This window comes from Streptomyces sp. SD15 (assembly GCF_054462255.1).
In genome coordinates, this window is record NZ_JBTLMO010000035.1 from 1 (window position 1) to 100,161 (window position 100,161).

Consider the following 100,161-nt stretch of genomic DNA (forward strand, 5'->3'; position numbering starts at 1 on the left):
TCGGCTTCGGCTTCGGCTTCGGCTTCGGCTTCGGCTTCGGCTTCGGCTTCGGCTTCGGCTTCGGCTTCGGCTTCGGCGGGAGCGTCAGCCTTGGCTGACTCGTCCGCTTCGGCGGGCGCGTCGGCCGCCGTAGACGCGTCGGCTTCGGCAGCGTCATCCGCTTCGCCGGAGGCGTCGGCATCGGCATCGGCGTCCGCCGGGGCAGTCTCGTCCGCCGTGGCGGGCTCCTCGGCCTCTGCAGCCTCCGCGGTCTCGGTGGCCTCGGCGGTCTCCGCGGCCTCAGAAGCCTCCGCAGCCTTCTCGGCCTTCTCGGCCTCGGGAGCCTCCTCGTTCGCAGCGCCCTCCGCGGCCTCGGCCTCAGCCACGGCCACATCCGCCGGCTCCGACGCCTCCCCCGCCAGTACCGCCGCCGGTACCAGCTCGATGGCCTCCTTGGCCGCCGACAGGAGGACCACATCCTGCGGTGCCTGGTCCGCCGCGTTCTCGGGGTGGTGGCAGGCGACCTGCTGCCCCGGCTTCAGCTCCAGGAGCGGCGGCTCGGTCGTCCTGCAGATCTCCGTGGCCTTCCAGCACCGCGTGTGGAAGCGGCAGCCGCTGGGCGGCGCGATCGGCGAGGGCACATCGCCCTTGAGCAGGATGCGCTCGCTCTTGGCACCCCGCCGCGCCGGGTCCGGGATCGGTACCGCGGACATCAGCGCCTTGGTGTACGGGTGCATCGGCGCCGTGTACAGCGAGTCGCGGTCGGCCAGCTCGACGATCTTGCCGAGGTACATCACCGCGATCCGGTCCGACACGTGCCGGACCACCGACAGGTCGTGCGCGATGATCACGTACGTCAGACCCAGCTCCTGCTGGAGGTCGTCCAACAGGTTCACCACCTGCGCCTGGATCGACACGTCCAGCGCGGAGACCGGCTCGTCCGCGACGACCAGCTTCGGGTTGAGCGCGAGCGCACGGGCGATGCCGATGCGCTGGCGCTGACCGCCGGAGAACTCGTGCGGGTAGCGGTTGTAGTGCTCGGGGTTGAGGCCGACGACCGACAGCAGCCGCTGCACTTCCTTCTTGATGCCGCCCTCGGGCTCGACACCCTGGAGCTTGAAGGGAGCGCCGATGATCGTGCCGATGGTGTGGCGCGGGTTCAGCGACGAGTACGGGTCCTGGAAGATCATCTGCACGTCCCGGCGCAGCGGGCGCATCCCGCCGACGCCGAGGTGCGTAATGTCCTTGCCCTGGAACTCGATCTTTCCGCCGGTCGGTTCCAGCAGCCGGGTGATCAGCCGGCCCATCGTGGACTTGCCACAGCCGGACTCGCCCACGACACCGAGCGTCTCGCCGGAGCGGACCTCGAAGTCCAGCCCGTCGACCGCGTGCACCGCGCCGACCTGACGCTGAAGCAGGCCCTTCTTGATCGGGAAGTGCTTCTTCAGCCCAGTGACCTTCAGCAGGACCTCGGCGTCGGCACGACCCGGTCCTTCACTCTGCGCGGGAATCGTCACCGCTTTCTCGTCACTCACAGCTTCGGCGCAATCTCTTCGATCCAGATACGCTCCCGCTGCTCCTTGCCCAGGTGGCAGGCGGCCCAATGCCGACTGCCGACCTCGGCGAGCTCGGGACGGACGGTGCGGGTGACGTTGTCCTTCGGGAGGTCCGCGTACGGGCAGCGCGGGTTGAAGGCGCAGCCGGACGGGATGTTGATCAGGGAGGGCGGGGAACCCTTGACCGGGATCAGGCGCTCGGTCTGCGCACGGTCCAGGCGCGGCATCGAGCCGAGCAGACCCCAGGTGTACGGGTGGCGGGGCTCGTAGAACACCTTCTCGGCCGGGCCCCGCTCGACGCACCGACCGCCGTACATCACCAGGATGTCGTCGGCCAGTTCGGCGACGACGCCCAGGTCGTGGGTGATGACGATGACCGCGGAGCCGAACTCCTTCTGCAAGTCCCGGATCAGGTCGAGGATCTGCGCCTGGACGGTCACGTCGAGGGCGGTCGTCGGCTCGTCCGCGATCAGCAGCTCGGGGTTGTTGACCAGCGACATCGCGATCATGGCGCGCTGGCGCATACCACCGGAGAACTCGTGCGGGTAGCTGTCCACCCGCTTGTCCGGCTGCGGGATGCCGACCCGGTCGAGCATCTCGACCGCACGACGTTTGGCGGTCTTCTTGTTGACGTCGTGGTGGATCCGGTACGCCTCCACGATCTGCTGGCCGATCGTGTAGTACGGGTGCAGCGCCGACAGCGGATCCTGGAAGATCATCGCCATCTCGCGGCCGCGCAGCTTGCGCACGTGGTCCGGGTCGGCGGAGAGCAGCTCGGTGCCGTCCAGCCAGATCTCGCCGGAGATCTGGGCCTTGCGCTTGCCGTACTGGCCGGCGGTGTGCAGGCCCATGATGCCGAGCGAGGTGACCGACTTGCCGGAGCCGGACTCGCCCACGATGCCGAGGGTCTTGCCCTTCTCCAGCTGGAAGCTCAGCCCGTCAACGGACTTGACCAGGCCGTCGTCGGTCGGGAAGTGCACCTTCAGGTCGCGCACTTCCAAGAAGGCGGACGGGGCGGGCGAGGCGGAGGCGGGCTCGCCCACGGCCGCTCCGCTCTTGCTGAGGTCGGTCACGAGAGCCTCACTCGGGGGTCGATCACGGCGTACAGGATGTCCACCACGAGGTTGGCGACGAGCACCGCGAGAGAAGTGATCAGGGTGACGCCCAGGATGATGGGCAGGTCCTGGTTCTTGATGGCGTTGAGCACGGCCTGGCCGAGGCCGGGCAGGTTGAACGCCGTCTCGGTCAGGATCGCACCTCCGATGAGGGCGCCCAGGTCCATGCCGAGCATGGTCAGGAGAGGCGTCATCGTGGAGCGCATGGCGTGCTTGCCGATGACGGTCTGCTCCTTGAGGCCCTTGGCGCGGGCGGTGCGGATGTAGTCCTCGCCAAGGATCTCCAGCATGGTGGCGCGGGTGATGCGCGCGTACATGGCCGCATACAGGAACGCGAGGGTGATCCACGGCAGGATCAGCCCGCCGAACCAGCCACTTGGACTGTCCGCGAAGGGAACGTACTGCCCGTCGAACCAGTTCAGTCCGTAGACGAAGACCGACAGGGCGACCATGCCGGTGAAGTAGATCGGGAGGGAGACGCCCGAGAGCGCGACCACCATCGCGCCGCGGTCCCACAGGCTACCTCGCTTGAGCGCGGACAGCACGCCCGCCGAGACGCCGAGGATCAGCCACAGCACGGCGGCACCGAGCGCGAGAGCCAGGGTGACCGGGAAGCGGTCGGTCAGCACCGGCCAGACGGCCTGCTCGCTACGGAAGGAGTAACCGAAGCACGGTGCGGCGCAGTGGACGCTGTCCCCGCCGCCCGTGTAGGTGCGACCGGCGAAGATGCCCTTGAAGAACTCCCAGACCTGGGCGTAGATCGGGTCGCCCAAGCCCAGCTTCTCGCGTACACCCTCGACGGCGGCAGGGTCGGCCTGCTTGCCCACGAAGCTCAAGGCGATGTCGACGCCAGCCCACTTGGGGATGAGGAAGAAGATGCCGAAGACCACCATGACGATGACCACAAGCATCACTGCGGCGGCGAACAACCGCCTGATGAGGTAAGCGAGCACAGCTCTCGGCCCGCCGCGGACCGCGGGCCATCGGAGGTCTTCCGATGGCCCGCGATCACGCTGCGCCGGCCTTCACCTGCCTTTCGTGCCGTTCGGCGGGTGTGCCGGATCTACTTCTTCGGGTTCTTCAGACCGAGGTTGACGAAGTCGTACTGACCGCTGTAGCCGTCGGTCGTGTAGACGTTCGCCAGGTTGTCCGAGCGCCAGTTGATGAACCGCTCGAAGACGAAGGGCATGTAGTACGCGCCCTCCATCACCTTGTGGTTGATCTCCGTGGAGATCTTGGTCTTGCCGGCGTCGTCCAGGGTGGTGACGTACGAGTCGAACAGACCGTCGATCGTCTTGTCCTTGATGAGCGCGTAGTTGTTGTTACCGCTCTCCGCGATGTACTTGCTGCTCCACAGCGGCAGACCGAAGCCCTGGATGGTCGGGAAGTCCGGACCCCAGCCCATGATGATGATGCCGTAGCCCTTCTTCTTCACGTTCGAGGGGCTGCCGATGATGCCGGAGGTCTGCGAGCCGTCGTACTGGTCAATCTCGGCGGTGATGCCGATCTTCTTCAGCGACGCCTGGAGCGACTGGGCGGTGGCCACCTCGACCGGCTTGTTGTTGCGGACCGCGATGGTGGTCTTGAAGCCGTTCGGCTTACCGCAGGCCTTCAGGGCCTCCTTGGCCTTGGCCTCGTTGCCGTTCTTGTTGGCGCCGGCCAGCTCGTACGGGTCGTACTTCTGACCCTCGGCGCCCGGGACCGACGGGGGCAGCATGTTGGTGCCGATGTCGCCACCGGCGACCGGGCCGCCACGCGCGGTCTGGATCGACACGTGGTCGGCACCGAGGATCACGGCCTTGCGGCACTCGATGTTGTCGAACGGCTTCACACTCTGCGGGAAGACCGCGTAACGGACGTAACCGGAGACCGGGTTGTCCAGGTTGCCCTTGTGCTCCTTCAGGGCGGTGGTGCGACCCTGTGGCGACATGCCGGTCTGGTTCAGGTCGAGGTCCAGGTCACCGCTGAGCAGGCGCTGGTCCAGCTGGTTGGCGTCCGAGAAGAACTGGATGGTGATCTCGTCCGGGTAGGCCTTGCGGATCGGGTCCGAGGCCTGCTTCCAGGAGGTGTTGCGGACCAGCTTGAGGTCCTTGCCCGGGCTGTAGGACTCGAACTTGTACGGGCCGGACGAGAACGGCTTCAGGGCGTACTTGGACTTGGTGTCCTTGTCCTGGCGCACCGGCGAGGCCGAGGTCAGGGCCAGCATCTCCTCGAAGTCCGAGTTGGCCTGCGGGAGGTGGAAGACGATGGTCTTGTCGTCCGGCGTGTCGATCGCCTTCAGACCCAGCTTGTCCGCGGACTTGTCCTTGTACGGGCCCTTGTACTCGCCCTTGGGGTCCAGTACGTCCTTCAGGTACGTCGGACCGCCGGACAGCACGTCCTGCGCCCACACGCGCTCGATGCCGTACTTCACGTCCTTGGACGTGATCGCCTTGCCGTCCTCCCACGTGCTGCCGTCACGCAGGGTGTACGTGTAGGTCTTGCCGTCGTCCGTGACCTTGGCGGTCGAGGTGGCGAGGTCCGGAGTGACCTCGGCGCCCGCCGGGCCCGGCTCGGCCTTGTTCGTGACGAGCTGACGGCTGTAGTAGCGGGAGAAGTTCCACATCATGCCGTAGTAGCCACGCGTGGTGTCCCACGAGTCGGCGTCCTGCGCGGCACCGAACTTCAGCGTCCCGCCCTTCTTGGCGAGCGAAGCCTGGGCGACCTTGTTGTTCGCGGCGTCGAAGCCGGCGGCGCCGGTCTTCGAGCCGCCCTTGTCGCCGTCGTCTCCGTCGCCGCCGCCGCACGCCGCCGTGGTCAGCAGCGCGGCCACCACGGCGGCAGCGGCAAATGCCCGCTTCCGCTGCCCTGAGGTGCGTTGGGTAGTCACGATCTCGGATCCTCCGGATTGATGAGAGACCCCGTGTGAGTGCCACGGGACGGTTGTGGTGCGGCGGTTCAACGGGAAGCCTTCGGGTCCAGCGCGTCCCGGACGCCGTCGCCGAAGAGGTTGAAGGCCAGCACGGTGATGAAGATCGCCACACCCGGGACCACCATGTACATGGGGTCCGACTCGTAGTAGTCGATCGCGCTCGAGAGCATCTGCCCCCAGGAGGCGGTGGGCGGCTTGACGCCCACGCCCAGGAAGCTGAGTGCCGCCTCGGTGAGGATGTTGGTGGGGATCATCATCGTCGTGTACACGATGATCGGGGCGACGAGGTTGGGCAGTAGCTCCTTGAACAGGATGTACATCCGCCCGGCGCCCAGCGATCGGGCGGCCTCGACGTACTCGCGCTCACGCATCGAGAGTGTCTGACCGCGCACCACGCGTCCGATGTAGGGCCAGCCGAAGAAGCCGATGACCAGGATCATCACGAACACGCGCACGCTCGACCCGGTCAGGCCCAGCATGTCGTTCGGCATGACGGAGACCAGCGCGATGATGAACAGCAGCTGCGGGAAGGCGAGCAGACCGTCCATCACCCGGCTGATGAGGGAGTCGACCCAGCCGCCGAAGAAGCCGGCGAGGATGCCCAGGACGACCCCGAGGATCACCGCGACGACGGCGGACAGGAAGCCCACCAGCAGCGAGATCCGGGCTCCGTAGAGGATGCGGGCGAAGATGTCGCGGCCGTTGACCGGCTCGACGCCCAACAGGTGGTCGCCGCTGATGCCGCCCAGGGAGCCCGTGGGGGTGCCGAACAGCGGGTCGATGAGGTTCTCGTGATACTCGTTCGGGTCCTGCCCGAGGATGCCCGTGATGACCGGGGCGAGCAGGGCGACCACGACGAGGACGAGGACGACGATGCCGCCCGTCAGGGCGAGCTTGTCCCGCTTGAGGCGCTCCCAGGCGATCCGGCCCAGGGAACGGCCCTGAACGGCCTTCGCGCCGGCGGCAGCCGCCGCTTCTTCGGCCGCGCCGGGGGCCGCTTCCGCGGTCGGCTCGTGCAATGGTGCCGTCATCTGGCAGGGACCCCTCTCAACCGGCGGTAGCCGGCCCGCACTTGCCGCGGTAGCGGCGTGATCGTCCGTCGTACGCAGGGGATAAACCCCCTGGAGCGGGAGTCTTCAACGCTTTGGCGATCAGTAGCCAGACCTGACAGGGAAAGGATGCGTAAACGTGATGCAGGCAGGTGGGTTCCGTTATCCGGACGGTGGGTAACGGCCGTCGGACAGTGCCCTATTGGGACAGATCCGACGGGAACGGGACCAATTGCCCCTATCTACGCGCGAAGAAATCCTGCCCTGCCCAGCAGGCGAGACCGGAGACCGAGGGTCAGTAGCGACCGGGCGGCGGGTAACCGTAACCCCCCGCGGGGGCCTGGACCGGCGCCTGGGCCGGGGCCGCGTGGGCCTCGCGGTCGTAGAACGGGCGGGCGTTGGCGCGCAGCCACATCGCCACCGGGTCGTACTCGTCGGACATCGCGACGGTCGACACGGGCAGCCCGTCCGGCACCGCACCGATGGACTGCTGCATCATCGCCCGCACGGAGTCGACGGCGGGCGGCGAGGTGTCGTACACGTCGAGGCCGATGGCCAGATATGGCGCCCCGAGTGCGGGCTGCACCCAGGCGCGGCGCAGCGAGCGCACGGCGGTGGTGCGGTGCGCGTTCTGCGTGAGCAGGGCGTAGAACTGCGGGATCTCGATGCCTGGTTCGGAGAGCCGCAGCGGGCCCGCGGGCTGGCGCTCCAGGCCCGCGGCGATCCGGCGCAGATCCAGCCAGGGGATGCCCACCCCGCCGCCGGGGGCGTGCGGATTGAGCCAGAGTCCGAAGTGGTCGGGGTAGAGGGTGCGGGCCACGTCGAGGCCGTCGACGACTTCGTACGACCGGTTCCAGCCGCTGGCCGAGAGCTCCTGGGCGGAGGTGACGCACGGCGCGTAACCGAAGCCGTCGACCTCCATGTTCCCGTACTGCGCGTCCGGGGAGCCGGCCTGGCCGTGCCAGAGCAGCATCCAGACCTGGCCGGACGACGGGGTCGCGAGCGCGCGAAGGAGCGCCTCGTAGGCGTCGTAACGCCCGGGCGTCACCTGGCGCAGCATGTGCTCGACCTGCCCGGCCGCGGCCGTGCCCGACGCGCTCACCTTCAACCGCCCCTTCGCGAAGACATCACGATGAACTCAACTCATTGCCCCGGAGGCGAACAACCTCATCCGACCGAGCCATGTAACCAGGTTAAGCGGGGATCCTGACAGCTACTTGACGCGCGGCACGGGAGGTCTTCACGACGTCAGTAACCCTGCTGGTAGAACGGGCGCACATGTGCCCGCAACCATTCCCCCACCGGGTCCTGGGCGACGTCGAGAAACACCATGTTCACCGGGCGGTCCACCGGCACCCGGCCGAGCGCACGTCCGAGGGCCGCCAGCGGGAGCGTGGTGGCGTCGCCCTCCCACTGGGACAGTTCGACCCCGATGAACATCACGGGGTCGTCGCCCTCGATGCTGGCCAGGCAGCGGCGTGCGGTCAGCACCACGCCGGTCTCCGCGAACTCGGCCGAGGCCGCGGCCAGGAAGTCGACCGGGTCGTCCTGCCAGTCGGGTTCGGAGAGCCGCACCCGGCCGCCGCTCGCGGGTCCGTCCAGCGGGGTGCGCCCGGACCGGCACACCTCGGCGACCGCCGGTGGCGGCAGCGGGACGCCGACCACACCGCCCGGATTGATCGCGATACCCACCTGCGGGGGCAGACCGCGGGCGAACTCGACGGCGGGCGCGATCGTGAACGACAGATGGCTGCCGACGACCTGGCGGAACTGCTCCTCCGAGCTGAAGACCGGAACGTACGCCTGGCCCTCGATCTCCAGCGTGGGCAGATCGAGGGGGCCGGAGTGAGGTCCGCCGCCGCTGGGCAGGGGCACCCAGACGAAGCTGCGGCCGAGGACCTCGACGATGCGGCCGCCTGCCGAGGGGACTCCGAGGGACGCGGAGAGCACCTCCTCCAGCTCATTGCCCGGCCATCCGCCGTGCGGATGGGGGTGCGGGTGCGCCGGTGCCGGGAAGTCTGGGAAGTCCATCTGTCTACCTGTCTACCGCCTGCTGTGAACCACTGCTCCGGCTGGAAAGGTTAATGGGCTCGTACGACAACGCCGTACGAGCCGTCACGCGGGCAGCCGTACCAGCCGTACCAGCCGTACCGGCCGTCCCGCGGGCAGCCGTACGGGCCGTCACACGTCCGGGCGCGCGAGCTGTCACACAAGCGGCCGTACGAGCAATCGGCCGTACGAGCGGTCAGCTGCCGAAGTCGATCCGGCGCAGCACGTTCGCCGCGTCCCGGTCGAGGAGCACCGCCGAGCCGCAGCCCTCCGGCAGGTCACCCCGCTCGACGGAGCGCAGCAGCCGGGCCGCCGCGCCCCGGTGACGCGCGAACGCGTACCGCGAAACGCCGCGGCCGCGCTCGCGCTGGCCCTCCAGGGCGGTGCCCGGTGTGACGTCGAGCAGCAGCAGGTGCAGGGCGCCGCCCCGGCGGCGGGCCTCGCGGGCGAGCCAGCGGCGCACCCAGGCCTGTGTGCCGCAGTCGTGCACGACGACGCCGGCACCGGAACGCAGCGCGCGGCGCAGGCCCGCGTAGTGCGCAAGGCGGACGAGGGGGCGATAGACCGCGTACGGGAGCCGGCCTGTCATCCGCTCGTCCCAGCGGTCGCGGGTGTCCTGCGAGTCGATGCGCGGGCCCGCGACAGCGCGGCGCATCAGCGTCGACTTGCCGCTGCCGGGCAGCCCGGTGACGACCACCAGGTCGGACGCACCGAAGTGCAGACCATGTGGGCTGCGTCCGGCCCGCTCCCTGAGATCGCGGACGACGGCCGTCGGGAGCGGGCCGCACGCCTCCCGGGCCTTGGCACGGGGCTGATCGGGCAGCGCGACGGCCGAGGTCGTCGCGTACGCCGTGGTCCTGTTCACCGTGATCGTCCTCCCCTGGGGTCAGGAGTCCTTTCCCCGCTGAGTGTAAAGAGAAGGTAATACGCTGTGTCTCCCGTTTCCGTTCTCGGACTGCCACAGGCCGGTTACAGATCCCGGGCTGCCGGTATCCGACCGCGCGTGCGATGATGTGCCCGCCAACTGCATACCGGCCGCTTGAATCCGCGCGGGAGAGTTCCCGGTGAGTCCTTGAGGACCACTGGGGCGCCGAAGGAGCAAGTCCCTCCCTTGAATCTCTCAGGCCCCGTTACCGCGCGGGCGAGGCACATCTGAAAAGCGAGCCGCCAGTGGCTCCACCCAAGGTGCAAGTCAGGATCACCGCCGAGCGGGGTCGTGATGAACCTCTCAGGTTCCGATGACAGATGGGGAGGAACGACCTCGCCGTCATGCCTTGGGAGCCCCACCGATGAGCAGTAACGCATCCCGTCACACCGCGCTAGATGCCCTGCATCGTTCGCTCGGCGCGACGATGACCGACTTCGCGGGCTGGGACATGCCCCTGCGGTACGGCTCGGAGCGCGACGAGCACCTGGCCGTCCGCACGAAGGCCGGTCTCTTCGACCTCTCCCACATGGGCGAGATCACCGTCACCGGCCCGCAGGCGGCCGCCCTCCTGAACTACGCGCTCGTCGGCAACATCGCCTCCGTCGGCGTCGGCCGCGCCCGCTACACCATGATCTGCCAGGAGGACGGCGGCATCCTGGACGACCTGATCGTGTACCGGCTGGCCGAGACCGCACACATGGTTGTCGCGAACGCCTCCAACGCCCAGGTGGTGCTGGACGCGCTCACCGAGCGCGCGGCCGGTTTCGACGCCCAGGTCCGCGACGACCGTGACGCGTACGCGCTGATCGCCGTGCAGGGCCCCGAGTCCCCCGGCATCCTGAAGTCCCTGACCGACGCCGACCTCGACGGCCTGAAGTACTACGCGGGTCTGCCGGGCACCGTCGCGGGCGTAGCGGCGCTCATCGCGCGCACCGGTTACACCGGCGAGGACGGCTTCGAGCTGTTCGTGGCCCCGTCCGACGCCGAGAAGCTGTGGCAGGCGCTGACCGACGCGGGCGCCCCGGCCGGCCTCGTCCCCTGTGGTCTGTCCTGCCGCGACACACTGCGCCTGGAGGCGGGCATGCCGCTGTACGGGCATGAGCTGAGCACTTCGCTCACCCCCTTCGACGCGGGGCTCGGGCGGGTCGTGAAGTTCGAGAAGGAGGGCGACTTCGTGGGGCGCGAGGCCCTGTCCGAGGCCGCCGCCAAGGCCCAGGAGAACCCCCCGCGGGTGCTCGTCGGGCTCGTTGCCGAGGGCCGTCGCGTCCCGCGCGCCGGGTACGCCGTCGTGGCCGACGGCAAGGTCATCGGCGAGGTCACCTCCGGCGCCCCTTCCCCGACCCTGGGCAAGCCGATCGCGATGGCGTACGTCGATGCCACGCACGCCGCGCCGGGCACGCCCGGGGTCGGCGTGGACATCCGGGGCAGCCACGAGCCGTACGAGGTCGTGGCGCTGCCGTTCTACAAGCGCCAGAAGTGATCCCTGGGCATATCCGCCCTGCTCAACTCCCCTCCCCTTGTCATCACCACTCCCCCGCGTACAGGAGAATTCAGGCCATGAGCAACCCCCAGCAGCTGCGCTACAGCAAGGAGCACGAGTGGCTGTCGGTCGCCGAGGACGGCGTCTCGACGGTCGGCATCACCGAGTTCGCGGCCAACGCGCTCGGCGACGTCGTCTACGCCCAGCTTCCGGAGGTCGGTGCCACGGTGACCGCGGGCGAGTCCTGCGGTGAGCTGGAGTCGACCAAGTCGGTCAGCGACCTGTACGCACCGGTCACCGGCGAGGTCACCGAGATCAACCAGGACGTCGTGGACGACCCGGCGCTGGTGAACTCCGCCCCCTTCGAGGGGGGCTGGCTGTTCAAGGTACGCGTCACGGACGAGCCGGACGACCTGCTCTCCGCGGACGAGTACATCGCTTTCACCGCCGGCTAAGGAGTCGTAGGACATGTCGCTTCTCAACACGCCCCTGCACGAGCTGGACCCGGACGTCGCCGCCGCCGTCGACGCCGAGCTGCACCGCCAGCAGTCCACCCTGGAGATGATCGCCTCGGAGAACTTCGCTCCGGTCGCGGTGATGGAGGCCCAGGGTTCGGTCCTGACCAACAAGTACGCCGAGGGCTACCCGGGCCGCCGCTACTACGGCGGTTGCGAGCACGTCGACGTGGTCGAGCAGATCGCGATCGACCGCGTCAAGGCGCTCTTCGGCGCCGAGCACGCGAACGTGCAGCCCCACTCGGGCGCGCAGGCCAACGCGGCCGCGATGTTCGCGCTGCTCAAGCCGGGCGACACGATCATGGGTCTGAACCTGGCGCACGGTGGGCACCTGACCCACGGCATGAAGATCAACTTCTCCGGCAAGCTCTACAACGTGGTCCCGTACCACGTCGACGACGCCACCGGTCAGGTCGACATGGCCGAGGTCGAGAAGCTGGCCAAGGAGTCCAAGCCGAAGCTGATCGTGGCGGGCTGGTCGGCGTACCCGCGCCAGCTGGACTTCGCCGCGTTCCGCCGGATCGCGGACGAGGTCGGCGCGTACCTGATGGTCGACATGGCGCACTTCGCGGGCCTCGTGGCCGCGGGTCTGCACCCGAACCCCGTCCCGCACGCCCATGTCGTCACCACGACCACCCACAAGACGCTGGGCGGCCCGCGCGGTGGCGTGATCCTTTCGACGGCCGAGCTGGCCAAGAAGATCAACTCCGCGGTCTTCCCGGGTCAGCAGGGCGGTCCGCTGGAGCACGTGATCGCCGCCAAGGCCGTCTCCTTCAAGGTCGCCGCCTCGGACGACTTCAAGGAGCGCCAGCGGCGCACGCTGGACGGCGCGCGGATCCTGGCCGAGCGCCTGGTGCGGTCCGACGTCGCCGAGCACGGCGTTTCGGTCCTGTCCGGCGGCACGGACGTGCACCTGGTCCTGGTCGACCTGCGCAACTCCGAGCTGGACGGACAGCAGGCCGAGGACCGTCTCCACGAGGTCGGCATCACGGTCAACCGCAACGCCATCCCGAACGACCCGCGCCCGCCGATGGTCACCTCCGGCCTGCGCATCGGCACGCCGGCCCTGGCCACCCGCGGCTTCCAGGCCGAGGACTTCACCGAGGTGGCGGACATCATCGCCGAGGCGCTGAAGGCACCCTCTCCCTTCGGGGGGGCCGACGCGGACTCGCTGAAGGCCCGGGTGTCCGCTCTGGCCGACAAGCACCCGCTGTACCCCGGCTTGAAGTAGTTCGTACGGAACGTACGATTCTTCGGGGCGCCGCGCACACTGAAGGGTGTGCGCGGCGCCCCACCCCCATGCACCACCCCCCGCTGTGAGGAGTCCCCGTGGCCATCTCGGTCTTCGACCTGTTCTCGATCGGCATCGGCCCGTCCAGCTCCCACACGGTCGGCCCGATGCGCGCGGCACGCATGTTCGCCCGGCGGCTGCGCAACGAGGAGCTGCTGGACTCGGTGGCCTCCATACGGGCCGAGCTCTACGGCTCGCTCGGCGCGACGGGCCATGGCCACGGCACCCCGAAGGCGGTACTGCTCGGCCTGGAGGGCGCCTCGCCGCGGACGGTGGACGTGGAGGGGGCCGACGACCGGGTCGAGGAGATCAAGTCGTCCGGGCGCATCAGCCTGCTCGGCTCCCACGAGATCGACTTCTCCTTCTCCGACGACCTGGTCCTGCACCGCCGCAAGGCGCTGCCGTACCACGCGAACGGCATGACGATCTTCGCGTACGACGCCTCGGGCGAGCTGGTCCTGGAGAAGACGTACTACTCCGTGGGCGGCGGTTTCGTGGTCGACGAGGACGCGGTCGGCCAGGACCGCATCAAACTGGACGACACGGTCCTGAAGTACCCCTTCCGCACGGGCGACGAGCTGCTGCGGCTGACCCGCGAGACGGGCCTGTCGATCTCCGCCCTGATGCTGGAGAACGAGCGGGCCTGGCGCACCGAGGAGGAGATCCGCGAGGGACTCCTCGCGATCTGGCGCGTGATGCAGTCCTGCGTCTCCCGCGGCATGTCCCGCGAGGGCATCCTGCCGGGTGGCCTCAAGGTCCGCCGCCGTGCCGCCGTCTCGGCCCGCCAACTCCGCGCGGAGGGCGACCCACTGGCCCACGCGATGGAATGGATCACGCTCTACGCAATGGCGGTGAACGAGGAGAACGCGGCGGGCGGCCGCGTCGTGACGGCGCCGACGAACGGCGCCGCGGGGATCATCCCCTCCGTTCTCCACTACTACGTCAACTTCGTGCCGGGCGCCGACGAGGACGGAGTGGTCCGCTTCCTGCTGGCCGCGGGCGCCATCGGCATGCTCTTCAAGGAGAACGCGTCCATCTCCGGTGCCGAGGTCGGCTGCCAGGGCGAGGTCGGCTCGGCCTGCTCGATGGCGGCCGGCGCCCTCGCCGAAGTCCTCGGCGGCAGCCCCGAACAGGTCGAGAACGCCGCGGAGATCGGCATGGAGCACAACCTCGGCCTGACCTGCGACCCGGTCGGCGGCCTCGTCCAGATCCCCTGCATCGAACGCAACGGCATGGCCGCGGTCAAGGCGGTCACCGCCGCCAAGATGGCCATGCGCGGCGACGGCTCCCACAAGGTCTCCCTCGACAAGGTCATCAAGACCATGAAGGAGACGGGCGCGGACATGAGCGTCAAATACAAGGAGACGGCGCGGGGCGGGCTGGCTGTGAACATCATCGAGTGCTAGGGAAATAGGCCCTGACCAGCGCGTTCGTTTCTTTCTGCGCTGTCAGGGCCTTCCCTGCTCACGCGGCGGAAAGTCCCCAGAAACTCCCCGGGACAGGCGTGAAAGTCCCCGAAAACTCCCCAGGGACTCCCCAGGGAACGTGGCTGTTTGCGGTTGGGCGCGGGCCAGCTTCGGGACCGACGCGGCGCTCTTGAGTCGTCTCAGGGTGTGGAGTGCAGTCGGTGTACGTCGGGTAGTGCAACCTACGCATTACGAGGCCGCTGGGGATCGTGTTGCCTGGTGACGGCTGATGCTGCGGGATGCTGTTGTGCCTGATCAGATCACCTGCGCCGTACTCAGCGCCGATACCTGGTGCTGCACCGCCCAAAGGCGTCCGGCCACCCCTTGGCCACCCCCGAAGCAGGCCCGCGCCATTCAGGGCCCCAACGCAACGTCTGTTTGTTCCCGACAACTCACCTGACCATGGCAGTCCCCCCGACTCCACGGACCTCACAGCGGAACTCGATTATTAACGACGCCGGCGCAAAGGGGCGGGCGGGGGTGCGGGCAGCGGGCTCGGCATGGCGATCGTGCAGGGTGTGGTCACGACACACGGAGGCGAGGTGGCAGTGCGTAGGTCGCCGGGCAAGGGGCTGGCAGTGACGGTGTCGTTGCCGACGCCGGGACGGGTGCGAGCCGTCGCCCTGCCGTGGGGCCACGCGATTCCGCTTGACCAAATAGGGTGAACCGCTTGACCGGAAGCGAACCCGGGTGATTGAACGGGGGCCGTCACGGTGCCGTACAGAGATGCAGGCGCCACCGCCCCCATATCTTCGGGGCCGATCCGCCCCACCAGCACAGTGTTTCGCACGGAAGGACCGCCGGGTGTCGTCCCACACGAGCTCTCGACAGCTACCGAAAACGAGCGAGCCGACGGATGAGACACAGGTGCCTCCGGAAGAGGCACTGACGCCGGAGAAGGGGCTGACGCCGGAGGCCGCTGACCAGACCCCTGCGGACAACGCGCCGGGGACCACTGCCGAAGCCACCGACGAGCCCACGCCGGAGGTGGCCCCGGGTTCCGATCGACGGCGATGGCGTGGGTGGCGTGACAGATACCCCGTCACCGCGAAGGTGGTGTCGTGGACCGTCAACGCCCTCGCCGCCGCGGTCGTGCTGTTCACGCTGCTCATGTCGAACAACGCCGCCGGCCTGACGCCCATCGCCTTCGTGCGCATCCCGGTCGAGGCGATCCTCGGCGCCGCGGTGCTGATCGCCCTGCCGCGCAAGCCGCGCGTCGTCGTGGCGGCGCTGCTGGGACTGGCCGTCGGCGTGCAGCTGATCCTGAACCTCCTCGACATGGGCTTCAAGGAATACCTCGGGCGGGACTTCAACCTCGTCCTCGACTGGACCCTGTTCGACGACGCGCATACGTACCTCAAGGACACGATCGGCGCGAAGGGCACGCTCGGCCTCGTCGTCGCGATCATGGTCCTGATCCTTGTCGCCCTCGTCGCCATGGTGCTGGCGGTTGTCCGGCTGGGCAACATCCTCGCCCGGCACACCGCCACCGCGACCCACACGACCCTGGCGTTCGCCACCGCCTGGGTGGCGTGCGCGACATTCGGCGTGCAGTTCACGGCCGAACTGCCGATCGCCGCCGAGCGGTCGGCCCATCTCGTCCATCTCCGGGTGAAGGCGGTGCAGTCGACCCTGCGGGACGAGGCGGAGTTTGCCGAGATCGCCAAGAAGGACATCTTCGCCAACACGCCGCCGGACCAGCTGCTGACCGACCTGCGCGGCAAGGACATGATGATCACCTTCATCGAGAGCTACGGCCGCAGCGCGATCGAGGACCCGGTCATCTCGCCGGGGGTGAACGCGACCTTGATGTCCGAGAACGAGAAGCTGCGCGAGGCGGGGTTCGCGGCGCAGAGCGGCTGGCTCACGTCGGCGACGTACGGCGGAAGTAGCTGGCTGGGCCACTCCACCTTCCTGTCGGGCCTGTGGATCAGCAACCAGCAGCGCTACCGCACCGTCACCAACGGCGACCACATGACCCTCACCAGCGCTTTCCAGAAGACCGGCGCCTGGCGCACGGTCGGCATCATGCCGGGGGTCCAGAAGACTTGGCCGGAAGCGAGTTTCTTCGGCCTCGACAACGTGTACGACTCCCACGAACTCGGCTATAAGGGGCCGAAGTTCAGCTGGTCGACCATGCCCGACCAGTACGCCCTGGCCGCGTTCGAACGCCTGGAGCACGGCAAGAAGCAGGACAAGCCGCTGATGTCGGAGATCATCCTGACCTCCAGCCACCAACCCTGGGGACCCATCCCCAAGATGGTCCCGCAGGACCAGCTCGGTGACGGTTCGATCTTCGACTCCATCGAGAAGGAGGGCACCGACCCGTCGGAGCTTCTCACCAACTCCACCAGGTCGAAGGAGGAGTACGGCAAGTCGATCCAGTACTCGGTGACCAGCCTCATCGACTACCTGGTGAAGTACGGCAACGACAACACCGTGCTGGTCTTCCTCGGCGACCACCAGCCCATCGCCCGGGTCAGCGGCAACAACGCCAGCCGTGACGTGCCGGTCTCGATCATCGCCAAGGATCCCAAGGTCCTCGACAAGATCGCCGACTGGGGCTGGACGGACGGGCTGCAGCCCGGAAAGAGCACCCCGGTCTGGAAGATGAGCGACTTCCGCGACCGGTTCCTGACGGCGTACGGTTCGACGCCGGCCCCGTGATGACGGGCCCGCCAGACGTTCCGGGTAACTCGTTGGTGGGCCACGTCAGCCCGAGGGCCCGCAGCTGACCGGGGCGGACTCCAGCAGCTGACCGAGCGGCTGCTGGAGTCCGCCCCTGAAGGCAAGGCCGCCATCCATCTCGGCTATGACAAGCACGGTGCGGTGGGTGAGGACGGCGGTACCTCCCGCAACGGCAAGCGCTCCGAGACCATGGTGACTGATGCCGGCCCGGTGGAGATGGCCGTGCCCCGTGACCACGACGGCTCCTTCGAGTCGAAGACTGCCAAGAAGAGGCAACGGCGTCTGCCGGGTGTCGACGAGGTGCTCGTCTCCCATCCTCCTCGATGCCGTCCGCATGAGGATCCGTGTTGGCGCGGTCGCCAACCGGCCCTTCTTCACCGCGATCAAGAACCGCGGTGTCAGCGATGTCCTCGTGCCGGTCCGCGACGGACTCAACGGCCTGTCTGAGGCGGTGGGGACCGTCTGGATGCAGCCGAGCGTGCAAACCTGCGTGGTGCATGTGCTGAGGAACGCCTCAGGAGATTCGGGATGAGGAACTACCTGACGCTCAAAACATCCCAGATGGTGGAAAATCTGAACACTCAAACAGCCGTTTCGAGTTTCGGTCAGTGTTAACTTCGGGCATTGCGCGACGTCTGCGTCGGGGTACAATCCCATATGAACTTCAACCCTGGCCCACTGGAATCCCTCAAAGCCGATCCGGCTGCTTCTTCCATCCGCCGGTCGCTTGAGTTCTATTACGGAAACGCCAGCCAAGATGCGGCGATGGACGCTTTCTACGCCCAGTTCGTGCAGCCCGGCGATCTCGTTTTCGACATTGGCGCCCACGTCGGTGATCGCATCGGCAGTTTTCGTCGTCTGGGTGCACGCGTAACGGCCGTTGAGCCGCAACCACTGTGCATCCGGGCCATCCGAGAGATCTATGCCGGTGACGAAGACGTGGTGTCGGTCGAAGCCGTGTGCGGTGCACACGGAGGAGCCGTAAAGTTTTATGTCAACTCGGCGAATCCTACCGTTTCCACAGCATCGGCAGAATTCGTGAAGGCCGCTGATGGAGCGCGTGGCTGGCAGGACCAGGTATGGGACGCGGAGATGGACGTGTCGGTCGTCACGCTCGACGACCTCATTCGAACCTACGGTACGCCTGCGTTCGTCAAGATCGATGTCGAAGGTTTCGAAGCCGCAGTACTGGACGGACTCAGCCATGCGTTGCCTGCACTGTCATTCGAATTCACGACGATCGAACGTTCAGTGGCGCAGCGCTGCCTCAACCGCGTAACCGGACTGGGGTTCGAACTCTTCAATGCGTCCATGGGGGAGAGCATGAACCTGGAGTTCGATGACTGGGTTTCATCGGAGACGATGGCCGCTCATATTCTGGCGCTTCCGCATGAGGCGAACGCCGGCGACATCTACTGCCTGTCGTTGCCGAGGGCAGGGGCATCATGACTCCTGCACCATTCCCTCCGCCCGCAGCCACGACGAATCGAATTCAAGTCAGTTGTAACTGAATTCCCTCACGCGCTTGAGCGCCGACCGCCTCCACAGATACCCGACATCGATGGCGAACGACCAGACCAGCGTACCGATTGAGACCGCAACGCAGACCTGGGCCATTGACATGGGAAGGAGACCGGCACTGGCGACAACCAGTACAACGCCTTGTGATGCAGCCACAACCTTTCGTGACATCCGGAAGGGCAGTGGCGCGTTCAACCACGGCATCGCCCATGATGCCAATACGAAGGCGTAGCGGAAAAGCCCGATCGCAACAGCCCACCAACCGAGAGATGTCCCGAGGTAAATACTCAGGACAATCGCCAGGACGGAGTCCGCCTCCATGTCGAACCGTGCACCGAATCTCGACGCGGTTCCTGTGCGGCGGGCCACTTGACCGTCTCCGGCATCGAGAATCAAGGAGACCGCAGCCAACCCGATCAGTACTGCCCGATGCTCGTCTCCGCCGACGGAGTCGGCTACAAGAGCGGCTACACCACCGGTCAGGATCAACCGGGCAAAGGTGACGCTGTCAGCAGGCCCCCATTGGTGAACGTCAGGATGTTGCAGGGCGCGGGAGAGCAGGACCCACGTGGCAACGGAGTACCCCAGCCCAATGAGCCAACCGGCTGCACCGAGCCCCACTGACGCCCCCAGCGAAACCAGAACCGCCGCCTGGGCCAGGACGCCCACAGCCGGCGGGTAGATCCGTAGATCTACTGCTCGCTGTCCGAGATCCGTCACCATTCCTCCTGAAGACCACCCGTCGATACGGCCCGGTGTTGGCGCCGTGCCCTGATCAATACGTCCGCCGACGGCACAGAGTTCAGCTGGTGCACAGGCATCTCCCAGTCTTCTGTCCCGGAAGCCCGTCGCCGACAGGGAGCGGGCCCATCAAAGGAACTCGCTCTCCATCCCGTCCCTGAGCCCCGGCAGACGGCCCGACCCGGCCACCACGGGGTGCGAGAGCAGAGAGTCGGCCCACCAGGGCCAACGAAGGCGGTCCGACGGCGAGTCCACCCTCGGGACGAGGGGTCGTGTCCCGCATCGTGCAACGCCGTTGCGTTAGCCCCGGTTATTCAGCGGAATTGGTCGAGCTGACGCCCTGACAGCAGAAAGGTGCCGCTGACCTGCGAGGATGCGAGTGTCTAAGACGGTGTCCTACGTGGTGAGGCGGAGCAGTCGCTTGTAGCAACACAGGGCCGCGGCAAGGCCGAGAAAGGCCAGGTAGTTGCGTGGATGGCGTTCGTAGCGAGGGTTGAGTCTGCGGTAGCCGGACAGCCACGAGATCGTGCGCTCGATCACCCAACGGCGGCGGCCCAACCGTTCGCTGGACTCGACGCCTTTGCGGGCGATGCGCACGCCGATGCGCTTGCCGCGCAGCCATTTTCGCAGGTGGGGAATGTCGTAGGCCTTGTCGGCATGCAGGCGTTGCGGCTTGAAGTGGCGGCCGTTGTGGGGGTCGTGTCTCGTTTGGTGACCGGCCACCATGGGCTTCAGTCCTTTGCTGTCGTGGACGTTGGCGACGGAGACGCCGACGACCAGGGGCAGTCCGTTCGCGTCCGACAGGACGTGCATCTTGGAACCCGGCTTGCCCCGGTCCACGGGGCTCGGACCTGTGTGTTCGCCCCCTTTTTAGCGCGCACGTGGGCGGAGTCGAGCACGACGCGGGAGACGTCGATGAGGCCTGCGTCGTCGAGTTGGTGCAGGACTGCTTCGTGCAGTCGGCCCCAGACGCCGGCCCGCGACCAGATCAGGAACCGGCGGTGGGCCGTCGACTTCGATATGCCGAAGCACGGCGGCAGAGCTCGCCAGGCGCACCCGCTGACCAGCACGTAGATGATCGCCGCGAACAGCGTCTCATCAGGCGTGTTCGGCGTTCCACCGCCCTGCGGTCGCACCCGGTCCTCCGGAATCAACGGCCTGGCGAGCTCCCACAAGCCGTCCGGAACAATCCAACTCCACGTATCCCGCCCCATGAACGGACCAACGAGCGATCACCACGTAGGACACCGTCTAACTCGCGCTTGGAGCAGCGGCTGGCCGGCCTCTCCCCCCACGTTCACCACGGCGCAGGCACGTCAGGCACGGCTCTCCCCTCGCGATCTGGCGTACTTGGTCACGGTAGGGGAAATAGACGAACTGTCCCGTGGGGTGTACCGGCGGGCAGACTCACCGGAGGCTGCGCACGCGGATCTGCTGGCCGTGTGCGCCCGGGCCCCTCGCGCCGTCGTGTGCGGTGAGTCCGCCCTGGCCCTGCATGAGCTGATCGACGACACCCCCGCAGCAGTACACATCGCCGTGCCGCGCGGTACACGCCGCCCCACGATTTCCTACCCGCCGACCGTGGTGGCGCAGTACGCCTCGAAGACCTTCGCCCTCGGCGTCGAACGGTTCGAAGCAGCCCCGGGAGAGACCATCCCCGTATACAACGCAGCCCGCAGCGTCGTCGACGCGATGCGCCACCGCAGCCGCATCGGCGAGACCCTCGCCCTGTCCGCGCTCGGCCGCTACCTGCGCCGGAGCGAACGCGGCGGACTCAGCGAACTCCAGAACATCGCACGCGAGTTGGGCGCTCTCTCCGTCGTCCGCCCCGCCGTAGAGGCGGTGCTCGCCTGATGGCCAACCCCACCCGCGACACCACCGCCGGCCGCGTCTACAACGACCTGCGCAACCTGGCCCGCCGCAACAGCCGGTCCACGGACGAGATCATGGTCGAGTACGTCCTCGAACGGTTCCTCTACCTAACGTCGCAGCCGAAATTCTGCGCCTCGGGAGTCGCAGCCGTCGGCTCTTCGATGCCCGTGCGCTCGGGTACGTCGATGTGGAGCAGCTTGAGCAAGTCGGCGGTAACAACCCGGTAGGCGTGGCCCAGACGCAAGACCGTGCACGGATACCGGCCACGCTTGGCGAGGTGGTACCCCGTGGTGCGACTGAGGGACAGCGCGCGGTTCGCCGTCTCCAGGTCCACGGCCGCAGGCAGCGCGAGCATTTCCTCGCGCGTCAGCCCGCGGGACGCACCGTCGCGCTTGATGATCACAGAGGATTTGTACCCCCCGCGGGCAATCCGCCACCTGCCTCCAGACAAGCGGCAACGCCGCAGAATCACCCCATCCAATAACAAGAGTTTTGTTAATGTGGCTCCATGGCCACCACCCCCGATCCCGCTCCTGGCGAAGGCCCCGTCCGCCCGGTCTCCGTCTCCCTCCACGAAGGCACCATCGCCGCCCTCAAGGCACGCACGGGCAAGCGCGGCATGTCCGCCTACGTCGAAGCCCTCATCCAGCGCCAACTCGAACGGGACCAGCTGCGCGAACTCATTGAAGACGCGGAGACCGAGCACGGGCCGGTGGATCAGGCAGCGGTCGAGGCCAAGCGGGCGCTCCTGCGCGGCGACGCAGCCGACTCGGCGGACGCCGCATGAGCGGCACCCTCGTCCTGGACTGCGAAGGCCTGTCCAAACTCGTACGCCGCACACCCGAGCTCACTGAATGGCTCGCTGCGGCCGAGGCTGAGGACATCCGCGTCATCACCAGCTCCGTCACCCTCGTCGAAGCCCGCGACCCCAAGACCAACCAGGCCCGCTTCGACTACGCCGTCTCGCGCGTCAATATCGTCCCGCCCACCGAAGCCATCGCCCGCCACGCGAGCAAGCTGCTCGCCGCAGCCAGCCTGCACGGCCACAAGTACGCCCTGGACGCCATCGTCGCCGCCACCGCACTCGCCTCACCCGCCCCTGTGACCGTCCTGACGTCGGACCCCGAGGACCTCTTTATGCTGTGCGGCCCAGGCGTCCGCATCGTCAAGGTCTGACTCTGCGAGGCTGCGTCTCAACGGAACGCGGGTATCCCTGGTCGACGGCGAACGGGCCGGAGGCGCAGGTCTGTTCCGCCGTCGCCCGGGCCCGCCCACGCACCACACATCACCGTCCTCCTCTGTCCCTGCCCCGGCTCCCGTCCCCGGCTCCAGCACCGGCTACGAAGGTGAGCTCTCTCCCCCCGAGTTACCTTTTTCGTGGCTCCGCAATGGGGCCTCCGGCCTTCGGGTCCGGTATGACTTCCCCCCCCTTGTTGTTGATGATCCGGGGGGTGGTGTCACCGGGCCCGGAGGCATCGACGGACCGCTGATGAGGGGCTTGAGCACCGGCTTCACCCAGGCCGGAAGAGCTCTCCGTAACGTGGATGTGGCAGCTCGGTGCCGAGGCAGGCCGGACGAAAGCGTGAGCGGAGGGGCCTGCACGTGATCGACACCGGCGACATCGACGTCTTCCTCGGCCTGGACGTCGGCAAGGGCGAACACCACGCCACCGCCGTCACCCCGTCCGGGAAGAAAGTCTTCGACAAGCGGCTGCCCAACACCGAACCCAAGCTCCGCGAGCTGTTCGCGAAACTCCAGGCCAAGCACGGAACGGTACTGGTCGTGGTCGACCAGCCGGCTTCAATCGGTGCTCTGCCTCTGGCGGTTGCGAGGGACATGGGCTGCCCGTCGCCTGTCTACCGGGGCTGACGATGCGGCGGATCGCCGACCTCTATCCCGGCGAGGCCAAGACGGACGCGAAGGACGCGTTCATCATCGCCGACGCTGCCCGCGCGATGCCTCACACCCTGCGGGCGATCGACGGCGAGGATGAGACGATCGCGTCGATCCCGCGGCGAACAGCCCTCTCGGAGAGGAAACAAGCAGCTCAAGCGGGCTTTCTTCCTCTCCGGCTTCGCCGCCCTGGCCGACCCGGCATCGCGGGCCTACTACGACAAGAAGATCGCCCAGGGAAAGCACCACACCCAGGCTCTGCGATGCCTCGCACGACGCCGGGCCGACGTCCTCTTCGCCATGCTCCGCGACGGCACCTTCTACGAACCTCAGCCCGCCAGGTCAGGCTGAATCGCCGAGAATCCGCCTTGCTTCAGCCCACAACTGCTCGAACTCCGCCGCGGAGATCTCGGCTGCCTGGGGCTGGTCCTGCCAGCCGTCCAGTGGGCCCTCGGCGAGAACGCCGTACTGCCGTTCATAGCGGCCCATCGCCGCGAGATCGGCATGATCACGCAAGTGCAGGACCTCCGCCAAAGAAGCAGCCGTCACCGGCCGCGAGTCCTTCCCCCGGACCTCAACCTGGCGCGCCGCCCAGCCCTCTTCATCGGCCTCGTAATACAGCCACAGATCTTCGTCCTCGTAGTAGGCGCGGAACCAGGTCGTCATGCCGCCATCCTGACCCACGAACTTGACCAAACACATAGGGGCCCCCGCAGCCTCGACGAACTGCACGACCAGTGGCCGCAACGGCCACGACGGTACCCTGATGGATCAGTCCGCCAAACGCCTCGCCTCCCGGCCTTCGCCCGAGGAACGTGCCCTGGCGGACATCGCCGAGACCTGGGACGAGTGGCTGCAGGTCCCCTCCATAGCAGGCACCGGCCTGGAGGCCGTGGCCCTGGCGGACCGCTGTCACCAGTCGAGCCGGACGACGTCATAGCGGGCGGAGCGGCAGGCATCGCAGTGTGTGTACCAGGGGGCGCACGGTTCGTCGCAAGAGACGCAACTGCCATGCGTGGCCAGCGGCCGGGAAGCGGCCACCAATTGGTTGATTCGTTCGGCGGCCGCCTGCTCGCAGGCCGCCACCTCCTCCGCGCTCAGGCCGCCACATTCACGGCCGAAGGCCAGGACGGCAGTACCAACGTCTCGCATGGTCGCGGCGTACTCCTCGGCTTGGGGCAAGGCCATTCGTTCGATACGTGCGCGCGGGCGGATCAGGTGGTGCAGGGCCGCGCCATGCAGGACCGCCCGGCATACGGCCGGGTAGGCCGGGCGGTTCGCGTCGATGGGCATGGTGATCAGACGCCAGACGGTGTGGCCGTCGCGCGGCCAGCGAGCGTCGACGTCCAGAGGTGCCCCGACGGCCTGGCGTGCCACCTGTAGCTTGGCGAGTATCTCGGCCACGGGCATCGGCCGCAGCCATGAGCGCTCCTGGGCGGTCTTACGGGCGGCAGCGGTCCAGCCGGCCAGAGCGTGCGGAATCTCTCCGGGCTCCGGTCGTCCGAGATCGGTCCAGGTGGGGCGCAACCGAGCCGTAGTGACGCGCAGGCCACCCGACCGCGCTCCATTGGCTGCCTGCACGGCTTGGTCCAGAATCCGGGCACCGGCAGTGAGGCCGGGCAGTCGGCTGCGGTAGGCGCCCACGAGCCCCTCCCCCGCGTCATGGCCCCGCCGACCGGCTCGGCCGGCGATCTGGGCGGCCTCCCAGATGAACAACTCCCGGCGGGATGTGCCGTCGTACTTGCCCGTTTCCGCGAACGCCACGGTACGCAGCGGAAGGTTGACACCGTGACCGATCACGTCCGTGGTGACGATCACGTCGACCTCGCCCTCGGACAGGCGCCGGATCTGCTCGCGGCGGGCCGCAGGCGGCATCGCGCCGTAGAGAACCGTCGCCGACCGGCCCACCTCGAGCAGTTCGCGGTGCAGAGCGAGAACGGCCTTGCGGGAGAAGGCCACCACCGCGCTTGCCGACGGGAGGGTCGCAGCCTGGAACTCCTGCACCCGGCTCAGTGTGCCGTGCCGGGTGTGGCGGATCACCGTGATGTCCGTGCCGGGGGCAAAGAGCTTGCGCAGCAGGTCTTCGGCTTCCGGTGAGGCGCAGACGTGCACGTCTGTGTGGGCCCCGCTCAGCAACAGCCGGGTCCAGGCGTGGCTGCGGTCTTCGTCGGCCAGCCAGTGCGCTTCGTCGACGACCAGGAAATCGCCGGCGGTGGGCGCCGCCTCGGCCGTGCAGCACAGCACCGGTGCGCCCGGGTTGAGGCGTTCCTCACCCGTGTGCAGACCAACCCGCTCCGCACCGAGCCGGGTGCGCAGACGTTCGTAGACCTCGAAGGCAAGCATGCGCAGCGGCGCCGCGTAGACGCCTGTCCGCCCAGCCTCGGCGCAGGCGGCCAGCAAGGCGATGGCATCGTGTGTCTTGCCGGAGTTGGTGGGGCCCAGGTGGAAGGTAACCCTGGGGTCGACTGTCCGTTCCGGGACATGGGCGCGGGCACGCGCGGCGGCTGCGTGTTCGCGCCGCTCTCGCAGCCGCTTCGCGGCCTGTTCTGCCTCCCGGGCCGCCTGCCGCTCGTCCTTCTGGCGCTGCGCGGCCTGCTGTTCACGCACCGCCGCGATCCGCGCTGGGGCAGGCACTGTGGCCAGCTCATCAGCCACGCTCTGCTCGAGCAGATCCACGGGTACGCCCCAGTCGCGGTACTCGTCCGGGATCTGCTCCACAGCGCAACCGAGTCGCGCCGCCGCGTCGGCTGGGGCCACCAGCTCGGGCGCCGGGCGGCTGCGCCGGGCCCTGCGCAGGGCGGCCGTAAACTCCCCAGCAGCCCCTTCCTGCTCCTCGATGGTGACAGGATTCGCGTGCGAACCCAGCACTTCCGCCAGTCTCTCCTCCGCGGCACGCCTTGCGAGATGGACGGCTTCTGTCTGGCTGAGCTGCCCACGGTCGGCGGTCGGCTGCGCGGAACGCAACCAGTACGACCACGCGGCAGCTTTCGTCCAGGGGTCACGCAGCATCAGCAACGCCTGGGCGCGGAGCCGCGAGCGGTGGCCCTCGGCCCGGCGGTCGGCGCCGGAGGCCAGTTCGGCCAGGTAAGGGCCGGGCAACCGCGCACCGAGCAGCTCGGGACGGCGCCCGGGCAACTGGCGGGCGTCAGCGGCCGAGTACTGCCAGACCTCGGCGTGATAGCGGTTGGTGTACGACCGGACCGGGCGGATAGCCCCGGCGCGCGCCAACTGATCGAAGCGGTGCCTGCTGATCCCCGCGAGCCCGGCAGCCTCTGTCGCGTGCACCAGGCGGGTGAGCTCGGCGAGTTCACCGGGATCCGCGCGCCATCGGGCCACCTCGTCTGCTCTGACGCACAGCTCGTCCCCACTCCAGCACGTACGGATCACGCCGTGTTCGATCCCCAGAGTGAACTCGTCTCTCCGCAGGCCGAGTTCCCTGCGTGCCGCTTCGAGCGTGACGTGTTTTGTTGTCGTGCCGGCCATGATGTCCCTCCCCCATGTGCACCGTGCTTCACACTGTGACACCCGGGACTGACAATCGGTGACCTCGGCGTCACTGGCGGTGAGCTGGACCCTGTGAACAGCCCGGCGATCCAGGAGCCGTCCAGTGCAGCCTGGGTCGCGATTCTCGGTAGAGCAGGACGGACTGCAGGCAATCGACATGGCATGACCCGGAACTGAGACTCCGGCAGGCGCGGGAGGCGCAGACGATGTTCGGCTGCGACCAACGCGAAGCCACGCTCTCGGCCTCGCACTGTATTTGGGCTCGGCGGGCTTTCCGTCTGCGTCGGAGCGGTACACGGGCGCTTTCCCGCCCCTTGCGCGGGTCAGAGTCGCTGGACGGGGAGCCTCGGGCAATAGCCCTCCTCGGCCAGCCAGGCGCGGGCCCGACCACGCTGTCGCTCATCGCAGAACGTGTGGTAGCGGCGCCAGGAGCGCTCGTCACGGGCGAGGGCGTCCTTGAAGCGCCGGAAGGCGCCCCGCCCGCCCATCGCGATCTGCAGCCGGTCGGCAAGGGCGGCGTCGCCGAGCCCGTCGATGAACAGCTCCATGTCCCGGTAACCGGCCCGCGAGCCCAGAGCCGGAAAAGCAGGTAAGCGGTGGCGGCCACGCTGATGAGGGCCTGCTCGGCCCGGCGGCGTCGTTCGAGGAGCCAGTGCGGAAAGTAACTGCCCTGGCGCAGCTTGGGGATGGCCAGTTCAACGGTGCCCGCGCGGGTGTCCCACTCGCGTGGGCGGTAGCCGTTGCGATGCTTGACGCGTTCGTCGCTGACCTGCCCGTATTCGGCGTACGCGGCATGGTGCTGGTTCGCCACGGCCCTGAACGCCAATGCCTGCCCCTGACACCCGCGACAGTGGTCGCGCGGCACTTCCACCACGCTGCCCGCATCGTCGTGACGCGGACCAGGGATTACCGGTTCTTCCCTTCGTCTTGCTCCTCTTCCTCCTCCTCTCCGTCTTCTTCGTCTTCGTCCTCCTCGTATTCCCCTTCCTCGTCCTCTTCCTCGTGGTATTCGTCCTCTGTGTCTTCCTCGTCGGTGTCGTCCTCGACGTCTTCCTCTTCGTCGGCGGCCTCTTCCTCCTCGATGGCTTCTTCGTGGGTGCGGACCACTTCACCATCGCGGATTTCACCGCGCCAGCCTTCCGGTTCCTTGTTGGTCAGAGTGACGTAGCGTTGGAAGTGCTTGAAATCCAGCCGCAGGCGCCGCCCCTGAGCGCGCCAGATGTTGCCGGTCTTCTCGAAGAAGCCGGAAGGGTAGTACTCGACGACCAGGACGATGCGCGTCAGGGTGGGAGTCAGTTCGTGGAAGCTGACGCAGCCGCGCGTGGTGCCCTTGGCGCCCTCCGAGGTCCACACGATGCGTTCATCCGGGATCTGTTCCTGGGTCGTGGCCTTCCATCCGCGAGTGGAGGGCCCGACCTTCACCTTCCAGTCGCTGTCGGCGTCCTTGCCCTTGGAGGCGCTGCGGACGCCCTTGGTGAAGCTGCTGAACTTCTCGTACTGGGTCCAGTGGTCGTAGGCGTCGCGTATCGGTATGCCTACGTCCAGCACTTCGGTGATGTTCATGACCTTGGTAGTGCCGGACCCACGGCCCTTGCCACCTCCCCCGCCGCCGAACTTCTCTTTGATCTTGCCGAACACTTTGTCCTTGACGCTCTTCGCCTTCTCGCCGATCAGAGCCTTGAACGGTGAATCACCTTGGAGCATCCGCAGACCTGCTTTGGGGAGCACGCCGCCGTTCTCCGCCACGCCCGTGAGTCCGCTGGTGACGTCACCCAGTTTGTCGCCGGCCTTGTCGGCCAGGTTCTCCACCTGGGCGCCCACGAAGCTCTTGAACGCGCCGCGCAGCTGGTCAAGTCCCGAGCCCTGCTCGCTTCCGGTGTCGCGTGCCGTGTCGGCCATGGGTCTACCTCCGCCGCCGTGGGGTTGCCTTCTTTGCCGTCGTCTTCTTTGCTGCGGTCTTCTTCGCCGCGGTCTTCTTCGGCGGAGCCGTGGACTTCCTCGCCGCTGATGTCTTCTTCGCAGGCGCCGTCTTCTTCGCGGGAGCCGACTTCTTGGCAGGTGCCTCGCGAGCAGCGGCCTTCTCGGGACGACGCTCACGACCGCGACCGCGCCGGGCACCACTCCCATCGTGGTCCTTGTCCGGCTTCCGGACTGCGCGGCGGCGCCGGGACGCGGGCTTTTGCGGCTCCTCCTCTTCTTCCGGCTCCTGCTCCTCCTCGGGCTCTTCCTCTTCCTCCTCCAACTCCTCCTCAGGTTCTTCTTCCTCGTCCTCTTCGTACTCGTCCTCGGCTTCCTCCCCCTCTTCCTCCGGCTCCTCTTCTTCTTCGTACTCGTCCTCCGGCTCTTCGTCTTCGTCCTGCGGCTCCTCCTTGCCCTTGCTGCCTATGCGCTCGGTGCGCTGGTGCAAGGAGTCGGCCAGATCGGCGAGCTTGCGGTCGGCGACCGCGCTCAGCGCTTTGCGCCCTGCATCCAGGGCCTCGCCGCGGAGCTGCTCGTTGAGGTCGGCGAACTGGGGAAGCTCGCGCAACCTCTTGACCCCCTCCGTCAGCAGCTGTTGTGGTTCCAGCCCAAACCGACGGCCGGCGAGGTAGGTCGCCGCCCCGAACGCGACCCGTCCCTTCTTCGTCCGGCCCAGGACATAGCCGCCGAGAACCGCGGCGGCAAGAGCGATCTTGGGTACATCAGCCATCAGATTTCCCTTCAAAGGGCTGCCGAGCAGACGCTCCGGCTGGCGCGTGACGCCCGCACAAGGGCCCCGCACCTCGCAGGCGGAGGATCCGAATGGAGCAGCAGCCGGTGGCCGCGCTCATCACTCCGCTTCTTCTCAGTCTGGGCGGTGACTCCAGCAACCGCATGCGGAGAGCAGAACTTCACGGGATAGCCGCTGGCTCGCCTCACTGAGCCGGTGGTGGCTACATATGCCGGACCCTGGTCTCCGCGCTCGGCTCCCTGCTCGCCCTGATCCTGGGCGTCTCCCGGACCCACTCTGGCGATGGCCCGTGACCGGCATCTGCCGCACAGGAGGGCAGGATCACGAACTGGGCTACCTGCGCACGCAGTTGATCCGCCGGGGGTATCTCCGGCGCCGTGTCGTCGGCTTCCGGGGTGGCTTCGGGCGCGCGGCTGGGCCGGCCGGATGGGCGGCAAAGGGCGGGCGGGTGGTCAGGTGCTGAGCAGGCGGCCGAAGAAGGACCGGTATTGGCGCAGGGCCAGGCGCAGGTCCTCGGTGGCGACCTCTTCGCCGCGGTGCCGTTGGCCTTCCAGCCCCTGCTTGTGGTCGGCGAATGCGGTGGCGAGCAGCTGCATCACCTTGGCGACGAGCGCGTCTGCCGCAAGCACCGACTGCCGCGGTTCATCGACGAATCCCTGCTGGATCTCCTGCGACCTGGTACGGAGGCCCTCTGTCTCCTGGGGACCGAGAAGCGGGGCGGTATCGGGCTCCCGCGCGGACGCGTCGTGTCCGCCGACTGTGGCGTTCGGCTCCCCTCCGGCCTCGTCCGTGATTCTGGTCCTAGGGCCTGTCCGGCGGATCATGCCGGAGACGCGGGGTCCGGCACGCCGATCTGCGGCGTTGTCGTCGGTTGCCGACTCCCCCAAGTTCTCGGCTTCGCTCGAACAGGGGGGACCCCCATCGCGTCGACGCCCTCCTCCGCCTTGCAGCTCGACGCACCACACCCCGCTCACCTGCGCCGACAAGGCACCGCCGCTTCCCTCCGACCTGATCCGCCGGACAGGCCCTAGGCGCAGCCCGGTCGGCTGCGGGGACTGCCGTCAGGTCATCGTCCAGGGGCTGTTGCGGTGCATCTGTCCGAGGCCGGGCGATGTCCTCGGTGCAGACCCTCTTGGCCGGGCTCGGCATACTCGTCTCGCCCGAATGATCCTTCCCTCTGCATATCCCTCACCTCCATGGGGTGGTGGCACGCTCCCGGCTGCTGGGCACTTATCGGCGTTCCTTGTCCGACGAAGCGGTGTCGCCGTCGTGCAGCAGTTCCTCGAACAACGCCCGGTAGTGAACCATCGCGCTCCGCAGTTCTTCCGTCGAGGTGTCCCTGCCTCCGGCGCGCCCGTTGATCTCATGGGCGATGCGGTAGTGCTCCAGCGTTCGGGAGTGTTCGACCGACAGGTCCCGCTTCTGTTGCTCGTAATTCTCGGTCGGGTAGCCACACTCGCTCATGAGCGTGGTCACGAGCCGGTCCGCCTCGCCCACGGCCTGGTCGGGACTGTCGACGAAGTGTTCCTGCACGCTGGTCCAGTCCCGGCCCTCGCCCTCAGATCGCGGTCGGCCGCGCCACGGCTGTGCTTCGCCTCGACCGTGCGCTCGTATTCCGGCCCGAAACGCTCCCGCAGCTGCCGACGCCGGATCGTGGTCCGCAGGACCAGCGAGACCACGGCCAGGACGACCACAGCAGCCACGATGATGACGATTGTCCACATCGCATCCTCCACTCATTGACACCCCACACCGGCAGCCAGATGTGGGGCGAACAAGGGCCATCGCCGCGGATGCCGTCCCCCGGGTGTGCCACAATCCAGGATTTCATAAATCGCCATAATCGCCCTAGTAGGGAAATAATGTACTGAAAGCCGCCTCTCGCAAGATCTTCGGCGCTCACCGCTCATACGGCCCCGACCAGCGGCAGCCCTGCGGGCGCACGCACAGGGCTCCGACCTCGTCACGGCGGGCGGTGGGGTTTCGCCGCCGGATGCCTCTTTTCCCGCCGTGGGTACGCTGAGAGTGGGTGCTCTTCATGGAATGGCTGAGAAGGCTTCCTGGGATCGCACAGCTGATGCGTACGCACGTGTGGCGGGCGTTCGAGCGGCTGGCCAAGGTCCACTGGGCCCGGCTCGCCGCCGCCATCACCTTCACCAGTTTCGTCGCGCTCTTCCCGCTGATCACCGTGGGCGCGGCGATCGGCGCCAGCCTGCTGAGCAAGGACCAGCTCAGCAGGCTCCAGGACAAGATTACCGGCCAGGCGCCGGGCCTTTCCGGCCTGTTGAACCTGAACAGCCTCGTCGCGCACGCCGGATCCGTCGGACTCATTGCGGGCGCGCTGCTGCTCGTGATCGGCATCAACTGGGTCGGCGCCCTGCGCGGGTGCCTGCGCGCGGTCTGGGAGAAGGAGCAGGACCCGGGAAATCCGATCCTGCTCAAGCTGAAGGACACCGGTGTGCTGGTCGGTCTCGGCGTGGTCGGGGTGGTCGGGATGGGCAGTTCGGTGTTCGCGAACAGTGCGGTCGGCTGGGCCGCCGACAAGGTCGGGATCGAGGGCGGGGCGGGACGGACGCTGCTGTTCTTCGCCGGCCTGGCCATCGCCCTGCTCGTCGACTTCCTGCTGCTGGTCTACCTGCTCACCCGGCTGCCGCAGGTGCATCCCGGCCGACGTGCGGTCGTGATCGCCGGCCTGATCGGCGCGGTCGGCTTCGAACTGCTGAAGCTGCTACTGACCAGCTATCTGCAGGGCGTCGCCGGGAAGAGCATGTACGGCGCCTTCGCCGTGCCGGTCGCCGTCGTGCTGTGGATCAACTTGATGGCCAGGCTGCTGCTGTACTGCGCTGCTTGGACGGCGACGGCGGTGCCGTCCGGCGGAACAGGCGTGGGTGAGGGCCCGGATTCCGGGGTCAGCCACGCGGTCGGCGATGCACCACAGGGGGCGGCGGCCGACGGTGGTGCACCAGCAGCACCGCGCCGCACGGCGCCTCCGTCGCGCGGCCCGTGATGCCGAGCGCGGTAGGGGTGGCGTGCGGACAGCGCGGCCGTCGCTGAGGGCGCGATGGTCCCAGCAGCGTCTGCCGCAGCTGCTGCGCGGACTCGGAACAGGTACTGCCGGGCCGGCGCCGAGAATTCCGATGCAGCACTCCAGCGCCTGGGCCCCTGAGCCGTTCGGGTCCGTTCCCGGCATTTCGCCACGTCGGCTCCGTTCTCTCGCGGTTTGCTGTCGTGGTGCGGGGGAAATCCGACGCCGATGTTCCCAGCCCGCTTGTGTGCGCGGTCGCACCGTCGAGGAAATCGCCGAGGACAAGCGAGAACGAGGCCCAGCATGCATCGCGACAAGCTCGGGATCTACCTGAATGACCACTTGGCCGGTGCCACCTTCGGCATCGGGCTCGCACAGCGCATCGCTCACCAGCACCGCCACTCGGCGCGCAGCGCCGACCTGCAGCGCATCTCCGACGAGATCGCCCAGGACCGGCAGATCCTGCTCGAAATCATGGACGCGCTCGGCGTCCCCGCACGCCGCTACAAGGTCTACGGGGGCTGGGCGGCCGAGAGGTTGGGGCGCCTGAAGCCAAACGGCGTCCTGTACCGGCGCTCCGGGCTGAGCACGTTGATCGAGCTTGAGACCCTGCGGCTGGGAGTCGAGGGGAAGACCCTGATCTGGCGCACGCTGCTCGTCGTGGCCGCGGGGGAGCCCCGTCTGGATGAATCTCAGCTGCAAGATCTGCTGGACCGGGCGCGGGGCCAGATCGACACGCTGGAGGCGCTGCGCCTCACGGCAGCGGCGGCGGTCCTCTCCCCCCGGACTGCGCACCGTGACTTCTGACAGCCCGTGAGACTGCGGTGACGTCGTCGAACGTGTAGCCGAGGCATGCCGACGAAGCCTTCCGATGCCGCAGGCCGTTCCTCTCTGTTCGGACGGCTGCGCCAGGTGATCCGGCATTCGCCGGTCGGGGGGCGGATGGAGACGGGGCCGGGAGCTGGAGCTGGGGTCGCGTTCCCTGGGCTTCGCGGCGCTCGGGTTCCTCACGCTGGTGCCACTGCTGATCGTTGTCTCCGCGGCTGATCCGACGCACGGGCGGGGGTTCGCGCAGTGGCTGGGGGACGGGATCAGCGTGTCGACGACTTCCCGGGAGCAAATCAGGCAGCTGTTCACCCGGCCCGGCCAGGCAGCACGGACCACAACCGCGTTCGGCGTTGCCACCCTTGCTGTCTTCGGTCTGTCGTTGGGATCGGCGGTGCAGACCGGTTACGAGAGGGTCTGGGGGCTCTCCCCGGCGCGCGTCGTGTGTGGCGAGGAGGGCGTCATGGATACGGCGGGCAGTGCCGGTCTTCCGCCAGGTCGACCGGACGCCGATCTCCTTCAGGGCCACGGCCGGATGCTCGGTGTCGCGTCGTCGGCGGCCGCGACACCGACCACGACCAGGCCCGGCCGGCGTCCAGCCCGTGATGCCGAGCTGTTGACTGAACCAACTTCGGCATTTGTGCAGCTCAGAGGCACCTTCTGCTGGCTTCCGTCCATGGGTCAACTCATGGACTCAGAGCGAGACTTGGAACGCTTGGTCCTGCCCGATGCAGGGTGCCTACTGGAGACGCGCGATCCCTGGGAGCCATACCAGCTACTCGATCAGCAGGGGCGGTCTGGAGCCCGCTGCCCTGTATCTCTGGGACCTGCTGGCCGCGGACGCCCCCGCGGGGCATCGACGGCGGCCTGGGCGGCGGCGACCGCGGGGTGCTTGGCCTGCACAGGAGGAAGCCGTCGTCGGCCGCAGTGTCCGCCAGGTCCAGGGTCGTGCCGCCCACGGCCACCAGAGGCCACCGCCGATACCAGGCACCGGCCGTCCCGGGCACGACCACCGGACGGCACACCCGCGCGAACAGCGTCTTCGACAGCTCCTGGCCCGGACGCCGGTCGGCGCTCGTGCCCGGTCAGTCCGACAGAAGTGCCGACAGCTGTGGGGAGTAGGTCGCGTGCAGAACCAGTGCGGCGCTGCCCACGACGGCGGCGTCCACGCCGAGTGGGGAGGCCGCGACCTCTACCACGCGGATGTGACGGGCCAGCGGTCTGGCGGCCAGCGCCGAGGCGACGACGTCCACGTATCGCGACTCCACGTGCTGAATGCCGTGACCGCCCAGGATGATGAGGTCCACGTCGATGAAGTTGGCGATGCTGACCGCGACCGAGGCGACATGTGCTGCGGCCTCGTCGATGACCGCCGTCGCGACGGGGTCACCGGCTCCCGCCGCGAGCTGGATCGCGGCATGGTCGACGGAGGCCGGATCCATGTCGAATGATTGCGACAGCACACTGTTGTCGCCTTGCCGGGCGGCGAGTCGTCGGTGCACCTCGGCGACGATCGCGGACGGGTTGACCAGCCTCTCCAGGCAGCCCCGATTGCCGCAGTAGCACTCCGGCCCGTCCGGCAGCACGGAGGAGTGGCCGAACTCGCCCGCGTTGAACGAACCGCCTCTGTACACCTGGTGGTTGAGGATCAGACCCCCTCCGATGCCGGTGCCGAAGAACACGTAGGCGAAGTTCGCGACCCCTTTGCCGACGCCGGACCAGCGCTCGCCGATGGCGGCGGCGGTGGCGTCGTTGTCCAGCGTCACCGGCAGGTGGGTGACCTCGCTCAGCATGCTTTGCAGGGGCACTCGCGTCCAGTGGGCGAGTTGAGGCGGTGCGACGATCACGCCGAGCTTCTGGTCGATCGGTCCCGGCGTGGCAAGTCCCAGCCCCAGCACCTTGTTGCGTGACACCTTCGCTTCGTCGAGCACATCGGCAACCAGCTCGGCCATGGCCGACACGACGTGCGACGGGTCGGTGCCGGGAGGTGTGGGACGCCGTTTGACGACGAGCGGCCGCCCCAGCAGGTCGACCACGGAGCAGGTGAGTTCGACCGGGTCGAACACGAGCCCGACGGCGCTGCCCGCATCCGCGTTGATCCGCAGGGTGGTGCGGGGTTTGCCGCCACTGGCGACCCGGCTGGCTCCGTCCTCCCGCACGATCCCCTCGTCCAGCAGTCGGCGCACGATGCCGGAGACCGTCTGCGGGGTGAGCCCGGTCTGCTGGGCGATCTCAACACGGCTGACTCCGTCGGCGAGCTGGATCTGGTCGAGAACCACTGCCCGGTTGTATCGCCCGACCTTGGGAAGGTTTGTTCCTGCTTGCCGCACGCGCGAGATCCTCTCTGTTCCAGCTCAACGACGATGCTGCCGCGGGGCGTTGACTTAGTAAAACAAATGGATTTAAAGTCCGGTCCCGCAGACGTAACACGCAGGGCATGGAGGCACAAGGCAGTGCCATCGGAGGCAAGTTGATGTCCACGAAATGTCGCATTCCGCAACGCTCGACCCCGTGTGATCGTCGCGGCCTTCGCGGTGTGGGGCTCCGCTCATGATCCGCCCCCCGATCCTGCTGGAGATGCGGTCGATCACCAAGACGTTCCCGGGCGTGAGGGCACTCGCGGACGTCAACCTGATGGTGAAGGAGGGGGAGATCCACGCGATCTGCGGCGAGAACGGCGCCGGCAAGTCCACCCTCATGAAAGTGCTGAGCGGCGTGCACCCGCACGGGAGTTACACGGGCGACATCGTCTACCGGGGTAACGAGGTCCGCTTCCACGACATCCGGGCCAGTGAGCAGGCCGGCATCGTCATCATCCACCAGGAACTGGCGCTGGTCCCAGGCATGTCGATCACCGAGAACATCTTTCTCGGCAACGAGCCACGCAGGCGCGGCGCAATCGACTGGAAGACCGCGCAGCGCCGGGCGCTGGAGCTGATGGAACGAGTCGGGCTCCAGGAGGACCCGGACACGTTGATCAAGGACATCGGCGTCGGCAAGCAACAACTCGTCGAGATAGCCAAGGCATTCGCCAAGGACGTGAAGCTGCTCATCCTCGACGAGCCGACCGCGGCCCTGAACGAGACCGACTCGCAGCATCTGCTGGACCTGCTGCGCGGCTTCCGGGAGCGGGGGATCACCTCGATCATGATCTCCCACAAGCTCAACGAGATCGAGGCCGTCGCCGACACCATCACGATCCTGCGGGACGGCCGGACGATCGAGAGCCTCGACGTCAAGGGCGACGGTGTCAACGAGGACCGCATCGTCCGCGGCATGGTCGGCCGCGAGCTCAGCAGCCGGTTCCCCGATCACAAGCCCGACATCGGCAAGGTGTTCTTCGAGGTCCGCGACTGGACGGTGAGGCACCCGAGTTCGGAGGAACGGCTCGTGTGCAAGGGCTCCCACTTCACTGTCCGGCGCGGTGAGATCGTCGGCTTCGCCGGACTCATGGGCGCCGGGCGCACCGAACTCGCGATGAGCCTGTTCGGCCGCTCCTACGGCCACTACCTCTCCGGCCAGGTCTTCAAGGACGGCAGGGAGATCCACCTGAAGTCGGTGGCGGACGCCATTCAGCACGGTCTCGCCTACGTCAGCGAGGATCGCAAGTCGATCGGCCTCAATCTGCTGGACGACATCAAGACCTCGATGGTCGCCGCCAAGCTGTCGAAGATCGCTCGGCGCCGGGTCATCGATCCGGTGCGTGAGCACCGGATCGCCGAGGAATACCGCCAGAACCTCAGGATCAAGACCCCTGGCGTCGACGAAGGCGTCGTGAAGCTTTCCGGCGGCAATCAGCAGAAGGTGGTCCTCGCGAAGTGGATGTTCACCGATCCTGACCTGCTGATCCTCGACGAGCCGACACGCGGTATCGATGTGGGCGCCAAGTACGAGATCTACGGGATCATCCAGCGGCTGGTCGGCCAGGGCAAGGGCGTCATCGTCATCTCCTCGGAGCTGCCCGAGCTCATCGGACTGTGCGACCGCATCTACACCGTGTTCGAAGGCGCCATCACCGGTGAGGTGACGCGCCCCGACGCGAACCCGGAACTCCTTATGAAGAAGATGACCTCCCTCACGAAGACAGCGACCCCATGAGCCGCATCACAGAGCTGCAGAAGAACCTCTTCGGAGGTACGACCTCCAACGCCCGCCAGTTCGGCATGATTTCCACGCTCGTGGCGATCGTCCTGCTGTTCCAGATCTGGACCGGAGGTCTGACACTGACCTCCGGCAACCTCATCGCCGTGGTCAGCCAGTACTCCTACATCCTGATCCTCTCCATCGGCATGCTGATGGTGATCGTCGCCGGCCACATCGATCTCTCGGTGGGCTCGGTCGCGGCGTTCACCGGCATCGTGGTCGCCAAGGCGATGCAGGAGTACTCGATCCCGTGGCCCCTGGGCATCGTGCTCGGCCTGCTCGTCGGCGCGGCGATCGGCGCCTGGCAGGGCTTCTGGGTCGCCTACGTAGGGGTGCCGGCCTTCATCGTCACCCTGGCGGGGATGCTGTTGTTCCGCGGCGGCAACCAGTACATAGGCAACGCCGACACCGTGCCGGTCCCCACCGGCTTCCGTGACATCGGCGCCGGCTTCCTGCCGGAGGTGGGGCCGGACACCGGATACAACAACCTGACCCTGTTGCTCGGCCTCGCCGCCTGCCTGGGTGTGGTGTGGCGGGAGTGGAAGGCACGGCAGACCCGGCGCGAGATGAACGCCGACGCCGCGCCGTTGTGGGTGACGGGGATACGGCTGGCCGTGATGCTGACCGTCATCGTCTTCGCGACGCTGCGCTTCGCCGGCGGCCGCATCGGTACCAGCCTGCCCATCTCCGGCATCATCCTGATCGTCCTGGTCCTCGCGTACTCGTATTACACGCGCAACACCATCGGCGGTCGGCACATCTACGCCGTCGGGGGCAACGCCCGCGCGGCCGAGCTGTCCGGGGTGAAGCTCAGGCAGGTGAACTTCCTCGTCATGATGAACATGTCCGTCCTCGCCGCACTGGCCGGCATGATCTTCGTCGCGCGCTCCGCCGCTTCCGGCCCGCAGGACGGTCTGAGCTGGGAGCTCGACGCCATCGCGGCCGTCTTCATCGGCGGCGCGGCGGTCTCCGGCGGCCTCGGAACCATCAGCGGCTCCATCGTCGGTGGTCTCGTCATGGCCCTGCTCAACAACGGTTTGCAGCTGGAGGGCGTCGGCTCCGACATGGTCCAGATGATCAAGGGCCTGGTCCTCCTTCTCGCCGTCGCGTTCGACGTCTACAGCAAGAAGCAGGGGCGCTTCTCGATCATCGGAACGCTGATGCGCCCGTTCCAACGAGACGAGGCGGCCACGCCGGTCGATCCGCCGAAGCCGGCCTCCGATCCCGACAAGGCTCAGGTCGCAGGCTGAACGGAGGTCTGCACCCATGGCGCCGCATTCCACGGCGTCCAACTCACCCCGCACCACCGTAAGAAGGGCTCATCCCACCATGCGCACAAGCATCATCAGAGGCATCGCCGCGGTCGGCGCCGTCGCCCTGCTCACCCTGGGCACGGCGTGCTCCAACGAACGCGAGGGCTCCGACTCGGGCAGCAGCGACGCCAAGGGTTTCGCGAAGGACTCTCTCGTGGGGGTCGCGCTGCCCGCGAAGACCTCGGAGAACTGGGTGCTCGCCGGTGATCTGTTCACCGACGGCCTCAAGGAGGCGGGCTTCAAGGCCGACGTGCAGTACGCCGGCGCCTCGACCACCGTCGCGGACCAGCAGGCGCAGATCTCCTCCATGGTCACCAAGGGCGCGAAGGTGATCGTCATCGGCGCGACCGACGCCTCGCAGCTCTCCACCCAGGTGGCGCAGGCAAAGCAGGCGGGCGCGACCGTCATCGCCTACGACCGGCTCATCACCAACACGCCCGATGTCGACTACTACATCGCGTTCGACAACTTCAAGGTCGGCCAGTTGCAGGGGCAGGCCCTCCTCAACGGCATGAAGGCGAAGAAGCCGAAGGGCCCCTGGACGATCGAGTTGTTCTCCGGCTCGCCGGACGACAACAACTCCAAGGTCTTCTTCGACGGTGCGATGGAGGTGCTCAAGCCTCTCATCGACAAGGGTGACATCGTTGTCGGATCGGGTCAGAAGAACATCAAGCAGACCGCGATCCAGGGCTGGAAGGCGGAGATCGCCCAGCAACGGATGGACGGGCTGCTGACCTCGACGTACAACGGCGGCACGAAACTCGACGGAGTCCTGTCTCCGAACGACACCCTCGCCCGCGCGGTCATCACCTCGGTGAAGAGCGCCGGCAAGCCGGTCCCGGTCGTCACCGGCCAGGACTCCGAGGTCGAGTCGGTGAAGTCCATCATGGCCGGCGAGCAGTACTCGACCATCAACAAGGACACCCGCAAGCTCGTCGCCGAGACCGTCAACATGGTCAAGTCCCTGCAGAAGGGCGACAAGCCGAAGATCAACGACGCCAAGTCGTACAACAACGGCACCAAGGTCGTCCCGGCGTACCTCCTCCCGCCGGTCATCGTGACCAAGGAGAACGCGGTCGAGGCCTACGCCAACGACCCGAAGTTGGCGCCGCTCACCAAGTAGGTCCCAAGCGCTGCTGTCCCGGCCCAGGACTTCACCGGGTGCGGGACAGCAGCGGTCGCCCACTGCTGCGGGCATCGGCAACCACCGTGCGGCAGGCCAGGACGCCGACGACCGGGAAGCCCAGCGAATTCGGGGAGTTCACGGGGTCCGGCACATGGCCCTACCGTCCCGTCCGCTGCCCGAGTTCGTCGAGGATCGCGGGGATCGTGTCCGGGTCCACTGCCGTCACCACCACCACGACCTCGCCCTCGGGGGAAGGCCACTCGGCGGCGATCCGTACGGCCGGGTGGTCCGCGAGGCGGGACAGCAGCGCTGGAAGGTCGCTGTCGGCGGGGACCGGCAGCAGGTGCATCGCCGCGGTGGTCACGAAGGGCGCGGGGCGCGGCAGTTCACCGTCCACGAGGGTCTCGACGAGCGAGCGGTACGGCTGTGCCGCGCCGTTGGTGGCGAGCGGCACGAGATGGGAGTTGATCAGGTCGCCGCCGAGCCGTGCGCCGATCTCCAGGACGACGGGGCCCTCGGACGAGTAGCGCAGATCCACGTGGAAGCCGCCGGTCTCGATGCCCACGGCGCGCACCGCGCACTCGGCCGCCTCGTGCACCCGGGCGAGCTGCTCCGGGGTGAGCGCGGAGGGGACGATCGTGGTGGTCGTACGGAGTTCCCCGGGCGCCAGGTACTTGTCGGACACGGCGAGGATCACCACTTCGTCCCGGTGCACGAGCCCGGAGACCGAGTGCTCGCTGCCGTCGACGAGTTCCTCGACCAGGAAGGCGTCGGATTCCTCGTAGTTGAGGGACGTCAGCTTCATCAGCTCGTCCGGCTCCGTGTGCGCGTCGATCACGGCGGAACCGCGGCCCCCCGAGGAGTGGGCGAGCTTGAAGATCAGGGGAAGGCCCAGCTCCCCCACCGCGGCCTTCAGCTCGTCGGCCGTGGTCCCGCTGCGCCAGCGGGGGTTGAGACCGTGCGGTTCGAGCGCCCGGCGCTGCGCGGCCTTGTCGAGGCACACGGCGGCCGCGGCGACCGAGGGCCCGCGCAGGCCGAGCGCCTCGGCCACCTTGGCGGCGCCGTCCACGTACCGGTCGCCCCAGCACAGCACCGCCGCGGGCTCGTGCCCGCCGTCCCGTGCCTGCCGAAGGGCCCGGGCCGCCACGTCCTCCACGGGCTCCGCCCGGGTGAAGGCGGCGATCCGGTCGTCGGGCAGCCCGGTGTGGCCGAGGCCGGTGTCGGAGTGGACGTACACGGCGTGGCCCAGCTCCGCCGCGGCGTCGATCTCGGGCCGCCATTCCAGGGGGGAGCGACGCAGGCCGAGATGGAGGACAGAACGGTCGGGGGACATAGGGGGACCTTCCTGGGGTCGGTGCACGGGCGGGAGTGGAGTCGGTGCGGGGGCGCGGGTCACAGCACGGCCGCGGCGGGCACGTAGCGCTGCTGGTACCAGGTGTTACCGAAGTCCGAGACGACGAGGGCGGGTCCGGTCCGGTCCGCTCCGACCGGTTCGCATACGCCTGGTAGACGCCCTGCAAAACCCGGCCGATAGCGATGGCCGCGCAGCTCCTGGATGCCGTACACATCGCCGTCCGTGCGCATCAGCCGGAAGTCGTGGAGTCCCGGCCGGTGGGCGCCGGCCAGGGTCAGGCCGACGGGGACCCGGATGGCGTGCCGGACTCCGTTCGCGACATGGCCCTGGTGATGGTGCGACGTCCACTCGGTCATGTCGGGCATGGTGGAAGCGTAGAACCAGTCGCGGTCCTCGAAGCTCGGGTGGTCGCTCGCGCCGCCGGCGTGCGGCATGAAGTGCCGGCCGCTCCAGCGCATCTGGGCGGCTATGGCCCTGATGACCTGCGGCAGTTCGTCCGGGGCCCGGTCGAAGCGCCGGGCGAAGTCCAGGCCGGGCACCACGCAGCAGAGTAGTCGCTGGTCTTCCAGTGCCCGGGGTCCGTGCAGTGCGGGCATCAACTGCGTCCAGGCGTCCGACCTGGCGGCGTTGACGAAGGCGTCGGCAGCGTCGATGTTGTTGTAGGAGAGGGCGATACCGCCTACGCGGGCGTCGACGTAGGACTCCTGCCGGACCGGGCTGCCGTCCTTCCTGGCTCCTGTGAACCGCGTATTCGGCGCCGAAGGGATGAACGTGGCGTGAAGCCGCCCGGGCGTAAATGCGCCACCGTGCGGTGCCCCACGAGAGAGGACGAGGCGCGCCCGGTGCTCACCGGGGAGGGGCGACCACCGACCGCTCACAGAACATCAACCGACCCTTATTTGCGGTCAATTGCCCTAGACTGCCGGTCATGGTCATGGACCGGATCAACCTGGCTGTCGCGCTCGTCGGCCTGATCGCCACGGTGGCATCCACGTACTTCGGCTACCTCGGGGTGCGGCACGTGATCCGTCGTCGCCGCACCGACGATCCCGTGGCGCAACCGGCGGACCATCGGCCCGCCGGGCAGGACACGTACGACGTGTTCGTGTCGTACGCGGACGCGGAGGCCGATGCGGCGCGGCGGCTCGCGGAGGGGCTGCGCGCGGCGGACACGTCGGTGTTCCTGGTGCGCTGGGTCGAGCCGGGGCTGCTCCCGCTGCTGGAGACCGAGCGGGCGCTGACGGGCGCGGCGTTGGGTGTGCTGCTGTTCGGCCGCGGGGCGATGGCCGAACCGCGGATCAGGGACGAGTACGCGGCGATCCTCGAGCGCGCGTACGAGGGCGACTTCCGGTTCGTACCGGCGCAGATCGAGCGGGCCGAGCAGGTCGGCCTCCCCCGGTTCGCCGCGATCCGCCGGCCGGTGGACCTGAGCGAGCCCGGCACCGCGCGGTACGACGAGGAAATCGCCCGCCTGGCCGCGATCGCGCACAGGCGGCCGCCGGACGACGGGCGCCCGAGGTGATGGTGACCCGGCCTTGGCGATTGCCGGTGGAGCCTGCCCGAGCAGCGGTCCTGACCGCCGGAGCCCCCTCCTGATCGGCCGTGCACACGAAGGAGTGCCGATTGCGTGAAGGCAGGGCGGAGCAGGGCATTCCGCCCTTACCTTGGTCGCCCCGCAGCCGACGGCTCGGTCCTGCCGCGCGCCCAGGAGGTCCCAGCGGTTGAACGATGTGTCCCGCTCCCACAGCGATGCGTCCCACTCTCACAGCGATGTGTTCCTCTCCTACGCGGCCGACGACGCGGTGTGGACCACGACGCTGGCCGAACACCTCAAGGGCCATGGGCTGAAGCCGTTCTTCGACCAGTGGTGCATCGAGTCGGGCCAGGTGGTGATCCACCAGGTGGAGCGCGCCCTGCTCGCCTCCACCAACGGGATCGCCGTGATCAGCCCGGCGTCCCTGCGCGACGTACGCGCCATGGACGAGTACGCGGTGCTGGCCACCGCGGCGGCCGACAACGGCTTTCGATTCATACCGGTGCTGCTCGGACACGTGGCCGTGCCGCCGTTCGCCGCCCACCGCGTCTGGCGGGACTTCAGCGACGCGACCGGCACGGAGTTCACGGACAAGGTCGCCGAACTCGCGGCCGTCATCGCGGGCCGCCCCGCCCCCACCGGCCGCACACCGGCCGCGGAAAACGTCACCGCCACCCACCCTTCCCCGCCCCGGCCGGTCACCGCGCCGAAGGAACCCTCATTCGTCGTGTGCTACGCCCCGGCCGACGCCGAGTACGGCCGGCAGCTGGCCGAACAGCTGCGCGGGGCCCGGCTGCCGGTCTGGTCGACGAGCGATCTGCGGCCCGGAGACGCCCACTTCTGGACGATCAGGCAGCAGCTCCGGTATGCCGTGGCGATCGTCGTGGTGATGACCCCCGAGGCGCAGGACTCCGACGACGTCACCCGGATGATCCTGGAGGGCCAGGTCCACGGACGGCCCTTCGTCCCCCTCCTCCTGGACGGCGAGGTCAACTATCACCTGGCCGCCAACTGGCACGTGGACGCCCGCGACGGAGACCTGCTCGACGAGGCGGAGCTCGAGCTGCTGCGTCTGCTGCACCAGGACGTGGCCCAGGGACGCCCGACCAGTCTCCCCGAGGCACGCCGGACGCCGGGCGGCGGCCCGACGGTTCCCGTGGGGCGGCTGCCGGCCCCGGCCGGGCTCGAGCGACTGCGCGCCCGCCTCGCCGAGGACGAGTACGAGCACGCCGACCTGCTGACCACCCGGCTCGTCCTGGAGGCGGCCGACCGGCTCACCGAGGGCTGGCTGAGCGCACGGCATGCCGCCGAGGTGCCGCTGGAGCTGCTGGCGGGCATCGACGCGCTGTGGGCCGGCCGCTCCCGGGGACGGCAGGGATTCGACCGGCAACTCGCGACGGTACCCGCCTCGGGACGGCGCGGCCCGCGCTTCCCCGAGGTGGGCGCCGCGCTGGGCTGGCGTGACACCGCCGAGGCCGCCGTGCCCCGGCTCTACCGCGACTTCGCACAGCGGTCCGGACCTGGCAGACGCTCCGGGTTCTTCCCCACGCTGCGTGACCCGGGCCACGAGAACGACCCGGACTGGTACGACCGTTGGAGTTCCACCGTGCTGGCGGTCCACGCACGGTTGCGAGAGGGAAAGGCCCGCCCATGGTGATCGTGTTACTGCTCTTGATCCTGCTCGGAGCCGCGGCCTGGGTCGGCTGGAAGGGGCGTGTGGTGGTGCCCGCCGACCATGTCGGCATCGTCACCCGCCAGTACGGACCCACGCACCCCGATACCGCGTTCAAGCAGATCAACCCGGCCACCGCCCGAGGGGTGTACGCCCGCGCCCTGCTCCCCGGCGGCTTCCACTGGCTCACGCCGGTTCTGCACACGGTGGAGTACGTGCCCAGGGTGCACGTTCCGGCGGGCATGGTCGGTCTGGTCTCGGCCACCGAGGGCCGTACCCGGACCGGCGGCCGTACGCTGGGCCGCCACGTCGAGTGCAACAGCTTCCAGGACGGCCAGGCATTCCTGCTCGGCGGCGGCGAGCAGGGCGTCCAGGTGACGACTCTGACCGGCGGCCAGTCGTACTACGTCAACACCCGGCTGTTCAGCGTCGAGATGGTGCCGCGCACCTACGTGCCGCCGGGCACGGTCGGCCTGGTCCAGGCGAGGGAGGGCGCCGTGCGGCCTCCGGACCAGCGGTTCGGGCGCCATGTCGAGTGCAACAGCTTCCAGGACGGCCAGGCGTTTCTGTCCGGTGGCGGCGAGCAGGGCAAACAGCTGGCGATCCTGGGCGGCGGAACCTACTACGACATCAACCCGGAGCTGTTCGACGTCGTCACGGTCGACAACGTCGACCACGCAGCCGCCTCGCGCGAGGGGCTGACGGAGGCTCACCTCCGGGAGATCGCCATCAACGAGGGCTACACCGGAGTGGTCGTCACGCTGGACGGAGCGGAACCCCTCGACGACGACGCCGGTGCGGTGGCCCCGCGGGTGGCGAAACACAGCAGCTTCCGCCTGCCCTGGGTTTTTCTGGCGAGCGGAGGGCAGCGGGGCATTCAGGAGGAGACGCTGGGCCAGGGAACCACGTACGCGCTCAACCCCTGGTTCGTCCGCGTGATGCTGATCCCGACCCGCGTGTTGATCCTCACCTGGCACAACAAGGAGGATTCCGAGGCCGACAACTACGACGCGGACCTCGGGCAGATCGTCGTCAACGTCCAAGGCTTCGACCTGGCGGTGACGCTCTCGCAGAACCTGCAGATTCCGCCTCATGTGGCGCCGCAGCTGGTCAGCCAGTTCGGCAATGAGCGCACCTCCGGACTGGGCGGCCTGGTGGACGACCGGACCCCCATGAAGCGGTTCGTCCGGGACATCCTCGGTGCCACCGTCGCCGGGTACTTCGCGGCGATCGCCATGACGAGTTCGGTTCTCGATTTCCTCGCCAATTACCAGGACGTCCGCAAGGAACTCACCGACCGGCTCCTGCACTCCCTGGAGGGCTGGCAGTTGGGGATGCTGGGCACCGTCCTCGGCCGGTTCACGCCCACGGATCCGGTCCTGCACGAACGCCTCAAGGAGAAGTTCTTCGAGGAGATGCGCGGCGAAAGCCTCGGGGTGAGCCTGGAGAACGCCAGGTTGGAGGACCTGATCGACGAGTACCGGGCACGGCAGGAATCCCGGCGTGTCGCCCTCGAACTCAAGGCGGAGGTGGAGCTGCTGGGGGCGGACAACGTGTCGATGATCCGCATCGTGAGGGAATTCGCCAAGTTCGACGTGCCGGAGTACATCGGCGGCGGGGACATCTCGGCGCTCGTCCAGGCACTGCCGATGTCCACCATGCAGGACCTGCTCACCCGGCTGCGCGACCTGCGCCGCGACCAGCAGATCACCTCGGGGCCGACGCGGCCGGAACTGACGAAGGACGAGGCCGACACGATCGACGGCGACGTCGATCCCGACCCCAGTACGGCCGCGGAGGCATAAGAGAACCCACGCCGACCTGCGGAAAGGGTCCCACCCATACGCTTCGCCGCATGGGTGCGACAGTCACTGCGGTCAGCAGCGACAGCACGTATCCGTTCACCGAGCCGAACCAGGAGAGCGGCTACCCGCGGAAGTCCGGCGTGCGCTCCGGGGACGCCTCAGCCAGCGCCTTGGTCACCGCCTCGACGCCCCGCTGAAGGCCGTACACCGGGGTGCCGGGCTGCTGGCGCCAGGAGTCGTCGAGGCCGCCCGCGTCGACGGTGTCGAAGCCGAGTTCGTCGATGAGGTCGCGGACGACCCGCTTGGCGGCCTCGTCGTCGCCTGCCACCGGGAGGGCCATCCGGTCGGGGTCGCCCGCCGGACGGTGCCGGTCGAGGATGTCCTGGGCGTAGGTGCCGTTGAAGGCCTTGATGACGGTGTGGCCGATCTGCTGGGCCGTCCAGCGGCTCTCCGTGAGGCCCTCGTCCTCGATCGCGGCGATCCTGCCGTCGCGCTGCTGCGGGTAGTAGTTGCCGGTGTCGATGACGGCGACCCCCTCCGCCGCTCCGTCCAGCAGCCCGGACGGCAGGTCGGCGACCGCCTTCAGGGGGACCGTGACCACGACGACCTCGGCGTCGCGCGCCGCGTCCGTGACCTCGACGGGAGTCGCCCCGGTTTCCTCGGCGAGCGCGCTGAGGGTGTGCGGACCGCGCGAGTTCGCGACGGAGACGTCATGGCCGAGAGCCGTGAGCCGCCGGGTGAGGTTACCGCCGATGTTGCCCGCGCCGATGATGCCGATCTTCATGAGTGGCCGGCCCTTCTGGGGTTGGCGCTGCTGATGACAGCGTCAACCTCGGGGCGAGGCTGGCTATTCCGGGGCGTACGGCAACCAGGTGACCTTCCTCCGAGCCACGACGGCCGGACGGCTCCCGCGCCGATGGGGCGCCCACCGGATCACCGGTGGGCGCCCCATAGCGAGCGTCACTTGTTCAGGTGGGTCCAGAACTCGTCGAAGGACAGGACCTTGTCGCCGTTGAGGTCGCGGCTGGCGATCACGGCCTCCGCGACCGACTCGGTGACGTTCCAGTCCCCGCCCTGGGCGAGAGCGGACTTGAACTCGGCGGCCGTGATGAACCCGTCCCCGTCCACGTCGATCCGCTCGAACGCCTTGCGTGCTTCCTCGATGTCCGCCACCGGATCCGCCCCTTCGTATGCACTACTGCCATGTGTACGAGGGTCAGATTAACGGGCGAGTCGAGCGCGGAGCGCGGCGACCACCCACGCGAACTCCTCACGGTGCGCGGGCAGGTCCCCTGGCCCTTCACGACGCACAGCAACTCGCGGTAACGGGCGACCCGGTCGTTGGCGGCCGACTCCAGGCGTTCGAGTACGTCGGCCGGGTCGGCGTCGCCCAGCAGGTCCCGCAGGATCTCCCCGGCCTCCGGCGACTCGGGGGCGATCCCCTGCTCACGGGCCTGCGCCGCCAAGTGGATCAGGCGACGGGCGAACCACATCGACGCCCCGGCGGGAACGTCGGGACCGCGGTCGGCCGCGTTGAACTCGGCCACCTTCCGCATCTGCGCCCGGAACTCCGGGTCCTGGATCAGCTCGGCCAGATCCACCCAGGCATCCACCTGCTCGGGCGTCGGCTCCTCCGGCAGGTCCATGGCGGTGGACCGCATCCGCTCGCGCACCGGGTCCGCGGTGTCAAGCCGCGGAACCACGGACGCGGCGTCGTACAGCCGTTGACGTCCTCGCCGCCCCGAGGGGCGACGATTGCGGTCCGTACCGCTGGGCGGTACCACCGTGGGTTCCTGCTTCAGTAACCTGTGCCGTTCCGTGAGGAGCGGTCTTACCTGGTCTCCACAGGCGTGACTTCCCGCCCGTCCAGCGGTAGGTCCGCCAACTATGTTGTCGGACAAGGCGACGTTAGCAGTGGGTCTGCAAACCTTCTCAGCAGAGTCCTGAAGGATGGAGCACCGGGCAAATGTTCGGTAGTGGATGGTGCGATCCGTCAGCCCGGTGGCCCGGGCCAGCTCGCCGATGGTGAAGAGGCCGGTGCCGTCGTCGATCATGTCTGCGAGTGTGGGCCTTCCAGTAGGTGGAGACTCAAGCGTTCAGTCGTGAACCGTTGGGAGCGGGCCTCATGGGGGACACACTGCGGAACATTCTCGACGCGGCGGCGCGCGGCGTCTTCCCTCCGCCGGACGGCGCGACGACCGTCGTACGGCAGCACTCCCACCGCGACGCCGGCGTCCTCGCCTTCACCGCGCACTCCGTCGTCTTCACGGACGAGGACGAGGAGTGGGTACGCGAGACGCTGGCGCGGATCGACTGCGACGTGCTCGCCACGACCATGAACCCGCGCTTCCTCGCCGCGTTCATGGACCGTACGGGGCGTTCGAACGACACGATCGACCTGCTCGCCGTCGCCGCTCCGCTCGCGGGGCGGCCGCCGCTCGCACTGACGGAGATCGACGACCCGGACCATCACCGGGTGGCGCGGGCCCTTGAACACCGCGACGACGTGCGGATGTGGGCCGCCGATGGCGGGCTGCTCATCCTCGGTCGCGGCGTCGCGGGGCGCCTGGAGGCCGCGGTGGAGGTGGACGAGGGCGTACGGCACCGGGGGCTGGGGCGTGCGCTGGCCTCGGCGGCACGGCAACTGGCCACCGAGCCGGTCTGGGCCCAGCTGGCCCTGGGGAACGCCCGCAGTCTGCGGGCGTTCCAGGCGGCGGGCTATCTGCCGGTCGGGGCGGAGGCGCTCCTCACCGCCGCGTGACGGGGCCGGCGACCGGGGTCAGTGCCAGGGCTTGTAGTGCGGGTTGCTCTGGCAGTCGTCCATGATCTCGGTCTTGGTCTTCTTGTCGACCGGGCAGACGCCGATGATGTACTGGCGCGCGACGCCGCCGGGGAAGGCGACCTCGACCTGGTCGGCCCACTTGTGGGTGTCGCCGATGGTCTTGTTGACGTCGACGCCGCCTGGCGCGTCGATGTAGTAGTTGTAGCCGGACTTGTACCAGGTCTTGTACAGGTCGTGGTCGTACGTCGTCGACACATACGGCGAGGACTGGTTGACCAGGACGTACTTCTCGACGTCGTACTGCCCGTTGATGACGTCCTTCGGGTAGAAGCCCTGCTCGAAGACGGTGGCGGGGCCCCGGCTGTCGCTGCGGTAGAGCGTGCCGCAGGTCGTGCGCCAGACGACCGGGTCCGGGGTGATGCGGTCGACGTCCACGCGGCGGTCGGCGGCGGCCTCGACCGGGTCGGCGAACTGGGGACAGGTGGACGCGGCGGCCCGGGCGAACGGGGCGGCGGGGGTTTCGGGAAGCGTCGCGGCCGAGGTGGCGAGGACGGCCGAGAGGGAGACGGCCGTGGCGGCGGCCCGTCGGCGCAGGCGAGTTGTGATCATGCGGAGCACCCTCTCGGTTCCGCGGCGACCGGCCGGGGATCTTCACTCGCACGGCGGCGTGTCGACCGTCGCCGGGTCAGCGGAAGATTCCGGTGTGGCCGAGCGAGTAGCGGCCCGGCTGCGGGTACACGGCCAGGCCGTGCGGGCCGCCGCCGACCGGGATACGGGCGAGCTGGACGCCGGTGCGGGTGTCGATGGCGTACACCTCGGCGTCGTAGCGCCCCGCCAGCCACAGCACCTTGCCGTCGGCCGATACGCCGCCCATGTCAGGGCTGCCGCCGTCCGGCAGACGCCACTTCTTGGTCAGCTTGTTCCGTGTGAAGTCGAAGACGGAGACGGAGCCCTCGTCCCGGTTGGAGATGTACATCTCGCGCGAGTCGCGGCCGACGTACAGGCCGTGGCAGCCCCGGCCGGTGCGCAGCAGGGTCGGCTTGGTGAACCTGGCGCCGTCCAGGACCCACATACCGCCCGCCATCATGTCGGCGATGTAGAACCTCTTGCCGTCCGGGGAGATCTTCACGTCCTGCGGCATGGAGTCGTCGAGGGGCAGCTTCATGCGCCCGATCACCTTCCTCTTCTCCGTGTCGACCTTCAGCACCTCCCCGCTGAACTCGCACGACACGATGAAGTAGCGGCCGTCGAGGGAGAAGTCCGCGTGGTTGACGCCGTAGCAGCTGACGGGCACGGTCTTGACGCGCTTCATGGTGTGCGCGTCCCGGAAGACCAGTTCGCGGTCGCGGGAGGCCATGACGATCGCGTACTTGCCGTTGGGCGTGAAGTACAGGTTGTACGGGTCGTGCACGCCGACGGGCTTGCCCGCCCTGCCAGTCCTCGGATCGATGGGGGTGAGGGTGTTGCCCTTGTTGTTGTTGACCCAGAGCGTCTTCATGTCCCAGGAGGGGACGACGTGTTGGGGCTGGGCGCCGACCGGGATCGTCTTGATGACCTTGTACGTCTTCGGGTCGATGACGGAGACGGTGTCGGACTCGGTGTTGGGGACGTAGACGCGGGAGGGGAAGTCCTTGACGACCGGGGACAGCCGGTTCGGGCGGTCGGCGGCGTAGACGTCCTTCGGGTCGAGCACGGGCGGCATGCCGGGCAGCCCCTGCGGCTGCTTCGGCTTGGCCTGCTCCTTCGGCTTGACCGACTCGGCCGGCTTGGCGGCTCCTTCGGTGCCGAAGGCCTTCTTCTCGCGGTCCTTGGACTCGCTGCCGCAGCCCGCGAGGAGGGTGAGTACGGCGCCCGCGATCAGGGCGCGCTTCATGACGTTGCGGTTGCGGTGCATCAGCTCAGCAGCTCCGAGGTGGTGACCGCGCGCAGACCGCGGCGGCCGAGTTCTTCCAGGACGGCGGGGAGCGCGGCGACCGTGTCCGCGTACCCGAAGTGCAGGGTCATGCGCAGTGCTCCGATTGGCCTGTGCATCCTGAGCGTGGCTCTGTAACACGGCTTGCTGCCCGATGCGACGCGAGCGGACTCGTGTGACACCTTTCGGTGAGTGTTTCCGCTGAGCTGCAGGAGCGTGGTGGGCCCGGTAGCGTGCGTGTCACTGCGAGGCCGGTGGGAGCAGCAATCACGATTCCGGTCTCCTTGAGAATCCGCCCCGTGCCCAGGAATGCGACGCGGGGTCCCCGCCCCACCCGGGTCCGAACCGGGTGGAAAGCGTCCGGCGGGGCGGCTACCCCAGTCACCGAAGCACCGCAGCCGGCGGCGCCACAGGCGGCAGGTACCGCAAGCGATGAGCACCGTGCCCCCGCCGGCGGCACGGACCGCGAGCCACCGGCGGGGGTCCATACCCAGCCATGCACCACGGGCCGCTTCCCGCGATCCAGGAAAACCCAGGATCGCCGAGGAAACCTCAGCTCATCTGCGACGCTCACCACGGACCCGTTGCGGATCTCGCCGATGACCTTGTGGGTGACGGCGGGGGCGGGTGCGTGACCGCGCCGGTCGCGGAACATCCGGCGGCGAGTGTCCCGGCGGCGAGCGCGACACCCGAACGCAGCGCCGCACGCCGAGACGGCACCGCACGCCGATCCGGCACCGCACGCGCGACGCTTCTGCCGGTGGACGGCTGAGGGGGGCGAGCTGGCGTGGTCACCCGCCCCATTTAAGGCCGTATGGAGAGGAAAACTGGCGATTGGCCCGGTTGGCGAGACTGCGGGTCGCGGCGGACCCGCAAGCGGGCGGGCGGTACCGACTTGGGGGCGGTGATCGACGTCTGCCATAGTCAGCGGTGCGACTTCCACCCATTGACCCGGGCCATGGTTGTCGTTGGCGCCGTGGTTCACACCCCAATTCGTTCCACGGCACTCATGGAACCCCGGTCGCACTGCGGCCGGGGTTTCCGTGTTCCGGGGAGCGGGCGGTCAGCGGTCGGCGACGCGCATCTCGAACCAGGTCGTCTTGCCGCGCGGCAGAAGGTCGACGCCCCAGCGGTCGGAGAGCTTGTCGACGAGGAAGAGGCCCCGGCCGCTCAGGTCCATCTCCTGGACCGGCATCAGACAGGGAAGCCCGCGGGAAGGGTCGCGGACCTCGACGCGGATCCAGCCCCGGCGGCGGCGCATCCGGAGCCCGAAGACGCGGGCGCCCGTGTGCCGTACGGCATTGCCGACGAGCTCGGACACCAGTAACACGGCGTCCTCGGTCATCTTCGGAGAGAGTCCCCAGTGCCGCAGGACGACGACCTGGGCGAGCCGCCGCGCGGTGGCCGCGGACTCGGGGCGGGACGGCAGCGGTACTTCCGCCTGCGTCGGATTGCCGAACAACTCCAGCGCCTTGAGCGCTTGTTCGTCCTCGACCGCAGGCGACCAGCGCGCCGCGGTCGCACTTACGTGCCGCCGCGGCTGTTCGATACCCTCCAGCCCCGCCATGCCCCCATCATGGCCGCCCAGAGCGCCCTTCGGGGGCGTTCCGGAGGAATACGCCCCCCGGAACCGCCCATTCCGCGCCATTTGATCGGCATATGCCCCCGGCAGTTCGGAGCCATATACAGGCCGTCTGACCTGCCAGAACTCCCCCCTTGGGGGCAATCGCCACCCGCCCCCGACAAGGCAGCCTTAAGGCTGCCTTAAGGCTCGCATAAACAAGCCCTTCGGGGGACGCAGGGTAAGACATCGCGTCAACTGCAAGTGGATCAGCGGAACTTGGAGAGTGAGATTCGCATCATCGACCGGGGCTCTGTCACCAGCTCCGGCTCGGTCAGAGGAACTTGGCCTTCCCCGGCCCCTCCTCCACAAAGCTCCGCATCCCACGCTCGCGGTCCTCCGTGGCGAACAGGCCCGCAAACCAGTTCCGTTCCACCGCCAGACCCGTCTCGAGGTCGGTCTCCAGTCCCGCGTCGATCGACTCCTTGGCGGCACGCAGCGCGATCGCGGGCCCCTGCGCGAGCCTGGACGCCCAGGCGTGCGCCTCGGCGTACACCTCGTCGGCCGGGACGACGCGGTCCACCAACCCGAGCGACAGCGCCTCGTCGGCCTTCACCATCCGGCCCGTGAAGATGAGGTCCTTGGCTTTGGAGGGGCCGATGAGGCGGGAGAGACGCTGGGTGCCGCCGGCGCCGGGGATCAGGCCGAGCAGGATCTCCGGCTGGCCCAGCTTCGCGTTCTCCGCGGCGATCCGGAAGTCGGCGCACAGCGTCAACTCGCAGCCCCCGCCCAGCGCGTATCCGGTGACGGCGGCGACGACCGGCTTGGGGATGCGGGCGACGGCGGTGAAGGAGTCCTGCAGCGCCCGGGACCGTACGACCATCGCCGCGTGGTCCATGGCCTGCATCTCCTTGATGTCCGCGCCCGCCGCGAACACCTTCTCCCCGCCGTACAGCACCACCGCGCGCACGTCCGCGCGCCGGGTGGCCTCCTCGGCGAGTTCCTTGAGCCGGTCCTGTGTGGCGATGTCCAGCGCGTTCATGGGAGGGCGGTCGAGACGGATGGTGCCGACGCCTTCGGCCACTTCGAGATGCACAGTCATGGGAGCAGGTTAGTCGGCGTTAACGACAAAGGGCCCGGTGTGCTCAGTCACAACACACCGGGCCCGTACGCTCGGACCGCTTACGCCTTCCACTTCTCCCAGGACATGTTCCAGCCGTTGAGCCCGTTGTCCGGGTCGACGATCCTGTCGTTGGAGTTCTTCACGACCACCACGTCACCGGCCATCGACTGGTTGAAGAACCAGGCCGCGGCCACCTTGCCGTCGTAGCCCCCGCGCACGTCGCGCAGGCCGATGCAGCCGTGGCTGGCGTTGTAGTTGCCGAAGGCGTCGCCGCCCCAGTAGTTGCCGTGGATGAAGGTGCCCGAGGTGGTCAGGCGCTGGGCGTGCGGCACGTCCTTGATGTCGTACTCGCCGGCGTAGCCGACCGTCTCACCGTTCATACGGGTCACTTCGAGGCGATCGGTGATGACCATCTGGCCGTTCCAGGTGTCGTAGCCGGGTTTGCCGGTGGTCACCGGGATGGTCTTGATGGTCTTGCCGTCGCGCTTGACCGTCATCGTCTTGGTCTTGACGTCGACGGTGGAGACCTGGCTGCGGCCGATCGTGAAGGACACGGTCTTGGCCTGGTTGCCGTAGACACCGGGCCGTCCCTCGACACCATCGAGGTTGAGCTCCACCGTCACCTTCGTACCGGCCTTCCAGTACTGCTCGGGACGGAAGTCGAGGCGGTCGTTGCCGAACCAGTGGCCTTCCACGTCGACCGCGGGCTCGGTCTTGATGGTGATCGCCTTCTCGACGTCCTCGGGGTGCGTGATGCCCCGCGTGAAGTTGATCGAGAAGGGCATTCCGACGCCGACCTTGGAACCGTCCTCGGGCGTGAAGATGCCGACGAAGGTGTTCTTCGGAGTCAGCGTGGTGAACGCCGACTCCTCGGCCGCCGTACGGCCGTCGGAGTCCTTGGCCACCGCGTGGACCTTGTACTTGGTCGCGGAGGCGAGGTGGGTCGAGGGCGTCCAGGTGGCGCCCCCGCCGGTTATCTCGCCGTCGACCGCGTTGCCCTTGGTGTCCTCGACCTTGACCTCGGTCAGCTTCCCCTTGGCCGCGGTCACCTTGAGGGCTCCGCTGGTGGCCACGCCGTCGGTGCCGTCCTTCGGAGCTATGGTCACCACGGCCTGCGAGACCTTGGTGTCCGCCTTGGTGGAGTCGCCTGCGCTCTTGCCCTTGCCGTTCCCGGACCCGGAGTCCGAGTCCCCTCCCCCGCCGCACGCGGTCACGGCGAACAGCAGCACACCCAGCAGCAGTGCCAGGACCCCCTTGCTGCCCCGGCCGCCGTGTGTCCGCGCGCCAACCGACGCCCCCGATATCGGTCGCCCGTTCAAGTCTGTTCTCCCCTCGCACGGCCTGATCAGGCCCGCACCCCAGCGCGTCCGACGCGCGTATCGCGTCAATTAATCACATGGTCAGGAGCGATGACTCCCCGGGATTGTCACCGTTCAGTCCCAACTTCGGCCATGTGGGGGGCGGGCCACCTCAGTGCTCTGCCGGGCCAGGGCCTGCCCGGCGGAACAGGTCGCAGGAAAACAACGGAGCCTGATCAGCGCCGCGTCTGCGGCATGATCCGCCGGACAGGCCCTAGTTCGCCGCGCCACCCGCTTTCCACTGCGTCCAGTCCATGTTCCATCCTCCGAGCCCGTTGTCGGGAGCGACCTGCTTGTCCATGCTGTTGACGACCTCGACGACGTCACCGATGAGACTGCGGTCGAAGAACCAGCCCGCGGGGGTGTCGGAGCTGCCGCCCTTCACGTCCATCAGGCCCACGCAGCCATGGCTGATGTTGCGGTTGCCGAAGGCGCCGGGCGCCCAGTAGCTGCCGTGCAGGAAGGTCCCGGACTTGGTGAGGCGCATCGCGTGCGGGACGTCCGAGATGTCGTACTCGCTCTTGCCGTTGGGCTTCTTGAAGCCGACCGTGGCGCCGTTCATCCGGGTCAGCTCGAGCATCTCGGTGACGACCATCTTCCCGTTGTACGTGGTGGTCTTGGGGGCGCCCGCGGTGATCGGCACGGTGTCGAGAAGGGCGCCGTCGCGTCGTACCTCCATGGTGTGCGCGGCGGCGTCGACGAGCGAGACCTGGCTGCGGCCGACGGTGAAGGACAAGGTCTTGTTCTGCAACCCGTAGACGCCCTTCGCCGCTTCGACATCCCGCAGCCGCAGCCCGACCGTGACCTTGGTCCCCGGCTTCCAGTACTTCCGCGGCCGGAAGTCGACGCGGTCCTTGCCGAACCAGTGCGGGCGGATCTCCACCGCGGGGCTGGCCGTCACCTGGATCGCGCGCTCGACGGCGGCCCGGTTCTCGATCTCCCGGTTGAACTCCAGCGAGACGATCATTCCGGTGCCGACGGTGGAGCGGTTCTCCGGCACGACATACCCGATGAACCGTTCCTCAGGGACGTACGTGGTGAAGGTCGTGTGCCGCGCCGAGCGCCGTCCGTACCCGTCGAGCGCCACCACGTCCACGATGTACTTGGCGGCCAGGGCGAGGCGGGGGTCGTCGGACTGCCAGGTCAGGCCGTCGCCGGAGAGGTGCCCGGGAACGACGGACTCCTGCGCGTCCAGGTCCTTGACGACCCGCACGGACTCCAGCCGCCCGCTGGGCACCCGCACCTGGACCGCCTGCTCGGGGCGTACGCCCTTGCTGTTGTCGTCGGGAGACACCCGGATGACGTCCTCGGCGGCGGGGGGTTTGCCGAGCACGTCGTCCAGCCTGTCCGAGGTGCAGCCGGCGGCTGAGGCCAGCAGGGCGGCCCATGCCAGTACGGCTGCCAGCGCGGCCCCTGCGCGCCGGGGTCGGTGTCCCAATGTCGTCGGCTTCACGCGAACCTCTGTCTTTCCGGTGTCTTGCCGGTGGCTTTCCGGTTTCTTTCCGGCCGGGGGTCCGGGGGTTGCCCCCGGGAGATGCCTACGAGGGGCCCAACGACTGTGCACCTCCGGGGAAACGTGAGTGCGAGCCAAGGTGTGGGCAGAACAGTGGGGAGGACGACGCGATGGGGAGCCGCGCCCGTGAGCCGCAGGGGCGTGCCGGTGTCGAGAGGGCGAGCGCGCGGAGGCCCGCAGGGCTGAGCACGGTCGGCCTCTCGACACCGGCTGAAGAGCCACGGAGGCGAACGGGCCCAAAAGAGGGGCCGGGACGCCGCACGCTCCTTTTCGGGTCGTCGACCGAGCCGCGGGAGGCTGACAGGTGTCGAGCGCAGCCGAGCAGGAGGCAGTGTCGAAGGGGCTCGCCCCGGACGGCGGGCTGCCCGCTCCCCTAGTGAACGGCGCGCGGCGTCCGGCGCCCGCCGCACCCGTGTGGCCCGGAGCTCCGACCCCGCTCGGGGCGCGTTTTCGCGTCGGTCCCGACGGCGTCGCGGGCACCAACTTCGCGCTGTGGGCGGGCGGGGCGGAGGCCGTCGAGCTGTGCCTCTTCGACGAGGACGGCGTCGAGGTACGCGCCCCGCTCACCGAGCTGACCCACGAGATCTGGCACGGCTTCCTCCCCGGCGTACTGCCGGGCCGCCGCTACGGCTACCGGGTGTACGGCCGCTGGGACCCGTGGACCGGCGCCCGCTGGAACCCGGCGAAGCTGCTCCTCGACCCGTACGCGCGTGCCGTGGACGGGGACTTCAGCCTGCCGCCCGAGGTGTACGGACATGTGCGCGACTGGCCCCAGCAGCAGGTCGCGGACACCGTGCGGGACGACCGGGACTCGGCGCCGTACGTCCCCAAGGGCGTCGTCGTCCACGATGACGACGACTGGGCGGACGACCACCGCCCGAAGACCCCGTGGGCGGACTCGGTGATCTACGAGCTGCATGTCCGGGGGTTCACCCGCTTGCACCCGGGGATTCCCGAGAAACTGCGGGGCACGTACGCCGGGTTGGCGCACCCCGCCGCGATCGAACACCTGGTCGGGCTCGGCGTGACAGCGGTGGAACTGCTTCCCGTACACCAGTTCGCACACGAGGACCATCTGCTGCGGCGCGGCATGAAGAACTACTGGGGCTACAACTCGATCGGCTACTTCGCGCCGCACGCCGCCTACGCCGCCGCCGGGACGACCGGGCAGCAGGTCGGCGAGTTCAAGCGGATGGTACGGGCGCTGCACGCCGCCGGCATCGAGGTGATCCTCGACGTGGTCTACAACCACACGGCGGAGGCGGGCGAGCTGGGCCCGATGCTGTCGCTGCGCGGCATCGACAACCGGGGGTACTACCGGCTCCAGTCGGACGCCCGCCGGTATGCGGACTACACGGGGTGCGGGAACACGCTGCACGTAGTGCAGCCGCACGTCCTGCGGCTGATCACGGATTCACTGCGGTACTGGGTGACGGAGATGGGGGTGGACGGCTTCCGCTTCGACCTGGCCTCGGCACTGGCCCGCTCCCTGCACGACGTCGACATGCTGTCGCCCTTCCTGGCCGTCATCGCCCAGGACCCGGTACTGCGGCGGGTGAAACTGATCGCGGAGCCCTGGGACGTGGGATCGGGCGGATATCAGGTCGGCGCCTTCCCGCCGCTGTGGACGGAGTGGAACGACCGCTACCGCAACGCCGTGCGGGACTTCTGGCGCGGCGCGCTGCCGGACGTACGGGATCTGGGATATCGGCTCTCGGGATCGAGCGATCTGTACGCGTGGGGCGGGCGTCGGCCGTACGCGTCCGTCAACTTCGTGACCGCCCACGACGGCTTCACCCTCCGGGACCTCGTGTCGTACGAGCGCAAGCACAACGAGGCCAACGGGGAGGGCAATCGCGACGGGACCAACGACAACCGGTCGTGGAACTGCGGGGCGGAGGGGGAGACGGGCGAGGAGCGCGTACGAGCCCTGCGGCGGCGCCAGTTGAGGAACCTGCTGACGACTCTGCTGCTGTCGACGGGCGTGCCGATGCTGGTCGCCGGGGACGAGTTCGGGCGGACGCAGCGGGGCAGCAACAACGCGTACTGCCAGGACAACGAGATCAGTTGGGTCGACTGGAGCCTGCTGGAGGATCCGGGGTGGCGGGCGTTGTTCGATCTGACCTCGCGGCTGATCGCGCTGCGGCACGAGCATCCCGTGCTGCGGCGGCGGGCGTTCTTCTCCGGGCGGGCGCACTCCGTGGACGGGCTGCGGGATCTGGCGTGGTTCACGCCCCGGGGCACAGAGATGACGGAACGAGACTGGTACGCGCCGGCGGGGACGCTGGGGATGTACCTGTCCGGGCGGGACATACCCGGGCGGGACGCGCGCGGGGGGACGGTCGTCGACGACAGCTTCCTCGCGGTGTTGCACGCCGGGGACCGGCCGGTGAGTTTTGTGCTGCCGGGGCCGCCGTGGGCTTCGCGGTACGAGGTCGTGGTCGACACGTCGATGGAGGAGCAGGGGGAGGCGCCCGGGGTGGAGCATCGGGCGGGGGGGACGGTCATGGTGCCGGCTCGGGCGGTGTTGTTGCTGCGGGTGGTGGGGTGAGCCCGCGGCGCGGCCGCTGATGCGGCGTCACCGGTCTCTCCCGGCTGGAACGATTCAGGTCCGGCCAAAACTCGGTGGGCGCTGTCAGTGGCGAACCGTAGGCTCGCCACTGATGTCCACTCCAGATGCCACGACCGCCGACCGCCCTTCCCCTTCGACCGTGCGCAGCCTGCTGCGCCTGTGGCCGTACGTGCGACCGGTGCGGGCGCGGCTGTTCGGCGCGGCCCTCGTCGCGGTCGTCGCGTCCTGTACGGGGCTGGTGATCCCGCTCGTCCTGAAGTGGATGGTGGACGGTCCGGTGGCCGAACACGACACGGCGGGCATCTGGCTCGGCGCGCTGTATCTGCTGCTGCTCGGGTTCGCCGAGGCCCTTCTGTTCGGGCTGCGGCGGTGGCTGGTGGCGCGACCGCTGGCGGGGGTCGAGGCCGGGATGCGGGCGGATCTGTACCGGCATCTGCAGCGGCTCCCCGTCTCCTTCCACGACCGCTGGGCGTCGGGTCAGTTGCTGTCCCGGGGCACCACGGACCTGATGCTGCTGCGCCAGTTCCTCGCGTTCCCGCTGACGTTCCTGCTGGTCAACAGCGTGACGATTCTCGTGGGCGTCATGATCATGCTGGCCCAGGACTGGACGCTCGGGCTGGTGCTGCTGGCTCCCGCCCTCCCTGTGGTGATCGTCTGCTGGCTCTTCGAGCGGCGCTACTCGCTGGTGGCGCGGCGGGCCCAGGACCAGGTGGGCGACCTGACGACGGTCATCGAGGAGAGCGTGCTCGGCATCCGCATCATCAAGGGCTTCGGGCGCCACCGCAGCCAGGCCCGCGCCTTCCGCGAACTGTCCCGCACCCTGCGCGGCACGGAGTTGGCCAAGGCCCGCCTCCTCGCCTCCATCTGGGCCGTCATCGTCACCCTCCCCGAGCTCGCCATCGGCGCCGCCCTGGTCCTCGGCACCATCCAGGTCGCCGACGGCCACCTCTCCGCGGGCACCCTCGTCGCCTTCCTGTCCACGGCCCTCGCCCTGCGCTGGCCCGTCGACTCGATCGGCTTCCTCCTCGCGATGAGCCAGGAGGCGGCGACGGCGACGGAGCGGTACTTCGAGGTGATGGACGAGGAACCGGAATCCTCCGGCACCTCCACGGGCACGACCCACACGCGCGACGGCGGACTCCGGTTCCACGGCGTCCGGTTCCGCTACCCCGACGCCCCCGCGGACGCACCCCCCGTCCTGGACCGTATCGACCTCCACATCCGCTCCGGTGAGTCGATGGCCCTGGTCGGTGCGACCGGCACCGGGAAGACCACCCTCACCGCCCTCGTCCCGCGTCTGCACGAGGTGACGTCCGGCCGGATCACGCTGGACGGCGAGGACATCACGGCGATGCCGCGCGAGGAGCTTCGCGCGCGCGTGGCCGTGGCCTTCGAAGAACCCACCCTCTTCTCGGCCAGCGTCGGGGAGAACGTCCTCATGGGTGCCGCGGACACCGCGGGGGCAGCGGAGCTGGACCGCGCCCTCGCCGTCGCACAGGCCGACTTCGCACACGCGCTCCCCCAGGGGACGGCGACACAGGTCGGCGAGCAGGGCCTGAGCCTGTCCGGCGGACAGCGGCAGCGCCTCGCCCTCGCGAGAGCGGTGGTCGGCCGGCCCCGGTTCCTTGTTCTCGACGACCCCTTGTCGGCCCTGGACGTCCACACGGAAGCCGCGGTCGAGGCCGCCCTGCGCCGCGTACTGGACCGGACGACCGCCCTGATCGTGGCGCACCGGCCGTCCACGGTCCTGCTCGCCGACCGTGTGGCCCTGCTCTCCGGCGGCCGCATCGCCGCGGTCGGCACCCACCAGGAACTGCTGCGCACGAACACCGAGTACGCCCATCTGATGTCGGGCGACGAGGAGGACGACCGATGACGGCGCCCACGACGACCTCGCCGAGCAAGGAACCGGACAGGGGCCGCGACAAAGGCCGCGACATGGGCCGTGACCAGGGCCGTGACCAGGACGATCCTGCGCAGCGGTCCCCGGGCTACCGGGACCCCTTCGACCGCGACGCCCTGCCCACTCCCCCGGGCGCCACGGCCACGCTGCTGCGCTCGCTGCTCGCCCCGCTCCGGGCCCGGGTGGCCCTGACGACCGTTCTGCTGCTGCTCCAGCAGGCGGCGGTCCAGGCCGGCCCGCTGCTCGTCGCGTACGCCATCGACCGCGCCGTACCGGCTTTCCGGCACGACGACCACGGGCCGCTGATCGCGGTGGCGGTCGGCTACCTGGCGTGCTCGCTCGCCGCCGGCGGACTCCAGTACGCCTTCATCGGCGCGTCCGCCCGTGTCAACCAGGACGTGCTGCTCGACCTGCGCGGCCGGATCTTCCGCCATGCGCAGGCGCTCAGCATCGACTTCCACGAGCGCTACACCTCGGGCCGGCTGATCTCCCGCTCCACCACGGACGTCGAGTCGCTGCGCGAACTGCTCAGCGAGGGCCTCCAGGAACTCATCACGGTGATCCTGTCCTTCGTCTACATCTCGGCGATGCTGCTCTGGCTTGACCTGGGCCTCGGCGCGGTCGCGGTGGCCTCCTTCGTACCGCTCTACCTCCTCGTGCGTCTCTATCGACGCCGCGCGGGCCGCATCTACCAGGCGCGCTCGACCGCGATCGCCGCCGTCATCGTGAAGTTCGCGGAGACGATGAACGGCATCCGGCCGGTGCGCGCGTTCCGCCGGGAGGAAGCCAACGACGCGGAGTTCCGGGTACTGAACAAACGCCACGAACGGATGAACGGCGACGCCCTGCTGGAGATGGCCCGCTATGTCGTCGGTTCCCGTCTGGTCGCCAACGCGGCGGTCTCGGCGATCGTGCTGTGGGGCGCGTACCGGGTGGCCTCCGACTCGCTGGCGCTGGGGGTGCTGGCCGCCGCGGTCCTCTATCTGCGCCGCCTGTACGACCCCATCGACCGCCTGGGCATGTTCCTCAACTCGTACCAGTCCGCGGCCGCCTCGCTGGAGAAGATCGCGGGCCTGCTGGCCCAGGCACCGTCCGTACCGGAGCCGGCCGCCGCGCGACAGTTGCCCTCCCTCAAGTCCGAACACCCGGGCCGCGAGGTCGTCTTCGACGACGTCCGCTTCGCCTACCGCACCGGCGGCGAGGTCCTGCCCACCTTCTCGCTCACGCTCCCCGCGGGGCAGACGGTGGCCGTCGTCGGCTCGACGGGCGCGGGCAAGTCGACACTCGCCAAGCTCCTGGCCCGCTTCTACGACCCCTCCGACGGCCGGGTCCTGCTCGACGGCGTCGATCTGCGCGAGCTCTCCGTGCCCGAGCTGCGGCGCGGGGTGGTGATGGTGACCCAGGAGGCCTTCCTGTTCTCCGGCACGGTCGCCGAGAACATCGCCATCGGCCGCTCGGACGCGACCCGTGAACAGATCGAACAGGCGGCGAAGGCGATCGGCGCCCACGACTTCATCAGCTCGCTGCCCGAGGGCTACGACACGGACGTCCGCAAGCGCGGCGGACGCATCTCGGCCGGACAGCGCCAACTCGTCGCCTTCGCACGGGCGTTGCTGGCCGACCCGGCCGTTCTCATCCTCGACGAGGCGACCAGTTCGCTGGACATCCCCGGTGAGCGGGCCGTGCAGCGCGCCATGGCGACCGTCCTGCGCGGCCGGACCGCGGTGGTCATCGCGCACCGCCTGTCGACGGTGGAGATCGCCGACCGGGTCCTGGTGATGGAGGACGGGCGCGTCGTCGAGGACGGCAGCCCGGCCGAACTCGTCGCCTCCACCGGCAGGTTCGCGGATCTGCATCAAGCCTGGAGGGACAGCCTCGTATAGCGGGAGTCCGTCTAGGATCCGCGACTTCGGGAGCATTGAAGGTGGTTCGTTAGCAGTGGATTAGCAAATCCGCGATCCGGTTGACAACGGCTACGGTCAGTAGTGATCTCCGCCGGATCTCTTTCGATCTTCACTGGGTGCCGGCTGCCCCCGCTCCGTACCGTCCCCGTCATGGCAGAACGGAGCAAGGGCAGCGGTCGTCGTACGCGCAAGGTTCCTACGGCCTCGATCCGGTACGAGGATGCGGCGGTACGTGAAGTGCCGGTACGACAGTTGCGGTTGGCGGACTTCGCGGAGTCGACGCCGTGGCGGGATGTCCGGTCGGTACACGGGATGACCCACCACTCGGGGAAGTACTCGTCGGCGACGACGGGCGGGCACGTCGTCTACGAGAGCCGGTTGGAGCTGGCACGGCTGCTGCTGGCGGACTTTGATCCCGCGGTGCAGGGGATCTTCGCTCAGCCGTGCCGGCTGGCGGCTCGGGTCGGTGACCGGGTGCGGCACCATGTCCCGGACTTTCTGCTGGTCATGCGCTCGGGAACGGTGCGGGTTGTCAACGTCAAACCGGCGGACCGGCTGCAGGACCTGGAGATCGTGGAAGCCCTGGCCTGGCCGGGTGAGCTGTTCAGGCAGCACGGCTGGGAGTACGAGATCTGGTCCGGAGCCGATCGCGTGCTGCTGGAGAACGTGCGCTTCCTGGCTGCCTACCGGCGCCCGGGTGTGGTGCCCGAAGCCGAGGCGGAGCAGGCGTGGGAGCAGGTGATGGACGGTGAGGAACTGGCTCTGGCCGAGCGTCGACTGGCGGGTGACCGGCCGCCGGAGGAGGCGAGGCCGGCGCTGATGGCGCTGTTGTGGTCCGGGCGGCTGACGACGGATCTGTCACGTCCGCTGTCGGGGGAGTCGGTGCTGCGGAGGTGCGCGTGACCGCCTGGACGACGCCCCTGCGGCCAGGGCTTGCGATCAGCTTCGACGGCGAGCAGTTCACGGTCGCCGAGATCGAGGGCCGCCGGATTCTGCTCCAGCCGGCGGCCGCCGTTGTCGGAGTGCCGAAGTGGCGGCAGGTCGACATCTCCGTGTTGCTGGCGCATCCCACCACCGAGATCCTGGTCCCGCTGCCGCAGGAGGAGCCGTCGGCAGCGGCCGTTCTGGGAAGTCTCGACGACGATGGCGATGACGAGCTGACGCGGAGATTCCGCCATGTTCAGGAGGTCATGACCGGATACCAGCTCGGCGACGAGGTACTGGCCCTGCCGGGCGAGCCACAGTCCGACTATGCGCCCGGGACCCCGCTGATGCACCGGTATGCGGCCAAGGCCGCGGAGCTCGGGGTCGCAGAGAGCACGATCCGGAACTGGGTACGGCAGGTGAAGACCTCGGGTCCAGCTGGGCTGGTGCATGAGCGTCCGAAGACGAGTGTGCTGGACCGGACCGACTTCCGGTGGCTGGAGATGGCCCGCGCGGTGCTGAAGGGCCACGAGAAGTCCTCCCGGCCGGTGCGAAATCTGGTCCTCATGGAGATCGAGGAGCGTCTGAGGGAGGAGTACGGGAAGGGCACGGTCCCGGTTCCGGCACGCACGACGGGCTACGAGTTGCTGCGGGCGCTGTCCAAGGGCACGAACGCCTTCGAGGGCAGCACGAAAGGCAAGCGGTCGATCGCGGACGCCCCCAAGGGGACCTACGGTCGACTGCGGGCAACGCGTCCGGGTGAGTACGTGGTGCTGGACACCAACTGTCTGGACGTCTTCGCGATGGAGCCGGTGACCTGCCGGTGGGTGCGGTGCGAACTCACGGTCGCGATGGATCTCTACAGCCGGTGCATCACCGGACTGCGACTGACTCCGGTGTCGACGAAGTCGACGGACGTGGCGGGGGTGCTGTTCGAGACGGTCCAGCCTCGCGAGGTGCCGGAAGGAGGAGGCGAGCCGCTGCCGTATTGCGGGGTGCCGTCCACCGTTGTGGTCGACGCGGACAAGCTCGTCGACCGGGACGGGCAGCCGCTACTGCCCACGGTCGCAGCCGAGACGATCATCTTCGACCACGGCAAGGTCTACCTGTCGAACCACATCCAGAGCGTCTGCGCGAAGCTGGACATCTCCCTGCAGCCGGCCCGGCCGAAGACGCCCACCGACAAGCCGGTCGAACGCTGGTTCCGCACCCTCAACCAGGGACTGCTGGCCGCTCTGCCCGGCTACAAGGGTTCAGACGTGCACAGCCGCGGCGAGAAGGTCGAGGACGAGGCGTTCTTCTTCATCGACGAACTCGAAGCGATCATCCGCGAGTGGATTACCCGGATCTATCACCGGCGCCGCCACCGCGGTCTGTCCGTGCCGGAGGTGCCGGGGCTGAAACTGAGCCCGCTGGACATGTTCGAGCACGGCGTCACCCGCGCCGGGCCGCTACGGATCCCGGCCCGCCCGAATCTGGCCCTGGAGTTCCTGGAGGAGGAACGTGTCCCGATCCACCACTACGGGGTCGAGATCGAAGGGTTGCGCTACAACGGCGACGCGCTGAACGACTACCGCAACCAGCCCAGTCCCTATCGCGGGGCGGATGCGGGCAAGTGGCCGATCGCGGTGGACCGCGGCGATATGCGGAAGGTGTACTTCCAGGACCCCGGAACGCGGAAGTGGCACACGCTCGACTGGGAGCATGCAGCCCTGCTGAACGGTCCCTTCAGCAGGGAGGCGCTGGTCTACGCCCGGCGACTTTCCAAGAAGACCCACCGGTTCCCGGACACCAAACGGGCACTGATCGAGCTCCTTGAGCGGTGGGGGGCCGGACTTGCCGCGGACCGCACCGAGCGACGGATGGCGGTGCGGCTGTCCCAGGAACGGCTGCGGCTGGCGGGCGAGGACGACGAACCGAAGGACGCCAAGGACGAGGTGGCCGCCCTGCCGTCGGTCCGGCGGATCGCCGACCTCAGCTCAACGGGGTCCGGTCCGGCAGAGGACTCCGATGGGCCTGGCCTGCGTGTCGTCGGGACCCAGGACGATGACCTGGGCGGGGACGACGACGAGGACGAGGAGTGCGATGCCGTCTTCCCCGGCGACGACAGCGCCGCCCCGGTCGACGAGGACGACTACTACGCCGACGTCTGGGACAGCCGTTGAGTACGGCGGACAGCACCGAACCGTTCGAGGGCGATGACCGTCAGTACACCCCCACCCGGCTGCCGGGCTGGCTGCAGGAGGTCAACGGCCCGGACCGCATCCAGCCTCCGCAGTTCACCCGGACCCAGCTCGCAGATCTCTCGCCGCGGGATCTGCTGGTGCACAACGACAACCGGGAGGTCTGGCACGCCAACATCGGCCCGATCGACACACCCCAGCTCATCGCGCTGCACGACGCCTTGGCCGAGATCGTCGAGTCGAACCGGCAGGACGGGGACAAGACCAAGCCCGCGGCCCTCGTGGACGCCTATCCGGGGCTCGGCAAGAGCACGGCAGTGCGGGACTACGGTCGCAAGCTGTTCCGCAAGCAGGTTGCCCTGCGCGGAGAGACGACACCGAGCGGCGACCGCCGCGTCCCGGTCATCTACATCGCGCTGAGCGGGAACACACAGATCCGCGGGCTGAACGCGGCGATCTGCCGCTTCTACGGCCTGCCTACCTCCGGGAACGCCGACACCCTGGCCGAGCGGGCCGTGGACGCCGTGTTGTCCATGAAGACGGCCGCGATCATCGTCGACGACATTCACTTCCTCGCCGGGGCGAACTCCAACTCAGTCCGTATGGCGAACCAGTTGAAGTACCTGGCGAACGTCTTCCCGGTCACTCTGATCTACGTCGGCGTCGGTGTCCAGCAGCGTGGTGTCCTGCGCGAGGGCTTCTCCGGCAAGCAGACCGAACTCGCCCAGTTCGGGCGCCGCACCACCCCGCTGACGCTGCTGCCGTTCCAGGTCGAGGACGACGAAGGCCGCCAGCACTGGCACACCCTGCTCAAGACGATCGAGCAGAAACTCGTCCTGGCGGAGAAGTACCCCGGAATGCTCGCCAGGGACCTGTCGGACTACCTCTTCGCACGCTCCACCGGCCACTTCGCCTCCCTCATGGCACTGATCAACCGCGGCTGTCTGCGCGCGATCCGCTCCGGCCACGAACGTCTCGATGAGGACCTGATGAACCAGGTCAAGAACGACGCCGCCGCAGAAGCGGCCCGCAAAGAACTCGAAGCCGAGATCGCGGCCGGCCTGCTGACCAGCCAGCCGACGCAGTCTCCGCAACGTCGCAGGAAGTCGGCATGACGCAATGGACCGACGGGCGAATCCCCCTCTGGGTTCCGCCCGCCGACGGCGAAGCCCTCGACAGCTGGATCGAGGCATACGCCCGCCGACTGACCGTCAGCGGCGCAGAGTTCGTCCGGTTCATCGGGTTGCCTCACGCGGACCCGAGGTTCATGGTCCGCAGGCTCTCGGACACCGAACGCCACGCCCTCGCCAGCCGCACCGGACTGACGCCCGAAGCGTTGGCCGCCATGACGCTCGACCGGTGCGACGGTGTCATGGTGACCATCGACCCGGACGATCGCACCATGGGCAGACCGCCGGCCTGGCGGCACTACGGCTCGCGCAGCCGGTTCTGCCCCGCCTGCCTGGCCGACCGCCACGGGCGGTGGCAGCTGTCCTGGCGGCTGCCCTGGTCGTTCGCCTGCACCCGCCACAACCTGCTGCTGCGCGACTACTGCCCAGCCTGCGGGCACCCTCCACCGGTCAGCACCCCGATGCGGGCCACGCCGTCCGCTCCCGGACTCTGCCTGCACGCGACCGGCACCGGGCGCCCCATCCGCTGCGGCTACCCGCTCGTCGAAACCCCCGCGCCGGCCTTGCCGTCCGACGGCATGGTCATCGCCGCCCAGGTGTCCGTCGTCCGGGACATTCTGAACGCCTCCACGGACAGGGAAGCTCTGGCCCGCAGCCAGGAACTCTACGCCCTGGCACGACGGGCCCTGCGCGGCATCCGTCACCTTCCCTCCGCACCGTCCGCAGCCGAGAACATCCTGGCCGAGTGCGGCGGATATCCACCATCCACGGCCCTTCACGACGCCGGAGACGAGGGCAACGACGCACACCACACCGCCGTCGGCGCCGCCCTGGCGATCATCGCCACAGATCACAGCCATCCCGACTGCGACGAGATCTTCAGCTGGCTGCGGTCCACCGACCGCCCCCAGAAGCCGCGGTTCGACTACGCCACCAGAAAGATCGCGACGTGGCTGCCGGCCGGCCCGCGGGTCGTCACCCGCATGCTCGCCGACGCCGACTCCGAGCTCACCCTCCTCTCCCGCCTGCGCTACGGCACCGCAACCCCCTCACCCGCTTGGAAGGACCTCTCCGACGACGACGTACGCCGCCGGGCCTCGAAGCTGCCGTCCATGATCTGGCCCTCCTGGGCCTACCGGCTCCTCCCCTCCACCAGCGACACCCAGCTCGCTGGAGTCCGGCGGGCATACGCCTCGATGATCCTGCTGACCGGCGCGAACTTGAGCTACCACCAAGCGGCCTCACTCCTGGGCAACACCAGTTCCAGGAGCAACCGCAACGCCCTGCACACGGCTCTGACCTCCGGCGGAACAGACCTTCTGGCCGCGCTCCTGCCCGCCCTGGCCAGAGCCCTGGACACTCACGACGTTCCGATCGACTACACCCGTCGCCGCCGTCTCTTCACCGCCGACACCGTCGCCTTCGACGAAGACGCCTACCAGGCAGTCTGCCGTCGCCGTGGCTGGCGCCCCCGCACACCCGACCGCATCAAGCGCCTGCGCTGGCTCCTGGCCCAGCTACTGCTGGGCGCCGATCCCGGCCCAGCTTCCCGCACACCCACACTGCAGTTGGCCCTTCGCTACGAACTTCACCCTGACCTGCACGCACTCCTGCATAAGCAGGCGACCATGAACCTCAAGGCGCACGGCCTCGATGAGCCCGTGCTCTGGGAGCCCCCGCCGGGCTGGTTCCGTGATCTCCGCCTTCCAGCCGGCCCCGAGAACATCGACCGAAACCGGCTCGCAGAACTCGCCGCCGACGGCCCCGCCCCGGCCGAACTCGCCCGCCAGCTCAATCTGGACGTTGCCCATCTCCATCTCACGCTCGAAGCCCTTGGCGTCACCGCCCCCAAGCCCGCTCGGCCGCGGCCATCCAGCACGTCCTCCCAACAGATCCCTCGGGAAGGCGTTCTCGAGCCACAGCGTCTTCGCCAGCTCTACCTGGAGCAAGGTCTAACGCAACGGAGGATCGCCCAACTCGCAGGATGCAACGGCAGCACCGTCGGGCAAGCCATCAGCGAAGCCGGTATCCCTCTTCGCCAACGCCGACCAGCTCGTTTCCTCGAGGAGGTCGTCTCCCGAACCTGGCTGGAGACCGAGTACCTCGGCAAAGGGCGATCCTGTCCGGATATCGCCCGCGAGCTGGGCGTCCCCAAGGACTCCGTGATGAAACTGATGAACAGATGGGGCATCCCCCACCACCCGGCCAGCCAGTTCACCAACGTCTTCGCCTCACTCGACACCGACTTGTCCCCGGCCATGCAGGCCGTCAGTCGGACGAAGAACTGTTTCCAGCGGCTCCGCCTCCTCCTGCAGCTTCCCGGGCACCGCAACCTCCAAGCCGCTGCTGACGCTCTCGATACGAAGAGGAACATCCTCGACTACCAGCTCAAACGCGTCGAAGAAGTGGCAGGGTTCACCGTGATCGAACGATCCCGCCCGCTCGCCGCTACGGACCGGGGCAAGGTGTTCCTCGCGGAAGCCGAGGCACTGCTCAACCAACTCGCGTGATGGTGTCAGTGTGAATTCCAGCAACACCGCCCTACTTGACGGTTCCACCCCGTGGCGGTGAACGGTCCCCGGCGCCGAATCTCGGGCATCCACGAGATCGCTGAGGAACTCACCCGTCGACCCATAGGGCTCGCCGAACGCGAACTCCTCATCGAGCAGCCACCCCACGGCATCCGGAACGTCCTCCGCGCTGCCGTACATGCGCTCTGCGACCGCCACCACGGCCTGGACCACCGCTGCGGGCTCACCGACCTCACTGCACTTCCACGGGGGACCCGCCGGAGGCCGCGCGGGATCCTTGGGCAGAGGACTCGGAAGGGCGACGTCGGCGCCGGCCTGCTCATGGACCAGGCCGTCCCGTGGGGAGACTCCTCCGAGAGTCGCCGCATGCCCCTCGCTGTACCCCTGCTGGAAACCGCCGTGGGCACGGGCTACATGGGCCACCCGAATCCGCTCACTCCGAAAGAACGGCTCGAGAGCCATGCGCTCGTACCCGCTGTAGATGGCCAGCGAGAAGACCTGCCACCACCCCTCCAGCTCCGGGTCCATCGACGGCCGGCCGTACCAGAAGCTCGACGGAACGAACCGGAAGTGATCGTGGGCGCGCACTGCCGTCAGACGGTGCCCCATCCCGGACAGCTCAGCTGCGGAGGCGCGGGCGGCGTCCTCGCTCGGCAGGCTCAGCGTGTACTGGACTCCCCAGGCGGGAGGCATGGAGGCCATCAGCTGCACTGCCAGGTGAACATCGCCCGCTCGAAGCGCCGCTCGGCCAGGTCTTCCGGACGGATCAGCCGGTACAGGGCTCCGGCATCGCCCCACATCATGTCCGCGGCGTCCTCGCTGTCGAACTGGGCCAGCAGCACCCAGTTGCCCGCCTCCTCGGACAGCCGCGGGTCGTCCCAGGACACCTCGCCGCCCAGGACCGCCTCCGCGATCTCGATCTCGACCGGGTTCTGCACCGAGTGAGCGTGGCCGCCGATCTGGTGCCCGACCTCGTCGTCGAACTCCCGCAGGGCGTCGAGGAACTCCTGAGAGCAGACCGGGTGGTCGTAACGGTTCCCGAGCGGGGCACCTGCAGCGAAGGCGTTCCGAATCCGGGGATGCCAGGGCTCGGCCGCCGTCATCTCCAGCCTCGCGGCCAGCGGCACCACCGGGTACGACTCGACTTCGTCAGGCGTCCCACGTTCCACGACCTCCTCACCAGCTGCCACATAGAGCACACGGGCGCCCGCCCAGCTCTTCCGGTCCGCAGCAAGAACGAGAGCTTCGCCGTCGTCAAGCTGGCCGTCGAAGTAGAAGAACAGCAGCGTTCCAGCCTCGGGTAGATCGATGTCCACTGCGGCCGTCGGCAGGCCCACACAATCGATCGAGGCGACGAAGGAGAGCGGACCATGCCCCTCCCACACCGGCCACTCCGAGGCGGCCGGCAAGGCTGGAAGGCCACCGAGTCGACCCGCCACGTCGTCAGAGCCAGTCGCTACCTCAAGACGCACGCCAGGGCGAAGCAGACCAATCCACTTCTCGGCATCCCCGGGCGACAGATGCTGCAAAGCAAGGGAGTGAAGGGTATCCCGGGAACCATGTGTCATGCGCCCGATCATGCACGGCGCCACTGACAGAGACCTCGGCGGCCCTCCAGCAGCACGCGCAGCCGCTCAGTCCGTGGCCGTGGACCTCCAAGCAGCGGTGACGCACCCTTCCTCCCAGTGCCACCAGCCTTCCGCTGCACCGTGTTCCAGGAGCTTGCGGATTCGCGGCAGGTCCGCCTCCGGTGGGACATCCAGCGCCACCATCCGGTACCGCTCGATGCCCTCGCCCGTCGTACCGAGCTTGTGGAAGATCTCCAGAACGCTCTGCCGGGCAGCAGCCGAGCCGCCGTCCTTCAACACGATCAGCCGGATCGTGCAATTCTCTGAGGATCGGACCGTCTCTCCAGCCCAGCGGACGCCCTCATCGTCGATCTCCACCCGGACGATGTCGTCGCTTGCGACTCCGCGTACGAACCAGGGAGTGTTGTCCAAACGCACCGTGCCGTCACCGAGGTCCACTGCCCACAGGCTCTCGACGCTCGCTGGCGGCCAGCCGTCCTCGTCCACATCCATCCGGAAGTGGACCTTCACGTGGGCGTCACTGATGTTCGTCACCGCGCCATCATCCACACCGCATTCACAGGGCAGGCACGGGGAGGGCGGTCGCGCGATGTCATCGGACCTGGACAGTGGCGCAGATGAAGGTCGTGTCCTGGAGCAGCGCCGGAGTGATGGCCACGCCGGTCAGGTGTTCTGCCAGGGCGAACGCCGCCTGCGGGGAGAAGTCCGGTTCCGGGTCCTCCACCTCGAGATGGAAGCCGATCCGTCGCATCACGTCGAGGAGTTCGTCGGGCTCGGCGCCCCAGCGGTCCTCCGGGAACATGGGGTCGAAGCACAGCCGCAGCACCTGGTCCTCCGCCCAGAGGAACGTGCCGACGGCGTTGATGTTGACGAAGTGGGAGACCCAGGTCACCCCCGCCGAGGCGGGCAGGGCTCGATCTTCGGTGACTCCGATGTACCCGTTGGGCTCGATCAGCAGCGTCCAGGTGCCCACAGTCGTCATGGCGATCAGCTGACGGTCTCCCTCCTCCAGGTCGTACTGGGCGAAGCCGGCGTCGACGACTGCGGCTATGCCCTGGAGGGGTGCTTCCGGTCGTCCCTCGAGCCGGGACACCACCTCAGCAGGTGAGAGGCCCCGCACCAGGGTGAAGCAGTACGCCTCGGCGATGTCTGGAAAGTCGTCTTCGAACCACGCGTAGTCCGCTCCGGTCTTCGTCATGCCGTCCATCCTGGTTCGTGTCACTGACACCGGAGGGGCCTTGGGGTCGTCGGCAGGGATCGGAAGGGACATCCACCAGTTCAGGGAGCGCTCTTCCTCTCCGCCTGGGGCATCACCGGAGGGGTTCGCGGACATCCCTTGGACTGCGCGGCTGCTGTCAGTGGCCTCTGTCAGGATGCCTCGGTCAAGACCAAGATTGATCTGGAGAGACCATGGGCACTTGGGATGTCGGCCCCTTCGATAACGACACCGCAGCGGACTTCTGTGGCGACCTCGATGAAGCAGCCGCAGGCGAACGTGAGGGCATCGTCCGCGGCATTCTCACCCATGTGATCGACGCCGCGGGGTACTTGGAAGCACCCGAGTCTGAGCAAGCCGTTGCTGCGGCCGCCCTCGTCGCCGCGCAATGCCCTGGCGGTGAGCCTGCCGATCCCGTTTATGGGCCGGAAGAGCCCCTTCCTGATCTCACCGGCCTGCGCGATCTCGCCCTTCAGGCCCTTGACCGCGTCATGACCGACCCGTCCGAGCTGATGGACCTATGGGCGGAATCGGATGGAGGCCCCTGGCGCGCGAGTATTCGTTGCCTGCAGAACGTGCTCCTGCCGCAGCCGCCCGGAGAACAGCTCAGGCTGATCTGATCGCACCGCAACCACTACGTGATTTCTATCCGGAAGGCCGCCATGAGCTGGGATGTGCTTCTCCTCCGCCTACCCGACAACGTGACCTCGGTCCATGAGGTCCCAGGTGATCACACCTCGTCCCCGCTCGGCCGCCGCCACGACGTGCTCGCGGCCGTTGCCCAGGCAGTCCCTGACGCCGATCTCTCGGACCCGACCTGGGGTGAGCTTCTCGGGCCCACCTGGTCCATGGAGCTCAACATCGGCCACGAAGACCCAGTTGACTCGATCATGTTGCACATCCGGGGCTCCGGCGACGACGTGCTCACGCGCGTTTTCCGGCTTGCCGAATCTCTGGGCTGCAGGGTTCTCGACTGTGCCGAAGGCGACTTGATCGCTGCCGGGCAGGCGTCGGGCTGGCACGCTTTCCAGCAGTTCCGCGATCGAGTGGTGGGACCCTCACAGTGATACCTCCCGGTCACCGCGCCAGCATCCGCCCCATGCACCCCGAGACCCGATTGGGCCTTCTGTCCGGTCGGATGGTCACGTCCGATGAGGGTGACGGAGATGTACAGCCCCTGTGGCTCAGTGACGGGCCGGCCACGGCCGAGCTGTGGACGCGGATGCACGCCGAACACACACGCTCCGGCCTGTGGCCGCTGCTGCTCGACTCGCTGGATTCGAGCGACAGCGAATTCCGCCCATGGGGATCCGGGGAGGTCTTCCCCGAGCAGATGTCCTTCCCGGCAAGCCACGCCCCTGCCAGCCTCCACGCACAATGGTGGGCGACCTACACAGCCGTCGACGAAGACGACGACATGCTCGACACCGACAGGCGCCTTGCCGTCACGGCTCCCTTCGGACAAACCTGGCCCGGCCTCGCGCCCAGCCGGGAGACGGCGACGAACCCCGATCAACTGGCCGCCGAGTTCGCGCAGACGTTCCTCGCCGACCGCCAACAGACACGTCTGGGGCTGGTCGCCGCAGCGTCCGGTGCGGACGCGTTGACAGCTGTGGGCTGGGCCGGACCCTGCAACTACGACAACGACACCGCGAAGTTCTCCGCGGTCCTCCGTGACTGGGAACACCGGTTCGGTGCTCGTGTCGTCGCGGTCGGGTTCTCCACGCTGCACCTCAGCGTCGCCGCGCCACCTCTGGACGAGCATGAGGCTCTCCTGGTCGCGGCCGAGCACTTCGCCTTCTGCCCGGACAACATCTGGCAGGGCAGAAGGCCGTACACACTCGCCGCGTACGCCGAGCAGATCACCGATGCCCACCACTGGGACTTCTGGTGGGACTGATCTGCTCCCCAGAAGACGTTCGACCGGGAAGTGGCCTTCAGGGGTGCGGTGCTGGGCTTCAGGCGGCGGACAGTCTGTGCCACCAGTGACTGCAGCCGCCAGAGCAGAAGCGCTTACGGCGTCGCACGTCGGCAATCGTGAGCACCGCGATCAGCAGCCTGAACGCCTTGCGGCGTTCGTCGAGAGGTGCGAGACCGGCGATCTTCCCCAGTTGCTCGTCGATCCGGCCTCGTGAGATCAACACTGCGGGCGTATGCGTCGGACGCAGCCCGGCACGGCGGATGCTCTCCGGCGCGTCCTCGGTGACTGCGCGCGCCTGGACGCAGTGATGGCGCAGGAACAGCAGCACCTCGGACTGCTCTTCCTGGCTGAGGCCGTCGAACCATTCGATGCCGGCTGACATCGGGCGCAGCCCCTGCGCGAGCTCGTTGAGCAGGACGTCGCGTTCGTTCATGACTGCCTCCCGTGGGACGGACGCCGCTCCGCAGCGGTGATCAGGATTCCGAGCAGCACCGCCAGATCGGCCGCGCCCTCAGCGTCCTCGGCCCAGCGCGTGGTCTGCAGTGGGTGAACTTGGTCAGGGAGGACGCCTTCGCGCGCCAGGACGAAGGCCAACGTCAGCATGGCCGAGCGGGCGTTGCCGTCCTCGAACGGATGGAAGAAGAGGATGTCGAGGTAGGTCCGGGCAGCGCGTGAGGGGAGGGGCAGATCCGGTTGAGCGCTCTCAGACAGACAGCGCTCGAATTGCTCCTGGGTGTCGGGGGTGAGGCCGTAGCGCTCCCGTCCGCCTTTCGCGAGGGCCGGCATCGTGCGGAAACCGACGAGGTCGTGGCCCAGAACGGTCCGTTGCCACTTCGTCATGAGGGCGAAAGTCAGCGGCTGGCGCTGCTCCGCGTCGGCGAAGGCCACGTCGAGGGCGATCAGGACCCGCGCGGTTCCCTCGCTGTCACGTCCGCCTCGCGTTGCCATGAAGAAGTTCCGGAAGCCGTCGCGGGCCGGTGCTCCAGGGACGGGGCGTGCGCCGCGCCAGGATGGCCAAGAGATCTCCGTCCGAATGCGCAGCCAGTCGGCAAGGCTGTCCTTCGGTCGGACGGGTCCGGAAGTCATCTGATTTCGCCCACGCCTCTGGCGAACTGCGAGCTCACCGCGTCGACCACGGGAACGTCAGGTGCGATCCAACTGCCGAACCGGCCGCCGACCGCGTTCTCGACAATCTCCTGGGCCTGGCCCTCGTCGATGTCGTTGTAGGCGAGGAACCATCGGAGGACTTGGATGCAGTGCCTGTACCAGCCGCTCTCGGCCTGGGTGCGGTCGGCCACCACGGTGACCAGGCGGGTGCATGCTCGCTCCCAGTACCAGCTGTCCGCCGAAGTCACCTGGGTGTTCCCCGGCGGAGTCAGGGCTGCAAACCGTTCCGCCAGGTCCTCCAGCCAGCCACGCCATTCCTGAAGGGCCTCAACAACCAGCGGGGCAGTCGTATCCGGGGTCGTCACGGAGTCGGTCGCACAGCACCACACCTCGACGACGCCTCCGTCGACGTCACCCTCACCGACCGACCAGTTCCATCCGCAGGCCCATCGGCCGTACCGGCCCGCCAGGAACTCGGTGACCGGCTCCAATGCACGCCAGCGATCCTCGCGAGCGACTTCAGCGCTGGGCAGCAAGGGCACGACAAGGCCTGCCAACTCCTCCGCCGCATCGGCGTCCATCTCGAACGAATGTCGAGCCGGATCCACATCTGCCCACGTCAGGGCATGCGCCCACAGTTCACTCACTGTCCCACTCTGCCGTGCGCAGCCACCCTCACTCCACTCCATATCGGCCCTACGTTCCCAAGGCTGTCGCCATGGTCTAGCTGCGGCTGACGATCGATCTCATTGGCCGTCATTGTCGGCGGTCATGTAGTCGTCGGAGCGTTGTCGTTCGCTTCGGGGACGTAGCCGCAAAGGTGCGGTGCGCATTCGGCGTTGTGGTCTCTGCCCCAAAGGTAGGTGTCTCGCTCGATGGAGCGGACGCGGTGGACGAGTCGCAGCTGGTCTTTGCGGGGCAGAGTCGAGGGCAACGCTGTGAAGGTCTCCGGGAGTGCGGCGACCATGCCGCTGACCTGCTCTCCGTTGTACATCTGCAGCAGCGTGGTGCACTGCCACCAGTCGATCTTGCCGCCGCGACTGTCTGGGGTGCCGGGCCAGTAGTAGTGGGCCGGGTCCGGGAGCAGATAGTGGACTCCGTCGGGGGCCAGGTGGGCCCGGAGCCATGCCGCCCCTCCACCCGGGCCGAGCCGGAGCCGTCGGGCCTCGTCGTGCAGGGCGCAGATCGCTTCGGTGTCGAGGGCCTTGAGAACGTTCGCTACCGGAGGCAGTGGCTGGCGCCCGACTGGGGCCTTGACCGGCCAGCGCCTGAGCAGAAGGCTGACCCATTGCTGCGGCGTCCTCGGCGACGGGTCCTTACGGGACGCAGGCAGTGGCGGGGGTGGCGTCCAGATTCGCCCTGACTGTTCGATGTGACGCAGCATCCATGTCCGCGCCTCCGGGCCGGCGGTGTTCCAGACCCAGCTCATCGGTCGTTCGGCCATCGCCTGATCGAAGCTCCCAGGGGACTTGCCCCGACGGGACGGCTTCCTGGGGGTTGGCCGTGCGACGCCCGGAAGATTGTGGCTCAAGTTGGCCAGGAATCTGATGCGGTCCAGAGCCTGGTCAGGGGAGTTGTCCTGCGCCACGTGCTGTGGGCTTCCGGCCAGATGGCGGATCTCGGTGAACGCCCTGGCCGCCAGAAGCGCGGCTATGTCCCGGTCGAGCTCGGCCTCCTGGCTCCTCATGCCGATCCGTCCTTACTGCCGCCCTGAGGGCGGGTTGTGCGGGCCTGGGCGTGCGACAAGGCAATGCGGCGGCGCGCGGTATCGACCTCAATGATCTTCACGGTGAGGGCGTCACCGACCTCGATATCTTTCTCTGACGATTCATTCAGCTCGCTGGTGTGCACCAGCCCCTGGAAGCCGTCCTCTCGGTCTTCGATGCGGACGAAGACGCCGAACGAGACGATCTTGGTGACCGGTCCGGTGACCACCTGGCCGATCCGCTGCGCCACCTGCGGCCACGGGTCCTCCTGTACCGCTCGCAGCGACAGCGGTACCCGTTCCCGGACGATGTCGACGTCGAGGACCTCGGCTGTGATCTCCTGGCCGACGCTGACGACATCGGACGGGTGGTCGAAGGGACGCCAGGACAGCTCCGGAATGTTGATCATCGCGGTGAAGCCGCCGATGTCCACGAAGGTGACGCCGAAGTCGGCGATGGTCGTCACCGTGCCGGTGACGACCTGGCCGCGCCGCAGGGTCTTCAGGAACGCCCAGTCCCGGTCGCTGGGCGTCGGCTCGGTCTGCCAGCGAGCGCGCAGGACACCGTCACTGTCCGGCAGTACAGCTGTGAACAGGGGGAGATCTTCACCGGCATACATGGATACAACACCGGCAGCATGCGCGCTGGCGAGCTGGGAGGCCACCGCCTCGAACTGGGTCTCGTCCACGACCGTGCTCGTGATCTGTCCGTCCTTGTCTTCCCAGACGACCTCCACCATGCCTTCGTCGGGCAGAGCAGCCACGGCCGTGTCGACGTCGGTGAGCAGGTCCGGCCAGACCGCCAACTGGGAGCGTGGGGTCAACTCGGAGCGCACGGTCTCGATGGTGTCGCGGGTCAGGCGGTGCCATCGGGAGGCGTTGATGGCGAAGACCTCCTCCAGGAACACGGCACGGTGGGCGCTGACAGTCCAGCGCAGGCGGCCCCAGAAGTCGGCGTCGGCCGGACGCTGTACGTGCTGTGGGTCATCGGGGGCGAAGTCGTACGGCGATGCGTGCACGCGTTCTGGGAAAAGTCCGAGCGAGCGGGTGCGGGCCAGCGCCGCTTCGCAAGGGCGGCTGCTGCTGACGTAGAGGTACTGGTCCCAGCCGACGTGCACGGTGAATGCCCCCTCCGCCTCCAGACGGCACCAGGCGCCGTTGTCGCGGAGCATGGCCCTGACGAGTTCCAGGCCGACGGCCATCGATACCAGGGCACCGTCGTGGAACCCGGTGAGGCCGGCTGGGAAGACGTCGGTCAGGCCGTAACCGTCGACCGGTGGCTCCAAGCAGAAGTGGCAGAAGCCGCCGATCTGCGGCTCGCGGACAGCCAACTGGTCGACACCGGATTCTTCGGCAAAGGCGGCGATGGCCTGCAGGTATGCGGCTTCGACCCGTCCGTGGTCACTGGTCGCAGGCTCGACGCCCACGTAGTGGCCGTGCTGATCGCGGTCGGCAGGGTCGTACTTGGTGACCTGATAGACGTATGGCAGCACGTCACTGCGCCCCGGAGGTTGAAGGCGCTGCTGCTGGGGCCTGGTGGCGTTCAAGCACGTAGTACACCGTGCCGGGTCAGCCGTCGAGGCGGTGAAGGATCTGCGTGAACTCGTCGGACTCGATCAGACCGGTGAGTACCTGGATCATGTTGCTGATGCCAGGATCGCGGACGATCAGGCCGTCCGAGCACCAGAAGTAGCGGCCTCCCAGGGCTTCCCCGCTTTCGGCCCATCTAGCCATGATGGCCTCGACTTGTCCGAGGGTGATGATGGTCGCGCTCCAGCGGGATCCGTCCTTCAGGTCCACGAAGACGTCGATATTGTCCACAGATTCCAGATCCTCGCCGGAGTTCGGCAGGAAAGCGGCTTCGAAGTGCTCAGTGCGAACCCGGTACCAGGGCCCGTCCGAGCGGCCCGGTTGTGTGCTGTGGCTCATCGGGAGAGTGTGCCGGGCTAAACCGTCCGGCTCAACTGAGTTCTCCAGGCACCCTTCACGTCGGGGTGTGGTTCACAGGTCAGGTTCGTACGGTGGGATTGTCCAGCGCAGTACCGTTTCGCCTGCGCGGGCTTCGAGGGTGGCGGGGTAGACCTGTCCGTGGCCCCGCTCTCCGTGGTGGCGTATGGAGTGGTCCCCGGGATCCCAGCCGAGACCGAGAATTGGACATCCGTCGAGGTCGATGGCACCCGCCAGCAGTGGGTGGCTCCAGCCGGCTCGGTTGAATCGGTGGAAGTCGGTGTGGGCGTCGACGGAGACCATCAGCCCGTTGCCGGGGCCTTCTCGGGTCCAGGCGCGGAGCCGTTCGGCGACCGCTTCGGCCTCGACCAGGGGAAGGTCGAGCCACCCGCGCGGCCCATGTCCGCTGGGGTGCTGCGGGATGCGGTCACCGCCGAACTGCGCATGGACGGTGTCTTCGTACCTGCCCCAGTAGGTGACGTCCGCGAGACCGTCGGTGGACGGTCCGTCCAGGCCGGTGAAGTCGTCCAGCGCCTGAGCGTCGCCGAGGACCATGCCACATCGGTCGACCGGAAGGTCGCCGAGCTGCAGGGGTTCGCGGCCATCGGGGCCGACCCAGGGCCGGCCGAGGTCGACCTCCAGGACGGCGATCGTCGGTTCCCCGTCGAAGGGCGAGGCCGATGTCTGGGCCCGAACCTGCAGGGGCCGGTCTGGGGCGGCTGCTACCGCGATCGCCTCGCACATCCAAGCAGACGGCTCACTGTCCTCGGGTCCGTGCAAGTGCCCGCCGCCGGAGGCTATTACGACCCGGGCCCACTCGGACAGCGGCCGGCCCACCTGCGGCCAGTAGTCGATCCAGCTCGCCATCCCCAGCACGAGTATCCCGGAGGGCGCGGTGACGGTGCCAAGGTCGACATCGGTCTCAGTCATCTGCTGATTGAACAGGCACGGAAGCTTAAGGATCAAGGTTCCGTCGCGTCCGCGGTCCGCGTGGAGCGGTCCTGCGGGGTGCGCTGCTGCGACAGGAGCGGGCCGAGGCGCAGGTGGCGATCCCTGCGACGGGACACGAGTGGCCACCCCATCAGCGGGAAACGATCTTCGGTCGACTGGGAAGCGATCTTCAACCGCTTCTGTCCTGCCTGGTCAGACGCACTCGTGAACACCCCTATCGCTGGGCGGCCGCGGCGGCAAAACGGTCCAGATACGGTGAGGCCAGTTCGGCCGGGTACATCGGATACTCCCGCTCATCCCCCGGATCTCCCGCCAGTGCCCTGGTCGTCGCACGCCTCTTCAGCTCGGCCAAAGGCTCGCCGGTCACGACATACACATGCCACGGCTGGAGGTTCCCGCTCGAAGGGGCCCGCGTCGCTGCCGCCAGCACTCGTTCGAGGACCTCCCTGGGCACCGGCTCATCGCTGAACGCCCGCACAGCCCTGCGACTGTCCACGGCTTCATACACATCCACGTCTTCTCCGTCCTCTCACTCCATGGCAGGCAGTGAAGACACGAGGATGATCGTTGCACCCGGCCAACCGGCCGGGTGGAGCTTTGGTGCTGCCAAATCTGTGTCAGTCCATCACAGGCGATGAGGGCACTCGAGGCACTGCGGAGTTGGGGTCGAAGCCTGCGAACGCCAGTCCAATGACGAAACCCGCCACCTCCTCCAGCTGGCGAACGCGATCCAGCGCCCCAAGAATCGCCGGCGTCCCGCCGACGTCACGCACCAACTCGCCGACGACATGCAGTGCCGCAGCATCGTCGCCGCACATCGCCACAGTCACGCTGGAGGGGCCACCGCCGGGAGAGCTCGTCCACTGACCAGCGGGAAAGAGGTGGAACGCCTTGACGACATGAGCTCCTGGAGCAAGCCCGGCGATCCGCCTCGCCATCGACTCGCCGTGCTCGGTGAGCAGACCGCCGACACCATGCGCGACAGCGTTCGTGGGATCGATCAACGGCGTCCCGTCAAGCAAGCCGTCGGACGCGCCCGCCAGTCCCAGCATGTCCTCGACGCCGTCCCAGGACACGGCGAGCAGCACCGCATCGCGCCCGATGACCGCCTCACGCGGCGCGACGGCGAGCACTCCGTGGCCCAGCCGCTCAGCAAGCTGCTCCGCCTTGACCTGCGACCGCCCGCTGATCGACACCTCGTGCCCGGCGCGTGACCAGCCCTCGCCCAAGGCCGCCGCCAGCGTCCCTGTTCCCAGGATCCCGATTCGCATCGTCGCTTCCTCTCAAGTGGCAGTCAGTTGGGCAGTCACATTAAGGAAGGCGTTACGCACCGATCGGTGCGTGACGACCGCGCGATGATGGGCGACGAGATGACTGATCACGAAGGCCATTGCTACGAGTTGGTCGCTGACTGCCGTCTGCGCGCGGCCACCGATCTCTTCGCCCACACCTGGGATCCCGTCGTGCTGGCGGCTCTTCGCGCGGGCCCGCGCCGACGCCGCGAGCTGCGCGTCACGATCGGCGGGATCAGCGACAAGGTCCTGACCGACACCTTGCATCGTTTGCTCTCCAGCGGCCTGGTCGACCGCCACGCACATGCCGAAGCGCCACCTCGCGTCGAGTACAGCCTGACAAGCTTGGGGCAGAGCCTCGTCGAGGGCCCCATGATGGCGCTCGACGCTGCAATCGAGCACAGTGACGAGCTTCTCGAAGCACAGGAGAACGCGGCACTGAGACCATCAGACCCGACAGTGAGTCCATCAGAAGCGGACCGAGCCGGATGAATACCCTCGGCCACCCTCTTGGCGTTCCCGCAGGTCAAGCCAGCACGAGGCACCGCTTGACCTACTCCACAACGAGCACGTCATGGAAACCCGGTTGCCCGATCCGAACGCCGCTGACAATGTCCCGGCCATGCCTACCTTCTCCGCGCACGACGGGACCAAGCTCGCCTACCACGTGTTCGGAGACGGCCCTCCGGTGGTCTGCCTGCCCGGAGGCCCGACGGATTCCGCATACCTCGGCAACCTCGGCGGCCTCTCCGCCCACCGGCAGTTGATCAGGCTGGACCTGCGGGGCACCGGCCAGTCCGCGACACCACAGGACATCGCCTCCTGCCGCTGCGACCGGCTCGTCGACGACGTCGAGGCCCTGCGCGAGCACCTCGGCCTCGCCCAGATGGACCTGCTCGCGCACTGCGCTGGCGCCAATCTGGCCACGCTCTACGTGAGCCGCCATCCGGAATACGTCAGCAAGCTCGCGCTGATCACGCCAAGCGTCAGGGCCGTGGGCCTCACGATCACAGGAGACCTCCGGCTGGAGACCGCACAACTCCGCCGGGACGAACCGTGGTTCCCGGAGGCGTTTGCTGCCCTAGAGGCGATCGTGGCGGGCAAGGCCACCGCCGACAGCTGGAACGCCATCGCACCCTTCTCCTACGGCCGCTGGGACGAGGCGGCCCAGGCACATCAGGCCGCCGGGGACGAGCGGATGAACCAGGAGATCGTCGCTGCCTTCGGCGCCGACGGCGCTTTCGCCCCGGACACCACCCGCACCGCACTCGCCCAGTTCAACCCGCCGGTCCTCCTCCTGGCCGGAGAAGCCGACCTGGGAGCCCCTCCTCACACCATGGCCGAGTTCGCGGACCTCTTCCCGAACGCCGAACTCGTCGTCCAGCCCAGCGCCGGACACTACCCATGGCTCGACGACGCCGACCGGTTCGTGGCGACCACCACAGCGTTCCTGGGACACACCACCGCCCCGTCGTCATAACCCCAGCTGTTGAAGTTCCCCGGACGAAACCAAGTGGCACAACGGAAAGTAACCGCCCTCGCCGACCACCAGGGACCGGATTGCTCACCATGAACCGACGCGGTCAGTGCTCACGACACCCGGATTTCAACGTTTCCGCAGGAGCCAGTGCCAACGATCAAGGGGAACCTACACGAAGGGAGAAGGGGGACGGATGATCGACGCGTACGAGGATCCGGGCACGCCCGACTGTCGCAGCGGCGGCCGGTACCCGTGGTGGCTGATCCGCAGACAGCGGGGGCGGGCCGCTGCCGGGGCGCTGCTCGGCACCGTCTGGATGGTCCTCACGGCGGTCGCGCCGTATCTGCTCGCCCGCGCGATCGACGACGGCCTGGAGCCCGGCGACCAGGCCGCACTGGCCGGCTGGACCGCCGCCCTGCTGGGCCTCGGGGCGTTCAACGCCTGGGTGAGCATCATGCGGCACCGCACGATGACCCGGCTGCGGATGGACGCCAACTTCCGCACGGTCAAGGTCGTGGTCGGGCAGGCCACCCGGCTGGGGGCCACGCTGTCGCGCCAGGTCGAGGCCGGGGAGGTCGTCACGATCGGCGTCGGCGACGTCCAGACGATCAGCCAGTCGCTGACGGTCGTCGGCCCCGGCTTCGGCGCGACGATCGCCTACGGAGTCGTCGCCGTACTGCTCCTTTCGGTCTCGCTGCCGCTGGCCGTGGTGGTGCTGCTCGGGCTGCCGCTGATCGCCCTGGTCGTGGGACCGCTGCTGGGGCGGCTGCAGGGCGCGGAGACGGGATACCGCGAGCGGCAGGCCGTACTGACGGCCCGGATCGGCGACCTCGCGGGCGGCCTGCGCGTCCTCAACGGCCTCGGCGGCAAGGGGCTGTACGCCGACACCTTCCGCCGCGACTCGCAGGAGCTGCGGGCGCAGGGCTACCGGGTCGGGGCGGTGACCAGCTGGGTTCAGGCGCTCGCGCTCGGACTGCCGACCCTGTTCCTCTCCGTCGTGACCTGGCTCGCGGCCCGGCTGGCCGCTCAAGGGTCCATCTCCGTGGGCGAGTTGGTGTCCGTGTACGGCTATGTGGCGGCCATGGTGATGCCGGTGGCCTTCTTCGTCGAGTGCGGCTACCAGCTCAGCCGGGGTCTGGTGTCCGCCCGTCGCGTCGTACGTTTCCTGTCGCTGGAGCCGATGGCCTCCGCCAGCTCCGCCGCGGACGCTCCGCCGTCCCCGTCCGTACTGCGCGACCCGGAATCCGGCGTCGACGTGGCGCCCGGGAAGCTGACCGCGCTGGTCGGCGTGCGCCCGGCGGACTCGGCGACCGTCGTCGACCGGCTCGGCCGGTACACGGAGTCGGCGGCGACCTGGGGCGGCTTGCGCCTGGACACGATCGACCTCACGCAGGTCCGTGGCCGGATCCTGGTCGCGGACAACGAAGCCGACCTGTTCGCGGGCACGCTGCGCGACCTGGTCTCCGGGCGCCGGGACCACGACGACGAAGCCATCACCCGGGCCGTCCACACCGCCGTGGCCGACGACATAGTCCTCGGACTGCCGGACGGGCTGGACTCGGCCCTCGACGCGCAGGGCCGCAGCCTCTCCGGTGGCCAACGGCAGCGCGTCCGGCTGGTGCGGGCGCTGCTCGCCGACCCCGAAGTACTGCTCGCGGTCGAGCCCACCTCGGCGCTCGACGCCCACACCGAGGCAACCGTCGCGGCCCGGCTGCGCACCGCGCGATCCGGCCGTACGACCGTCGTCACCACCACCTCGCCACTGCTGCTCGACCAGGTCGACACCGTGTACTACCTGGTCGACGGCCAGGTAGCGGCGAGCGGCGGCCACCGCGAACTCCTCGACGGTGAGCCGGGATACCGCGCGCTGGTGGCCCGCGACGCGGACACGGACGCGGATGCGGCCGGCTCGGACGCGGATGCCGTCGACTCGGACGCGGATGCCGTCGACTCGGACGCGGATGCCGTCGACTCGGACGCGGGCGTCCTCGACTCGCGGGAGTCGGTCCGATGAGCGCGCACCTGCCCGTCGCCGAACCGGCCGAGGTGCGGCGGGCCGCACTGCGGCTGATCCGGGCGGACGGACGCGCCTTCGGCGCCGTGCTCGCGCTGAACGCGCTGGCCGCCGCTGCCGGTCTGGTCGGACCGTGGCTGCTCGGCCGGATCATCGACGACGTCCGGGCGGGCGGCGGTGTGGAGGTGGTGGACCGGCCCGCCCTCGTCATCCTGGTGTGCGCGCTGGCGCAGCTGCTGCTGGCGCGCACCGCCCGGTATGTGGGGCACCGCTTCGGGGAGCGGACGCTGGCGCGGGTGCGGGAGGAGTTCGTCGAGCGGGCGCTGGCGCTGCCCGCCTCGGTGGTGGAGCGGGCCGGCTCGGGCGACCTGACGGCCCGGGGCACCGCCGATGTCGCCCTGGTGGGCATCACCCTGCGCGACGCCGGGCCCACGCTGCTCATCTCCTCGGTGCAGGCGCTGTTCATCCTGGGCGCGGTCTTCGTCCTCAGTCCGCTGCTCGGCGGCTGCGGGGTGCTCGGCCTGGCCGGCATCTGGTTCGCCACGAGCTGGTATCTGCGCCGGGCGCGCGCCGCCTATCTCGCCGAGGGCGCGGCCACCTCGGAGGTCGCCGAGATCCTCGCCGCGACCGCCTCCGGCGCCCGCACGGTCGAGGCCTTCGGACTGCAACGGCGCCGCGTCACCGCCGGCCGGAACGCCCTGGAGACATCCCGCCGGACCCGTCTGCACACCCTGTACCTGCGCACCGTGTTCTTCCCGATCGTGGAGGTGTCGTACGCCGTCCCCGTAGCCGGCGTACTGCTGCTGGGGGGCGTCCTGCACGCGCAGGGGGCGATGAGCCTGGGTGCGGTGATCGCCGCTGCCCTGTATCTGCGCCAGCTCGGCGAACCGCTCGACCAGATCCTGATCCAGATCGAGCAGTTGCAGAGCAGCGGAGCCTCCTTCGCCCGTGTGGAGGGACTGGGCCGGGCACCGCGGGCGACCGGGTCCGGCTCCCCCTCCCCGGTGGACGACCGGATCGACGTGACCGACGTCCGCTATTCCTACGACCGCGGGGGCGAGGTGCTGCGCGGCGTCGACCTGGTCGTGCGGCCCGGGGAGCGGCTGGCCGTCGTGGGTCCCTCCGGCGCCGGGAAGACCACCTTGAGCAGACTCCTCGCGGGCATCGACGAGCCACGCTCGGGCAAGGTGACGGTTGGGCGGGTGCCGATCGCCGACCTCGATCCCGAGCAGCTGCGGCGGCAGGTCGTCCTCGTCACCCAGGAGCACCACGTGTTCCTCGGCACCGTCCGCGACAACCTGCTGATCGCCGAACCGGCCGCCGCTGACTCCGCGTTGTGGTCGGCGCTCGCCGCGGTCGGCGCCGACGACTGGGTGCGGGAGCTGCCCGCGGGCCTGGACACCGAGCTGGGCCCCGGCCACCGCGCGGACGGCTCGCGGGCCCAGCAACTGGCCCTGGCCCGGGTCGTGCTGGCCGACCCGCACACGCTCATCCTCGACGAGGCCACGGCGCTGCTCGACCCGACGACCGCACGCCACACCGAGCGTGCGCTCGCCGCCGTACTCGAAGGACGCACCGTCATCGCCATCGCGCACCGTCTGCACACCGCCCACGACGCGGACCGGGTGGCGGTGATGGAGGACGGCCTGCTGACCGAACTCGGCACCCACGACGCCCTGGTGGCAGCCGACGGCGCCTATGCGGCGCTGTGGCACTCGTGGCACAGCGAGCGCCGCGACGAGGACCGGGACGGGGGCCGGGACGAGGGCCGGGACGAGGGCCGAGACGAGTGCGCCCCCTAGGGCTTTTCCCCGATTCCCGTGGCCGCGTCGCTCCGCTACCGTCGTGAGGAGTGCCGCTCCCGAAGGCCAGGTGTCACGGAGGCCCCGATGAAGGCAATCGCCCAGGACCGGTACGGCTCGCCCGACGTACTGGAGCTCAGGGACGTCGACACACCGGTGCCGGCCGACGGCGAGGTGCTGGTGCGGGTGCACGCGGTTTCGGTCAACGCGTACGACTGGCACTTCATGCGGGGCCATCCTTACCTGGCGCGTCTGTCGTTCGGGGCCCGTCGGCCGAAGACGCCGATCCGGGGGCGGGACTTCGCCGGGCGGGTGGAGGCGGTCGGCGAGAACGTCAAGCGGTTGCGCCCCGGTGACGAGGTGTTCGGCGAGGCAGACGGGGCGTTCGCGGAGTACGTGTCGGCCTCGCAGGACGCCGTGGACACGAAGCCGGCCAACCTGTCCTTCGAGCAGGCGGCCGCGCTCCCGCTCGCGGGCAACACCGCGCTCCTGGGCCTGCGCGACCTGGGCCGGGTGCGGGAGGGGCAGCGTGTTCTGGTCAACGGCGCTTCGGGGGGCGTGGGGACGTTCGCCGTGCAGATGGCCAAGGCGTACGGGGCAGACGTGACCGGCGTGTGCAGCACGAGGAACGTGGAGCTCGTCGAGTCGCTCGGCGCGGACCGCGTCATCGACTACACCCAGGAGGACTTCACCCGTGACGGGCAGCGCTACGACGTGGTGTTCGACCTGGTGGCCAACCGCTCGCTGACGGATTTGCGCCGAGCGTTGACGCCCACGGGCACGCTCCTGCTGTCCGGCGGAGGCGTGTCCGACGGTGGCAGTCTCCTCGGCCCGGTGGGTCTCACCCTCAAGGGGCAGGCCCTGTCACGCTTCGTCGGCCAGCGGCTGCTCTCGTTCTTCGCGCAGCCAAGCGCGGAGAAGCTGACGGCGCTGCGGGAGCTCGTCGAGTCCGGGCAGGTCACGCCGGTCATCGACCGGACGTACGGCTCGCTCGGCGAGACGCCCGAGGCGATCCGGTACCTAGAGGTGGAGCACGCGCGGGCGAAGGTCGTCGTGACGGTGTGAGCCGCGACCGACAGGTTCGTATACCGAACATGGCCACCCGGAGAACGGAACGTTTCCAGCCAAGTTGTTGACGCGCTCCTGACAGCGGGTGGCATCTCCTGCCACTCTTCCCAGGACCCCTTCACAGCAACCCCACAGCACAACTGCTGTGTCGCGGCATCCCCCCATGCAACTGGTTCCGCGTTTCTCCCTGTTCTGCCCTGTGCTGCCCGGACGGGTACCGACCGCCCGGATCCCCACTGGCCGCGCGACCCGTGGCCACGCAGAAGGAGTCAGTGTTGAGCAGCAATTCCTCCCACAGACGCACCTCCCCCACCCCCCGCCGCCACACCCCGCACCGCCGCGCCGCGGCCGTCGCCCTCGTCGGCATCTCCGCCCTGCTGGCCGCCGCCGTCCAGTCGGGCGCCGCGAACGCCGCCCCCACGCAGGCCCCCTCGGGCAAGGTCAACCCCGGCGCCATCGCGCTGAAGCTCTCCCCCGCCCAGCGCGCCGAGCTGATACGCGACGCCGAAGCCGCCAAGGCGGACACCGCCGAGGACCTCGGTCTCGGCGCCAAGGAGAAGCTCGTCGTCCGCGATGTCGTCAAGGACGCGGACGGCACGGTCCACACACGCTACGAGCGCACATACGACGGACTCCCGGTCCTCGGCGGCGACTTGGTGGTCGACACCGCCAAGTCGGGCACGACCGAGGGCGTCGTCAAGGCGACACGGGCCGCCATCAAGCCGGCGACCACGAAGGCCGCGCTGCCGGCCGCCAAGGCCGAGACGCAGGCCCTGTCCGCCGCCAAGGCGGAGAAGGCCACGAGCCCCGACGTCAACCGCGCCCCGCGCAAGGTCATCTGGGCCGCGAGCGGCACGCCGACCGTCGCGTACGAGACGGTCGTCGGCGGCTTCCAGCACGACGGCACCCCACAGGAGCTGCACGTCGTCACGGACGCCACCACCGGCAAGAAGCTGTACGAGTGGGAGGCCATCGAGACCGGCACCGGCAACACGGTGTACAGCGGCACGGTCGACCTCACCACCACACAGTCCGGGACGACGTACAACCTCACCGACGGCGCGCGCGGCAGCCACAGGACGTACAACCTGAACCGCGGCACCTCGGGCACCGGCACACTCTTCTCCGGCTCCGACGACGTATGGGGCAACGGCGCCGCGTCCAACCTGGAGTCGGCCGCCGCCGACGCGCACTACGGCGCGGCGCTGACCTGGGACTACTACAAGAACGTGCACGGCCGCAGCGGTATCAGGGGCGACGGCGTGGGCGCGTACTCACGGGTCCACTACGGCAACAACTACGTCAACGCCTTCTGGTCCGACAGCTGCTTCTGCATGACGTACGGCGACGGTTCGGGCAACGCCAACCCGCTCACGTCGATCGACGTGGCCGCCCACGAGATGACGCACGGCCTCACCTCCAACACCGCGGGCCTCAACTACAGCGGCGAGTCCGGCGGCCTGAACGAGGCGACCTCCGACATCTTCGGCTCCACGGTCGAGTTCTACGCGGCCAACTCCTCCGACGTCGGTGACTACCTCATCGGCGAGGAGATCAACATCAACGGCGACGGCACGCCGCTGCGTTACATGGACAAACCGAGCAAGGACGGTGCGTCCAGGGACAGTTGGTACTCGGGGATCGGCTCGATCGACGTCCACTACTCCTCGGGCCCCGCGAACCACTTCTTCTACCTCCTCTCGGAGGGCAGCGGCACCAAGACCATCAACGGCGTCACCTACGACTCGCCGACCTCCGACGGGCTCCCGGTCACCGGGATCGGGCGGGCGAAGGCGGAGCAGATCTGGTTCAAGGCGCTCACCACGAAGTTCACCTCGACCACCAACTACGCGGCGGCCCGCACCGGCACGCTCGCGGCGACAGGTGAGCTGTACGGCACCACGAGCGCCGAGTACACGGCGGTACAGAACGCGTGGGCGGGCGTCGCGGTCGGCACCCGGCCCGGCGACGGCGGTGGCGGCACCGGTACGTCGTTCGAGAGCACGACCTCCGTATCGATTCCGGACAACGGCGCGGCGGTCACCTCGTCACTCGCGGTCACCGGCATCACGGGCAACGCGCCGACGAACCTTCAGGTCGCCGTGGACATCACGCACACCTGGCGCGGTGACCTGGTCGTCGCCCTGGTGGCCCCGGACGGCACGGCGTACACCCTGAAGCCCTTCAGCTCTTCCGACTCGGCGGACGACGTGAACGAGACCTACACGGTCAACGCCTCCTCCGAAGTGGCCAACGGTACTTGGCAGTTGAGGGTCCAGGACCAGGCGGCGCAGGACGTCGGCACCATCAACAGCTGGAAGCTGACGTTCCCGTAGACCGCGAGTGAACGCACGACAAGGGTAGGGCGTCGTCCCGGTGGTTCAACTCCCCGGGGCGGCGCCCTCTTTGCCTTGCCCAGGGTTTCCCTTGGTGGCCCATTTACCTAGATCGATTCCGTATTGCGTACAGCGATCTTCATCCAACGGACGCTTTTTGGCCAAGGTTTGATCGCCCTCATGACATGTACGCGTCCCAGGTGCCACTCTTCCACCGCACGGCTCACCCGCACCGCAACTTCACACCGTCCGTACGGCCACCCCATGCCGTCCGGACTCCCCCACAGAAGGAGCTTGCGTGACTCCCCTCTACGCGCGTCACAAGCGCACTACTCTGGCCATCGCCACCGCTGTCGCGGCCGGAGCTCTGCTCGCCACCGGTATGACCACCGGTGCTTCCGCCGAGACCCCGGCGGCCCCCACGGCCAAGGCGCCCCTCCCGGGCGCCCAGGTTCAGCTGTCCCCCGCGGCGCGCACCTCCCTCATCCAGCAGGCCGAGGCGGCGACTCCCGAGACCGCCGAGGAGATAGGCCTCGGCGCCGAGGAGAAGCTCGTCGTCAGAGACGTCACCAAGGACGCGGACGGCACGGTCCACACGCGCTACGAGCGCACGTACGACGGACTCCCGGTCCTAGGCGGCGACCTGGTCGTCCACGAGACCGCGTCCGGCAAGACCGAGGGCGTCACCAAGGCGACGAAGGCGACCATCAAGGTGGCGTCCGTCAAGCCGACCATCACCATCGCGAAGGCCGAGAAGCAGGCCCTGACCGCCGCCAAGGCCGCCGGCTCGGAGAAGACCGAGGCCGACAACGCGCCCCGCAAGGTGATCTGGGCGGCGGACGGCACGCCGACCCTCGCCTACGAGACGGTCGTCGGCGGCCTCCAGGACGACGGCACCCCGAACGAACTCCACGTCATCACCGACGCGGCCACCGGCAAGAAGCTCTACGAGTACCAGGGCATCGAGACCGGCACCGGCAAGAGCCTGTACGCCGGCACGGTCACCCTCGGCACCACGCTGTCGGGCTCGACGTACCAGCTGACCGACGGCACGCGCGGCAGCCACAAGACGTACAACCTCAACCGCGGGACCTCCGGCACCGGCACCCTGTTCACCGACGCGGACGACACCTGGGGCACCGGCGTGGCCTCCAGCTCGGGCACCGACCAGACCGCGGCCGTCGACGCCGCGTACGGCGCGCAGACGACCTGGGACTTCTACAAGAACACCTTCAACCGCAGCGGCATCAAGAACAACGGCGTCGCCGCCTACTCGCGCGTCCACTACGGCAACGCGTACGTCAACGCCTTCTGGTCCGACAGCTGCTTCTGCATGACGTACGGCGACGGGTCCGGCAACGTCAAGCCGCTGACCTCCCTGGACGTGGCCGGCCACGAGATGACCCACGGCGTCACCTCCAACACCGCGGGCCTCAACTACAGCGGTGAGTCCGGCGGTCTGAACGAGGCCACCTCCGACATCTTCGGCACGGCGGTCGAGTTCTACGCGGCCAACTCCAACGACGTCGGCGACTACCTCATCGGCGAGAAGATCAACATCAACGGCAACGGCACCCCGCTGCGCTACATGGACCAGCCGAGCAAGGACGGCGCGTCGGCCAACTACTGGTCGTCGACGCTGAAGAACCTGGACGTCCACTACTCGTCGGGTCCCGCGAACCACTTCTTCTACCTGCTGAGCGAGGGCAGCGGCAGCAAGACGATCAACGGGGTGACCTACAACTCCCCCACCTACAACGGCTCTACGATCACCGGTATCGGCCGGGACAAGGCCAGCCAGATCTGGTACAAGGCCCTGACCCAGTACATGACGTCGACGACCACGTACGCGGGCGCCCGCACCGCGACGCTCAGCGCGGCGTCGTCGCTGTACGGCTCCACCAGCACGGAGTACGCGGCGGTGGCGGCGGCCTGGACCGCGGTCAACGTGAGCTAACCGGTACGTAGCCGTCAGGGCGGTACCCGGAGAGAAGGCAACTCCGGGTACCGCCCTACGCTGTCCCCCATGCCCTACACGTACGAGGACGTGGGCGCGACCCGCGAGGACCGCTGCCCACCGGGCTTCCACCGACTGCACGTCCGCACCCGGATAGGCGAGGGCGAGGCTGTCTTCCGCCGCGCCTCCGAGGCCCTCATGACCTGGGAGCTGCACCGGGCGGTGGGCGTAGGAATCACCTCCGACGCCGCCAAGGCGGCCCCCGGAGTCGACGTCACGGTCGGCCTGGGTCCCATCAAGGCCCCCTGCCGCGTCGTCTGGACAACGGAGGAATATCGCCGCACCGCCTGGGCGTACGGCACCCTCACCGGCCACCCCGAATGCGGCGAGGAAGCCTTCGAGATCACCCGCACGGGCGACGGCTCCGTCTGGCTCACCATCACCGCCTTCAGCCGCCCGGCCAGGTGGTACGCCCGCGCGGGCGGCGCCGCAACCCGGGGGTTGCAGCACGCGTACGCCCAGCGGTGCGGGAAGGTACTGCGGCGGCTGTGCGCCCCGCACGAACAAATCTGACGGGGCACCGAGCCCCGACCGCTACCCCTACCCCCACCGCCATAGCAACCGGGCCACGACCACCGTCACGCCGGCCGCCCCCACGCTGCCACGACGCCGAAAACCAGTTGGACGAGATCCCACTCGACGCGGGGCACCCAGCGGCCGGCGCGTTTGCGCAAAGTGGCCCCGCATCCGATGAGCACCAGCAGCATGGCGCTCCTCTTGTCGAGGATCACGCGCTCACCTCATCAACACCCCGGCCGCCCCCACCAGTCGCCCCTCGTACACCCACCGCCTGCGATGGGTTACTTGGCGAATGCGCCAACGAACGGCAGCCACGCCCCGGCGGAAACGAGGATCACGGGACCACCAGGCGTCTTACTGTCCCGCACGGGCACGACACCAGGGACGCCGTCGGCGACCTCGACGCACGAGCCGCCGTCCGCGTTGCTGTACGACGACGTGCGCCAGCGGGCGGATCGCAGGTCGTACGAACTGTTCATGGTGTGTAGCCCTCCCCGAGTCGGCCGATGAACGCGAGGGACGCCTCCGGTGACAGGGCGGCGGCCCTAGCCAGATCGTAGGACTTGGCGAAGTTCGCGACCACTGCCGGGTCCTCGATCAACTGTCCTGAGTAGGCGCTCTCGGTGTACACCACAGGCGGCTCCTCGGCGAAGGTCATGAGGGTCATCGACCCGTACAGGAGCGGATTGACCCCACCCGAGAAGGGCATCACCTGCACGATCGCGCGATGCCCACGGGAGACCTCTGCAATGTGCTCCAACTGCTCGCGCATCACGTCGCCCCCGCCAACGGGCACCCGCAGCACGGCCTCATGAATGACAAACCACAACTCGGGATCGACCGGATCCTTCAGCAGGGCCCGCGCCCGCTCCTGCCGCGCACAGACGAGCTGTTCGATCTTCTCCTGATCGACCAGGGGCCGCGCGGACCGGACGAGCGCACAGGTGTACGCCTCGGTCTGAAGGAGCCCCGGCACCACCATCGTGGCGAAGTCACAGATGGCCTTCGCCCGACGCTCCAACTCGGCGGCCGCCGCGAAGTAGTCGGCAAACTTCGACGCCTTGAGGATCGCCGCACACAACCGCCGGAAGAACCCGTCCGCCCCCAGCACCCCATCGATCCGCTCCGACAGATCCAACTGCGGCCTACGGATGGCGATCTCGATCTGCCCGATGTACGGCCCGGAGCAGTACACCAAGTCCCCGAGCCCACCCTGCGTCAACCCCGCGTCCTCCCGCCGCCTGCGCAACTCCGCGCCATAGAACTCCCCCATGGAAACGGGGTCGAGCTGCTTCGGCTGAGACATACCGGCTCCCTCCTGCCATGACGTCGTCGTCAGGGCACGCACTGCGTCGAGCATAGATACAGAGAGAATCGGCCCGCACACAGACCGTGAACTTCACGGCGGGCGGGTTGCCCCCCGTACGCTCCTTCGTCGTACTGGGGCGTGGCTACAACTCACCTGCGCGCAGGCGACGTTCCCGAAGTCCGCCAGGACCTCCTCCAGTGGGGACACTGTCAGGATCGTCATCCCACGGCCCAAGGTCCCACTCATCGCCAAGAGTCGGCCGCATGCGCCACAACCTGGCCAGGGGCGGGCCCGTGGAGACGACGAAGGACCCCGCCTCTACGATGGGCCGATGGCGTCGATCAAGCAGTTCCAAATCACCTTCGACTGCGCAGAACCTGAGCGCGTCGCTCGTTTCTGGTGCGAGGTGTTGGGGTACGTCGTACCGCCGCCACCGGAGGGGTTTGCCACTTGGGACGATTTCGATCGCGCACTGCCGCCTGAGCGTCAAGGTGCGGCGTTCGCATGCATTGATCCCTCAGGTGTGGGCCCGCGACTGTTCTTCCAGCGCGTTCCCGAAGGCAAGGCCGTCAAGAATCGGCTGCATCTTGACGTGCGGATCGGCACCGGGCTCGTGGGTGAAGAGCGCGTGGCCGCACTTGAGGCCGAATGCGCACGGCTGGTCGCGCTCGGCGCGGTACGCGGGCGACTACTGCTTGCCGATGGCTTCAACGAGTCGTGCCTCGGGATGCAGGACATCGAGGGCAACGAGTTCTGTCTCGACTGAGTGGCCGCGAACGCGGCACCTCCGCGAGTCGACTGGTGCAGTTCGCCATCACGAGGGTCGCCGTACCGCGGCGCGCCAACGGTCCTGATCCGGAACCACCCTTCGGTGTCCACGAGCAGGGACCGGTACGGGGTGGGCGCCGACCGAGTCAACGACGGCCCGGCAACGGCTCGTCAGCGGCGCAGGACGCTGACGACCCGCTCCCTGCCCAGGCCCGCGGCCGGGTCGACCTCGCCCGGATCGAGCGGCACACGACCAGCCCGCCGCCCCACGCGCTCGCGAGCGGAATCGCCGCCTGGTGCCAATCGCCGATCCGGGCGAGGACCCCGGGATCCGCCGCACGTGGGTCAGCGCATCAAGACCCCCGCCCCCTCCCCCACCTCCTCCGAAGGAATCGCCACCAGCCCCACCTCCGCGCTGGACGCCAGCAGCCGGTGCGTGGGCAGGATGCGGACCGTGTAGCCGTAGGGTCCCGTCCGGTCCAGGGGCAGTGGGCCCTCGTAGAGCCAGCGGCCCTCCAGGTCGGGGCCGCCCGCCGGTTTCAGTGGGACGTAGGTCGCGTCGGTGATGCGGTCCTGGGAGTCGACGCGGCCGGAGACGGCCTGGACCTCGACGTCGTCGGGGGCGAGGTCGGCGAGGGCTACGCGGACGCGGAGGGAGAGGGTGGTGCCGAGTTCGGCGGTGGTCGTGGCGGCGGAGGCCTCGACGTGGTCGACGGTGACCTGCGGCCAGGAGGCCCGGACGCGGGACTTCCAGGTGGCGAGTTCGCGGGCCGTGTCCGGGGAGAGGGAGCGGTGGGCGCGGGCCGCGGGGGCGTACAGGCGTTCCACGTATTCGCGGACCATCCGGCCGGCCAGCACCTTCGGGCCGAGGTGGGTCAGGGTCTGGCGGACCATCTCGATCCAGCGGTCGGGGAGTCCGCCCTGGCCCTGCTCGTAGAAGCGGGGGGCGACACGCTGTTCGAGTAGTTCGTACAGCGCCGCCGCCTCCAGGTCGTCGCGGCGGTCGTCGTCCGTGGCCGTGCCGTCCGCCGTGGGAATCGCCCAGCCGAAGTCCGGCCGGAACCATTCGTCCCACCAGCCGTCCAGGACCGACAAGTTGAGACAGCCGTTCAGCGCCGCCTTCATGCCGCTCGTGCCGCAGGCCTCCAGCGGGCGCAGGGGGTTGTTCAGCCAGATGTCGCAGCCGGGGTACAGCTTCTGCGCCATCGCCATGCCGTAGTCGGGGAGAAAGACGATGCGGTGGCGTACGCGCGGGTCGTCCGCGAAGCGGACCAGTTCCTGGATCAGGCGTTTGCCGCCGTCGTCGGCGGGGTGGGCCTTGCCCGCCACGACGATCTGGAGGGGGCGGTCCGGGTGCAGGAGGAGGTCCATCAGGCGGTCGCGGTCCCGCAGCATCAGGGTCAGACGCTTGTACGAGGGGACGCGGCGCGCGAAACCGATCGTCAGGACGTCCGGGTCCAACACCCCGTCGATCCAGCCGAGTTCGGCCGTCCCGGCGCCACGCTGGCGCCAGGACGCGGCGAGCCGTTCCCGTACCTCCAGCACCAGCTGCTCCCGCAGCACCCGGCGCAGATCCCAGATCTCCTGGTCGGCGATGTCCGCCACCGCGTCCCAGCGTTCCGAGCCGCCGACCGTCATCGCGTCCTCGGTGCGCTGGGCGCCGATCTGGCGGGCGCCGAGGCGGAAGACCTCCGGTGCCACCCAGGTCGGCGCGTGCACGCCGTTCGTCACCGAGGTGATCGGGACCTCGTCGGGGTCGAAGCCAGGCCACAGGCCCGAGAACATCTCGCGACTGACCTGGCCGTGGAGGAGCGAGACGCCGTTGGCCCGTTGGCCGAGCCTCAGCCCCATCACCGCCATGTTGAAGACGTTCGGCTCGCCGCCGGGGTACGTCTCCATGCCGAGGCCGAGGATCCGTTCGACGTCGATGCGCGGGAGTTCCGCGTCGGCGCCGAAGTGGTGGGCCACCAGTTCCCGGTCGAAGCGGTCGATTCCGGCGGGGACGGGGGTGTGAGTGGTGAAGACGGTGCCTGCCCGTACCGCCTCCAGCGCCGCCTCGAAGTCCATTCCTTCGGCGGCCAGTTCGGCGATCCGCTCCAGGCCCAGGAAACCCGCGTGCCCTTCGTTCGTATGGAACACCTCGGGCTGCGCATGGCCGGTGAGACGGCAGTACGTCCGTACCGCGCGCACCCCGCCGATGCCCAGCAGCATCTCCTGGAGCAGCCGGTGTTCACTGCCGCCGCCGTACAGCCGGTCGGTCACCCCGCGTTCGCCGAGGTCGTTCTCCTCGACGTCGGAGTCGAGCATGAGCAGGGGCACCCGGCCGACCTGGGCCAGCCAGACCCGGGCCCGCAGCGCGCGTCCGCCGGGCAGGGCCAGCGAGACCTGGGCCGGGGTGCCGTCGCTCTCGCGCAGGGGAACGAGCGGGAGTTCGTTCGGGTCCAGGACCGGATAGTGCTCCTGCTGCCAGCCGTCCCGGGACAGCGACTGACGGAAGTAGCCGTGCCGGTACAGCAGTCCCACGCCGATGAGCGGTACGCCCAGGTCGCTGGCGGCTTTGAGATGGTCGCCGGCGAGGATGCCGAGGCCCCCGGAGTACTGGGGCAGCGCGGCCGTGATGCCGAACTCGGGCGAGAAGTAGGCGATGGCGGCGGGGAGTTCGGACGGCTGGGTCTGATACCAGCGCTCGCCCGTCACATAGTCGCGCAGATCGTCGGCCGCCGCGGCGAGGCGGCGCAGGAAGCGGCGGTCCTCGGCGAGTTCGGCCAGGCGCCGGGACGACACGCTGCCGAGCAGGCGTACGGGATCACCGTCCGCCACGGCCCAGCGCTCGGGGTCGACGGACTGGAAGAGGTCACGGGTCTCGGCATGCCAGGACCAGCGCAGATTGCGCGCCAGGTCGCTGAGCGGGTGAAGGGCTTCGGGGAGTACGGGCCGGACGGTGAATCTGCGGATTGCCTTCACGAGTTCCACCTTCACGAAGGGCGTGAACAGCAGGACGTAAGCAGCGGGTCGTAAGCAGCAGGTCGTAAACAGCGGCGAGACGTACGCAGCGGGTCGCAAACAGCGGCAAGACGTACGCAGCACCACGTACGCGGCTGAGGGACGCACCCCCTTGTGCGCCCTTCGTCACCCACGACGTTAGCGGCGAGGCTGCCTCCGCAACACGGCGCATCGAAGAACTCCGGCGCGGGTGGGCCGAGTCTCCCGCCCCGGTGACTGCGGCGGAAATTCGCCGCAACCTTCACGTGTACGCCACGGCCGATATGGCCGATTCCGCCCTCATGGGTGGCCTTGTGGCACTTCACACCGCACGAGAGGCTGCCAAGTGGCGTACGGCCGAGCACGGTGCGGGCGCGGTACGAGCACGGTACGGACCCGGTACGGACCGGTCCGCACCGCTTGCCTCCGGCCTCCGTACGCCGAGTCGAGGAGGGGAACTCACGTCATGGCACAGACGAGACAGAGGCGTCTGCGCTGGGCAGGATGCGTCACCGCGGTCACGACGGTCGCGGTACTTTCGGCCATCCCGCCACCCGCGCACGCCGCCCCGCAGGGGCAGATACTCGGCGCCGGTGCCCCCGGTTCCGTCAGTGGAAGCTACCTCGTGACACTCAAGGGGGGAACGAAGGCTCCGTCGGCGGCGGGAAAGAGCATCGCCGAGAAGTACGGGGCGAAAATCAGCCAGACCTACAGCACGGTGCTCAACGGCTATGCGGTGAAGGTCAATGAGAGGCAGGCCCGGCGGCTCGCGGCCGACTCCCGCGTGGCCTCGGTCGTCCAGGACACCCGGGTGACGCTCGACCACCACCAGAGCAACCCGCCGTCCTGGGGCCTGGACCGGATCGACCAGCCGAACCTGCCGCTCGACAAGGGCTACACCTGGCCCGAATCGGCGGGCAAGGGCGTGACCGCGTATGTCATCGACACCGGCATCCGGATCACGCACAAGGACTTCGGCGGCCGGGCGAGTTACGGCTGGGACTTCGTCGGGGGCGACAAGATCGCGGGGGACGGCAACGGTCACGGCACGCATGTCGCCGGCACCATCGCGGGCACCACGTACGGCGTCGCCAAGAAGGCCAAGGTCGTCGCCGTCCGCGTCCTCGACAACGCCGGCTCCGGCACCACCGCCCAGGTCATCGCGGGCATCGACTGGGTGACCAAACACGCGCACAAGCCCGCGGTGGCCAACGTGAGCCTGGGCGGGTACGCGAACGCCCAGTTGGACGCCGCCGTACGCAACTCCATCGCCTCCGGGGTGACGTACGCGATCGCGGCGGGCAACGACGGGCTTCCGGCCGGTCTCTACTCCCCGGCCCGCGTCAAGCAGGCCCTCACGGTCGGCGCGAGCGACAAGGCGGACGCCCGGGCGCGCTTCTCGAACTTCGGTTCCTCGCTCGACCTGTTCGCACCCGGCGTGGCGATCACCTCGGCCTCGTATGTGAGCAACACCGGGAAGGCGACCTACTCCGGTACGTCGATGGCGAGCCCGCACGTCGCGGGCGCGGCCGCGCTCTATCTGGCCGACCATCGCAAGGCGACCCCGGCCCAGGTGGGCAAGGCGCTCGTGGGGCGGGCGGTGCCGGGGAAGGTCATCGGCGCGGGGCTCGGCTCACCGAACAGGCTGCTTCAGGTCAACAATCCCTAGAGAGCCCTGACGAGCCGCGGGTCGACCATCCCTGGAAAACCGCAGGAGACAGGCACCGGCCTCGCCGTCACCGGACGAGGCCGGTCTTGTGTGCAGATATACGCGTGAGTAGTTAACAAAGAGCCGGATTGCCCACCCGAATAGGGTGGGAAGGCTCCTCCGGTACACCCCGCAGGCCCCACCTCCCCACACCGTCATCCGCCCACCCACGTTGACGCGGACAGGAGCGGTCATGCCCGCCACGCACCACACGTCGCCACCCCCGACGACCACCTCCACCACACCCCCCATACGCGGGGTCGACGCCGGCCCCCGCACCCCGGAGAAACCCTCCACCGAACCCGGTGGCGCCGTCGGACGCATACCCGTCCTCGACGTACGCCCCGTCGTCCTCGGAGGCAGCCGGCCCGCCAAGGCGGTCGTCGGCGAGGCCTTCGACGTCTCGGCCACGGTCTTCCGCGAGGGCCACGACGCGGTCGCCGCGAACGTCGTCCTGCACGATCCGGAGGGCCGCCCCGGCCCCTGGACCCCGATGCGCGAACTGGCCCCGGGCACCGACCGCTGGGGCGCCCGGGTCTCCGCCGGGGAGCCGGGCCTCTGGACGTACACGGTGGAGGCGTGGAGCGACCCGGTCGCCACCTGGCGCCACCACGCGGGGATCAAGATCCCGGCGGGCATCGACACGGAACTGGTCCTGGAGGAGGGCGCGCGGCTGTACGAACGGGCCGCCGCCGGACTCCCGAAGAGCAGCGGCGCAAGGGACGTCGTCCTCGCCGCCGTTGACGCGCTGCGCGACCTCGACCGGCCCGCCTCGTCCCGCCTCGCCGCCGCCCGCACCCCCGACGTGGATCAGGTCCTCGCCCGCCATCCGCTGCGCGAACTCGTCACCTCCTCCGAGCCGTTGCCCCTGCTCGTGGAGCGCGAGCGCGCCCTGTACGGCGCGTGGTACGAGTTCTTCCCGCGCTCGGAGAGCGGACGGCTCGACCCGCCGGTCCACGGCACGTTCCG

At 68.6% G+C, this 100,161-nt stretch carries 84 protein-coding genes, 10 pseudogenes and 2 riboswitches; of the genes and pseudogenes, 45 read left to right on the top strand and 49 right to left on the bottom strand.

Annotated elements, in window-relative coordinates; translation table 11 throughout:
- The 8 genes from ACX28W_RS29315 to ACX28W_RS29350 form a co-directional block, all read right to left on the bottom strand.
- Window positions 1–1,496: ABC transporter ATP-binding protein (locus ACX28W_RS29315; protein WP_459002820.1), on the bottom strand; the 1,496-nt coding region annotated here is incomplete at its 3' end.
- A gap of 14 nt (window positions 1,497–1,510) precedes the next feature.
- Window positions 1,511–2,608, bottom strand: coding sequence for an ABC transporter ATP-binding protein (locus ACX28W_RS29320; protein WP_459002716.1), 1,098 nt, complete (start codon window positions 2,606–2,608; stop codon window positions 1,511–1,513).
- On the bottom strand, window positions 2,605–3,603 hold the full coding sequence (locus tag ACX28W_RS29325; protein ID WP_459002718.1) for an ABC transporter permease: 999 nt from the start codon (window positions 3,601–3,603) through the stop codon (window positions 2,605–2,607). Before ACX28W_RS29325 ends, ACX28W_RS29320 begins: the two co-directional genes overlap by 4 nt.
- 110 nt (window positions 3,604–3,713) lie before the next feature.
- The gene (locus tag ACX28W_RS29330) at window positions 3,714–5,519 is read right to left on the bottom strand and encodes an ABC transporter substrate-binding protein (protein WP_459002719.1); all 1,806 of its coding nucleotides are present in this window, start codon (window positions 5,517–5,519) and stop codon (window positions 3,714–3,716) included.
- Between the two features lie 68 nt (window positions 5,520–5,587).
- Entirely contained in the window at window positions 5,588–6,592 is a 1,005-nt protein-coding gene (locus ACX28W_RS29335) for an ABC transporter permease (RefSeq protein ID WP_459002721.1), read from the bottom strand.
- 313 nt (window positions 6,593–6,905) lie between these two features.
- Complete coding sequence (locus tag ACX28W_RS29340) at window positions 6,906–7,712, bottom strand: enhanced serine sensitivity protein SseB C-terminal domain-containing protein (RefSeq protein ID WP_459002722.1); 807 nt, start codon at window positions 7,710–7,712, stop codon at window positions 6,906–6,908.
- 146 nt (window positions 7,713–7,858) lie between these two features.
- The gene (locus tag ACX28W_RS29345) at window positions 7,859–8,641 is read right to left on the bottom strand and encodes an enhanced serine sensitivity protein SseB (RefSeq protein ID WP_459002723.1); all 783 of its coding nucleotides are present in this window, start codon (window positions 8,639–8,641) and stop codon (window positions 7,859–7,861) included.
- A 214-nt stretch (window positions 8,642–8,855) separates the two neighbouring features.
- Window positions 8,856–9,524, bottom strand: a complete 669-nt coding sequence (locus tag ACX28W_RS29350; RefSeq protein ID WP_459002724.1) for an AAA family ATPase — start codon at window positions 9,522–9,524, stop codon at window positions 8,856–8,858.
- A 175-nt stretch (window positions 9,525–9,699) separates the two neighbouring features.
- Window positions 9,700–9,805: riboswitch (glycine riboswitch) on the top strand.
- Window positions 9,806–9,914: riboswitch (glycine riboswitch) on the top strand.
- A gap of 34 nt (window positions 9,915–9,948) precedes the next feature.
- On the opposite strand from ACX28W_RS29350, the gene gcvT reads away from it, so the two are divergent.
- From gcvT to ACX28W_RS29390, 8 genes and pseudogenes are all read left to right on the top strand, one after another.
- Window positions 9,949–11,067, top strand: a complete 1,119-nt coding sequence (gene gcvT, locus ACX28W_RS29355) for a glycine cleavage system aminomethyltransferase GcvT (RefSeq protein ID WP_459002726.1) — start codon at window positions 9,949–9,951, stop codon at window positions 11,065–11,067.
- Between the two features lie 77 nt (window positions 11,068–11,144).
- Complete coding sequence (gcvH, locus tag ACX28W_RS29360; protein WP_459002728.1) at window positions 11,145–11,522, top strand: glycine cleavage system protein GcvH; 378 nt, start codon at window positions 11,145–11,147, stop codon at window positions 11,520–11,522.
- Between the two features lie 13 nt (window positions 11,523–11,535).
- Window positions 11,536–12,813: a serine hydroxymethyltransferase gene (gene glyA, locus ACX28W_RS29365; protein WP_459002730.1), complete on the top strand. Its 1,278-nt coding sequence runs from the start codon at window positions 11,536–11,538 to the stop codon at window positions 12,811–12,813.
- Between the two features lie 98 nt (window positions 12,814–12,911).
- Complete coding sequence (locus tag ACX28W_RS29370; protein ID WP_362081284.1) at window positions 12,912–14,279, top strand: L-serine ammonia-lyase; 1,368 nt, start codon at window positions 12,912–12,914, stop codon at window positions 14,277–14,279.
- 530 nt (window positions 14,280–14,809) lie between these two features.
- Window positions 14,810–15,004, top strand: a pseudogene (locus ACX28W_RS29375) (ATP-binding protein); the annotation flags it as partial.
- A gap of 61 nt (window positions 15,005–15,065) precedes the next feature.
- Window positions 15,066–17,006 carry an alkaline phosphatase family protein gene (locus tag ACX28W_RS29380; RefSeq protein WP_459002732.1) on the top strand — a complete coding sequence of 647 codons (1,941 nt, stop codon included), beginning with the start codon at window positions 15,066–15,068 and terminating at the stop codon, window positions 17,004–17,006.
- 72 nt (window positions 17,007–17,078) lie between these two features.
- Window positions 17,079–17,541 (top strand): annotated as a pseudogene (locus ACX28W_RS29385) (transposase); the annotation flags it as partial.
- A 143-nt stretch (window positions 17,542–17,684) separates the two neighbouring features.
- Entirely contained in the window at window positions 17,685–18,476 is a 792-nt protein-coding gene (locus ACX28W_RS29390) for an FkbM family methyltransferase (RefSeq protein WP_459002734.1), read from the top strand.
- A 48-nt stretch (window positions 18,477–18,524) separates the two neighbouring features.
- Here ACX28W_RS29390 and ACX28W_RS29395 read toward each other — a convergent pair whose 3' ends face one another.
- A complete protein-coding gene (locus ACX28W_RS29395) occupies window positions 18,525–19,271 on the bottom strand; it encodes a CDP-alcohol phosphatidyltransferase family protein (protein WP_459002736.1) in 747 nt (248 codons plus the stop codon).
- A 414-nt stretch (window positions 19,272–19,685) separates the two neighbouring features.
- Window positions 19,686–20,503, bottom strand: a protein-coding gene (locus tag ACX28W_RS29400) for an IS5 family transposase (RefSeq protein ID WP_459002738.1) whose coding sequence is annotated in 2 segments (ribosomal slippage) — window positions 19,686–20,161 and window positions 20,161–20,503 — 819 coding nt in all. Because the reading frame shifts where the segments join, the coding sequence is not laid out codon by codon here.
- On the opposite strand from ACX28W_RS29400, the pseudogene ACX28W_RS29405 reads away from it, so the two are divergent.
- Both ACX28W_RS29405 and ACX28W_RS29410 read left to right on the top strand, forming a co-directional pair.
- A pseudogene (locus tag ACX28W_RS29405) lies at window positions 20,502–20,639 on the top strand (hypothetical protein); the annotation flags it as partial. The gene ACX28W_RS29400 and the pseudogene ACX28W_RS29405 sit on opposite strands and share 2 nt — an antisense overlap.
- A gap of 39 nt (window positions 20,640–20,678) precedes the next feature.
- Window positions 20,679–21,143 (top strand): type IV toxin-antitoxin system AbiEi family antitoxin domain-containing protein, encoded by a 465-nt coding sequence (locus ACX28W_RS29410; protein WP_459002826.1) that lies wholly within the window; start codon window positions 20,679–20,681, stop codon window positions 21,141–21,143.
- A gap of 121 nt (window positions 21,144–21,264) precedes the next feature.
- Here ACX28W_RS29410 and ACX28W_RS29415 read toward each other — a convergent pair whose 3' ends face one another.
- Window positions 21,265–21,516 carry an integrase gene (locus ACX28W_RS29415; protein WP_459002822.1) on the bottom strand — a complete coding sequence of 84 codons (252 nt, stop codon included), beginning with the start codon at window positions 21,514–21,516 and terminating at the stop codon, window positions 21,265–21,267.
- 153 nt (window positions 21,517–21,669) lie between these two features.
- On the opposite strand from ACX28W_RS29415, the gene ACX28W_RS29420 reads away from it, so the two are divergent.
- The 4 genes and pseudogenes from ACX28W_RS29420 (at window position 21,670) to ACX28W_RS29435 (ending at window position 23,405) form a co-directional block, all read left to right on the top strand.
- Complete coding sequence (locus ACX28W_RS29420; RefSeq protein ID WP_459002740.1) at window positions 21,670–21,948, top strand: hypothetical protein; 279 nt, start codon at window positions 21,670–21,672, stop codon at window positions 21,946–21,948.
- Window positions 21,945–22,337 (top strand): type II toxin-antitoxin system VapC family toxin, encoded by a 393-nt coding sequence (locus ACX28W_RS29425; protein ID WP_459002742.1) that lies wholly within the window; start codon window positions 21,945–21,947, stop codon window positions 22,335–22,337. Before ACX28W_RS29420 ends, ACX28W_RS29425 begins: the two co-directional genes overlap by 4 nt.
- 426 nt (window positions 22,338–22,763) lie before the next feature.
- Window positions 22,764–23,170 (top strand): annotated as a pseudogene (locus ACX28W_RS29430) (IS110 family transposase); the annotation flags it as partial.
- Window positions 23,151–23,405, top strand: a complete 255-nt coding sequence (locus ACX28W_RS29435) for a hypothetical protein (RefSeq protein WP_459002744.1) — start codon at window positions 23,151–23,153, stop codon at window positions 23,403–23,405. The pseudogene ACX28W_RS29430 and the gene ACX28W_RS29435, both read left to right, overlap by 20 nt.
- Here the strand turns inward: ACX28W_RS29435 and ACX28W_RS29440 are convergent.
- Window positions 23,397–23,720 (bottom strand): hypothetical protein, encoded by a 324-nt coding sequence (locus ACX28W_RS29440; protein WP_459002746.1) that lies wholly within the window; start codon window positions 23,718–23,720, stop codon window positions 23,397–23,399. The genes ACX28W_RS29435 and ACX28W_RS29440 overlap by 9 nt on opposite strands.
- A gap of 100 nt (window positions 23,721–23,820) precedes the next feature.
- Between ACX28W_RS29440 and ACX28W_RS29445 the strand changes: the two genes are divergently transcribed.
- The gene (locus tag ACX28W_RS29445) at window positions 23,821–23,994 is read left to right on the top strand and encodes a hypothetical protein (protein WP_459002748.1); all 174 of its coding nucleotides are present in this window, start codon (window positions 23,821–23,823) and stop codon (window positions 23,992–23,994) included.
- Here the strand turns inward: ACX28W_RS29445 and ACX28W_RS29450 are convergent.
- The 7 genes and pseudogenes from ACX28W_RS29450 to ACX28W_RS29480 form a co-directional block, all read right to left on the bottom strand.
- A complete protein-coding gene (locus ACX28W_RS29450) occupies window positions 23,967–26,537 on the bottom strand; it encodes a DUF6397 family protein (RefSeq protein ID WP_459002750.1) in 2,571 nt (856 codons plus the stop codon). The genes ACX28W_RS29445 and ACX28W_RS29450 overlap by 28 nt on opposite strands.
- Before the next feature lie 344 nt (window positions 26,538–26,881).
- Window positions 26,882–27,106 carry a hypothetical protein gene (locus ACX28W_RS29455; protein WP_459002827.1) on the bottom strand — a complete coding sequence of 75 codons (225 nt, stop codon included), beginning with the start codon at window positions 27,104–27,106 and terminating at the stop codon, window positions 26,882–26,884.
- 35 nt (window positions 27,107–27,141) lie between these two features.
- Window positions 27,142–27,336, bottom strand: a pseudogene (locus tag ACX28W_RS29460) (transposase); the annotation flags it as partial.
- Window positions 27,337–27,464: 128 nt separating this feature from the next.
- Entirely contained in the window at window positions 27,465–28,457 is a 993-nt protein-coding gene (locus ACX28W_RS29465) for an SRPBCC family protein (protein WP_459002752.1), read from the bottom strand.
- Window positions 28,458–28,461: 4 nt separating this feature from the next.
- Window positions 28,462–29,247, bottom strand: a complete 786-nt coding sequence (locus tag ACX28W_RS29470; RefSeq protein WP_459002754.1) for a histone protein — start codon at window positions 29,245–29,247, stop codon at window positions 28,462–28,464.
- A gap of 473 nt (window positions 29,248–29,720) precedes the next feature.
- Window positions 29,721–30,092, bottom strand: coding sequence for a hypothetical protein (locus ACX28W_RS29475; protein WP_459002756.1), 372 nt, complete (start codon window positions 30,090–30,092; stop codon window positions 29,721–29,723).
- Window positions 30,093–30,498: 406 nt separating this feature from the next.
- Window positions 30,499–30,992: pseudogene (locus ACX28W_RS29480) on the bottom strand (hypothetical protein).
- Between the two features lie 314 nt (window positions 30,993–31,306).
- Here ACX28W_RS29480 and ACX28W_RS29485 point away from each other — a divergent pair.
- Together ACX28W_RS29485 and ACX28W_RS29490 are read left to right on the top strand one after the other, a co-directional pair.
- A complete protein-coding gene (locus ACX28W_RS29485; RefSeq protein ID WP_459002758.1) occupies window positions 31,307–32,275 on the top strand; it encodes a YihY/virulence factor BrkB family protein in 969 nt (322 codons plus the stop codon).
- 321 nt (window positions 32,276–32,596) lie between these two features.
- Window positions 32,597–33,100 carry a hypothetical protein gene (locus ACX28W_RS29490; RefSeq protein ID WP_459002760.1) on the top strand — a complete coding sequence of 168 codons (504 nt, stop codon included), beginning with the start codon at window positions 32,597–32,599 and terminating at the stop codon, window positions 33,098–33,100.
- A gap of 457 nt (window positions 33,101–33,557) precedes the next feature.
- On the opposite strand, the pseudogene ACX28W_RS29495 reads toward ACX28W_RS29490, so the two are convergent.
- Window positions 33,558–33,662 (bottom strand): annotated as a pseudogene (locus tag ACX28W_RS29495) (GNAT family N-acetyltransferase); the annotation flags it as partial.
- Window positions 33,663–34,203: 541 nt separating this feature from the next.
- Window positions 34,204–35,397: an ROK family transcriptional regulator gene (locus ACX28W_RS29500; RefSeq protein ID WP_459002762.1), complete on the bottom strand. Its 1,194-nt coding sequence runs from the start codon at window positions 35,395–35,397 to the stop codon at window positions 34,204–34,206.
- A gap of 271 nt (window positions 35,398–35,668) precedes the next feature.
- Here ACX28W_RS29500 and mmsA point away from each other — a divergent pair, with 271 nt between their 5' ends.
- The 3 genes from mmsA to ACX28W_RS29515 all read left to right on the top strand — a co-directional run bounded on the left by mmsA (window position 35,669) and on the right by ACX28W_RS29515 (window position 39,697).
- Window positions 35,669–37,216 carry a multiple monosaccharide ABC transporter ATP-binding protein gene (gene mmsA, locus ACX28W_RS29505; RefSeq protein WP_459002763.1) on the top strand — a complete coding sequence of 516 codons (1,548 nt, stop codon included), beginning with the start codon at window positions 35,669–35,671 and terminating at the stop codon, window positions 37,214–37,216.
- The gene (gene mmsB, locus ACX28W_RS29510) at window positions 37,213–38,511 is read left to right on the top strand and encodes a multiple monosaccharide ABC transporter permease (protein WP_459002765.1); all 1,299 of its coding nucleotides are present in this window, start codon (window positions 37,213–37,215) and stop codon (window positions 38,509–38,511) included. The genes mmsA and mmsB overlap by 4 nt, the downstream gene beginning before the upstream one ends.
- 79 nt (window positions 38,512–38,590) lie before the next feature.
- Window positions 38,591–39,697, top strand: a complete 1,107-nt coding sequence (locus tag ACX28W_RS29515; protein ID WP_459002767.1) for a substrate-binding domain-containing protein — start codon at window positions 38,591–38,593, stop codon at window positions 39,695–39,697.
- 160 nt (window positions 39,698–39,857) lie between these two features.
- Here the strand turns inward: ACX28W_RS29515 and ACX28W_RS29520 are convergent, their stop codons facing one another.
- Both ACX28W_RS29520 and ACX28W_RS29525 read right to left on the bottom strand, forming a co-directional pair.
- The gene (locus ACX28W_RS29520; RefSeq protein ID WP_459002768.1) at window positions 39,858–41,033 is read right to left on the bottom strand and encodes an ATP-grasp domain-containing protein; all 1,176 of its coding nucleotides are present in this window, start codon (window positions 41,031–41,033) and stop codon (window positions 39,858–39,860) included.
- A gap of 59 nt (window positions 41,034–41,092) precedes the next feature.
- On the bottom strand, window positions 41,093–41,932 hold the full coding sequence (locus ACX28W_RS29525; RefSeq protein WP_459002769.1) for a hypothetical protein: 840 nt from the start codon (window positions 41,930–41,932) through the stop codon (window positions 41,093–41,095).
- A 50-nt stretch (window positions 41,933–41,982) separates the two neighbouring features.
- Here ACX28W_RS29525 and ACX28W_RS29530 point away from each other — a divergent pair, with 50 nt between their 5' ends.
- From ACX28W_RS29530 to ACX28W_RS29540, 3 genes are all read left to right on the top strand, one after another.
- Entirely contained in the window at window positions 41,983–42,576 is a 594-nt protein-coding gene (locus ACX28W_RS29530; protein ID WP_459002770.1) for a TIR domain-containing protein, read from the top strand.
- 208 nt (window positions 42,577–42,784) lie between these two features.
- Window positions 42,785–44,245: a toll/interleukin-1 receptor domain-containing protein gene (locus ACX28W_RS29535; RefSeq protein ID WP_459002823.1), complete on the top strand. Its 1,461-nt coding sequence runs from the start codon at window positions 42,785–42,787 to the stop codon at window positions 44,243–44,245.
- Window positions 44,239–46,065 carry an SPFH domain-containing protein gene (locus ACX28W_RS29540; protein ID WP_459002772.1) on the top strand — a complete coding sequence of 609 codons (1,827 nt, stop codon included), beginning with the start codon at window positions 44,239–44,241 and terminating at the stop codon, window positions 46,063–46,065. The genes ACX28W_RS29535 and ACX28W_RS29540 overlap by 7 nt, the downstream gene beginning before the upstream one ends.
- Window positions 46,066–46,186: 121 nt before the next feature.
- On the opposite strand, the gene ACX28W_RS29545 is transcribed toward ACX28W_RS29540, so the two are convergent.
- The 3 genes and pseudogenes from ACX28W_RS29545 to ACX28W_RS29555 all read right to left on the bottom strand — a co-directional run bounded on the left by ACX28W_RS29545 (window position 46,187) and on the right by ACX28W_RS29555 (window position 48,119).
- Entirely contained in the window at window positions 46,187–46,849 is a 663-nt protein-coding gene (locus ACX28W_RS29545; RefSeq protein WP_459002773.1) for an NADPH-dependent F420 reductase, read from the bottom strand.
- A 176-nt stretch (window positions 46,850–47,025) separates the two neighbouring features.
- Window positions 47,026–47,238, bottom strand: a complete 213-nt coding sequence (locus ACX28W_RS29550) for an EF-hand domain-containing protein (protein ID WP_362082956.1) — start codon at window positions 47,236–47,238, stop codon at window positions 47,026–47,028.
- Window positions 47,239–47,286: 48 nt separating this feature from the next.
- Window positions 47,287–48,119, bottom strand: a pseudogene (locus tag ACX28W_RS29555) (MerR family transcriptional regulator).
- 71 nt (window positions 48,120–48,190) lie between these two features.
- Between ACX28W_RS29555 and ACX28W_RS29560 the strand changes: the two are divergent.
- Complete coding sequence (locus tag ACX28W_RS29560; RefSeq protein ID WP_459002774.1) at window positions 48,191–48,826, top strand: GNAT family N-acetyltransferase; 636 nt, start codon at window positions 48,191–48,193, stop codon at window positions 48,824–48,826.
- An 18-nt stretch (window positions 48,827–48,844) separates the two neighbouring features.
- Here the strand turns inward: ACX28W_RS29560 and ACX28W_RS29565 are convergent, their stop codons facing one another.
- The 7 genes and pseudogenes from ACX28W_RS29565 to ACX28W_RS29595 all read right to left on the bottom strand — a co-directional run bounded on the left by ACX28W_RS29565 (window position 48,845) and on the right by ACX28W_RS29595 (window position 56,254).
- Window positions 48,845–49,456, bottom strand: coding sequence for an ADP-ribosyltransferase (locus ACX28W_RS29565; protein ID WP_459002776.1), 612 nt, complete (start codon window positions 49,454–49,456; stop codon window positions 48,845–48,847).
- Window positions 49,457–49,532: 76 nt separating this feature from the next.
- Window positions 49,533–50,741, bottom strand: coding sequence for a YVTN family beta-propeller repeat protein (locus ACX28W_RS29570; protein WP_459002777.1), 1,209 nt, complete (start codon window positions 50,739–50,741; stop codon window positions 49,533–49,535).
- Window positions 50,741–50,851: pseudogene (locus ACX28W_RS29575) on the bottom strand (polysaccharide deacetylase family protein); the annotation flags it as partial. The pseudogene ACX28W_RS29575 and the gene ACX28W_RS29570, both read right to left, overlap by 1 nt.
- 971 nt (window positions 50,852–51,822) lie before the next feature.
- Complete coding sequence (locus tag ACX28W_RS29580; protein WP_459002824.1) at window positions 51,823–52,431, bottom strand: ATP-binding protein; 609 nt, start codon at window positions 52,429–52,431, stop codon at window positions 51,823–51,825.
- 223 nt (window positions 52,432–52,654) lie between these two features.
- Window positions 52,655–53,422 (bottom strand): enoyl-CoA hydratase/isomerase family protein, encoded by a 768-nt coding sequence (locus ACX28W_RS29585; protein ID WP_459002779.1) that lies wholly within the window; start codon window positions 53,420–53,422, stop codon window positions 52,655–52,657.
- A gap of 80 nt (window positions 53,423–53,502) precedes the next feature.
- Window positions 53,503–54,762, bottom strand: a complete 1,260-nt coding sequence (locus tag ACX28W_RS29590; protein WP_459002780.1) for a L,D-transpeptidase — start codon at window positions 54,760–54,762, stop codon at window positions 53,503–53,505.
- A gap of 253 nt (window positions 54,763–55,015) precedes the next feature.
- Window positions 55,016–56,254, bottom strand: a complete 1,239-nt coding sequence (locus tag ACX28W_RS29595) for a L,D-transpeptidase (protein ID WP_459002781.1) — start codon at window positions 56,252–56,254, stop codon at window positions 55,016–55,018.
- Window positions 56,255–56,618: 364 nt separating this feature from the next.
- Here ACX28W_RS29595 and glgX point away from each other — a divergent pair, with 364 nt between their 5' ends.
- The 7 genes from glgX to ACX28W_RS29630 all read left to right on the top strand — a co-directional run bounded on the left by glgX (window position 56,619) and on the right by ACX28W_RS29630 (window position 69,440).
- Window positions 56,619–58,865: a glycogen debranching protein GlgX gene (glgX, locus tag ACX28W_RS29600; RefSeq protein ID WP_459002782.1), complete on the top strand. Its 2,247-nt coding sequence runs from the start codon at window positions 56,619–56,621 to the stop codon at window positions 58,863–58,865.
- A 112-nt stretch (window positions 58,866–58,977) separates the two neighbouring features.
- Window positions 58,978–60,762, top strand: coding sequence for an ABC transporter ATP-binding protein (locus ACX28W_RS29605; RefSeq protein ID WP_459002783.1), 1,785 nt, complete (start codon window positions 58,978–58,980; stop codon window positions 60,760–60,762).
- Window positions 60,763–60,824: 62 nt separating this feature from the next.
- On the top strand, window positions 60,825–62,672 hold the full coding sequence (locus ACX28W_RS29610) for an ABC transporter ATP-binding protein (protein ID WP_459002825.1): 1,848 nt from the start codon (window positions 60,825–60,827) through the stop codon (window positions 62,670–62,672).
- 171 nt (window positions 62,673–62,843) lie between these two features.
- Window positions 62,844–63,596 (top strand): TnsA-like heteromeric transposase endonuclease subunit, encoded by a 753-nt coding sequence (locus ACX28W_RS29615; protein ID WP_459002784.1) that lies wholly within the window; start codon window positions 62,844–62,846, stop codon window positions 63,594–63,596.
- Window positions 63,593–65,782: an integrase gene (locus ACX28W_RS29620; protein ID WP_459002785.1), complete on the top strand. Its 2,190-nt coding sequence runs from the start codon at window positions 63,593–63,595 to the stop codon at window positions 65,780–65,782. Before ACX28W_RS29615 ends, ACX28W_RS29620 begins: the two co-directional genes overlap by 4 nt.
- Window positions 65,779–66,915, top strand: coding sequence for an ATP-binding protein (locus ACX28W_RS29625; RefSeq protein ID WP_459002786.1), 1,137 nt, complete (start codon window positions 65,779–65,781; stop codon window positions 66,913–66,915). Before ACX28W_RS29620 ends, ACX28W_RS29625 begins: the two co-directional genes overlap by 4 nt.
- Window positions 66,912–69,440, top strand: coding sequence for a TniQ family protein (locus tag ACX28W_RS29630; protein ID WP_459002787.1), 2,529 nt, complete (start codon window positions 66,912–66,914; stop codon window positions 69,438–69,440). The genes ACX28W_RS29625 and ACX28W_RS29630 overlap by 4 nt, the downstream gene beginning before the upstream one ends.
- 722 nt (window positions 69,441–70,162) lie before the next feature.
- On the opposite strand, the gene ACX28W_RS29635 is transcribed toward ACX28W_RS29630, so the two are convergent.
- From ACX28W_RS29635 to ACX28W_RS29645, 3 genes are all read right to left on the bottom strand, one after another.
- Window positions 70,163–70,870, bottom strand: coding sequence for a YwqG family protein (locus ACX28W_RS29635; RefSeq protein ID WP_459002788.1), 708 nt, complete (start codon window positions 70,868–70,870; stop codon window positions 70,163–70,165).
- Window positions 70,871–71,095: 225 nt separating this feature from the next.
- Window positions 71,096–71,584: a DUF4265 domain-containing protein gene (locus tag ACX28W_RS29640; RefSeq protein ID WP_459002789.1), complete on the bottom strand. Its 489-nt coding sequence runs from the start codon at window positions 71,582–71,584 to the stop codon at window positions 71,096–71,098.
- Between the two features lie 58 nt (window positions 71,585–71,642).
- Window positions 71,643–72,248, bottom strand: a complete 606-nt coding sequence (locus ACX28W_RS29645; protein ID WP_459002790.1) for a DUF6461 domain-containing protein — start codon at window positions 72,246–72,248, stop codon at window positions 71,643–71,645.
- A 212-nt stretch (window positions 72,249–72,460) separates the two neighbouring features.
- Between ACX28W_RS29645 and ACX28W_RS29650 the strand changes: the two genes are divergently transcribed.
- From ACX28W_RS29650 to ACX28W_RS29660, 3 genes are read left to right on the top strand one after another with little or no spacing between them, the layout of a single operon-like run.
- Window positions 72,461–72,886, top strand: a complete 426-nt coding sequence (locus ACX28W_RS29650; protein ID WP_459002791.1) for a DUF4259 domain-containing protein — start codon at window positions 72,461–72,463, stop codon at window positions 72,884–72,886.
- 42 nt (window positions 72,887–72,928) lie between these two features.
- Window positions 72,929–73,333, top strand: a complete 405-nt coding sequence (locus ACX28W_RS29655; protein ID WP_459002792.1) for a hypothetical protein — start codon at window positions 72,929–72,931, stop codon at window positions 73,331–73,333.
- Window positions 73,334–73,365: 32 nt separating this feature from the next.
- A complete protein-coding gene (locus tag ACX28W_RS29660; protein ID WP_459002793.1) occupies window positions 73,366–74,166 on the top strand; it encodes a DUF4253 domain-containing protein in 801 nt (266 codons plus the stop codon).
- A gap of 58 nt (window positions 74,167–74,224) precedes the next feature.
- On the opposite strand, the gene ACX28W_RS29665 is transcribed toward ACX28W_RS29660, so the two are convergent.
- From ACX28W_RS29665 to ACX28W_RS29705, 9 genes and pseudogenes are all read right to left on the bottom strand, one after another.
- Window positions 74,225–74,620 (bottom strand): DUF5958 family protein, encoded by a 396-nt coding sequence (locus ACX28W_RS29665; protein WP_459002794.1) that lies wholly within the window; start codon window positions 74,618–74,620, stop codon window positions 74,225–74,227.
- Window positions 74,617–75,135, bottom strand: a complete 519-nt coding sequence (locus ACX28W_RS29670) for a Fic family protein (protein ID WP_459002795.1) — start codon at window positions 75,133–75,135, stop codon at window positions 74,617–74,619. Before ACX28W_RS29670 ends, ACX28W_RS29665 begins: the two co-directional genes overlap by 4 nt.
- Window positions 75,136–75,269: 134 nt before the next feature.
- Window positions 75,270–75,875 carry a hypothetical protein gene (locus tag ACX28W_RS29675; protein ID WP_459002796.1) on the bottom strand — a complete coding sequence of 202 codons (606 nt, stop codon included), beginning with the start codon at window positions 75,873–75,875 and terminating at the stop codon, window positions 75,270–75,272.
- 188 nt (window positions 75,876–76,063) lie between these two features.
- Window positions 76,064–76,981, bottom strand: coding sequence for a hypothetical protein (locus ACX28W_RS29680; protein ID WP_459002797.1), 918 nt, complete (start codon window positions 76,979–76,981; stop codon window positions 76,064–76,066).
- Complete coding sequence (locus tag ACX28W_RS29685; protein WP_459002798.1) at window positions 76,978–78,546, bottom strand: S1 RNA-binding domain-containing protein; 1,569 nt, start codon at window positions 78,544–78,546, stop codon at window positions 76,978–76,980. Before ACX28W_RS29685 ends, ACX28W_RS29680 begins: the two co-directional genes overlap by 4 nt.
- 22 nt (window positions 78,547–78,568) lie before the next feature.
- Window positions 78,569–78,928, bottom strand: coding sequence for a hypothetical protein (locus tag ACX28W_RS29690; RefSeq protein WP_459002799.1), 360 nt, complete (start codon window positions 78,926–78,928; stop codon window positions 78,569–78,571).
- 72 nt (window positions 78,929–79,000) lie between these two features.
- Window positions 79,001–79,876, bottom strand: coding sequence for a hypothetical protein (locus ACX28W_RS29695; protein WP_459002800.1), 876 nt, complete (start codon window positions 79,874–79,876; stop codon window positions 79,001–79,003).
- Between the two features lie 238 nt (window positions 79,877–80,114).
- Window positions 80,115–80,411, bottom strand: a pseudogene (locus tag ACX28W_RS29700) (nitroreductase family protein); the annotation flags it as partial.
- Window positions 80,412–80,514: 103 nt separating this feature from the next.
- Complete coding sequence (locus ACX28W_RS29705; RefSeq protein ID WP_459002802.1) at window positions 80,515–81,168, bottom strand: NADPH-dependent F420 reductase; 654 nt, start codon at window positions 81,166–81,168, stop codon at window positions 80,515–80,517.
- 66 nt (window positions 81,169–81,234) lie between these two features.
- Between ACX28W_RS29705 and ACX28W_RS29710 the strand changes: the two genes are divergently transcribed.
- The 8 genes from ACX28W_RS29710 (at window position 81,235) to ACX28W_RS29745 (ending at window position 92,419) form a co-directional block, all read left to right on the top strand.
- Window positions 81,235–81,681 carry a winged helix-turn-helix transcriptional regulator gene (locus ACX28W_RS29710; RefSeq protein WP_459002803.1) on the top strand — a complete coding sequence of 149 codons (447 nt, stop codon included), beginning with the start codon at window positions 81,235–81,237 and terminating at the stop codon, window positions 81,679–81,681.
- Between the two features lie 130 nt (window positions 81,682–81,811).
- On the top strand, window positions 81,812–82,669 hold the full coding sequence (locus ACX28W_RS29715) for an alpha/beta fold hydrolase (protein WP_459002804.1): 858 nt from the start codon (window positions 81,812–81,814) through the stop codon (window positions 82,667–82,669).
- A gap of 193 nt (window positions 82,670–82,862) precedes the next feature.
- Window positions 82,863–84,683: an ABC transporter transmembrane domain-containing protein gene (locus tag ACX28W_RS29720; protein ID WP_459002805.1), complete on the top strand. Its 1,821-nt coding sequence runs from the start codon at window positions 82,863–82,865 to the stop codon at window positions 84,681–84,683.
- Window positions 84,680–86,485 (top strand): ABC transporter ATP-binding protein, encoded by a 1,806-nt coding sequence (locus ACX28W_RS29725; protein WP_459002806.1) that lies wholly within the window; start codon window positions 84,680–84,682, stop codon window positions 86,483–86,485. Before ACX28W_RS29720 ends, ACX28W_RS29725 begins: the two co-directional genes overlap by 4 nt.
- An 87-nt stretch (window positions 86,486–86,572) precedes the next feature.
- The gene (locus ACX28W_RS29730) at window positions 86,573–87,550 is read left to right on the top strand and encodes an NAD(P)-dependent alcohol dehydrogenase (protein WP_459002807.1); all 978 of its coding nucleotides are present in this window, start codon (window positions 86,573–86,575) and stop codon (window positions 87,548–87,550) included.
- A 278-nt stretch (window positions 87,551–87,828) separates the two neighbouring features.
- Window positions 87,829–89,889, top strand: coding sequence for a M4 family metallopeptidase (locus tag ACX28W_RS29735; RefSeq protein WP_459002808.1), 2,061 nt, complete (start codon window positions 87,829–87,831; stop codon window positions 89,887–89,889).
- Between the two features lie 298 nt (window positions 89,890–90,187).
- Window positions 90,188–91,846: a M4 family metallopeptidase gene (locus ACX28W_RS29740; protein WP_459002809.1), complete on the top strand. Its 1,659-nt coding sequence runs from the start codon at window positions 90,188–90,190 to the stop codon at window positions 91,844–91,846.
- A gap of 69 nt (window positions 91,847–91,915) precedes the next feature.
- Window positions 91,916–92,419, top strand: a complete 504-nt coding sequence (locus ACX28W_RS29745) for a DUF1990 family protein (RefSeq protein ID WP_459002810.1) — start codon at window positions 91,916–91,918, stop codon at window positions 92,417–92,419.
- 65 nt (window positions 92,420–92,484) lie between these two features.
- Here ACX28W_RS29745 and ACX28W_RS29750 read toward each other — a convergent pair whose 3' ends face one another.
- The 3 genes from ACX28W_RS29750 to ACX28W_RS29760 all read right to left on the bottom strand — a co-directional run bounded on the left by ACX28W_RS29750 (window position 92,485) and on the right by ACX28W_RS29760 (window position 93,731).
- Window positions 92,485–92,637, bottom strand: coding sequence for a hypothetical protein (locus tag ACX28W_RS29750; RefSeq protein ID WP_459002811.1), 153 nt, complete (start codon window positions 92,635–92,637; stop codon window positions 92,485–92,487).
- A 69-nt stretch (window positions 92,638–92,706) separates the two neighbouring features.
- A complete protein-coding gene (locus ACX28W_RS29755; protein WP_459002812.1) occupies window positions 92,707–92,904 on the bottom strand; it encodes a DUF397 domain-containing protein in 198 nt (65 codons plus the stop codon).
- Window positions 92,901–93,731 carry a helix-turn-helix domain-containing protein gene (locus ACX28W_RS29760; protein WP_459002814.1) on the bottom strand — a complete coding sequence of 277 codons (831 nt, stop codon included), beginning with the start codon at window positions 93,729–93,731 and terminating at the stop codon, window positions 92,901–92,903. Before ACX28W_RS29760 ends, ACX28W_RS29755 begins: the two co-directional genes overlap by 4 nt.
- A gap of 334 nt (window positions 93,732–94,065) precedes the next feature.
- Between ACX28W_RS29760 and ACX28W_RS29765 the strand changes: the two genes are divergently transcribed.
- Window positions 94,066–94,500, top strand: a complete 435-nt coding sequence (locus ACX28W_RS29765) for a VOC family protein (protein WP_459002816.1) — start codon at window positions 94,066–94,068, stop codon at window positions 94,498–94,500.
- A gap of 347 nt (window positions 94,501–94,847) precedes the next feature.
- Here the strand turns inward: ACX28W_RS29765 and glgP are convergent, their stop codons facing one another.
- A complete protein-coding gene (gene glgP, locus ACX28W_RS29770; RefSeq protein WP_459002817.1) occupies window positions 94,848–97,466 on the bottom strand; it encodes an alpha-glucan family phosphorylase in 2,619 nt (872 codons plus the stop codon).
- Between the two features lie 484 nt (window positions 97,467–97,950).
- On the opposite strand from glgP, the gene ACX28W_RS29775 reads away from it, so the two are divergent.
- A complete protein-coding gene (locus ACX28W_RS29775; RefSeq protein WP_459002818.1) occupies window positions 97,951–99,153 on the top strand; it encodes a S8 family peptidase in 1,203 nt (400 codons plus the stop codon).
- 232 nt (window positions 99,154–99,385) lie between these two features.
- The coding region (locus tag ACX28W_RS29780; protein WP_459002819.1) for a maltotransferase domain-containing protein at window positions 99,386–100,161 on the top strand (776 nt) is incomplete at its 3' end.

What these genes read in the sequence shown, in the direction of transcription:
- ACX28W_RS29390 (WP_459002734.1), top strand. Translation starts at nt 17,685, where the DNA reads ATGAACTTCAACCCTGGCCCACTGGAATCCCTCAAAGCCGATCCGGCT.
- ACX28W_RS29395 (WP_459002736.1), bottom strand. Translation starts at nt 19,271, where the DNA reads ATGGTGACGGATCTCGGACAGCGAGCAGTAGATCTACGGATCTACCCG.
- ACX28W_RS29705 (WP_459002802.1), bottom strand. Translation starts at nt 81,168, where the DNA reads ATGCGAATCGGGATCCTGGGAACAGGGACGCTGGCGGCGGCCTTGGGC.
- ACX28W_RS29675 (WP_459002796.1), bottom strand. Translation starts at nt 75,875, where the DNA reads ATGGACGCCGATGCGGCGGAGGAGTTGGCAGGCCTTGTCGTGCCCTTG.
- ACX28W_RS29435 (WP_459002744.1), top strand. Translation starts at nt 23,151, where the DNA reads ATGAGACGATCGCGTCGATCCCGCGGCGAACAGCCCTCTCGGAGAGGA.
- ACX28W_RS29425 (WP_459002742.1), top strand. Translation starts at nt 21,945, where the DNA reads ATGAGCGGCACCCTCGTCCTGGACTGCGAAGGCCTGTCCAAACTCGTA.
- ACX28W_RS29650 (WP_459002791.1), top strand. Translation starts at nt 72,461, where the DNA reads ATGGGCACTTGGGATGTCGGCCCCTTCGATAACGACACCGCAGCGGAC.
- ACX28W_RS29475 (WP_459002756.1), bottom strand. Translation starts at nt 30,092, where the DNA reads ATGATCCGCCGGACAGGCCCTAGGACCAGAATCACGGACGAGGCCGGA.
- ACX28W_RS29560 (WP_459002774.1), top strand. Translation starts at nt 48,191, where the DNA reads ATGGGGGACACACTGCGGAACATTCTCGACGCGGCGGCGCGCGGCGTC.
- ACX28W_RS29540 (WP_459002772.1), top strand. Translation starts at nt 44,239, where the DNA reads ATGGTGATCGTGTTACTGCTCTTGATCCTGCTCGGAGCCGCGGCCTGG.
- gcvT (WP_459002726.1), top strand. Translation starts at nt 9,949, where the DNA reads ATGAGCAGTAACGCATCCCGTCACACCGCGCTAGATGCCCTGCATCGT.
- ACX28W_RS29470 (WP_459002754.1), bottom strand. Translation starts at nt 29,247, where the DNA reads ATGGCTGATGTACCCAAGATCGCTCTTGCCGCCGCGGTTCTCGGCGGC.
- ACX28W_RS29455 (WP_459002827.1), bottom strand. Translation starts at nt 27,106, where the DNA reads ATGGAGCTGTTCATCGACGGGCTCGGCGACGCCGCCCTTGCCGACCGG.
- ACX28W_RS29630 (WP_459002787.1), top strand. Translation starts at nt 66,912, where the DNA reads ATGACGCAATGGACCGACGGGCGAATCCCCCTCTGGGTTCCGCCCGCC.
- ACX28W_RS29690 (WP_459002799.1), bottom strand. Translation starts at nt 78,928, where the DNA reads ATGAGCCACAGCACACAACCGGGCCGCTCGGACGGGCCCTGGTACCGG.
- ACX28W_RS29720 (WP_459002805.1), top strand. Translation starts at nt 82,863, where the DNA reads ATGATCGACGCGTACGAGGATCCGGGCACGCCCGACTGTCGCAGCGGC.
- ACX28W_RS29615 (WP_459002784.1), top strand. Translation starts at nt 62,844, where the DNA reads ATGGCAGAACGGAGCAAGGGCAGCGGTCGTCGTACGCGCAAGGTTCCT.
- ACX28W_RS29715 (WP_459002804.1), top strand. Translation starts at nt 81,812, where the DNA reads ATGCCTACCTTCTCCGCGCACGACGGGACCAAGCTCGCCTACCACGTG.
- ACX28W_RS29680 (WP_459002797.1), bottom strand. Translation starts at nt 76,981, where the DNA reads ATGAGGAGCCAGGAGGCCGAGCTCGACCGGGACATAGCCGCGCTTCTG.
- ACX28W_RS29485 (WP_459002758.1), top strand. Translation starts at nt 31,307, where the DNA reads ATGGAATGGCTGAGAAGGCTTCCTGGGATCGCACAGCTGATGCGTACG.
- ACX28W_RS29490 (WP_459002760.1), top strand. Translation starts at nt 32,597, where the DNA reads ATGCATCGCGACAAGCTCGGGATCTACCTGAATGACCACTTGGCCGGT.
- ACX28W_RS29380 (WP_459002732.1), top strand. Translation starts at nt 15,066, where the DNA reads ATGCAGGCGCCACCGCCCCCATATCTTCGGGGCCGATCCGCCCCACCA.
- ACX28W_RS29515 (WP_459002767.1), top strand. Translation starts at nt 38,591, where the DNA reads ATGCGCACAAGCATCATCAGAGGCATCGCCGCGGTCGGCGCCGTCGCC.
- ACX28W_RS29670 (WP_459002795.1), bottom strand. Translation starts at nt 75,135, where the DNA reads ATGGCAACGCGAGGCGGACGTGACAGCGAGGGAACCGCGCGGGTCCTG.
- mmsA (WP_459002763.1), top strand. Translation starts at nt 35,669, where the DNA reads ATGATCCGCCCCCCGATCCTGCTGGAGATGCGGTCGATCACCAAGACG.
- ACX28W_RS29655 (WP_459002792.1), top strand. Translation starts at nt 72,929, where the DNA reads ATGAGCTGGGATGTGCTTCTCCTCCGCCTACCCGACAACGTGACCTCG.
- ACX28W_RS29345 (WP_459002723.1), bottom strand. Translation starts at nt 8,641, where the DNA reads ATGGACTTCCCAGACTTCCCGGCACCGGCGCACCCGCACCCCCATCCG.
- ACX28W_RS29570 (WP_459002777.1), bottom strand. Translation starts at nt 50,741, where the DNA reads ATGCACCGCAACCGCAACGTCATGAAGCGCGCCCTGATCGCGGGCGCC.
- ACX28W_RS29665 (WP_459002794.1), bottom strand. Translation starts at nt 74,620, where the DNA reads ATGAACGAACGCGACGTCCTGCTCAACGAGCTCGCGCAGGGGCTGCGC.
- ACX28W_RS29660 (WP_459002793.1), top strand. Translation starts at nt 73,366, where the DNA reads ATGCACCCCGAGACCCGATTGGGCCTTCTGTCCGGTCGGATGGTCACG.
- ACX28W_RS29725 (WP_459002806.1), top strand. Translation starts at nt 84,680, where the DNA reads ATGAGCGCGCACCTGCCCGTCGCCGAACCGGCCGAGGTGCGGCGGGCC.
- gcvH (WP_459002728.1), top strand. Translation starts at nt 11,145, where the DNA reads ATGAGCAACCCCCAGCAGCTGCGCTACAGCAAGGAGCACGAGTGGCTG.
- ACX28W_RS29745 (WP_459002810.1), top strand. Translation starts at nt 91,916, where the DNA reads ATGCCCTACACGTACGAGGACGTGGGCGCGACCCGCGAGGACCGCTGC.
- ACX28W_RS29730 (WP_459002807.1), top strand. Translation starts at nt 86,573, where the DNA reads ATGAAGGCAATCGCCCAGGACCGGTACGGCTCGCCCGACGTACTGGAG.
- ACX28W_RS29335 (WP_459002721.1), bottom strand. Translation starts at nt 6,592, where the DNA reads ATGACGGCACCATTGCACGAGCCGACCGCGGAAGCGGCCCCCGGCGCG.
- ACX28W_RS29610 (WP_459002825.1), top strand. Translation starts at nt 60,825, where the DNA reads ATGGGCCGTGACCAGGGCCGTGACCAGGACGATCCTGCGCAGCGGTCC.
- mmsB (WP_459002765.1), top strand. Translation starts at nt 37,213, where the DNA reads ATGAGCCGCATCACAGAGCTGCAGAAGAACCTCTTCGGAGGTACGACC.
- ACX28W_RS29465 (WP_459002752.1), bottom strand. Translation starts at nt 28,457, where the DNA reads ATGGCCGACACGGCACGCGACACCGGAAGCGAGCAGGGCTCGGGACTT.
- ACX28W_RS29765 (WP_459002816.1), top strand. Translation starts at nt 94,066, where the DNA reads ATGGCGTCGATCAAGCAGTTCCAAATCACCTTCGACTGCGCAGAACCT.
- ACX28W_RS29565 (WP_459002776.1), bottom strand. Translation starts at nt 49,456, where the DNA reads ATGATCACAACTCGCCTGCGCCGACGGGCCGCCGCCACGGCCGTCTCC.
- ACX28W_RS29755 (WP_459002812.1), bottom strand. Translation starts at nt 92,904, where the DNA reads ATGAACAGTTCGTACGACCTGCGATCCGCCCGCTGGCGCACGTCGTCG.
- glyA (WP_459002730.1), top strand. Translation starts at nt 11,536, where the DNA reads ATGTCGCTTCTCAACACGCCCCTGCACGAGCTGGACCCGGACGTCGCC.
- ACX28W_RS29530 (WP_459002770.1), top strand. Translation starts at nt 41,983, where the DNA reads ATGGTCATGGACCGGATCAACCTGGCTGTCGCGCTCGTCGGCCTGATC.
- ACX28W_RS29645 (WP_459002790.1), bottom strand. Translation starts at nt 72,248, where the DNA reads ATGACGAAGACCGGAGCGGACTACGCGTGGTTCGAAGACGACTTTCCA.
- ACX28W_RS29415 (WP_459002822.1), bottom strand. Translation starts at nt 21,516, where the DNA reads ATGCTCGCGCTGCCTGCGGCCGTGGACCTGGAGACGGCGAACCGCGCG.
- ACX28W_RS29695 (WP_459002800.1), bottom strand. Translation starts at nt 79,876, where the DNA reads ATGACTGAGACCGATGTCGACCTTGGCACCGTCACCGCGCCCTCCGGG.
- ACX28W_RS29420 (WP_459002740.1), top strand. Translation starts at nt 21,670, where the DNA reads ATGGCCACCACCCCCGATCCCGCTCCTGGCGAAGGCCCCGTCCGCCCG.
- ACX28W_RS29440 (WP_459002746.1), bottom strand. Translation starts at nt 23,720, where the DNA reads ATGACGACCTGGTTCCGCGCCTACTACGAGGACGAAGATCTGTGGCTG.
- ACX28W_RS29605 (WP_459002783.1), top strand. Translation starts at nt 58,978, where the DNA reads ATGTCCACTCCAGATGCCACGACCGCCGACCGCCCTTCCCCTTCGACC.
- ACX28W_RS29585 (WP_459002779.1), bottom strand. Translation starts at nt 53,422, where the DNA reads ATGACTGTGCATCTCGAAGTGGCCGAAGGCGTCGGCACCATCCGTCTC.
- ACX28W_RS29775 (WP_459002818.1), top strand. Translation starts at nt 97,951, where the DNA reads ATGGCACAGACGAGACAGAGGCGTCTGCGCTGGGCAGGATGCGTCACC.
- ACX28W_RS29760 (WP_459002814.1), bottom strand. Translation starts at nt 93,731, where the DNA reads ATGTCTCAGCCGAAGCAGCTCGACCCCGTTTCCATGGGGGAGTTCTAT.
- ACX28W_RS29445 (WP_459002748.1), top strand. Translation starts at nt 23,821, where the DNA reads ATGGATCAGTCCGCCAAACGCCTCGCCTCCCGGCCTTCGCCCGAGGAA.
- ACX28W_RS29520 (WP_459002768.1), bottom strand. Translation starts at nt 41,033, where the DNA reads ATGTCCCCCGACCGTTCTGTCCTCCATCTCGGCCTGCGTCGCTCCCCC.
- ACX28W_RS29545 (WP_459002773.1), bottom strand. Translation starts at nt 46,849, where the DNA reads ATGAAGATCGGCATCATCGGCGCGGGCAACATCGGCGGTAACCTCACC.
- ACX28W_RS29450 (WP_459002750.1), bottom strand. Translation starts at nt 26,537, where the DNA reads ATGGCCGGCACGACAACAAAACACGTCACGCTCGAAGCGGCACGCAGG.